The sequence below is a fragment of the Bradyrhizobium sp. BRP23 genome (genome assembly GCF_020194135.1).
Classification (GTDB): Bacteria; Pseudomonadota; Alphaproteobacteria; order Rhizobiales; family Xanthobacteraceae; genus Bradyrhizobium; species Bradyrhizobium yuanmingense.
On the sequence record NZ_JADYVW010000009.1, the window covers coordinates 57,672 to 170,049 of the forward strand.

A 112,378-nucleotide genomic window follows, 5' to 3' on the forward strand; every position below is an offset into this window, starting at 1 on the left:
CTGCACCGCGTAGCGCGACGGAACCAGTTCGTTGGGCCCCGGTCCGCCGGAGTGTGAGGTGTTGGCTAAGCTCGTGTCGACGTCCATGTTCGATCTCCTGTTTCATGTTCAAGGCTACTGGCTGGTCTCGGTTGAGCTGGCCGCGCAGCCAGCGAGAAGCGCGGCCCATTTCGCGTGAAGCTTCTAGAAGAAGCCACTCACGTCAGTCACACGCTCCGGATCGGCAGCGGCCAGCGCGGCGGCACGCTCGGGCTGCGGCGGATAGATCCAGACGGTATTGATCTCCTGCTTGGTCTTCTTGGCGACCTCGCCGACCATCGCCACTTTGCGTTCCCAGCCAACGGTGAACAGCGCACCGGCTTCGCCGAGGTCGAGGCAGGTGACATAGCCCTTCTGGTGGTAGGGCTTGGTCGGAACGCCCAGCAGTTCGGCGGCGGCGTTGTTGCCGGCAAAAGCGCCCATTCGCGTGGCGTGCTGACACGACATCAGCGCGTAATTGCCGATATCGTCGCTTGCGGCCCTGGCGGCATCGCCGGTAGCGAAGACACCTGGCACTGATGGCACGCGCAAATCCCGGTCGACCAGTAGGCGGCCGAAATTGTCGCGCTCGGCCGGGATCTGCTGGGTCAACGGTGCCGCGCGAATACCTGCCGCCCAGATCACGGTCTCGGCCTCGATGTGTTCGCCGTCGGAAAGCGTGACGCCGGATTCGTCCAGCGATGCAATGCCGGCGCCAAGCCGGGTCTCCACGCCGAGCTTGCGCAGGGCCTCCTCGATGACAGGGCGGGGGCCTTCGCCCATATCAGGTGCGATCGCCTTGTTGCGGTCGACGATGATGACGCGCGTCTTGGCGTCCTTGCCGAGGATTCCGCGCAGACGCGAGGGCATCTCGGTGGCCGCCTCGATGCCGGTGAAACCGCCGCCGGCAACGACAACCGTGTCACGCCCGTTCGCCGCCGGCCGTTTCGCCAGGCCGTGCAAATGCTTGTCGAGGGCGATTGCATCATCGAGCGAGTCGACGCTAAATCCGTGCTCGCTAAGGCCCGGAATGTTCGGACGGAATAGCCGGCTGCCGGTCGCCACCACCAGCCGGTCGTAGGAAAGGGTCTTCTTCGCACCCTTGGTGGCGACGATGCCCACCGTGCGGGATTTGGCGTCGATGGTTTCGGCGCTGCCTTGCACGTAAGTAACATCGACGGCCTTGAGCACCTCCAGCAGCGGCGCCGTCAGGGTCTCGGGCTTCGGTTCGTACAGCCGCGGCCGCACTACCAGCGTTGGCTCTGGCGCGACCAGCGCGATCTCGAGCTCCTCGGGCGAAACGCCCTGGATATCGCGCAGGCGGGCTGCGGAAAGTGCGGCGTACATGCCAGCGAAGCCGGCTCCTATGATAACAAGTCGCATGTGATCTACTCCTTGGTTTGATTTTCTCGGTAGTGCCCGCCGCTTCTCTTTGGCGGCAAGCAACCTCCGATCGACGTCGACGCGAACAGGCGGACCGAAGACCGGCGGGCCCTATGGTAGGCAGTTCGGTGCCGAAGACATCGGCGTGGGATTTTCACAAGCCGCGCGGCAGCCTCCGAAAGGGGATGCCCAGCCACGGTTAAGGGTCACGGGCAAAGCTGGGCTCGGGCCCCAGTTCTGGTAGGGGAGCTGGGCGCCTACTTTGGACATGATGGAAATCACGGGACTGGTCCGTTGCACGGCCTGCGCTGGAATTTCCACCTCCTCCCCCGCTGCTGAAGTGAAGCGAACTCCCAAAGAAAGTCCGTACACGAGTGCGGTCACGAAGCCTTTTCGGCGTGAAGTGATTGCAAGCCGGTCGACCAAGTTCTTCCTGAGCATGTTGTCTCCGTCTGCTGGGGCGTGGGGCACCCTCATGATCTAGCGGACCGAAGATGCGACTGCGCCAGAGCGATTGCTGTACCTGCAGAGCAATTGCTGCTAACGCACGCGGCGTTGCGCTAGGGCTTTCGCCCAGGCGATCGCTGAACGCCACGGCGAGGGCGTACGAGACCGCGTAGCCGAGCTCCGCCGCCATCGAAAAAAAGCCATGCGTCGGCGACTTGCAGCATGTTCATGGTGATCGAGCGGTACTGTGGCGCAGCCGAACGGGCGGCGAGATCCCGGTGCTTTCCTTGAAGGCTCGGCAGAAGTGGAAGCTCGACAGGCCCGCCTCGCGATTGAGACATCGGTATCGATGTCCGCGCAAGTGTTCGCCGGTGCGGCGGCATTGCCATCGGCGACAACGCGTCAATGACCGGCTGGATCGCGGTCCAAGAGATCGCAGGGATGCCGTGCCGCACAACGCGCTCGACTGTTGTCTGCGGATTACAGCATCATGTTTCAAGAACCCGGGAATACCCATCGCGAGGTTGAGCCCGGTCGATGAGTGTCATCGTGCGAGAACGCGCCGCTCCAAACACCGCCGATATCCCACTCACCGCTAGAACCGCAGTGATGCCGTGGGGAGAGCCATGGACGTGGTCGGCCATAAGTGCGACTGCGTCGTGGACATTTCCCGCTGTGGGGAAAAGCTTGTTACGGTAGAACGAATGCCGTCAACGCTTGTGACGTCTCCAGTCGCTTGGCGTTTCGCCGGTCAGTTTCTTGAATGCCGCGGCGAAGGCGGTCTGGGAGGAGTAGCCGAGGGCCGCCGCGATCGAGACGACGGATTCATCGCTATCGCGCAGCATGCTCATGGCCTGCTCGAGCCGGTACTGGCGCAGCCAGGCATGAGGCGAAAGCCCGGTGCTTTCCTTGAAGGCACGGCAGAAATGAAAGCGCGATAGACCGGCATCCGAAGCCAGCGCCGCGAGCGAGACGTCCGAATCGCTGTCCGAGCGCAAGCGGTCGGTGGCACGGAGCAGGACCTTCGGCGAAAGCCCGCCCATTGTTGGCTGGATCGTCGTTGGCGAGCCGGTGTGCGCAGCCAGAAGACGCGTGGCCAGGAGGTCTATTAATTGGTGCCTGAACAGCGTATCCAGCGCCTCATTGCTCTCCAGGACATCCGTCGCGCTCAAGATCAATCGGGACGTAATGGGGTCGTGATGCGCCGTTCGCTCCACAAGGTCGATCGGTGTGGCGGTGTTGGCTTCGTCAGCGACGCGCTTGAGCACTGCGTGAGGAAGATAGAGCTGAACGACATCAACAGGTTTCGGAATATCCCATCGTGAGCTTGATCCTTCCGGAATGATTATCAATACACCGGGCCGAAACGTTCCGATCGCAACCGATCTGCCTGTCCGACGCTCCATGCGCTGCATCGAGCCGTTGTAAGCCATGATGACGTGATGGCTCATAGGCTCGACGACGTCGTGCAATGGCTCATGTTTCCAGTGAGCGATCGCGCTCCCAGAGGGGTCCAAAGCCATGCTGAGTGGTTTGGTGTGAAGCACGCGTGCCATCTCAACATCGGCAGGACGGCGGTCGGCAACCTGCAAATAACGCTGCTGCGCGCCGGAAGCGTCTGGCTGATTTTGTTGATGTGAATGATCGCGCAAGATTGGCTGGCTCATGAACCTGTCCTAGCTTCGAGGAGCATCGTTGAGCGTTCGGCGCGCGTTCTAAGCGGGTACAGGCCCAGCGTCTTTCTCAAAACTCCCGTGCTTTGCCTGATCCTGCTGTAAGCTGATGCTAGGCGCCCGCGCCGCGATTAAAGTCGCAATCAGCGCGGCGGGCGGTGGCGGCTAGCTGCTGTCGAAATAGGCAATCGACGCCGGGAGCTGTCGTAAGCGGCAGCGAATGGACAAAATCGCTGACGTTCCCAAGCAGACATCGAGCTTTGTGTCACGAAACTGCCACGACGAAACTGGACGACCGTGCGCTAGCGTCAGATAATGGTTCACGAAATCACGTGCGGGCGCTTGTCAGTCCAACTTCGCTGAGAGAGTTATCCTATGACCCAGGCGAGCGCCTTCGGCCGGAAGCTCGGGCGGTTTTTGCACCTGAAGGATGCGCCGCCCTCGCTGATAACGAGTTCGCTGCGCGGGGTGGAGCTCGCGGTCACCGAAACCCGGGATGACAATCCAGTGCCGGGTCTTTCCGGTTCCTTTACCGCGGAGGATGCTTTCGTCGTCAGCCTCAAACTTCACGATTATCCCGACTGCGAACTCTGGGAAAATGGCAAGTGCGTGATGAAAGCGGATGTTCCCGCGGGAGCGACCTATCTGTACGATCTCAAGCGCGATCCGCGCTACGTGATCGACAAGCCGTTCCACTCCCTGTTTTTCTATTTGCCGCGCTCGGCGCTCGACGCTCTCACTGAGCAGCCCCGCATGCCGCGCGTCGGTCAGCTTGCCTGTGAACTCGGGGTAGGCCATGACGACACGGTCGTCCGTCATATCGGCGCGTCATTGCAACAAGCGCTGCGTCGGCCAGACGAGACGAACCAGCTTTTCATCGATCACATGATGCTCGCGCTCACCGCACACGTCGCCCAGGCCTACGGCGGGCTACGTCCTTCTGAACCGAATCGCGGCGGCCTTGCGCCGTGGCAGGTCAAGCGCGTCTGCGAAAGGCTGGAGTCCGACCTCGGCGGAAAGCTTTCGTTGCAGGAAATCGCGGCCGAGTTCGATCTTTCGATCAGCCACTTTTCGCGCGCGTTTCGCATCTCCACCGGCCTGCCGCCGCACCAGTGGCTGCTGCGCCAGCGTGTGAAGGCGGCCAAGCAACTGATGACGGTTCGCGACCTGTCGCTCTCGGAAATTGCAATATCGGCCGGGTTCGCCAATCAAAGCCACTTCACGAGGGTGTTTTCGTCTGTGGTCGGCGTCAGCCCGGGAACGTGGCGCCGCGAGGCGCAGGGTGCACCGGAAAGCGAGAAGTGATCGGAGCCCCGGCAGAAGCCTTTTCGCTCAGCGACGCGTTGCCTGCGAGATAGCGTAAGCGGCGCGACGCACCGCAAACATCTCGTCCAACGGATGACCGATTCCTTCGGCCAGAGTTGCCGGATTGAACACGGGTTCGTCGCAGGCATCATTTTCTTCGACACCAGTGATCACGATCGTTCCCAGCCGTACCGCTTCGCGTCCGTCCTCATCGGGCCATCGGACGGTCACGTCCATGACCGGGTCGCCCGGACGGTCCAGCAGCGCCATCACACTGAACCTCATATCGCGAGCCGCGATCCGGGATTCGAGGTCGTGCAGCAGCTCGGTGGGTTTTGCGTTGGCTGCGACCCTGCGCCTCGCCGCCTGTTCGCCGACTGGCGTGACCTTGAACTTGATGAACCTTGTCTCGCCTCTTGAATTGGTCGCGGGAAACGCGTGCACGCCCCAATAGGTTGTTGAGGCAAAGCTTGCGGCAGGCGGATGCGCGGCGATGTAGCTTGCCTGATGCAGCGTCTCGGGATTGGCAACTGAAAATGTCTCGACCATTTCCAGATCCGGCTTGCCGTCGGGTCCTGGAGTACGTGCTCGAAGGAAAGCCAGCATCTGGTCGGGGGTCCTCGCGAAATGAACCGGGGCACTCTGGGTTAAAATATCCGAGCGCTCGCCATCGCTGCCAAGCCGGAAGCTGAATCCGCGCAATAACAGGTAGTTGGTGTCTGGGCCTTCCGCCACCGAGAAGCGCGCCAGGAGGCGCGAAGGCTTGGTGAAGCTACAGGATTTCGTGACCTCCTTCGCCTGGTCCGATGGGGTATAGGTGCCGCGAACGCATCGGCCATTGGCAAAGCTCGCACGTGACTTTGGCGGAAGGCCGGCAACCGTCTTCATGGCGGCGACTATGGATGCGGAGCCGGCAAGGCCGCGGGGGAACTTGGGCAGGACGGGACCTCGTGATCTAGAGTTGGTAAAGTTCTTGGGCAGGACAACTTGGGCGTCTTTCCCGAATCCTTCCCGCCTTGTCCGTTTCTGCGACAAAGCTTGCCGACGGCAGCATCCCCGATGCGTACCGTTCGCAGGACCTCAGTTCGCTTCTGGTCCGGAGCTGACGCGAACGCTGCAGCTGGCGAAGCCCGCCTTGAGGGGAGCAGACGAGCAGCCGCTTACGTTCTGACGCTTAGCAATCGCGGAGCTCTCTCTGGACAGAGAACCTTCAAACGACGATCGGCCACTCTTACCTAGGGCGTCAGCTCGACCACTGCGTTGGGGCTGCCCAGTCCGGTGCTGCACCACCGCCAATACACCTTCAGAAGCGAATTCTGGCCAAGGCTGATGCTTGGCCCGCCATTTCGGGCCAGGACCACGCATGTAGTGCAGCTCGGGCCGGTAGCTATCGCGTAGGTCCAAAAACAGGTTCTGAAGAATGCTGGCGATGTCGGACACGGTCACAGCCGTCTTCGAGCAAAAAACAGACTTTGCGGACCAGCGCGCAGAAGCCGGTGCGATCACACGAGGACTGACAATGTTTTTCCAGATCATCGTTTTTCTCCGTCCGCTTGGATGTCGGCCGATGATTTAGCGGATCGGGTCTGCTGCTGCGCCAGAGCGATTGCCGTACCTACAGAGCGATTGCTGCTAATTCATGCGCCCGGCCAATCGGTCGTGCCTCCGCAGGTTCCGCGAGACCTTCAGGCACACCGTGACCTCGGCCAAGCGGCTCCCGATGAATCTGCTCGATGCCTTGCGAGCGCTCGAACATTTCAAGCGTGCTGCGGGATCATCTCGGGGAGTTCGTACCCGCCTATCTCAAGCTGAAGCATGAGGAGTGGAACGACTACGCACGCCATCTGACCCAATGGGAGCGAGACAACACTCTGGACTGTTGAGTTGCAACAGGTGTTCAGCACTGGCGCGATGGGAAGCCGGCACGCGCCGTATCACACATAGACGATCTGGAGGACCAGGTACCAAACCATTTGCTCGTCAACGAACCATCATTGTCGGTCCAGGGGATCGGTGGCAATTGCGGCAGGTAGGATGCATATGGCATCACTTTCGCAAGCGTCACCCTGCCCGGGTACCGTGCGAGAAAAGCCTTGTTCATTCCGCCGTCGAATCCGCTGTAGATCGGGGCAACTGGCACGTTGTCTTCAAGCAATTGCGCGTACGCGCGCTCGTCGGCGCGCCGTTTTTCCAGCGCCCTTCGCGCGATTTCCGGATTGACGACGAAGGGAGGGCATTTCTCGATCGGATTGAACACGAGAGGGTGCGGCGAACTCGGGGAAGGTTGCGCATCGAACACATAGCGGCGGTTACACACATCCACTTTGGGTTCGAGCTGTGTCGTCTCGAAATGATCGTTGCCGACCTTGAGCATTTCCCAGAAGGGCAGGTTGGGATTGTTTCGATGGCGCGCCAGATTCACCGGTGTCAGGCGGAACGGATAGGCCTGGACCTGGAACGATGTTCGGCCGCCGCGGAATGAGTCACGCGCCAGCGAATAAATCTCGCTGATCTGCTCGTCCGTCATGGCATAGCAACCGCTCGACCAGCAGTCGCCGTGGATCATGAGGAAGCTGCCGTTTCGCCTGTTTGCCCTGTCGAAGCTGTTCGGATAGCCGAGGTTGATCGAGAGATAGAAATTGGAGTTGGGGTTCATCAACTCAGGCGTAACTGTATAAAAGCCTTCCGGAGCCTGTCGGTCGCCCTCGTACAATTTCGGCCCGAGATCGCCCGACCACCGGCAGATCGGATAGGTCTTCAGCAATTGGAAACGGCCGGCCGTGTCCTGCTTCCAGACTTCGAGCTCTGCCTCGTCCTTGAAAAGACGCACAAGGATGGGGGAATATTTCGGCATCTTCTTCTGTTCGAGCAGCGCGAGCAGCTCGGCCGGCAATTCCTGCGTCGCCTTGGCGGGCAACGGCTTGCTGCTTTCGCCAAAGCATGTGGCAGGTGCTAAGGCAGCGGCAAAAGCCGCCGCCAGCACAATTGCGTGTCGGACCATGGCGCATATCACTGCTGTACTTCCAGCCCGCCGCGCGCCGCTATTTCTCAAATCCGACGAACATCGTAGCCTCCTCGACCGACTTCCGCTCCGACACCATCGCATTCGCCGGAAAAGTCTCGTCATTCTACCCCCGATGTCGCCGGACCACCGGACGCTGTTTCAGCAGTCGACGCCGCGCCCGGCAAGCACGCGAAGGCGCAACACAAGTCGTTCGATTGCAATACTATGGATCAATCGGACGACATCGTCTACGGAGTGAACGACCTCGAGGCAAGGTGCTCTCCGCAAGCCTCGCCCGTTCGGCAGGCTCGGCTGAACTCGACCGAGAGGTGATCGCGCTGGTGCACCGTGCCTCGCCGGTACCGGCACCTCCGGCAGGCGCCAGGCGATCCATCACGGCGCCTGTACGCTTCAGCCCGCGATGACACATCATGGTTCTGCTGCAAGATGGTCCTCGCTACGGGCGAACGCACGTGCTGGCGCGACCACCTTTACTACAAGATGGCTGTCTCGGCGCGGCTTTCATCTCGACGAACCGGCGTCGTCGCTAGCGACTAGCGCAGCACGACTTCTTGATCTGTCCAGCGAAGATAATGCCGCGGTGCAGCGCCTAGCTCGCGCTTAAACATGGCGGCGAATGCGCTCGGGCTGTCATAGCCCACGTCCAGCGCTACGCATGTGACGGGTTCGCCTGCGCCCAGGCGTGCCAAAGCTTCCAGGAGCCGCACGCGTTGTCGCCACACTGAAAAGCTCTGACCGGTCTCGCGGCGGAACAGCCTCGTCAGCGTTCGCCGGCTGAGGCTGCATTTGTCTGCCCAGTCGTCGAGCGTGAGGTCCGAGGAGGGGTCGCCAAGCACTGCCTTACAGATCGCCGCAAGGCGGGGGTCCGGTGGCACCTGCACGTGAAGCGTCACCTCCGGCATGTGTGAGATCTCGGCGAGCAGGAGTTCGAGAAGCTTGCCGTCGCGTCCGTCCTGGTCGTAGGTCTGCGGCATCCGCACCGCCTCGTCCATCAGGGCTTCGACGAGCGAGGATGCACGAATCAGGCGGCACGTCTCCGACGTTCCTCGTCGGCGATCAGGCGTGACATAGATCGTCTGGGCCTCGACTTCACCCCAGGCGCGCGACTGATGTACAACGCCAGCCGGAATCCATAAACCATGCCCGGGTGGAACCACGAAATGACCGCGCTCGGTCATCATCGCCGTGACGCCGGTGATCTGCAGGATGAACTGGTCGCGCCGATGCGCGTGCCGCGTGCTGGTGCTCTCGTTTGGATAAGTTGCGGTCATCGCGGCGACCGGCCGCGCGATCGTCTGAAGTTGTCCGGCATAATTGGCGGCCGCTGCGGGGCCCTCCTGTTTGCTGCAGGTGCGCAATTCGCCAGTCACATCTCGCCGCGCTACGACTTTCACGTGTCGTGAACTCCCGATCCAAGTCCTTTTCTGCAAGGCTCTTATGCATCTTCCGGGCCAGATTTGGCCCGATCGCGATGGTTCTTGTCCCCGATCAGGTAGCGCGGGACAGGGCGTTTGGCAACAATGCTCGCGCCGGCCAGATTCGCCAAAGCCGAATACGGCGTCTGGCGAGGTCCTTCTCACGCCGATATGCGACACGGAGAGCTCGATGAACAGACGCGAATTCACCCAGGCCATGCTGGCCGCCGGCGCCGCTATCCCCTTCGGCATCACGCGAGCGGCCGGCCAGACCCGCGGTGGAACACTCAACACCATCATCCAGCCCGAGCCGCCGCTGCTGGTCACCGCCTTCAACCAGCAGCAGCCGACGCTGACGCTCGGCGGCAAGATCTACGAGAGTCTTCTCAAATATGGCGCTGACCTCAAGCCGATGCCGGGCATGGCGCAGTCCTGGGAGATTTCGCCGGACGGGCTGACCTATACGTTCAAGCTGTTTCCCAACATCACCTTCCACGACGGCAAGCCGATGACGTCCGAGGACGTCGTGTTCAGCTGCATGAAGGTGTTGACCGAGACGCATCCGCGCGCGCGGCAGAATTTTGCGCGCGTCGCTTCGGCCGAGGCGCCCGATCCGCTCACCGTCGTGTTCAAGCTGAAGCAGCCCTTTGCGCCGTTCCTCGGCTGCTTTGACTGCACCTCGGCGCCGATCGTGCCAAAGCACATCTATGAAGGCACCGACTACCGCAAGAACCCGCTGAACGACAAGGCAATCGGCACCGGCCCATTCAAGCTGAAGGAATGGGTGCGCGGCTCGCATGTCCATCTGGTGCGCCATGAAGGATACTATCTGAAGGACCAGCCGTACCTGGACGAGATCATCTACCGCATCATCCCGGATTCGGCATCGCGCGCGCTGGCGCTGGAGAACGGCACGGTGCAACTCGCGCAATGGACCGACGTCGAGTTCTTCGACGTGCAGCGCTTCAAGGCGCAGAAGAACCTCGAAGTCACCACCAAGGGCTATGAGTATTTCGCGCCGCACCAGTGGCTCGAGATGAACAACCGTATCGCGCCGATGAACGACAAGCGCTTCCGGCAGGCGGTGATGCACCTGATCGACCGCGACGCGCTCGCCAAGCGGGTCTATTTCGGCAGCGCCAAGGTGGCGACCGGGCCGATCTCGTCCAAGACGAAATTCTACGACGGCAAGGTCAAGCGCTACGACTATTCGATCGACAAGGCCAAGGCGCTGCTCGACGAGATGGGGCTGAAGCCCGACACCAACGGCAAGCGCGCAGAGATCAAATACATCGTGCCGCCTTACGGCGAATCCTATCAGCGCGCCGGCGAGTTCTTCCGCCAGAGTTTTGCCCGCGTCGGCATCGATCTCGTCCTCGTCGGCACCGACATGGCCGGCTGGGCCGAAAAGGTCGGCAACTGGGATTATGAGATGACCCAGAACCTGCTCTACCAGCTCGGCGATCCCGCGCTCGGCGTCTCCCGCACTTACGTGTCGTCGAACATCAAGAAAGGCATCCTGTTCTCGAACACCGAAGGCTATTCCAACCCTGAGGTCGACAGACTGTTCGACGAGGCCGCCGTCACGCTCGACGAGGCCAAGCGACTGGAGCTTTATTCCAAGGTGCAGCAGATCCTGGTCGAGGACGTGCCGGTCGCCTGGACGCTGGAGCTCGAATATCCCATCATCTACGACAAGGCGTTCAAGAACATCGTGTCGACCGGCATCGGCTCGCACGAAACCTTCGGGTCGGTCTACAAATCGTGATCCGTCTCGGCAGCGCGGCGACGATCGGGCTGATGGCACTGAGCCGGATTGCCCAGCTCGTCGCCGTCATCCTCGTCATCGCCACTTTCAACTTCGTGCTGGTGCGGGCCGCCCCTGGCGATCCCGCCCAGGTCATGGCCGGCCAATCGGGCGCGTCCGATCCGAAGCTGCTGGAAGATCTGCGCAAGGAATATGGGCTCGACAAGCCCTACGCCGTGCAGCTCGCAAGCTATCTCGGCCGCGTCGTCAGGCTCGACCTCGGCTATTCCTACCGCCAGCGCCGTGCGGTGGTCGATCTCATCCTGGAACGGCTGCCGGCGACGCTGCTGTTGACGGTGACGGCCTTCTGCCTCGCGCTGCTGATCGGCACGACCCTCGGCGCGCTCGCGGGGCTGGCGGCGGGCAGCGTGCTCGATACGGTCTTCACCGTGCTGTCGCTGGTGCTTTATGCGACGCCGGTGTTCTGGCTGGGGCTGATGCTGGTGCTGGTCTTCTCCGTGACACTCGGCTGGCTGCCGCCGTTCGGTTACGAGACCATCAACGTCAAGCTCTCGCCGCTGGAGCATGCGCTCGACATCGCCAAGCACATGATCATGCCGGTGACCTCGCTGGCGGCAATCTATCTCGCGATCTATGCCCGGCTGATGCGGTCCTCGATCATCGAGGTCGCCCAGCAGGACTTCATCAAGACCGCGCGCGCCAAGGGCCTGTCCGGGCCCAGCATTGTGGTCGGGCACATGCTGCGCAACGCGCTGGTGCCCGTCGTCACCGTGGCCGGCATGCAGGCCGGCGCGCTGGTCGGCGGCGCCGTGGTCATCGAGACGGTGTTCGCCTGGCCGGGCCTCGGCCGGCTGACCTTCGATGCGCTGCTCCAGCGTGACTATCCCTTGCTGCTCGGCATTTTTCTCATTCTGTCGATCGTGGTCATCGTGCTCAATCTGCTGACCGACCTGATCTACAGGCTGATCGATCCCCGCATGACGACAGGAGCTGCGTGATGGATGCGGTTCGCGCCTTCCTGCGTCATCCTAGCGGCATGGTCGGCCTCGTCGTGCTGCTTGTCGTGGTCGTCATCGCGCTCATCGCGCCCATCGTCTTTCCGGTCTCGCCCTGGGAAATGGTCAGCGCGCCGTTCACGCCGCCCGGCGAGGACGGCCTGCTGCTCGGCGGCGACACGCTCGGCCGCGACGTTGCGGCCGGCGTTGCCTATGGTGCCCGCGTGTCGCTCGTCATCGGCATCGCCTCGGCCATGGCGGCTATGGTGATCGGCGTCACGATCGGCGCAATTTCCGGCTATTTCGGCGGCAAGGTCGATCTCGTGCTGATGCGGGTGACCGAGCTGTTCCAGACCATCCCCGCTTTCGTGCTCGCGATCCTCTTGGTCGCGACCTTCAACCCGTCGCTGTTGACGATCATCCTGACCATCGGCGCCGTGAGCTGGCCGCCGCTGGCGCGGCTCACCCGCGCCGAGTTCCTGCGCCTGCGCAATCGTGAGTTCGTCGAAGCCGCGCTGTGCCAGGGCGAGGGCACCTTGCAGATCGTGCTCGGCCATATCCTGCCCAATGCGATCTCGCCCATCCTGGTCGTGACCTCCCTGACGGTCGCCACCGCCATCCTGCTCGAAAGCGCGTTGTCCTTCATGGGCCTCGGCGATCCCAATCTGATGTCCTGGGGTTTCATGATCGGAGCCGGCCGCACCGTCATCCGTAATGCCTGGTGGATGAGCGTGTTTCCGGGGCTCGCGATCCTCATCACCGTGCTTGCCATCAACCTGTTCGGCGAAGGTCTCTCCGATGTGCTCAATCCGCGTGTATCGAGGCGCCGGTCATGAGCGAGGCCGTGCAAGCCAAGGCACCCGTTCTGTCGGTCGAGGGGCTCTCGATCGCGCTGCCCGAAGGCGGCGATCGCCCGTTCGCGGTCGAGAACGTCTCCTTCAAGGTCAAGCCCAACCAGGTCGTCTGTCTCGTCGGCGAGTCCGGCTCGGGCAAGTCGATGATCGCCCATGCGGTGCTGTCGCTGCTGCCGAAGAGCGTCAATATTGCCGCGGGCGCCGTGACTGTCGCAGGACAAGATCCGGCAAAGCTCGACCGGCAGGCGCTGCGCCGCCTGCGCGGCGGCGAAGCCGCGATGATCTTTCAGGAGCCGTTATCCTCGCTGAACCCGCTCAAGCGGGTTGGCAGGCAGATCGAGGAGATGATCCTCACCCATCAGAAGCCGATGCCGTCGACAATTGAGGTGCACGAACGCGTGCAGCAGCTCCTGACGCAGGTCGGCCTGCCAAATCCAAAGCTGCTTGAGAAGAGCTATCCGTTCGAGCTGTCCGGCGGCCAGCGCCAGCGCGTCATGATCGCGATGGCAATGGCCAACCGTCCGGCGCTCCTGGTCGCTGACGAGCCGACCACAGCGCTCGACGTCACCACCCAGCGTCAGATCCTGCGGCTGATCGACGATCTCCGACGCGACCGCGGCATGGGCGTGCTGTTGATCACCCATGATTTCGGCGTCGTTGCCGATGTCGCCGACCGCGTCGTGGTGCTTCGTCACGGCAAGGTGGTGGAGCAGGGGACGGTCGAGGAAGTTCTGCGCAGTCCTAAGGCTGACTACACCCGCGAGTTGATCGATGCCGTGCCGAAGGCGCGGCTCGACGAGATCCGCCACACCGCGGTCCATCCTACACCGCTGCTCGAAGTCATCGGTCTTGAGAAGACATTCCGGGTCAAGCGCGGCCTGTTGCAGCCGCCGCGCGAGGTCGTCGCGGCCGACGGCATCTCGCTGACCTTGTACGAGGGCGAGACGCTCGCCGTCGTCGGCGAATCCGGGTCCGGCAAGTCGACGCTCGGGCGCATGATCATGCGTCTGACCGAGCCGGATGGCGGTGCCATCCGCTTCAACGGCCAGGATCTGCGCCAGCTCCGCGGCGAGGCGCTCCGGCAGGCGCGAAAACAGCTCCAGATCGTGTTCCAGGATCCGTTTGCGAGCCTCGATCCGCGCCAGAAGGTCGGCGATGCCATTGCGCGCGGACCAATGGCCTTTGGCACGTCGCGCACGGAAGCGATGGAGCAGGCGAGAAAGCTGCTGGTGCGAGTTGGCCTCAACGCCGTCGCCGCCGATCGTTACCCCCACGAATTCTCTGGGGGCCAGCGCCAGCGCATCTGTATTGCGCGCGCACTGGCACTCAAGCCGCGCGTGCTCATCGCCGACGAAGCCGTGTCGGCGCTTGACGTTTCCGTCCAGGCTCAGGTGCTGGCGCTGCTTGCCGAGCTCCGGCAGGAGATGAAGCTCGCCATGATCTTCATCACCCACGACCTGCGGATCGCCGCCGAGATCGCCGACCGCGTCATCGTGCTCCAGAAGGGGCGCATCGTTGAAGAGGGCGCGACCGCGGACGTTTTCACGGCCCCTCAAGCCGCCTACACACGCGAGCTGCTCGATGCGATCCCGGGCCGCGATTTCTTCGACCAGCCGGGCTTTGCCAGCGTGACCGGCACACTAGCGACAGCAAGGATGAGTTCATGACCGACAGCCGTCCCCTTCCAGCCGGCGCGCGCGAGCGCATCGAGGCCGCTGTGGATGCCGCCTTCGACGAGCAGATCGACACCACGATCGCGTTCACGGCGATCCCGAGCACGCGCGCGGCGGAGGCGCCCTGTCAGGACATGTTCGCAAAGCTGTTGCGCGATCGCGGCTACGAGGTCGATGACTGGGTCATCAACCAGGACGATCTGAAGGCGCTGCCGGGCTACGGGCCGGTCGAGACCGACTTCTCGCGTGCCCGCTCCGTTGTCGGCACCTTCCGGCCGGCCAGGGAAGAGGGCCGCTCACTGATCCTTCAGGGCCATTGCGACGTCGTGCCGGCAGGTCCGCTCGACATGTGGGAGCGGCCACCGTTTCAGCCGGTGGTCGAGAACGGTTGGCTCTATGGTCGCGGCGCCGGCGACATGAAGTCCGGTACAATCTCGGCGCTCTACGCGCTCGATGCGATCAAGGCCGCGGGCTACAGGCCCAAGGGCCGCATCCACCTGCAATCGGTGATCGAGGAGGAGAGCACCGGACTCGGCGCGCTCTCCACACTTCAGCGGGGCTATCGTGCCGATGTCTGCATCCTGCCCGAACCGACCGACGAGAAGCTGATGCGTGCCCAGGTCGGCGTGATCTGGTTCCGCCTGAAAGTGCGCGGGATACCAGTCCATGTCGCACGCGCCGGCACCGGCTCAAATGCGATCAAGGCTGCAATCCACCTGATCCAGAAGCTCGAAGGTCTCGAGGCCGAATGGAACGAGCGCGCCAAGATGCACCCCTCGTTCAAATCGGTCGAGCATCCGCTCAACTTCAATCCTGGAATCATCAAGGGCGGTGACTGGGCCTCCAGCGTGCCCGCCTGGTGCGATGTCGATTGCCGCATTGGTGTGCTGCCCGGCTGGAAGATCGCCGACGCCCAGGCCGAGATCGTGGATTTCGTCGCCAAGGCGGCGCGCTCGCATCCATTCCTCGCCAACAATCCGCCGGAGATCGTCTGGTCCGGCTTCCTGTCGCCGGGCTACGAGGCGACGGAGATTCAGGAAAGCGAGGCGGTTCTCGCTCCGGTCTACGAGCATGTGTTCGGCCGCAAGCTGACCAGCTTCTCGTCAACCGCACTGACCGATGCGCGCTTCTATGGTCTCGATTTCGGCGTGCCTGCGTTTTGCTTCGGCGCCACGATGGAAGGCGCGCACGGCTTCAACGAGCGCGTCGATCTCGCCTCGGTCAAGCGCGTCACCAAGGCGCTTGCGCTGTTCACCGCGAGCTGGTGCGGCATCGAGGCCAATTAGCCGAAAGAAGGAAACTCACCGCAAAAAGGGAAGTTCGCGAATGGACAGCCAGGGTGCAGGCGGCAAGCCGCCGGTCAAGACGCAAGAGGATCTGCGCGCGCATTTCGGGCAGCTCAGCCCGCTCGCCGAGAAGAAGGTTCTCAGCCATCTCGACAGGTTCTGTCGCGACTTCATCGCGCTTTCCCCGTTCCTCGTCCTTGCCACCAGCGACGGCAACGGTCATGCCGATGCAAGCCCGCGCGGCGACGCGCCGGGCTTCGTCGCCGTGCTCGACGACAAGACGCTGTTGATCCCGGACCGGCGCGGCAACAACCGCGTCGACACCTTCGGCAATATCATCGCTTCCCCCGGCATCGGCCTGATCTTCCTGGTGCCGGGGATCAACGAGACCCTGCGCGTCAATGGCCGCGCCGAGATCTCGCAGGATGCCGAGCTGTTGACGCCGCTCGCGGTGCAGAACGTGGTCCCAATCATCGGGCTGAAGATCCATGTCGAGGAGACCTATTTTCATTGTGGCAAGGCGCTGATGCGCTCGAAGCTCTGGAATCCGGCTGCTCAGGTCGAGCGCAACAGTTTCCCGACGCTCGGCCGGATCATCGCCGAGCAGACTGTCGCCATCGCGGTCGAAGAGGCCGAGAAGACGATGGAAGAAGGATACCGTACGAGGCTCTACTGAGAATGACCAATCTGATCTAGCGGTCCGCCCTGCAGAAAGTTTCGATGATACGCTACATGCTCGCAGCCTGCCGCCGTGAAATGTCTGCGAGGTAGGTAGCGAGCGGCAGCACTGAGCGCACAGACGCGACGAATCCGAACGGAAGCGGCATCGTCACGCTGCGAGGAAGAACCCGATGGCCGATGCCACGCTGTTGCCGCCGGCGCGCATGCCCGGAATGGCAACGAGCACTGCGCCGACGAGCAGAATGAGAACTGCAATGAGTTGCCGCCGGGACGGCACGCGCCGTGCGACAAGCAATCCCAGCAGAATGGTGAAGATCGGCAGCGAGCCGTTGGCGAACGCTCCCCCGTATGCCGCCGACGCCCCCTTCAACCCAAAGTACATCAAAATGCTGTATAGCGCGCCGGGACCACAAATTGACATCGACAGGATTGCGTGCAGCGGCAGGTGGCGCGGCCACCAGGCCTTGGCGAACGGAAGAACCAGGGCGCCGGTGACCAGGGACCGAAGTGCGGTCAAATCGAAGGGTGTCAGGCCGGATTGCATGCCGGCCCTCGAGAAGACCAGAAAGCCGGACCAGATGCAGAACACGCCAGCTGCGCTCAGGAGACCGAAAATCCGCTCGTTCGATTTGGCTACAGGTGTCAAGCCCGTGTCCGATGCTTGGGATATCTTAGCGCACTTAAAACACCTGCGAGTTTCAAGATGCTCTCCGCAACATGGTCCTCCAAGGTGACGCCATGGTGAGCGATCCTCGGGAGTTTTTCTAGCCGAGAGTTCCGCAAGCCGCTGTAATCGGATCTCTGGGGTGCGGCCACGCTGTGCGATGACGGAATCAACGCCAGGAACACTTCCGGCGGCGCTCCGTTAGCGCAGCAAACGCCGGGAGTTGTCCATGACCAATTATCCAAAGCCGCCTTATCCTGCGCAGCAGCAGCCGATGCCGGGCTCGACGCGGGCCATGCAGCCGCGCCCGGATCATGGCGAGGAGAGTTACAAGGGCTCCGGCCGTCTTGCCGGAAAGAAGGCCATCATCACGGGCGGCGACAGCGGCATCGGCCGCGCGGTGGCGATCGCCTATGCGCGGGAAGGCGCGGATATCGTCATCTCCTATTTGAACGAGGAGGAGGATGCGGCCGAGGTCAAGGCGCTGGTCGAACGGGAGGGACGCAAGGCCGTCCTGATCCCGGGCGATATCAGCAATCCCGAACATTGCCGCGCCATCGTGCGCCGCACCGTCGAGGAGCTCGGCGGCATCGACATCCTCGTCAACAACGCTGCCCATCAGGCGACGTTCAAGGACATTGCGGATATCAGCGACGACGAATGGCGGCGGACGTTCGAGATCAACATCCATGCCATGTTCTATCTGGCCAAGGCCGCCGTCTCCCACATGCGGCCGGGCTCCGCGATCATCAACACGGCCTCGGTGAACTCCGACATGCCGAATCCGAGCCTGCTGGCCTACGCCACGACCAAGGGCGCGATCCAGAATTTCACCGGCGGGCTTGCGCAGATGCTGGCCGAGAAGGGCATCCGGGTCAATGCGGTGGCCCCGGGGCCGATCTGGACGCCGCTGATTCCCTCGACCATGTCGGAGGAAAGGGTCAAGAACTTCGGCAAGCAGGTGCCGATGCAGCGCGCCGGCCAGCCGGCCGAGCTCGCGACGGCCTATGTCATGCTGGCCGATCCGCTTTCGAGCTACACGTCGGGGGCGACGTTGCCCGTCACCGGCGGCAAGCCGTTCATCTGATCCAGGCGAGCACCGTGGCGGCACCGCACTACCGGCGCCGCCACTCTCAATCAGTCGCTTTCAATCACGCAGCGCTGGACGCCTTGGCGTTGACGCCTTTGCGCAGGGCCACGGTGTTCAGCTTGGTGTTGGCGGCCTTCTCTTCGTTCAGATTGGTGGTGAGGAAGCGCACGATGTCGTCGTGGCCGAGCTCTTCCGCCCAGGCGATCAGCGTGCCGTACCGGCACATTTCATAATGCTCCACCGCCTGTGCGTTGGCGACGATCGCGGCGTCCAGCACGGCCTTGTCCTCGATCTCGCCGGCGGTCTCGTCGGCTTCCTTGATCAGGCCGTCGATGGCCGGGCAATGCGTGCCGCTCGGCTCCTTGCCGAGCTTGGCGAAGACCTTGTCGAGGCGCTCGACCTGCTTGTTGGTCTCTTCCAGATGCGCCTTCAGCCCAGCGACGAGATCCCTGTTGGTGGCCTTGTCGATCATCTTCGGCAGCGCCTTCAGGATCTGCTGTTCCGCGTAGTGGATGTCCTGGAGCCCGTGCAGCAGCAGGTCTTCCATCGACTGGATGTCCTTGGTGAAGAATCCCATAAAAGACGTCTCCTTTTCACAATGATGGCAGTGGAACGCGGAGCGGCCGCCGCTGTTCCATTCCCGTGTGCAGATCGGGAGAGCCGAATGAGCGATGGAGTGGATCATTTTGTGGGCCTGCTCGGACGTGCGGCGATGGACGTATGGGGCGACATGCCTCGCGACATCCAGGAGGCACTGTTCGAGACCGCGATGAAGGGCCGCGACACCGAGCGTGAGGAGCTGGCGCGATTGCTGCACGAGCGGCATCCGCGCACGCTGCATCCGGCCCGGCCGGGCTGACGCCGGCGGGCTGGGAACGAACATGCGATCTCCTGATTGGTGAATCGGGTGGCGCCACACGGGCTCCCACGAGGACCGCGCGGGGCGCATCGCCCGAGCCTGTCAACCTGTGAGTCGACCGACGTGACTGAGAATATCGGCAAATGGTACGACCCGATTTCGGAGCGGTGGATCGTGCCTCGCCAACCCCACACCATCGCCGCGTTCGATCGGTCGAGCGCGGAGAACGTGCCGGAGGCGAACAAGAGAGAAGAGACGCAGCGGATCTGGAATCTGCTGGTCGATTGCTGCGCACGTGGATGATGCAGCGTCGGCGCCAAAACGAGCGACATGACGCGCGCGACGACGCTCGGGAGTGTCAACGGCCTTGAGGCTGGCTTTGCGCGGGGCAGGTCAGCGTTCCCGTCAACCCTGATCTCGACGACGTCCGGAGCGGATCGGTATATTACCACCCCTGCCGACGCTGCCGGAACAAGGATCAGAGATGGACGATACGATTGGCTTCCCCGACCCCGGTCTTGACCTGTCGGACGGCTTCAAGCCGCACACCTCGCATTGGGGCGTGTTCTCCGCGCGTCAGGGCGCGGCCGGGCTGGAGGTCAGGGCCTATGCGGGCGATCCCGATCCGAACGGCATCATCGACAATTTTCCCGGCGCGCTCCGCCACCAGGCGCGCATCGCCCAGCCGGCAATCCGCCGCGGCTGGCTCGAGCGCGGGCCAGGCCCGGACGATCGCCGCGGCCGTGACGAGTTCGTCTCCGTCAGCTGGGAGAAGGCACTGGATCTCCTCGGCGACGAGCTTGGCCGCATTCGCGATACCCGCGGACCCGGCGCCGTGTTCGGCGGCTCCTATGGCTGGTCGAGTGCCGGGCGCTTCCATCACGCCCAGAGCCAGGTGCATCGCTTCCTCAATATCGCGTTGGGCGGCTATGTGCGCTCGGTCAACACCTATTCGTCCGGTGCGTCCTCGATGCTGCTGCCGCAGATCCTGGCCGGCTACGAGGACATCACCAAGCGCAACGTCACCTGGCAGCAGATCGCGGCCGAGACCGACATCGTGCTGGCGTTCGGCGGCATGGCGCTGAAGAACTCCATGGTGGCCGGCGGCTCGATCAGCAAGCATGTCGAGCGCGGCGCCATGGCGGCGGCGCGGGCGCGCGGCTGCGAGTTCATCCTGGTCAGCCCGCTGCGCGACGATCTGCCGGTCGAGGCCGGCGCCGAATGGATGAGTTGCGTGCCCGGCACCGACACCGCCCTGATGCTCGGCATCGTCCATACGCTGGTCAGTGAGAAGCTGCACGACCAGGCCTTCCTCGACCGCTACACCGAGGGCTGGGCAATCTTCCTGCGATATCTCAACGGTGAGAGCGACGGGCAAGCCAAGCATGCCGAATGGGCCGCCGCGATCTCAGGCGTCAGTGCGGATGCGATCCGCAAGCTGGCGCGGCGTCTCGCCGGAAAGCGCGCGCTCATCACCGTCTCCCATTCGCTGCAGCGCGCAGAGCATGGCGAGCAGCCGGTGTGGATGGGCATGGTGCTGGCGGCGGTCCTCGGCCAGATCGGCCTGCCCGGCGGCGGCTATGCCTATTCGCTGGGTGCGATCGGCTATTACGGCCGCCGCGTCAACGACGTGCCGGGACCGACGCTGGGGCAGGGCCGCAACGGCGTTGCCGATTTCATTCCGGTGGCGCGCATCGCCGATATGCTGCTCAATCCCGGCACCACGTATCGCTACAACGGCGAGACGCGCACCTATCCGGATATTCGTCTGGTCTACTGGGCGGGCGGCAATCCGTTCCATCACCATCAGGACATCAACCGCCTGCGCAAGGCCTTCGCGAAGGTGGACACGCTGGTCGTGCACGAGCTCGCCTGGACCGCCACCGCCCGCCACGCCGATATCGTGCTGCCCGCGACGATGACGCTGGAGCGCGAGGACATCGGCTATTCCACCAACGATCCCCTGATGGTCGCGATGCACCGGATCGCCGAGCCGTTCGGGCTCGCGCGTGACGATTACGATATCTTCGCCGATCTCGCCGAGCGTCTTGGGGCGCGCGAGCCGTTCACCGAAGGGCGCACGTCGCGGCAATGGCTGGAGCATCTCTACGAGCCGACCCGCGCATCGCTTGCCAAACGCGGCCTCGAAGCGCCGAGCTTCGAAGAATTCTGGGCGCGCGGCAGCCTGGTCGTGCCGCAGCAGCCCGATGACGGCGGCCGGCTACGCCGCTTTCGCGAGGATCCCGACAATCATGCCTTGCCGACGCCGAGCGGACGCATCGAGATCTACTCGGCCAAGATCGCGGGGCACGGTGATGCGGATTGTCCCGGACATCCGGTCTGGCTCGACAAGAGCGATGTTCCCAAGCCGGGGGCACCGTGCTTCCTCGTCGCCAACCAGCCCGTGACGCGCCTGCACAGCCAGCTCGACTTCGGCGGACATTCGCTGGGCTCGAAGCATCGCGGCCGCGAGGTCGCGCGCATGAATCCGGTCGATGCACAGGCGCGCGGCATCAAGGACGGCGACATCATCCGCCTGTTCAACGAGCGCGGTGCCTGCCTCGCCGCGGTCCGCGTTACCGACGGCATCGCGCCCGGCGTGGTTCAGCTGCCGACCGGCGCGTGGTACGATCCGATGGATCCGGAAGACGAGGCGCCGCTCTGCGTTCACGGCAATCCGAACGTGCTGACCCGCGACGTCGGCACCTCGTCCCTGGCGCAGGGCTGCACCGGCCAGTTGACGACCGTCGAGGTGGAGAAGTTCACCGGCAATCTACCGCCGATCCGCGCGTTCGATCCGGTTTAGGCAAACAAGGAGACCTTTAGATGATCCGCAAGGCAACAGCAGTCTGGAAGGGCACTGGTCGCGATGGCACAGGCCATCTGTCGAGCGAATCCGGCGTGCTTGCCGGGACGCCCTATTCATTCAAGACCCGCTTCGAGAACGAGAAGGGCACCAATCCCGAAGAGTTGATCGCCGCGGCCCATGCCGGCTGTTTCACCATGGCACTCGCCTTCGGCCTGCAGATGGCGGGTTTCACGCCCGACGAGCTCTCGACCGAAGCCGCCGTCACGCTCGAGCCCGAAGGCAAGGGCTTCAAGATCAGCAAATCCGCGCTAACCCTGCGGGCGAAGGTGCCTAATCTCGACGAGGCCGGCTTCGCCCGGCTCGCCGGCGAGGCCGAGAAGAACTGCCCGGTGTCCAAGGTGCTCAACGCCGCCATCACGCTCGACGCCAAGCTGGTCTAGGGCGATGGACTGAGGCTAATCGCTGCAAAGGCGGAGGTGCGCTCCCTCTCCCGCTTGCGGGAGAGGGTTGGGGAGATGGTGTTTCCGCAATGGGATAGTCTCCTGGAGGAGAAAGCCCTCACCCCGCCTACGGCGCGACCTCTCCCGTAAGCGGGAGAGGCTGCACCGAGCCCTAGCGACCGGGTGGGCGTCAACGCGCGGCTTTCGGCCGGGCGGCCGAAAGCCTATATGATGGACAAGCTTTGAGCGATCATTGGGAGCACATCACATGACGACGGAACGCGCAGTTTTGGCCGGCGGCTGCTTCTGGGGCATGCAGGATCTGATCCGCAAGCAGCCGGGCGTGATCTCCACCCGCGTCGGTTACACCGGTGGGCACGTCAAGAACGCCACCTACCGCAATCACGAAGGCCATGCCGAAGCGATCGAGATCGTGTTCGATCCGGCCAGGACCAGCTTCCGGACCATGCTGGAGTTCTTCTTCCAGATCCATGATCCGACCACGCTCAACCGTCAGGGCAACGATATCGGCACGAGCTACCGGTCGGCGATCTTCTACACCAGCGAGGAGCAGAAGCGGATTGCCGAAGACACCATCGCCGACGTCGAGGCGTCCGGCCTGTGGCCCGGCAAGGTGGTGACCGAGGTCGCGCCCGCGCGCGAGTTCTGGGAGGCCGAGCCCGAGCATCAGGATTATCTCGAACGTTATCCTGACGGCTACACCTGCCACTTCATCCGGCCGGGCTGGAAGCTGCCGCGGCGCGCTGCGGCAGTCGGAGGCTAGAGCCTGAAGAAGGTGGCTCGCCGGCTGTGGCGGTCCACCTCCTCATCGGTCAAAGCCGACGCGAGTCCGCTCACGCATCGACATGCAAGGTCCGGCGCTGCTCCGCGGTGACGATCCCCGCCGTCAACGTGACGAGACCCATCAAGGCGGCCAGCAGCCAGAATGCCAGCGGCAGTCCGCCGAGCTGTGCGACGAAGCCGACGCCGGCAGGGCCGAGCAGGACGCCTGCGTAGCCCGCTGTCGTGATCGCCGCGACCGCAAGTCCCGTGGGCATCACCTTTTGCTGCGCCGCCCGGCGGAATAGCACGGGCACGAGGTTCGAGGCGCCGAGCCCGATCAGCAGGAATCCGGCGATGGCGACCGCTGCCACGGGCGCGGTGAGCAGCACCACGAAGCCGGCGATCGCGATGAGGCTGCCCCACAGCAATGTCGTGCGGTCTCCGATGCGCGCAACGATGGCGTCGCCGCCGAGCCGGCCGATCGTCATCGCGATCGAGAACACCATGTAGCCGATGCCGCCTTGCGCCTCGCTGACGAGCCCGGCCCCGATAACGAGCAGTGCGCCCCAATCGAGCATCGCCCCTTCGACCAGGAAGGTGATGGCGCCGAGCAGCGCCAGCAGCAGCACCGATCCGTGCGGCAGCACGAACAATGGGCCTTCCTGCACCTGCACCGAGCGGAGCAGGCGCGGCCACGTCACGAGCATCGCGATCAGCATCAGCACGGAGCAGATCAACGTCGAGGCGAGCGCGCCGAGCTGCAGAGAGAGCAGCGCCGTCATCAGCGCGGAACCGGCGAAGCCGCCGATGCTGAACAGGGCGTGGAAGCCGGACATCAGCGGGCGTCGCGCGGCGCGCTCCACCTCCACGGCGTGGATGTTCATGGCGACGTCGATCGAGCCTAGCGCGGCGCCGAACGCAAGCAGCGCCAGCGCCAGCGACAGCGGCGAGCTTGCGACCGCCAGCAGCGGCAGCACCAGCGTCAGACCGATCCCGCCCGCGACGATGATCGGCCGGCTGCCATAGCGCGCGCTGAGCACGCCGGTCAGCAGCATCGCCACGACCGAGCCGATGCCGAGGCTGAGCAGGAGCAGGCCGAGAACTCCGTCGTCGACGGCGAGCCGCGCCTTCGCGAACGGCACCAGGGGTGCCCAGCACGCGATGCCGAAGCCCGCAACGAGGAAGGCAAGCCGGGTGGCAAGGCGGGTTGCCGGCCGGTCGGCAGAAGACATGGGAACTCCGGGAAAGCAGGGGAGGAGACGGTCGACAGGCCCGAGGATTGCCGCGGCTTTATGGCAGAGCCCTGCTCGAATGGTCGTGGCAGGCGCTCAACGGCTGCATGCCTCGACCTAGCCCCCGAGGATCCGCCGGCACGCCTCGACGAACACCTCTGCGCCCGTCACGATATCGGCATCCGCCGTGTTCTCGGTCCAGTGATGGCTGATGCCGCCGATCGACGGCACGAACAGCATGCCGGCGGGCATGACGGTCGCCAGCATCTGCGCATCGTGGCCGGCGCCGCTCGGCATGCGGATGGACCGGCCGCCGGCGACGGCCTTGCTCGCGGCCTCGATCGCGTCCTGAAAGCTCGCGTTCATCATCGCGGGTGCGCCGGTGCGCAGCTTCGTCACGCTGACCGTGCAGGTGCCGTTGGCACTGGCCTCGTCCGCCATGGTCCGCAGCAATTGCTCCAGCCGCGCGATCACAGGCGGGTCGTCGTCGCGGATCTGGAACAGCATCTCGGCGCCACCGGGGATAATGCTCGGTGCGCCCGGATCGAGCGTGATGCGGCCGGTGGTCCAGACCGTGCGCGGGCCGCAGGCGGCGGGGAAACGCTCGTCGATCGCCACGCAGAACTTGGCCAGCGCCAGGCCCGCATCCTTGCGCACCGCCATGCGCGTGGTGCCGGCATGGTTCTGCTCGCCGACAAAGTTGATCTGGTACTGCCAGATGCCGACGATGGACGTCACGACGCCGATCGCCAGGCGACCGCTTTCGAGCGTGTCGCCCTGCTCGATGTGCGCCTCGAGATAACCGACGTGCCGTCCCGGCTCGGCAGTGATGCGCGGACGCCCCGCCAGCCCCATGTCGGCAAGGGCATCGCGCATGGTGCGGCCGCTGGTGCGGTCGCGGGCGGCATCGATGTCGGCCTCGGTCACCTGTCCGACATAGGAGCGCGAGCCGAGGAAATGACCGAAATGTCCCTCCTCGTCGCACCAGGCGGCGACCTCGACCGCGCCGTTCACCGAAGCGTCGGCATTGAGCACGCGCGCGGCCTCGAGCGCATAGACGACGCCGAGCGGGCCGTCGAGCCAGCCGGCATAGTTCTGGCTTTCCAGGTGCGAGCCCGCCAGCAGCTTCGGCCCGGGCTTCGAGCTCGTCCCGAACACATTGCCGATGCCGTCGATCGCCGCGGAGAGCTCGGCCTCGGGCAGCTTCTGGACAAGCCACTCCAGCGACAGCTTGTGCGGCTCGGAGAAGGTCGGCTTGTGCACGCCGGTCTTGTAGGCGCCGAAGGCACGCAGTGCATGGAGGTCGGCGAGAACGCGATGGCCGTCGGCACGAGCGTCAGGCATGTTCGGCAACCTTCAGCGCCTCGGTTCGGATCTCCTCGACCAGCCGTTCCTTCAGCTGGACGAATTCAGGCGTGGTCTTGATCTTGTAGGAGCGGGGATGCGGCAGGTCTACATGAATGTCCGCCTTGATGCGGCCGGGGCGCGCGCTCATCACGATGACGCGGCTGCCGAGGAAGATGGCTTCCTCGATATCGTGGGTCACGAACAGCACGGTCTTCTGGTCGCGTTCCCAGATCCCGAGCAGCATCTCCTGCATCAAGGCGCGGGTCTGGTTGTCGAGCGCGCCGAACGGTTCGTCGAGCAGCAGGATCTTCGGATCGTTGGCGAGCGCGCGTGCGATCGCGGTGCGCTGCTGCATGCCGCCGGAGAGCTGCTTGGGCCAATGGTTTTCGAAGCCGGACAGCCCGACCTGGCGGATGAAGGCATCGGCGATCTTGTGTCGCTCCGCCTCGGACACGCCGCGCTCGCGCAGGCCGAAGGCGATGTTCTCGCGCACCGTCAGCCAGGGAAACAGCGTGTAGGACTGGAACACCATGCCGCGATCGGCGCCCGGGCCGGTCACTTCGCGTCCGTCGAGCGTGACGCGGCCGCCGGTCGGACGGTCGAGGCCGGCGACGATGCGCAGCAGCGTGGACTTGCCGCAGCCGGAGGGACCGAGGATGGTGACGAAGTCGTTGTTGCCGATGGTGAGATCGGTCGGCTCGAGCGCCCTGGTCGGCGCGTTGCCGTGACGCGCGGGGAAGGTGCGCGAGACCTGTTCAACCTTAAGAATGGTCATGCGAGCTTCCAGGGAAACAGCCAGGCGTTGAACGCCTTGAACAGGAAGTCCGAGATCAGGCCGATCAATCCGATCACGATGATGCCGAAGATGATCTGGCCGGTGTTGAGCAGCGCCTGGCTGTCGGTGATCATATGACCGATGCCCGAGGACGAGCCGATCAGCTCGGCGACGATGACGTAGGTCCAGGCCCAGCCCAGCACCAGCCGCAGGATCTCTGCGATCTCCGGCGCGGAGGAAGGCAGCAGCACCCGGCGGATGATGCCGCGGTCGCTGGCGCCCAGCGTGTAGGCGGCCTCGACCAGATCGCGCCGCGTGGCGCCGACCGTCACCGCGACCATCAGGATGACCTGGAACACCGAGCCGATGAAGATGACGAGCAGCTTCTGCAGCTCGCCGATGCCGGCCCACAGGATCAGCAGCGGGATGAAGGCCGAGGCGGGCAAATAGCGTGCAAATGAGACGAAGGGTTCGAGGAAGGCTTCGACCGGCTTGTAGGCGCCCATCAGCACGCCGAGCGGCACCGCAATGACCGCCGCGAGCGCAAAGCCGCCGACGACGCGCCAGATCGTCATGCCGATGTCGAACAGGAAGCCGTGCTTGGTGAGCAGCTCGAGGCCTTCCTGCACCATGGTGAGCGGATTGGCGAGGAAGGTCTTCGACACATGGCCGCCGAACGTCGCCCATGACCAGAGGGCGACGAACAGCACGAAGAACGCCAGGCCATATGCCGCACGTTGCTTCGATGTCACGGGATCCAGGGGACGCATCAAACTGTATCCGAATGGTGCGCCGGCTCCGCTTGAGGCGGAACCGGCAGCTTGGAGAACGTTACTTGATGAAGCTCGCGTCGTAGAGGTCCTCGACCTTCGGCACGGCCTTGATGATACCGATCTCGAGCAGGAGCTCGGCGGCCTCCTTGTTGAAGGTCAGGAAGTCGCCGGCGAAGAACTTCTGGTTCGCCGCCTTGTCCTGCCAGCGCAGGTATTTCGCCGAGTTGCCGAACTGCTCGGCGGTCTGCTTCACGTCGGCGCCCATGATCTCGTAGGACTTGGCCTGGTCCTTGGCGATCATCTCGAGCGCCTCGAAATAGCTGTCGGCGAGCGCCTTGGCGGCCTTGGGATTGTCGGTGAGGAACTTCGGCGTGCAGCCGAACGTGTCCATGACCATCGGATAGTCCAGCGTGGTCGCGATGATCTTGCCCTTGTCCGGCGCGGCACGCACGGTCGACAAGTATGGCTCATAGGTCATCGCTGCATCGTTCTGGCCGGAGACGAAGGCCTGCGCCGCAGCCGCCGGCTCGAGGTTCACCACCGTCACGTCCTTCGTGGTGAGGCCGTTCTTCTTCAGCATCCAGGCCAGCGCGAAGTAGGGCGAGGTGCCCGGCGCGGAGGCGGCGACGGTCTTGCCTTTCAGGTCCTTGATCGCGGCGATGTCGTTGCGCACAGCCATCCCGTCGGCGCCATAGCTCTTGTCGAGCTGGAAGATCTGCTTGGTGGCGACGCCGTTGGCGTTCCAGGAGATCCAGGTCTCAACCGTGGTCGCCGCACACTGGATGTCGCCGGAGGCGATGGCGAGATGGCGGTCCTTCTGCGGGATCTTCTTGATGGTGACGTCGAGGCCGTTTTTCTTGAAGATGCCGGCCTCCTTCGCCAGCGTCAGCGGCGCGAAGCCGGTCCATCCGGAAATGCCGATGCCGACCTTGACGTCCTGGGCGAGCGCCGGAGTGGAGGCCGCGAGAGCAATGATTGTCGCAAATACTGTCGAACTACGCATGATTATCGTCCTCTTGCCGATCGATGGTTTGACGTCCTGTTGATCTCTGCCGGCCCATATGGGCGGTTCCGCGAAGCGTTGCACGATTTGTGCCGACATATCCTCTCAGCCTCCCTTGAATCGCGCGACAAGGCGGTGAGAGTCACCGGGATAGAGCAGGCGCACGGCGGTGATCGTGCGTGCGCTGCGCCAGGTATAGCGGTCGATCACGAGACAGGGGGCGCCGACGGCGATCGCGAGCGCCTCCGCCGCGCGGTCGTCCGCGACGATGGCGCTGATCGTGTGCTCGGCCTCGGTCCATGGGACATGGTGAAGCAGCCAGGAGCCGGGCGGCTCGCGCGAGAAATCCGCGGTCGCAGCATTGGGCACGGACGAGAGATCGATCAGCCTGTCCTCGACCGCGAACGGGACCTTGTCGGCGCTGTGCCGGCAGGTGATCGCGACCACCTTGCCGGCCTTCTTCACGCCGAGCCGGTCGCGGTCGGCAGCCGTCGCCGCGCGCAGCTTGCGGCCGATCAGCTCGTAGCCGTAACTGCGCCCGAGCGCGGTGATTTCGGCGCGGATGTCGGCGATCTTGAGCACCGCCGACTGATGCTGCGGCCGGCGCACGAACGAGCCGGCGCGCCGCCGTCGCTCGATCAGATCGGCCTGCGCCAGCTCAGACAGCGCCTTGTTCACGGTCATGCGCGAGCAGCCGTAGCGCGCCACCAGCTCGTGCTCGAAGGGAATGCGATGCCCGGGCGGCCACTCGCCGGTCAGGATCCGCTTCTCGATGTCGGCGCGGATGCGCTTGTAGAGCGTCGGCTTGTCGGCATCGGTGACGAGGCTCATGCCACGAGCCTCCGCATCGATGCGTTGAAGCGTTCGCGTGCGGCTTGGCGCAATCCATGCTGACCGCGCTCGACCACCTTGTTGCCCCCGGCCCAGACGCAATCGATGGCGGCGCCGCCGGCAGAAAAAATCCAGCCGTCGATGGCCGCATCCTGCGCGCGTCCCGCCAGCGATGGATACGCCGTGTCGAGCGTGACGATATCGGCGCGCGCGCCGGGTGTGAGGCTGACCGTCGGCTGCGCCAGCGCCCGCGCGCCGCCGGCGAGCGCCCCGTCGAACAGCGAGCGTCCCGTAGAGCGACCTGCGCCGCCGGAGAGGACGTTGCGCTGGCGGTGCTTGAGCCGCTGGCCGTATTCGAGCTGGCGCAACTCGTCTGCGGCGCCGATCAACACGTTGGAATCGGTACCGACGCCGAAAGAGCCGCCGGCGTCGACAAACTCCCGCGCCGAGAAAGTGCCGTCGCCGAGGCTCGCCTCCGTGATCGGGCAAAGGCCGGCGACCGCGCCCGTCTTGGCGAAAGCCGTCACTTCCTCACTCGTCATGTGGGTCGCGTGAATGAGGCACCAGCGCCGATCGACAGGCGCGTGCTCCAGCAGCCATTGCACCGGACGCCGGCCCGACCAGGCGAGGCAATCCTCGACCTCCTTCACCTGCTCGGCGGCATGGATGTGCACCGGCCCGCCCTCGGCGAGCGGAAGGATCGCGGCGAGCTCGTCCGGCGTGACCGCGCGCAAACTGTGCGGAGCGATGCCGATATTGGCGCCGGGCAAGGCGCTGATCGCCTGGCGCGAGGCCGTCATCAATGCGGCGAACTGATCGACCGAGCAGATGAAGCGGCGCTGCCCGGCATGCGGCGCTGCGCCTCCAAACGAGCCATGCGCATAGAAAGTCGGCAACAACGTCAGCGCAATGCCCGAGGCTTCGGCCGCCTGTGCAATCCGCGTGGCCATCTCGGCGGGGTCAGCGTAGGGCGAGCCGTCGCGGTCGTGGTGCAGATAGTGGAATTCGCCGACGCGGGTAAAACCCTGCTCGAGCATCTCGACATAGAGCAGCGTCGCCACAGCCGCGACGTCGTCGGGCGTCATCGCCAGCGCAAAGCGATACATCGTCTCGCGCCAGGTCCAGAACGTGTCGGTGGAATCGCCGCGCAATTCGGCAAGGCCTGCCATGCCGCGCTGGAAGGCGTGGCTGTGCAGGCTCGCAAGTCCGGGAAGCGCGATAGCATGGCGCTCGTCGCCGGCGGACGGCGCCACGCCCGGCGTCACCGCGGCTATCGCGCCGGCGGCGATCACCACCTGCACGTCATTGGCCCAGCCGGAAGGCAGGAGCGCGGAAGCGAAATGCAGTCGGGTCATGATCTACACGCCGGCTGGACAGAACCGCCTTACGATTATATGTCTAGACATATAAGTCAAGCATCCCCACGGCGAATGGATACCCGCATGGCAGAGCGCTTCGACCGGATCTGGCACAATGCCCGCCTCGCGACGATGCGGGTCGATCGTCCCGATCTTGGCGAGATCGAGCATGGTGTCATCGCCGCACGCGGCGGTCGCATCGCCTATGCGGGCGCGAAAGCGGATTTTCCCGCCGATGCAGACGCTATCGAGCGGATCGATTGCAAGGGGCGCTGGATCACGCCTGGTCTCGTCGACTGCCATACCCATCTGGTCTATGGCGGCAACCGCGCGCATGAATTCGAGCTTCGCCTGAAGGGGGCAAGCTATGAGGAGATCGCGCGCGCCGGCGGTGGCATCGTCTCGACCGTGGCGGCAACGCGCCAGGCGAGCGAAGCCGAGCTCGTCGCAGGCGCGCTGCCGCGGCTCGACGCGCTGACGGCTGAGGGCGCCACTACGGTCGAGATCAAGTCCGGCTACGGCCTCGACACAGAAACCGAGATGCGCCAGCTCGCGGCTGCGCGCAGCCTCGGCCGTGAGCGGCCGGTTACGATCCGCACGTCGTTCTTGGGCGCGCATGCGCTGCCGGTCGAGGCGGGGGGTGACAAGGATGGTTACATCGATCTCGTCTGCAAGGAGATGCTGCCGGCGATCGCAAACGCGGGCCTCGCCGATGCCGTCGATGCCTTCATGGAGGGCATCGCATTCTCCGCCGAACAGACTGCGCGGGTGTTCGAAGCGGCGAGGGGACTTGGACTGCCGGTCAAGCTCCATGCCGACCAGCTCTCGAATCTCGGCGGCGCCGCGCTTGCCGCGAAATTCTCGGCGCTCTCGGCCGATCATCTCGAGCACACCGACGAGGCCGGTGCCGTCGCCATGGCGAGGGCCGGCACGGTGGCGGTGTTGTTGCCCGGCGCGTTCTACTTCATTCGCGAGACGCAGAAGCCGCCGGTCGAAACGTTCCGCAAGCACAACGTTCCCATGGCGCTGGCGACCGACTGCAATCCCGGCAGCTCGCCACTGACCTCGCTGCTGCTCGCGATGAACATGGGCGCGACATTGTTCCGGATGAATGTGGCCGAGTGCCTCGCCGGCGTCACCCGTGAAGGCGCGCGGGCGCTCGGCCTGCTGCAAGAGACCGGCACACTGGATGCCGGAAAATGGTGCGATCTCGCGGTCTGGGACATCGACCGGCCGGCCGAGCTGGTCTACCGCATCGGCTTCAATCCGCTGCACCAGCGGGTATGGAGGGGGCAGTGACGGAGCAGGAGACAGCGATCGTCGTCAAGCCGGGAACAGTGAGCCTCGACGATCTCTCACGCGTGCTCGAAGGCGCCCCCGTCGTGCTCGATCCTTCGTTCTGGCCACGTGTCGATGCGGCTGCGCTGATCGTTGCGCAGGCCGCGCAGGCCGACGTCCCCGTCTACGGCATCAACACCGGCTTCGGGAAGCTCGCGTCGAAGCGCATTCCGCCGGACCAGACCGCGCTGCTTCAGCGCAACCTGATCGTCTCGCATTGCTGCGGCGTCGGCCAGCCGACGCCGGAGCCCATCGTCCGCCTGATGATGGCGCTGAAGATCGTCTCGCTCGGCCGCGGCGCTTCCGGCGTGCGCCGCGCGGTGATCGAGCAGTTGCAGGACATGCTGGCCCGTGGCGTCTATCCGCTGGTGCCGCAGCAGGGCTCGGTCGGCGCCTCCGGCGATCTGGCACCGCTTGCGCATATGACGGCCGTGATGATCGGCGAAGGGCAGGCGATCGTCGATGGCAAGACTGTATCCGGCAGCGAGGCACTCGCCGCCGCCGGCCTCAAGCCGCTGACCCTTGGGCCCAAGGAAGGCCTCGCGCTGATCAACGGCACGCAATTCTCGACCGCCTACGCCCTCTCGGGCGTGTTGCGCGCATTTCGCCTCGCCCGCGCCGCGCTCGTGACCGGTGCGCTGTCGGTGGACGCGGCGATGGCGTCAACGGCACCGTTCCGGCCCGAAATCCAGGCGCTGCGTGGCCATGCCGGCCAGATCGCGGCGGCTGCGGCGCTGAATGCGTTGCTCGACGGCAGCGACATCCGTATGTCGCATCTCGAGCGTGATGAGCGCGTGCAGGATCCCTATTGCCTGCGCTGCCAGCCACAGGTTGCCGGTGCTGCGCTCGATCTGATCACGCAGGCCGCGCGCACGCTGATCGTGGAGGCCAATGCCGTCACCGACAATCCGCTGGTGCTGGTCGAGACCGGAGAGATCGTCTCCGGCGGCAATTTCCACGCCGAGCCGGTGGCGTTTGCCGCAGATTCGCTGGCGCTGGCGCTGTCGGAGATCGGTGCAATCAGCGAGCGGCGCATCGCGACGCTGGTCGACCCCGCGCTCAATTTCGGGCTGCCGCCGTTCCTCACCCCCGATCCCGGCATCAATTCCGGCTTCATGATCGCCGAGGTGACGGCGGCCGCGCTCTATGCCGAGAACAAGCAGCGTGCGCTCGCCTGCTCGATCGATTCGACGCCGACCAGCGCTAATCAGGAAGACCATGTCTCGATGGCCGCGCATGCTGCGCGGCGCCTGTCCGACATGGCCGACAATCTCGCCGCCATCCTCGGCATTGAGCTTCTGGTCGCCGCTCAGGGCATCACGCTGCGCGCGCCGCATGCAACCAGTGCGCCGCTGGTCGCCGTCATTGCCGCATTGCGTGAGCAGGTGCCCGCACTGGGTGCCGATCGCTACATGGCCGGCGATCTCGCCAAGGCCGCTGCATTGATCGAAGCCGATGCGCTTCCGGCTGCTGCGCTCGCCCAGCTTCCCACCGATCCGTTTCCGAGACTCGTCTGAAGAGGCCCGCATGAACCGCCGTCTGGACAATGACCGTACCATCCGCGCTCCCCGCGGCAGCGACATCAGCGCCAAGAGCTGGCTCACGGAAGCGCCGCTGCGCATGCTGATGAACAATCTCGACCCTGACGTCGCGGAACGCCCGAGCGAGCTCGTCGTCTATGGCGGCATCGGCCGCGCCGCGCGCGACTGGGAGAGTTTTGACCGGATCGTTGCGGCCTTGCGCAAGCTCGAAGCCGACCAGACGCTGCTGGTGCAGTCCGGCAAGCCGGTCGGCGTGTTCCGCACCCATGCCGATGCACCACGCGTGCTGATCGCGAATTCCAACATCGTGCCGCATTGGGCGACGCTCGATCATTTCAACGAGCTCGATCGCCAGGGCCTGATGATGTACGGCCAGATGACGGCGGGCTCCTGGATCTATATCGGCAGCCAGGGCATCGTGCAGGGCACCTATGAAACGTTCGTCGAGGTCGGTCGGCGTCATTACGGCGGCAGCCTCGCCGGTAAATGGATTCTCACGGCCGGCTTGGGAGGCATGGGCGGCGCGCAGCCGCTGGCGGCCACCATGGCCGGCGCTTCGATGCTTGCGGTCGAATGCCAGCCGAGCCGCATCGAGATGCGCCTGCGGACCGGTTATCTCGACCGGCAAGCCGCAACGCTTGATGAAGCGCTCGCGATCATGGCGGACGCCGCGAAGACGAACAAGGCGGTCTCGGTCGGCCTGCTCGGCAACGCCGCGGAGATCTTCCCTGAGCTGGTGCGCCGCGGCGTCAAGCCCGACATCGTCACCGACCAGACCAGCGCGCACGATCCCATCAACGGCTACTTGCCGAAGGGCTGGACGCTTGCCGAATGGGAAGCCAAGCGCGCGTCCGATCCGAAGGCAGTGGAGCGCGCCTCGAAGACGTCGATGGTCGAGCATGTCCAGGCCATGCTGGATTTCCATGCCCAGGGTATTCCGACGCTCGACTACGGCAACAACATCCGCCAGATGGCACAGGACATGGGCCTGAAGAACGCCTTCGATTTCCCCGGCTTCGTGCCCGCCTATATCCGCCCCCTGTTCTGTCGCGGCGTCGGGCCATTCCGCTGGGCCGCGCTGTCGGGCGATCCCGAGGACATCTTCAAGACCGATGCCAAGGTCAAGGAGCTGATGCCTGACGACAAGCATCTGCACAATTGGCTCGACATGGCAAAGGCGCGCATCAAGTTCCAGGGCCTGCCGGCACGGATCTGCTGGGTCGGCCTCGGCGACCGCCATCGCCTCGGCCTTGCCTTCAACGAGATGGTGGCACGTGGCGAATTGAAGGCGCCGATCGTGATCGGCCGCGATCATCTCGACAGCGGCTCGGTGGCGAGCCCCAACCGCGAGACCGAGGCGATGAAGGACGGATCGGATGCGGTGTCCGATTGGCCGCTGCTCAATGCGCTGCTCAATTGCGCCAGCGGAGCGACCTGGGTGTCGCTGCATCATGGCGGCGGCGTCGGCATCGGCTATTCGCAGCACGCGGGCATGGTGATCGTCGCCGACGGCACGCCCGAGGCTGCGAAGCGTATCGAGCGCGTGCTGTGGAACGATCCCGCCACCGGCGTCATGCGGCACGCCGATGCAGGCTACGACATCGCGATCGAGTGCGCGCGCGACAAGGGGCTCGATCTGCCGAGTCTGGCGGAGTAGACGAGGCTTTAGAGCATGATCCGGAAAAGTGCGTAGCGGTTTTCCGAAAAGATTATGCTCAAACAATAACCTAAAGCGCGCATCGCGCTTTAGGCCACGACCTTGGTCCCGGTGCCGTCGAGGCGCCGGCTCTCCTTCGCAAGATGGTCGCCAATCGCATCGGCCGGCATCGGCTTGGCGAAATAGTAACCCTGGATGAAGTCGCATCCCAGGCGGCGCAGGGTGTCGAGCTGAGCACGCGTCTCGACGCCCTCGACGACGCAGGCGATCTCCATGTCGTCGCAGAGACCGGTGAGCGATTTGATGATCTTGTGGCTAACGGGATTCTCGTTGATGTCGGAAACGAAGCTGCGGTCGACCTTGATCTTGTCGAGCGGCAGCCGGTGCACGTGGCTCAGCGACGAATAGCCGGTGCCGAAATCGTCCAGTGAAATGCCGCAGCCCATTGCCTTCAGCGTTGCGATCGATTGCTGTGCGCGGACGAAGTCGAAGGTGACGGCGGTCTCGGTGATCTCGAAATCGATCCGGCGCGGCGGCAGCCCGCTCTTCTCGATGATCGAGATCAGCGGCAGGATGCCCTCCGCCGCACAGACATCGTGGGCTGAGAGATTGAACGACAGGCGGATGTGATCGGGCCATGTCCTGGCGATGGCGAGCGCGCGCACGAGCAGCGCTTGCGTAAGCGGGCGGATCAGTCCGATGCGCTCGGCGGCCGGAATGAAATCGGCCGGGGAGACCAGGCCGAGGCGGGCGCTGCGCCAGCGCGCCAGAACCTCGAAGCCGGCGGTGTGCTCGCTCATGGCATCGACGATCGGCTGGAACACCAGGTCCATCTCGGTGCTGAAATCGGCGGTGCGCAGCAGATTCTCGATGACTCCGCGACTGCGGATCTCGGCCTCGAGCTCGCTCGAGAAGATCACGGTGCGGCCGCGCAGATGGCGCTTGGCGTGATAAAGTGAATAGTCGGCGCATTCATAGAGTGCTTCGGCGGTCGTTGCCGATTGGGGAAACGAGGCAAAGCCGATCGAGCAGGACAGCCCGGTATGGGCGGTGTCGAGCTGGTAGGGAAGCCTGACCTGGTCGCCAATGCGCTGGCCCAGCCGCAGCAGGTCCGCATCGTCGGGGTCGCCGCAAACGACCAGGCCGAACTCGTCGCCGCCTAATCGGGCGAATTCGACCCGCTGCGGACCAAAACCCTCGCAGACTTCGCGGATGCGCCGGCCGGCCTCGATCAGGACGCGGTCTCCCACCGAATGGCCGTAATTGTCGTTGATCGGCTTGAAACCGTCGAGATCGATGATGCCGACCGCGATCCGAACTTTCCTGCGTTCGGCATCGGTGAAGGCGCTCGACAGCTCGGCGAAGAAGCGGCGGCGGTTCGGCAGCTCGGTGAGTGAATCGAGATTGGCAAGGCGGAAGTTCTCGTCAGAGAGCGCCTGCGTCGCCGCCTGTTGCGCGAGCAGCGACTTGCGGCTGGCGACGAGATCGGCGAAGTCACGGTAGTAGATGAACAGCACCGTCACCATCGCGGCGGAAACCAGGAGGTTGTTGACCGCGATCGCCTTCAGCGTCGGCTCGCCCGTGGCAAAGAAGAACAGCACATAGGGCACGTCGACGATCAGCGTCACGATCAGCGCCGCCGAGCGCAGATGCATCAGCGAGAAGATGCAGCCGATCACGGTGACCGCCATGTAGAACGCGACCTGGCTCTTGGCGAAGGGATCGCCGTAGGGGTAGAGCGCGAAGGACCAGGCGGTGAAGCCGGCACCGATCGGCAGGGTCAGCCAGTTGGTGGCGCGCAGATTGCGCAGGATGTCGGCATCGCTGCGCACCAGCCGGCGCTGGCGTAGCCACCAGAAGGTCCGCAAGCCCGCGAGCACCGTTAGCACGGCCGGCACGATCATCGTCAGCCAGTCCGGCGCCACGTTCACATAGGTGTAGGCGACCGCAATCGTGTTGCTGATGAGGATGAAGTAGAGCAGCGGGATCTGCTTGGAGAAGGCGTCGAACTGCGCCCGCGTCAGGTCCGGATTGTCGGCGGGAACGCGAAACAATCGCATCGCGGCGGCAAGATGAGATTTCAAATCGGCAATAGGCATTGCAATACGAGCCCCAGATCCCCTGAAAAACGTGGGCAATCTTGCACGGCAGGGGTAAAGGGGCCGTTAGATCAATTCTGGCCCGGGCAGGCCAGCACTGGTTGCGCGCTGCCTTACGATTTTCCGATCGCGTGCATTGGTGAGGTCCCGTTAAGGATATCCGGCCGCAGCGTGCGCACGTCTCAGGCACACGTCGCCCGAAATCGCTGCAGCTACCGCCTGCTATCGCCCATGCGCGACATCAGCCTAGCACATGGCCACGAGCCTAGCACATGGCCACGGTCGGATCAGGCGAGGACGGCCTGGCGCTCGCGCGCCGGTTCGCGGACGCGCTCGCTGGTCCGCGGCTCGGCAAGCTGCGTGAAGCTCCGATGGCTCGCCTGAACGGGTGCCTCGACGATCACGCCCTCACAGACGATCTGTCCGCCGAGCATCCTGAATTCCAGCTTGTCGTAGCGCGGCATTGTCTCGCCGGGTGCCGGGGGCAGCAGCCCGATGCTTCCCTGGATGTTCAGCGCGGCTTCGCCGTTGCCGTGCAGCCGCGGATTCCACATCCTGATTCCGCTCTCCGCCCAGCGCTGCCGGATCAGCCCCGCGCGGTCGGCGGGCTCTGCGGCTCTCGCGCGAACTTTCGGGACGCGGCGGAGCTCGGAAGGGGGAGACGCGAGAGGCTGAACCGGCTCGATGGCGGTGACGCCGCTCAATGAGTCGTTAGTTGCCGCAGCGAGCGGAACATCGTTTGTAGGGACTTGCGGGCTTTCGACAACGGGCGCCGGTTCGCTGTCGGCGCTGGCTTCAGAGGCATCAGTCGTGACGCTATCGGCCTCGGCGCGGAGAAGCTCGACTTCTTCGACGGCGACCGGATCGACAGCGGCGGAAACGTCGGGCGAGGAGGCTGCCTCGATGATGACATCAGGGACATCAGTCAAGGCGGTCGCGACCTCCGCTGACGAAATCACAACCTCTTCTACGACGGCGGAGTCGATCTCTGCAGGAATCTCAGCAGGCGATGCATCGTCGTCAACGATGGCGAGATCAGAGGCTGCAACTGGCCCGCTCTCCGCACCGACCGATGCAGTCAGCACCTCCTCGGAGACTGGCGGCGTCGCGGGCGCCTCGATTTCCGTCACGGTCTCCGGAGAGGAGTCCCCGCTGATACGGATTTCGTCGGACGGATTCTCCGCGACGACAGACACAGCCGCATCGTTCTCCGCGACCAGAGCCTTGGTGGCGGGGGCAGCGTCGTCGCGCACCGGGGCGGTGCTGATCTCGGCGCTTGGAGCTTGAGCCGGGACCTCGACGTCTTCGACGATGGCGGGCGAAGCGTCCGTGGCGGTCGGCGCGACCTCAATGTTGCCGCTGTGCGGCACAGGCCGGAGTCGGGAAAACGCCCAATTCACCGCAGGGATGCGGCGCAGCAACGATATCAGTCTCGAAAGCACTGGGAGTTGTCCAAGAGGTGCTCGGCGTGAGGCAATCGCTGATTCGTCAGCAATATGAAAACCTGCCCCGGCCGTCACATCCGTGTCAATGTAGGGTGGACCAATTGCAGAACATCCGCGCATCCAGCGCGCATCCGCCCGAGTTACGCAACCCGCACAGCAGCCGATGATGCAATAATACCCCTGTTTTGCCCGACGCCGCAAGCGTGTCTTCGGTAATACCGAAAATGCTCAGGCGTTTCAACCCCATCGCTACTGTGCATGGGGTTGTTTTTTCACTTCTTGTTTTGCAGGCGTGCCTAGCCCGCGCCGGCGCGTTTTTTCTGTCAGACGAGGTGCACCGCCCGCATCAACTCTCGTTGCGATCCGAAGCTTGGGGTTCCCGCCATCCTCGCGAGCCGCTATTCAGAACCGTCATTGCCTAGCCCGGGACGTCGCATGAGGAAGCTTGTCACCATCGCGGTTCTGCTCTGGTCCACCATCGCATCCGCACAGGATCGCACCATCACCGTGGCTTCAACCACCTCGACGGAACAGTCGGGGCTGTTCGGTCATCTGCTGCCGCTGTTCTCGAAGGCCGAAGGCATCGGCGTGAAGGTCGTCGCCGTCGGCACCGGCCAGGCGCTGGACATCGGGCGGCGCGGCGATGCCGACGTGGTGTTCGTCCACGACAGGCCCGCGGAGGACAGGTTCATGTCCGAAGGGCAGGGCGTGAAGCGCTTCGACGTCATGTACAACGACTTCGTCATCATCGGCCCCAAGAGCGATCCGGCGCAGATCTCGGGCAGCAAGGACGCGGCCGAGGCGCTGCGCAAGATTGCGACCGCAAAGGCGCCGTTCATCTCGCGCGGCGACAAGTCCGGCACGCATGCGGCCGAGCTGAGACTATGGAAGGAGGCTGGCGTCGACCTCAGTGCCGGCAAGGACATTTGGTACCGGGAGATCGGCCAGGGCATGGGCCCGGCACTGAACATGGCCTCGTCGTCGAATGCCTACCTTCTGTCGGACCGCGGCACCTGGCTGTCGTTCAAGAACCGTGGCGAACTCGCCATCCTGACCGAGGGTGACAAGCGGCTCTTCAACCAGTACGGCGTCATGCTGGTCAATCCTGCAAAGCATCCGAACGTGAAGGCAAAGGAGGGACAGGCCTTCGTCGACTGGCTGGTTTCGCCGCAAGGGCAGCAAGCGATCGCCGGGTACAAGGTCGGCGGCGAGCAGCTATTTTTCCCCAACGCGCCCAACTAGGACGAAGGCGACGGTCGAGACCGCGACGCTGAGAGCGAGCAGGATCAGCCCGAGTCCGAGCGCCAGCGGCAGCTCGCCTTTGCTGGTTTCCAGCGCGATCGCCGTCGTCATCGTGCGGGTGAAGCCACGGATGTTGCCACCGACGATGATGATGGCACCGACTTCCGCGATGGCACGTCCGAACGCGGCGAGAAAGGCCGTCAGCAACGAGGTCCGGCCGAGCGCGAACAGCAGGGCCATGCTGCGCAGGGCCGACAGCCCGTCGATCCGCGCCAGGTCGCCATACTCCGCCCACAACAGGCTTGCCGGCCGGTGCACCAGCGCCACCACGATCGGCGTCGCCAGCAGCGTCTGCGCGATCACCATGGCGGCCGGCGTGAACAACAAGCCCGCCGCCCCGAACGGGCCGGACCGCGACAGCAGAAGATAGAGCGCGAGCCCGACCACGACCGGCGGAAGCCCGAGCAGGGCATTGGTCAGAATGATGATGATTTGGCGTCCCCGGAAGCGGGTGATCGCAAGCAGGGCTCCAAAGGGGGCGCCGATCAGGAGCGCCAGGATGCTGGCGGTCAGGCTGACCCGCAACGACAGGGCGACGATGCCCAATAGCTCGGTGTCGGCGTCGCCGATCAGCGCAAAGGCGGCACCGATGGATCGTGCGAAATCGTTCATCCGGTCTCGGGCAAGCCCCTGTTCCGCGGTAGCCCCGCGCCGCCCTTCTCGCTGCTACCGCTGCCATAATCAAGGGGCGAGGGGGTGGGCAGCCCCGCCGGAGCCGTTGGAGAAGGGCTCAGGATGATCGGTAAACGCGGCCAGGGACCCACAATCGAGGCACCTGGCCGGCCCCGCGGGCGGCTTTCTTCCGGCCTCGGATGCGCTAAGGAACAGGATCGGGTCGCGCCGGCCCAATGGCGGTGCTAGACCCTAATGCAGGAACAATGGAGCCGGGCCGCGACTGGCGCGCCCGCAAGGATGAAGGATGTGACGCAATGATCCAGACCGTTGGCATCATCGGGGCAGGGACCATGGGGAACGGCATCGCGCAGGTCTGCGCGGCCGCCGGCCTCTCGGTCGTAATGGTCGATATTTCCGATGCGGCGGTGAACCGCGGCCTTTCGACCGTCGGCGGAAGCCTCGAGCGGCTGGTCAAAAAAGAGAAGATGTCGGCGGCCGACCGCGAGGCGACGCTCAAGCGCATCACCGGCACCACGGACCGGGCGAAGCTGTCGGATTGCGACCTCGTCATCGAGGCCGCGACCGAGAACGAGGAGCTCAAGGTCAAGATCCTGAAGGATCTCTGCGCCACCCTGTCGCCGCGCACGCTGGTCGCGACCAACACCTCCTCGATCTCGATCACCAAGCTCGCCGCCGCGACCGACCGTCCCGACCGCTTCATCGGCATGCACTTCTTCAACCCGGTGCCGGTGATGGCGCTGCTCGAACTCATCCGCGGCCTGCAGACCTCGGACGACACCCATGCCAAGGCGCTGGATTTCGCCAAGCGCGTCGGCAAAGTGGCGATCACGGCCAAGAACAGCCCGGGCTTCGCCGTCAACCGCATCCTCTGTCCGATGATCAACGAGGCGATCTTCGCGCTCCAGGAGGGCATCGCGACGGCGGAAGAGATCGACGCGGGCATGAAGCTCGGCTGCAACCATCCGATCGGGCCGCTCGCACTTGCCGATCTCGTCGGGCTCGACACCATGCTTTCGGTGATGGAGGTCTTTTACAAGGGCTTCAACGATCCTAAATATCGGCCAGCGCCGCTGCTGAAAGAGATGGTCGATGCCGGCCATCTCGGCCGCAAGACCGGGCAGGGCTTCTACACTTATTCGGCCTGACGAAGGCATTGGCGGCGGGCGCCCAGCGTCCGCCGCCAGATCCCGCAATTTGCGCTGCGACAAAGACGCCGCGTGCGATAGGCCCGACAATGTCGAACGGGCGGCCTGCGGGGATAACGGAACGGATAGCAAAGGACATGTCGGATCGACTGAAGGCCGAGCGGGAAGCTGCGGCCGCGCGCCGGAGCCTGTTGACCCAGGATGCGATCGAGCGAACCGGGATCACCGAGGAGATGATTGGAGAACTCGTCACCCGCTTCTACGGACGCGTGCGCGAGGACGCGCTGTTGGGGCCCGTCTTCGGCGTCGTGCAGAATTGGGACGAGCATCTCGCCAAGCTCAGGGATTTCTGGTCGTCGGTCGTGCTGATGAGCGGCCGCTATCATGGCTCGCCGATGCGGGCACACCTGCCGCTCAGCCTGGCCGGCGGCCATTTCGATCGCTGGCTCGACCTGTTCGAGCAGACCGCGCGCGAGGTCTGCCCGCCGGCGGCGGCTGCACTGTTCATCGACAAGGCGCGTCGTATCGCCGACAGCTTTGAGATGGCGTCGGCAACACTTGCGGGCCGCATCGCTTCGCCGCGTCACGTGCTCAGGTCGTGAAGGACACGATGCCTGCGTGGGATTCCGCATCGCATCGTGGCGTCGCAGCAATTCCTCCATCATCGGATCTGATCTGCGAAATCATCACGCCATTCGCGCAACGCGATGTAGAAATCGCGAAAACGCGCTTGAACGCATTTACTCCTACGCAATCAACGCGAGCAAAGCCATATTGATGCACTGCGGCGCCAAGTCTTCGCCTTGTTTTCGGCAGAGTTCCAGCGCCTGCTAGCAGGCATGGCTCGCGCATCGTTCGATACCCATTCATCATCTTCCGAAAATGCTACGGAACCCTACGTCGAAGCGGGCACCGAACAGACACGGCGATCCCTGCTGCTCGGTGCGATGGCCACGACGGCGTGTCTCGGCTGTTCAACCAGGGCCCGCGCAGGTGAGGATCCGCCCGGCTCGGATGAGCGGCCGCAGAAAGGCGATCTGCTCGTCTTCTCCGAAGGTGACCAGGAGGGAAAGCTCATCACTGCGGCTGATCTACGGGTCGGTGGACCGCCGATCCATGCCTGGCCGAAGGACCCCACCACATCGGTGGTGCGCAGCGCCTCGCGGCTCAACGAAATCCTGATCATCAAGCTCGATCCCGCCGACCTCGACGAGAAGACCCGCGCGCGCGCCGTCGACGGCATCATCGCCTATTCGGCGATCTGCTCGCATGCCGGCTGTCCCGTCACCGCCTGGGTGAAGAGCGATGTCGGCGACAAGGAGGTTTTCAAGTGCATGTGCCACAACTCCGAATTCGATCCCCGCGCGGGCGCGCAGGTCGTGTTCGGGCCGGCGCCGCGGCGGCTAGCAGCGCTGCCGCTGGCGCTCGCTGATGGTTCGCTCAGCGTCGCCGGCAATTTCATGGGAAAGGTAGGTGGCACACAGCCAGGATGATGGACGGTTGCGGGCTGGGCCCGCCTCACGACTAGCCGCCACCGCCGAAGGGCGGAAGACGGGACGAACGACAAGAATTCACAACAAGAATTCACAACAAGAATTCAAGCGGATGAAAAAGGGGAACGTCCATGAAAACTTCCATGATCAGGAAGCAATGGTTACTGTCCGGCTTGGTCGCCTTCACGTGTCTTGCCTCAACCGCCGCTCTATCGGGGCCGATCGAGAGTTATTCTCCGGTCACCGCGCAGCGGCTGGAAAACCCCGAGCCCCACAACTGGATGCTTTACCGGCGCACCTATGACGGGCACGGCTATAGCCCGCTCGATCAGATCAACACCTCCAACGTGAAGAACCTCACACCGGTCTGGACCTTTTCCACTGGCGTGGTCGAAGGCCATCAGGCCCCGCCGATCGTCAACAATGGCGTGATGTTCGTGACGACCCCAATGGGCCAGGTGATCGCGCTGAATGCGAAGACCGGCGACGAATACTGGCGCTACAAGCGGCAGCTTCCTGACGATCTGTTCCAGCTGCATCCGACCAACCGCGGCGTCGGTCTGTGGGAGGACAAGCTCTACCTCGCCACCACGGACGACCACGTGGTCGCGCTCGATGCCAAGACCGGCAAGGTGCTGTGGGACACCAAGGTGCAGGACTACAGGAAGGGGCAGTACCTCACCCTGATGCCCTTGATCGTCGACGGTAAGGTCATTGTCGGCGGCTCCGGCGGCGAGTTCGGCGTGCGTGGCTATATCGTTGCTTATGACGCCAAGGAGGGCAAAGAGTTGTGGCGGACCTACACCATCCCCGGTGAAGGCGAGCCCGGTCATGACACCTGGCAAGGCGACGACTGGAAGAACGGCGGCGGGTCGGCCTGGATGACAGGCAATTACGACAAGGAGACCAGGACGATCTATTGGGGTGTCGGCAATGCCGCGCCATGGCCCGGCGACTCGCATCCCGGCGACAATCTCTACACAGCCTCGGTGCTCGCGCTCGATCCCGACACTGGCAAGATCAAGGCCTATCACCAATACCACCAGAACGATTCCTGGGATTGGGATGAGGTCGACGCGCCGATGCTGATCGATTTGCAACGCAACGGCCGCACCATCAAGAGCCTGGTCCATCCCGGCCGCGACGCGATCTTCTGGGTGCTGGAGCGGACTCCGACCAAGATCAATTACGTCGCCGGATGGCCGTTCGTCTTCACTGACGTCTGGAAGGGCATCGACGAGACCGGCAAGCCGATCGTGGATCCAGCGCACAAGCCGGTGATCGGCAAGCGCGTCGAGTTCTGTCCCTCGCTGTGGGGCGGCAAGGATTGGCCATCGGCGGCCTACAGCCAGAGGACCGGCCTCGTCTACGTGCCTGCCAACGAGAATTTCTGCGGCGGCTTTACCGGCGAGAAAGTGCCACTCAAGCCGGGCGAGCTCTGGCTCGGCACCAAGCCGGAAGACATCGGCCTGAAGACAAAGCCGGGCGCGGATCATTTTGGCGAGCTCCAGGCCTGGGATCCCGCAACCGGAAAGAAGGTCTGGCAGCACAACTTCCCCAAGTCGCATCTGTTCGGATCGGTCACCGCGACCGCTGGCGATCTCGTCTTCGTCGGCGGGACCAACGACCGCTATTTCCGCGCCTTCCACGCCAAGACGGGCGAACTGCTGTGGGAGCAGAAGACCAACTCCGGCATCGTCGGCATGCCGGTGTCATATGAGATCGACGGCACGCAGTACATCGCGATCCAGTCGGGCTGGGGCGTCGACGCGCAGCGCATCCAGGATGCGCTCGTGACCAACAATATCGGCATCGAAGCCAACGTGCCGCAGGGCGGCGTCGTCTGGGTCTTCGCGCTGAAGAAATAGCTCCGCGGGCGGATCGAAAGAAGCGGAGCAGCGGGGGGTGGCGAATGCGGCGGATGGCAACATCCGCCGCATTTGTTTGCGCAGCGCCAGATAACTACTTCCCCTCGCGCTCGACCTTGTCCTTCTCCTTCTGGTTCATCTCGCGAATCTTGGGATCCGGATTGTGCTGCCCGGTGGTCTGGGTGGCGGAGGCGGGTGGGGCGTTGGCGTTCGGCAGCGAAGTCTGGTCGGGGCCGGTGGGGCGCGTCGCGGTGGTCGGCGGCGTCGTGTTGCTCTGGGCGAATGCGCCCGCGGCGGTCAAAAGAAAGGCGCCCGACAGCGAGACTGCGAGCGCCCTTGAGATGTTGGTCATCGATCTGCTCCTGTCAGATCGATGGAAACGGCGCGAGGCGGCTTCTGTTCCGCCTCGCACTTCGGTTCCGTCTCACGCCTCCAATTGCTTGCCGATCGGAAGCGCGCGGATGCGTTTTCCCGTCGCTGCGAAGATCGCGTTGATCAGGGCTGGCGCGAACGGAGGGACGCCGGGCTCGCCGACGCCGCTCGGCGGCGTGTCGGGTCCGGGCGGCACGATGTAGACATTGGTCACCACAGGCGAGTCGTCCATCCTGACGACCTGGAAGTCGTCAAAATTCTTCTGCTGCACCTTGCCGTCCTTGAAGGTGATCTCGCCGTATTTGGCGAGACTGAGCCCCATGATCGCCGCGCCCTCGATCTGCGAAGCGATGCGCTCGGGGTTGACATAGGTGCCGCAATCGATCGCCGTGTCGACCCGCGGCACCGTCAGCTTGCCCTTGTCGTCGACGGCGACCTCGACGATGGTCGCGATGTAGCTGACGAAGCTGCGGTGCACGGCGATGCCGAGACCGTGGCCCTTCGGCACCTTTCGTCCCCATTCGCCCTTCTCGGCGACCAGCTCGACCACCTTGCGCAGGCGCGCGGTGTCGATCGGGTAGCTGTCCTGGGGCTCGCCGTAATTCCAGAGGTCCTTCACGTTGGGCTTGACGATGCGAGGCGAGCCGATCAGCTCGAGCAGCATGTCTTTCTGGTCGCGGCCCGTTGCCTGCGCGATCTCGCCGACCATCGACTGGACGGCGAAGGCGCGCGGGATGTTCGAGACCGCGCGGAACCAGCCGATGCGGGTGAACGCCGCGGCTTGCGGGTTCTCACACGAGATGTTCGCGATCTCGAACGGCATATCGACCAGGCCCATGCCGATCTCGAACGGCGCCTGATGCACCGTGCCGGCGGCAAAGGTCGAGGCGATGCTGGGAGCCACGCTGCGGTGGCGCCAGGCGATCACCTTGCCGCTCTTGTCGAGGCCGGCCTCGATCCGCTCGACCGAGACGGTGTGCAGGAAGCCGTTGTGGATGTCGTCCTCCCGCGTCCACTGCACCTTCACCGGCGCGCCGAGCTCCTTCGAGAGCAGCGCGGCTTCGAGCGCAAAGTCGCATTTCGACTTGCGTCCGAACCCGCCGCCGAGCAGCGTCACGTTGACCGTGACGTTGGCCTCGGGAATGCCGAGCGTCTTGGCGACGTCCTCGCGGGTGCCGCCGGGGCTCTGAACCGGCGCCCAGATCTCGGCCTTGTCGCCCTTGACGTCCGCGACCGCCACCGGCGTCTCCATGGCGACATGGGCGAGATGCGGAAGGTAGTATTCGCCGACGATCACCTTGTCGGCGCTCTTCAGGGCAGCGTCCGCATCGCCCTCCTTGCGCAGCACGAGCCCCGGCTTGCGCGAGGCCTCCTCGAGCTCCTTGCGGTAGGCGACGGAGTCGTATTTGCCGTTGGGACCGTCGTCCCAGGTCAGCTTCAGCGCGTCGCGGCCCTTGATCGCCGCGCCTGTGTTGCGCGCGATCACCGCGACGCCGCCGAGCGGCTGGAATTTCGAGGGCCACGGCCAGCCGCGCACCTGCATCACCTTCTCGACACCGGGGACCTTCAGCGCCTCCGCCGGCTCGAACTTGACCAGCTTGCCGCCGGTCACCGGCGGACGGGCGATCACGGCATATTTCATGCCGGGCAGCCGCACGTCGGCGCCGTAGTTCGCCTTGCCGGTGGTGATGTCGTGGAGATCGACGATGCCGATCTGGCCCTTGCCGAGATAACGGAAGTTCTTGGGGTCCTTCAGCTTGAGGCCCTCGATGCTGGGCACCGATTCCTTGGCGGCGTCGGCAGCGAGCTCGCCGAAGCCGAGCTTGCGCCCGCTGGCGCTGTGCACGACCTCGTGGTTGACCGCCTTGACCTCGGTCGCCGGCACGCCCCAGCGCTTGGCCGCGGCCTGCTCCAGCATTGTGCGGGCCGAAGCGCCGATCTGGCGCATCGGGATCAGATAATGCCGCGTGCTGCGCGAGCCGTCGGTGTCCTGGTTGCCGAACTTGACCTCGTCGCCATGGGCTTGCTGCACCTTGACCCTGGACCAGTCGGCCTCCATCTCCTCGGCCACGATCAGCGGCAGGCTGGTGCGCACGCCGGTGCCCATTTCCGAACGATGCCCGACGATGGTGACGATGCCATCCGCGCCTACCGAAACGAACACGCGCGGATCGACCACGACGCCATGCGGCATCTTGCCGGCGCCGGTCTCATAGGCGAGCGCCTGGCGCGACATCACGGGGGCGGCGAGCACGAAGCCGCCGGTGACGCCGAGCCCCTTCAGGATGCTGCGGCGCGACACCTTCTCGACCTTGATGTGCTTTTCGAAGCCGCGAAGCTTGCGGGGATTGTCGATGAAGTTCATGTCACACTCCCGTCGATGCGAGATGGACGGCATTCTCGATGCGCTGATAGCAGCCGCAACGGCAGATGTTGCCGGACATCGCCTCGCGGATCTGGTCGTGCGAGGGTTTGGGATTCTCCATCAGAAGCGCCGCGGCCTGCATGATCTGGCCGGCCTGGCAGAAGCCGCATTGGGGCACGTTGACCTGGCGCCACGCCTTCTGCACCGGGTGATCGCCGTTCGGATGCAGGCCTTCGATCGTGGTGACCTCGCGTCCGGCGACGTCGTTGACGGACGTGATGCAGGCGCGCACCGCTTGCTTGTCGACGATGACCGTGCAGGAGCCGCACAGGGCCTGGCCGCAGCCGTATTTGGTGCCGGTGAGACCGGCCTCGTCACGCAGGAACCAGAGTAGCGGGAGATCCGGGTCACCGTCCCAGCTCTGTTCCTGGCCGTTGATCTTCACCTTGATCATGATCGTGCCTCGCTCTTCATAAGCATGCCAAATTCAAAGTCCGCCGACGCCGGTCGGCGACCGCTCGTGCGTCGTCTCGCCACATCCCGCCGTAGTCCCGCGCGGGCAAATCCCGGAAGGAGGCAGGAACGCAGGTAGCGATGTCTGGATGTGCTCGATACCTCCCGTTTTCTTCTTAATTGATTGTACGTCGTGCGGCATCGTGACGGCGCGACCCTAGCAGAGATCGCGCCGACCCGGCGTTCACAGCCGAGTGTTCTCACCGGGAAAAGATTGCATCGACGGTTTGTCAAAAGCAGGGCGCGTCATCCGCCACGTTGCCTATCAAATGGACGCAACGAAAAAAGCTTCGTCCGCCGGCTGCACCGAACGGACGAAGCAGTAGGCCTCAGTCGAGGGAGGGAGAACGCAGAGCACCGCGAACTTCAAGCAGGAAGCGGACGGTCCTGCGCAGTCATTCAGAGACCAGGACTGAGGAGCCGATGGTCCTCACCCACGCGTGGTGCAGAAGCGGCGGCATCGCGCCGCGGTGGTCCCGGCAGCGGGGACCCGTGAGGCTCGCTGGCGGCAACGAACGCCAGCGAGTTGCAGATGGTGTAGCCAAGATCCGGCGGCCGGCCAGTTCAGGCGGGCGTCCAGGCAGTCTTCCTAAGCGGCTTTGGCCTTCGCGACATGGGTCGCGATCGCGTCCATCAGGGGCGGGGACAGGCAGTCATAGGGCTCGAGGCCGATCTCCTTCAGCCGCGAACGGATGCCGGCCATCTGCTCGGGCTTCACACCCGATTCGATCACGGAGGAAACGAAGGCGGCGAATTGCGGCGCCTGCGAGCCCTGCTCCTGGAACAGTTCGGGATGGATGAAGTCGAGGCCGTAGAACGGATGGTTCTTGTTCTCGATCCGGCCGTACATGTGCGTGCCGCAGGCCTTGCAGGCGTAACGCTGGATCACCGCGGAGGGGTCGACGATTTGGAGCTTGTCGCCGTTCTCGAGCACGGTGACGTTCTGGCGCGGCACGACGGCGACGACGGAGAAGGTCGCGCCCTGCGGCTTCCAGCACTTGGTGCAGCCACAGGCGTGATTGTGGGCGACGTCGCCCTTGATGCCGACCTTCACCGGGTGGTCGCTGCATTTGCAGGCCAGCGTGCCGCCGGCGAAGCTGCCGCTGCCTTGCTTGATGCCGTTGTCGATCGAGGGATGGAGTGCAACAGTCATGGTCGATCCTCCTTGGTGTGACGTTTTCGAGCTAGAACACGACGACTGAACGGATGGATTTGCCCTCGTGCATGAGGTCAAAGCCCTTGTTGATCTCCTCGAGCTTGAGCACGTGGGTGATCATCGGATCGATCTGGATCTTTCCGTTCATGTACCAGTCGACGATCTTCGGCACGTCGGTTCGCCCGCGCGCGCCGCCGAAGGCCGTGCCGCGCCAGTTGCGGCCGGTGACGAGCTGGAACGGGCGGGTGGCGATCTCCTTGCCGGCCTCGGCGACGCCGATGATGATCGAGGTGCCCCAGCCGCGATGGCAGGCCTCCAGTGCCTGGCGCATCACGGTGGTGTTGCCGGTGCAGTCGAAGGTGTAGTCGGCGCCGCCGTCGGTGAGGCCGACGAGGTGCTGAACGATGTCGCCGGTGATCTTCTTCGGGTTGACGAAGTCGGTCATGCCGAACCTGCGACCCCATTCCTCCTTGGAATCGTTGATGTCGACGCCGATGATCTTGTCGGCGCCGGCCATCTTGGCACCCTGGATGACGTTGAGGCCGATGCCGCCGAGGCCGAACACGACCACGTTGGAGCCCGGCGTCACCTTGGCGGTGTTGACGACGGCGCCGACGCCGGTGGTGACGCCGCAGCCGATGTAGCAGCTCTTGTCGAACGGCGCGTCCTCGCGGATCTTGGCGACCGCGATCTCGGGCAGCACGGTGAAGTTCGAGAAGGTCGAGCAACCCATGTAGTGGTAGATCGGCTTGCCCTTGTAGGAGAAACGGCTGGTGCCGTCGGGCATCACGCCCTTGCCCTGTGTCGCGCGGATCGCGGTGCAGAGATTGGTTTTCTGGCTGAGGCAGCTTTTGCACTGCCGGCATTCCGGCGTGTAGAGCGGGATGACGTGATCGCCCGGTTTCACCGAGGTCACGCCGGGGCCGATCTCGCGGATGATGCCGGCTCCCTCATGTCCCAGGATCGACGGGAAGATTCCCTCGCTGTCGAAGCCGTCGAGCGTGTAGGCGTCGGTATGGCAGATGCCCGTCGCCTTGATCTCGACTAGGACTTCGCCGGCCTTCGGGCCTTCCAGATCGACCTCGACGATCTCGAGCGGCTTCTTGGCTTCGAAAGCAACGGCGGCACGTGTCTTCATCGGTAGCTCCTCAAATTCTCATCAGGCGCCAAGAAGTAGTCCTGGCAGCCCTCGTAACGTTCATTTCTTGCCCATGCAGGCATCTTCAGCCTGGGTATAGGCCTCCGTCTTCTCCTCCTTTTTCGCAGGACGCTGCCGGCCCAAGGCGTCGGTGGAGCGCGCGCGGAGATAGACGTAGAGATCGTCCATGTAGCAGGCGACGTTCGGGTTGTCGCCGAAGGCCGGCATGACGTTCTCCTGCGCGGCCGAGATGTTCTTGCGGCCGGAGGCGACCACGCCGAGGAAGTCACCGTAGCTCATCGACTTCACGGAATCCCTCAGCGCCGGCGCGTATGTCGATCCCATGCCGTCGGGGCCGTGACACACGTGACAGTCCGAATGATAGCGGCGGTATCCGGAATAGGTGAACCAGTCCACGGTGCCGTCGGCCGAAATCTTGTAGGTCGGGTTTCCGTCCTTATCGAGCCACTTTCCGTCGTCTTCCTTCTTCACGGCGGTCGGGTCGCCCGGACCCTCTGCGACCGCGCTTCCTCCGGACACAACGAAGATCATCATCACAGCAATGACAGAGCAGATTTGACGCAAGAGATTGTTCCTCGGTCGGCATTCGGTGGAGACGAGCCGGCGCGTGGAGCGATCCACGCGCCGGAGCGATGCTGACGGGTTTAGTTCGGCAGCGAGAACACGGTCAGGGTACCGCCGAGCGCCGTGTAGTTGCTGAGGGCCGCGTAGCCGCCGACCGCACCGAGGCCTGCGGTCGGGTCGGTCAGGCCTGCCGCCAGTCCGATGCCGGCCCAGCCGCCCACGCCGGAGAGAATGGCAATGTATTGCTTGCCATTGTTCTCATAGGTGGTGACGTTGCCGATGATGCCCGAGGGAGTCTTGAACTTGTAGAGCTCCTTGCCGGTCTTGGCGTCGACCGCCTTCAGGTAGCCTTCGAGCGTGCCGTAGAACACCACGCCCCCGGCGGTTGCGAGCGCACCCGACCAGACCGAGAACTGCTCCTTGTTCGACCAGACGATCTTGCCGGTCTTGTTGTCCCAGGCGATGAAGTTGCCCATGTGGCTTTCGCCCTGCGGCGGATACATCGAGAGCGTCGCACCCACATAGGGCTGACCCGCGGTGTAGCTCACCTTGAACGGCTCATAGTCCATGCAGACGTGGTTGGTCGGAACGTAGAACAGCTGCGTGTCCGGCGAGTAGGCTGCCGGCTGCTGGTCCTTGGTGCCGAGCGCGGCCGGGCAGATGCCCTTTGTGTTCTTGTCCTCTCCGCCGTGCTCGGTCGAGTATTGTGCGACGACCTTGGGACGGCCGTAGGTCGGCGAGTTCTTGTCCATGTCGACGCCGCTGGTCCAGTTCACCTTCGGGTCGTACTTCTCGGCGACCAGCAGTTCGCCGCTCTCGCGGTCCATCGTGTAGGCGAGGCCGTTGCGGTCGAAGTGCGTCAGCAGCTTGCGGTTCTGACCGTTGATCTGCTGATCGCTGAGGATCATTTCGTTGACGCCGTCATAGTCCCATTCGTCGTGGGGTGTCATCTGGTAGACCCACTTCGCCATGCCGGTGTCGGCATCGCGGGCGAAGATCGCCATCGACCACTTGTTGTCGCCGGGACGCTGCTTCGGGTTCCAGGTCGAGGGATTGCCCGACCCGTAATAGACGAGGTTCAGAGCGGGATCGTAGGAGATCCAGCCCCAGGTGCAGCCGCCGCCGATCTTCCACTGATCGCCCTGCCAGCTCTTCAGCGAAGAGTCCGGGCCGACCGGCTTGCCGAGCGACGTCGTCTTCGCCGGATCGACCTTGATCTGATCATCCGGGCCTGTGGAATAGGCGCGCCAGACCTGCTTGCCGGATTTGAGGTCGTATGCGGTGACATGGCACTGCACGCCGAACTCGCCGCCGGAGATGCCGACCAGGACCTTGTCCTTGACGACCAGCGCAGACGACGTGCCGGTCTCGCCCTTCGCGGGATTGCCGTTGGTCGCGGACCAGGCCACTTGGCCGGTCTTGGCGTCGAGCGCAACGAGGTTGGTGTCGGCCTGATGCAGGATGATCTTGCCGTCGCCGTAGGACAGGCCGCGGTTGACGGTGTCGCAGCACATCACGGGGATGACGTTGGGATCCTGCTTCGGCTCGTACTTCCAAACGATCTTGTTCTCTTGCGAAAGGTCAATAGCGTAGACCTTATTCGGGAACGGCGTGTGGACGTACATCATGTTGCCGATGATCAGCGGGCCGCCTTCGTGGCCACGCAGTACGCCGGTCGAGAAGGTCCAGGCAACTTGGAGTTTCCCGACATTCTGTGCGTTGATCTGGTTTAGCTTCGAATAGCGGGTATTGGCGTAGTCGCCCGCCGGCATCACCCAGTCTTTCGGGTTTTGCGACATCTTGATCAGCTCGTCATTTGCTGAAGCGCTGCCGACGGCGAGAGCCGCCGCCGAACCAAGACAGGTCGCCAGAAGCACCTTGCGCATAGTCATTCCTCCGTTGGTCTCGTTTATTATTTCCGAAGCATTGCTCAATCGCCGGGCTTCTCGTCCGGCGTCTGCTCGTGCAGGGCGGTCGCGTGGGGACCAGAAACGATGCTGTGCTGTTTCCTCCTCCTGATGAGAGCCACGGGTCCACGTGCAGGAGCGGCCCGTTCTTGTTGTTCCTGCCGCAATCCCTAACGGCTTCGCCATCGGGAAACTTGCCCAAGAGCGAAGGCGGTTTGCTCGACAGCGCACGGAGGTGAAGATTTTGATTTTGCAGTAGCGAATTCAGCGGCTTCGGTGCGCCCTCGAGGCCGCCTCGGCGCTCAGGTTCCCCTTGACGGCGCTGCAACTAAGGCGGAGGATTAAGTTTCAAGAGTGGCAATGGAACGATGGCGCTCGTTGCAAGAGACCGCTCAAATGCGAGGTAAACGTCACGCAATCACGGCTGAGGGCTCCGGCAGCGCTGGTTGCGATTCGCGCCGAACCTCCGGATCAAATCAGTGGCTGGATTAATGTCCGACACCATTCACACGCTCTCGACGACCGGGATGACGCCGAAGCGGCAGATCCAGAGCTGGATCGACGGGCTCACGAGCCTGTGCGGGCATTTCGACGTCGATCCGCTGGAAGCGTCCTCGCTCGAAGGTCGCATCGATTACACCACGGTCTCGCGCCTGAAGCTCTGCCAGATCGAGGTCAGCCAGCATCGCATCGCGCACACGCTGGCGCGCGCCAAGGCCAATGAACACCCGTACATAAAAATCCACTTCCAGACCTACGGCGTGTCTTATTTCGAACAAGAAGGCCGTCACATCGAGATCAATCCGGGCGACATCATCGCCTATGACGTCTCCTGTCCGCATTCGATCATCAGTCCTGCCTTTACCCGTCATGACGTGGTGATCGTGCCGAAGGCGCTGCTGCGCGACCGCGGATTCCCGTCGCAGCGGATGCCGGCGTGCAAATTGACGGCGAAGACGGGGACCGGGCGGATCGCCCACGATTTCGTCCATGCCACCTTCGACGAGGCGGCAAAGCTGTCGGCCAACAGCGCGGTCGGCGTCGCCGATTCGCTGATCGACCTGTTGCTGCTGCCGCTGCGCGAAGCCGACACGATGTTCGATCGTGTCGGGCCCGAAGCGATGTATGTGCGCGCGCAGTTCTTCATCCGGGAGCACTTGCGCGACCCGGATCTGTGCATCGACCAGATCTCGGCCGAGCTCGGTTGCTCCAAGCGCTATCTGCACATGCTGTTCTCGGAGCGCGGCACCACGGTGAGCGACTACATCTGGCAGGCGCGGCTGCAGAACTGCCGCCAGGAGCTCGAGGCCCACGCCGGCAAGACCATTACCGACGTCGCCTTCTCCTGGGGGTTCTCCAGCTCATCGCATTTCAGCCGGGTGTTCCGAAAATACTTCGGCGTGGTGCCGTCCTCGATCCACAAGGCACAGCAGGGCGCGGCGAGCTCGGGCGAGCATTAGACGCGGTTTTTCCAGAAGCGGCGAGGCCGTCCTCCTGATGCGCCCAACTTTCTGATCAGGCCGGCTCGAGGCCCAACGACTTCGCGCTCTCGATCCAGATCGGCAGCTCGCGCTGGTACAGCGCATTAGTCTCCTTGAAGCCGATTGCGGGCTCGAGCACGAAAGTCGAGAGAACCTCCTTCACTTTCGGATCGGTGTTGGCGGCGACGCAGAGCTCGGCCAGGCGGTCGACGACGGCTTGCGGCGTCGCCTTGGGCACGGCCCAGCCGGTAAATCCGCTCACGGTGAAGAATTTCGACGTCGCGCCCTGCTCGGGAAGGGTCTTGATCGCGGGGATCGCATCGACCTTCTTCGAATGCACGGCGAACACCGTGCCGCGGTCGCTTTGCAGGACCGACTGCGCGGCCGTGTAGCTGCCCATCGCGGCATCGAGGGTGCCTTCCAGCATTCCCGTCCACATCGGCGCCTCGCCGCGATAATGCACCGGCTCGATGTTGAGACCATACTGCTTGTTGAGCTCGTTGACGGTCATGTGCGGGGCCGAGCCCGCGCTGTAGGTGCCGAAATTCACCTTGCCGCTCTTGCGCGCGAAGGCGACGAAATCCTCCAGCGTCTTGACCCCGGTTTTCGGGTTCGCGACCAGCAACAGGCCCGCGCCGGGAATGACGCTGACGAGCGTCAGATCCTTGTCCATGTCGTAGCCGGGATTTTTCATCACCACCCGGTTCATGATGTAGGTGGTCGAGATCGAGCACAGGATGGTGTGGCCGTCGGGCTCGGCGCGGGCGACTTCCGCCGTCCCGATCGCGCCGGAGGCGCCGGGCTTGTTCTCGATGACGACGGTCTTGCCGACCTGCTTGGAGATGAACTCGCCATAGGCGCGCGCGAGCAGGTCGGTCTGGCCGCCGGCGGGATAGCTGCAGATCATGCGAATTTGCCGCGCCGGCCAGCCGCCCTGCGCCGATGCGCCGCGCGCGACGAACGGCATCGCCAGTGCACTGGTACCGGTGGCGATGAAGTGGCGGCGATCGAGCTTGGCGGACATGATTCTCTCCCTGATTTTTGCCGAACCTACTGCATCAGGCCGTCGCTGCCATGGGCCGCAGGCGAGACAGATTGGCGCATTGGCTCGCACTGCGTTCGGGCCGCGGGAGCCTCACCGCTGGATGATCTTCGTCCAGACATCGCCGAGGATCGCGGGCTCGCGCGGCGGCAGATAGGTGAGGCCGGCCTGCTTGCCGAATTCGGCGATCTTGCCCGAAGCCGTGAGCTCAGTCAGCGCCTTGTTGACGGCCGCGATCAGCGCGCCATCGCTGGCGAGCCCGACATAGCCGCGATTGGCTCCGATCGGATAATAGTAGCCGGACGCCGTGATCGCCGTGTCCGGGTGCGCGGCGCGATGGGCGTCGAAGCGGGCAAGATCGATCAGCGTCGCGTCATGGTCGCCGCGCTCGAGTCCGCCGAGGAGATCGTCGCGGCCGGGGACGAGATGGGTGATGTTGTCGATCAGGCGCCCCTTGTCGAAGGTCATCAGGATGGCGTCGCCGAGCGATCCGCTTTCGATGGCGAGACGAAGGCCGGCGAGATCGCCGATGTCGCCGACCTTGCGCCCGCGGGCCTTTGGCCCCAGCACCACCGTCATCGGCGAATAGATGTAGGGCTGGCTCGGCGCGAGCACGCCGAGCGGTACGCGGCGCCGCCGATCGTCGCGCGTGGCGCCGGCGAAACCCGGCAAGCGCGCCGTCTTCATCCCGGGTGCGACAAGCGAATCCTGCGTCAGCGCGTAGCCGCCGACCAGCGAGCAGCGCCCGTCCGAGAGCAACGCATTGGCCTCGAGCTGCGGGCTCGAATCCTCATCCAGCCTGCTCTCGAACCACTGGATCTTCAGCGGGCGTCCCATCCGCTCGGCGATCGCCTGCGCCAGCAGCACGTCGAAGCCGGCATCCGGCTTGTCGCGGCGATGCACCGAGAGCGGCGGCCGGTCCTCGTCGAGACAGACCTTCAGAGGATCGTCGGCTGCGAGAGCGACCGACGCCATCGCGGACAGAACGGCCGCAACGCTCCAGGCAACGCGCCGGCCCCTCATGGCTTCCTCCGGCTGGAGACGAACGCCCAGAGGTTTCCGATCTCGTCGTCGCTGAGAATGTCGGCCCAGGGTGGCATCTTGTTGTTCTTGCCGTTCTTCACCGTGGTGACGAAGCGCGTCTTGTCGTCGGGAATGGCACGCAGATCCGGCGTGACGGTGCCGGAATTCATCAGATTGGGGCCGTGGCAGTGGGAGCATTTCGAGGCGTAGGTCGACTTACCATGGTCGATCTGCGCCTGCATGGTATTGCCGGTGGTGTCATCGGCGCGGGCGGTCGCCGCATGCGCGACCGAGAGCACCGCGACGGCGGCGATCATCGCCGCCGTCTTGTGAGAGATCACTTTCAGCATCGTACCCGTGTTTACTGCTTGACCGCAAAGACCCACAGCGAGCCGCCGGGCGGCACGTTGGCAAGCCGCTCGTCGCCGGAGAACAGCGAGTAGACGCCGCCATAGCCGCTCGTCACGGCGACATACTGCACGCCGTCCTGCTGCCAAGTCACCGGCTGTCCCTCGATGCCGGAGCCGGTCTGGAACTGCCAGAGCTTCTTGCCGGTGTCGGCGTCGAAGGCCTCGAACTCGCCGGTCAGCGCGCCAGAGAATACGACGCCTCCGGCCGTCGAGAGCACGCCGGAGAAGCGCGGAATGTCGCTCGGCGCTTCCCATTTCGATTTGCCGGTCATGGGATCGATAGCCTTGAGATGGCCGCGCGGCCCGTCGCCGTATTCCCAGAGGTCGGTCAGGTCCATGCCGAGGTACCATTCGCCCTGCTTGTAGGTGACGGGCTCGGTCTTGTACCTGCCGCCGAAGGCGAGCGTGTTGGCATAGGCGAGGCCGGTCTGCGGATTGAACGACATCGGCTCCCAGTTCTTGCCGCCGAGGATCGAGGGATACACCGTCACCTTCTTGCCCTCGCGTGCGTCCTTCGAGATGTCGGTCTCGATCGGACGTCCGGTCTTCATGTCGATGCCGGTCGCCCAATTCACCTTCACGTAAGGATTAGCCGCGAGCAGCTTCCCGTTGGTGCGGTCGAGCACGTAGAAGAAGCCGTTGCGGTTGGCATTCATCAGCGTCTTGGTCGGCTTGCCCTCGATGTTCACGTCGGCGAGCACCATCTCGGCCACGGCGTCGTAGTCGAACGGATTGTTCGGCGAGAACTGGTAGTGCCACTTGATCTTGCCGGTCTTGGGATCCAGCGCCAGCACGGAGCAGGTGTAGAGATTGTCGCCCGGGCGCACCGCCGAGTTGAACGGGCCGGGATTGCCGGTGCCCCAATACACCGTGTTCAGCTCGGCGTCATAAGAGCCCGTGATCCAGGTCGAGCCGCCGCCGAGCTTCCAGGTGTCGCCCTTCCAGGTGTCGCCGCCGGGCTCGTCCGGCGAGGGGATCGAGTGGGTTCGCCAGAGATGCTTGCCAGTCGCCGGATCCCAGCCGTCGATGAAGCCGCGGGTGCCGAATTCGGCGCCGGAAATGCCGGTGATGACGACGCCGTCGGCAACGAGCGGGGCCACCGTCATCGAATAGCCTTCCTTGATGTCGGCTGCCTTCTGCCGCCACAGCTCCTTGCCGTTCTTGGCGTCGATGGCAACCACGTGGGCATCGAGCGTCGTACGGAACAGCTTGCCCTCGTGAATCGCGACGCCGCGGTTGATGATGCCGCAGCAGACGATTCGCGGCGTCTCCGCCGGATATTCGATCTTGCTCTTCCAGATCTGCTTGCCGGTCTTGGCATCGACCGCCATCGTGGCATTGTGCGAGGTGACGTAGATGACGCCCTGATAGACGATTGGCTGTGATTCTTCGCTCCGATCGTCATTGAAGCTGTAATTCCAGATTGGGACGAGATTCTTGACCGTATCCTTGTTGATCTGCTTCAGCGTCGAGAAGCGCTGGAGATTGTAGCCCATTCCGTAATTGAGAACGTTCGATGTGTCGGTCGCACCCTTGACCAGCTGCTCGGTGGTTTGTGCATTTGCACAGGTTGACGCAAGCATGACGAGGCTCGCGGCCATCGCAAAGCGTTTCATCCGTTCCTCCCAAAATGCGCGCCTTTTGACGCTGCGGCTGCAACACTCCGTCGGAAACCAAAACGCGTCAATACGAAAGTCGTAACTGCCGTGCCGATATCGTCGGCGGTCACCTGACGGAAACCTGACAAAGGCAACTCCAACTTGTGCGCAGACGCTGAGAAATTCCGCGACGCGAAGCACTATTGGGAGCAGGGCAATGCATCTCTACCGGTTGTGGCGCGCGCAAGTTGCAGGTCCGGACTTGAACCGAGGGCCGCTTGCGGGTTTATCTCGGCTCTGCCCCATTGATCTGGGGGCTATGTCAGGGAGGTCTCGATGATTTCGGCTCGCTCGATTGCCCTTGCACTTGTGATTGCACTTTCGGCCGGTCCGGCGTGGTCGGCCTCCGGCAATGCGGTCAAGTTGTTCGACACCGACAATGACGGCACGCTCGATCTTGCCGAGGTGAAGAAGGTGGCCGCCGCCTCGTTCGCAAAGCTCGATCCCGATCGCGACGGCACGCTCGATGCGCGCGAATTGCGTGGACGGTTGAGCGCGAAAGAACTCGCCGCGGCAGACCCCGACCGCGACGGGACCCTCACCCTCGACGAATATCTGTCGGTGGTCGAGCAGCGTTTCAACGCAGCCAATCCCGACAAGGATGGAACGCTGGATGCGAAGGAGCTGAATTCGCGTGGCGGGCGCGCGCTCGTACGATTGCTCCGGTGAAGCGCCGCGAGCGGAACGGGCATGACGGGCGTAACGTTTGCGATCATTCCGGCCTGACGCTCGGGAACATCGGGCTGCTCGGCCTGTTTCTCCGCATGTCCTGCCGGCGCCGGGGCTGCGCTGCGGGAGAAAAGGAGATGCAAATGAATACGAAGCGTTCCCTTCTTGCTGCCTGCGCAATCCTGACGCTGAGCGCCGGGGTTGCGGTCGCCGGTCCCTGCAACACCGGCAGCGCCAGCACCGACAAGACCGACAAGGATGCCGGTTCTGGCCCTGTCACCGTGGGCTCCGCGCAATCGCACACGTCCGGTTCGGCGAGCGATAGCAGCCAGCATCCGCCGACCAGCATGATGAACCGGGCCAGCGGTGAATCGCCGGCGTCGTCCGAGGATGCGCAGCGGCAAATGCAGAGCGAGCCAACGGCGGCTCAGCGCGCCGCGGGCGCCAAGCCGAATGCCGAAATGGCCGACAAGGACTGCTGACGGCACCGTTGTCGATTGGACGCGCGGTGCATTGCACAAGGCGGTGTCTCGCTGGTCGTGTTTGACCAGGAGGGAACTTGCTTTGTCCGAGAGAGAAATTGTGGCCGCGAAGTATCGGCACAGACGCGACGGCAGTCGAATCGAGGCTTGAACTGCACTCGACGCAGCCCTAGGTTTTTCGCCGCGCGATGTCGCGCTCAATACCTTGGGAGACCCGAATGGCTTGGAAAGCTCCGAAGATCGTGGAAGTGCCGGTCGGCATGGAAATCAACATGTACGCCTGCGCCTCGCGCAAGTAAGACCGACGACCTGCCGCGGCTTCGATGGCAAACGCCGTCGGAGCCGTGGCAGTGTCGGATCTGCGCCTCGCCGTGCTCCATGCTTTGCGGATCGCGCGAAAGCCGCACGTGGAGGGGCTTCAATTCTTTCCCCGCAAAATTTCGACCGTGCTCTGCGGCAGTGTGTTACGCTGACGCCCGGTCAGCGCTGCTGCCGCATCACAGCGGCGCGCGCCTTTGGGGCACGGGATGGGCGGCAGAGCCTGCAAGTTCTGGACGGTGATCGTGTGCGCGATCGTGCTGGCGCCGGCGCGCAGCAGCGCCGAGGCAGGTTTTGATACCGAGCACATCTTCGGCTTCATGATCGGCACCGATATCGGCAATGTCGGCGAGCGCGAATTCCAGACCCAGACGACGGGGCGCTTCGGCAAAGGCGGGGGCGCTTATCGCGCCCTTGAACATGAGGTCGAGATCGAGGTGGTGCCGCTGCCGAATTTTCGTGTCGAAGTCGGCGGCACCGCGAGCTTGCACCACATTACCGGCGTCCCTGACATCGACGACCGCCGCCAGTTCAACTTCCAGGGCATCTCGCTCGACCTGCGCTATCGCCTGCTCGACCGTGAGCGCGCACCATTCGGCCTCACCATTGCGGCCGAGCTCCACGGCGACCGCATCGACGAGACCAGCGGCGCGAAAGGGCGGATGTACGGCACCGAATTTACGCTCGCCTTCGATCGCGAACTCATTCCGAACTTCGCCATCGGCGCCCTCAACCTGATCTACCAGCCGGAATGGGCGCGCTTCGAGATTGGAGGGGCATCCGAGAAGAGCTCGACGATCGGGGCCGCGTTTGCCGGCCTGGTGCGCGTGCGGCCCAATGTGCTGCTTGGCGGCGAGATGCGCTACTTCCGGCAATATGAGGGCATCGGCCTTAGCGAGTTCTCAGGCCAGGCCCTGTTTGTCGGCCCCACCGCCTATTTCCAGCTCTCCGAGCGTTCCCGGCTCACCGCAAGCTGGAGCATGCAGGCCTGGGGGCGCCCGGCCGGCTCAGGCGGCAATCTCGACCTCGTCAATTTCGAGCGACATCAGGCGCGATTGGTGTTCGGCGTGAACTTCTAACACGGAAGGTCGTCATGCTCGGGCTTCTCCCGGCTACGCGGCCGAAGCCGCTTCGGCGAGGCGACGGCCCGGGCATCCACGTTCTTTGTTCCACGAGGCAAGGCGTGGATGGCCGAGCCCGGCCATGACGAGGCTTCGGCGCTATGAAACTTCCCCCTCCTTGAAGCGTAGCTTCATGTGCTAATCTCTCCATCGCCCCCTTGCGAGAGGATCCCGGCATGAACCCGATTGACCTGGTGGTGACTGTGTGCGCGGTGCTCTCGCCTGCGACCTGCGAGGAGCGGCATCTGGTGTTCCACTATTCCGGGTCGCCGCGACAATGCGCGATGGCCGCGCCGCCCTATATCGCGCAATGGGTCGGTGAGCATCCGAAGTGGCACGCGGTGAAGTGGCGCTGCGAATATCCACACCCGAACGACAAGGCATAGCAGCTCCAACGGAGAGCCGCTGCGCTACTTGGTGCAGTCCTTCAGATCCTTGTCCGCAATCGAGAACACTGCATCCGCCTTGATCTCGATATCGCGGACGATGCACTGCCGTGCATTGGGGTAGCTGACCCTGGCGTCGTAGCGGCCGGGCTCGATGCCGGTGATGCGCAACCGCTCGTCGTGGTCGACCTCCTTGTCCTTGTCATTCAGGCACTGGTTCGGACCCCAGTCGGTCTTGCCCGCGGGTGCGAGCTGGAAGCCGGAGATGGTCTCCGTCGTGAGATTCCAGAGCCTGATGCCCTTGCCCTTGGTCTGCGCGGCGGCTTCGCCGGCAAGCGTCAACAACGCGGTCAAAGCAAGAACCCCACGCATCAGCCAGTCCTCCCAAAGGGCGCCGTCATTCCCTGATCAGGCGCTCGCGGTTCTTTGCCTTGTCGAAATTCTTGGCGCGGTCAAGGCCGTTTGGTGCGATCAGCTTCGCCGAGACGAGATCGGCGCCGTCGAAATCGGCGTCGATGACGATGGCGCCGGTCAGATCGGCTCCGCCGAGTTGGGCGTTTTTCAGTGATGCGCCGCTCAGATCGGCGCCCCTGAGGACTGCGAATTCGAGGTCGACGCGCGACAAATCGGCGTTGCGCGCGTTCAGCCGTTCCAGCTTGGCGGATCTCAGCACCGCGCGCATCAGTCCCATCGACTGGTTGCGCATATCGGCGCCGAGATTCGCGTCCGCGATCGAGGCGCCGACCAGGCTTGCGCCGGTGAGGTCGGCAGCGATCCGCGCTCCTGACAGGTTCGCACCGTCGAGACGCGCGCGGGCCATTTGCGAGGCGAACAGATTGGCGCCCTTCAGGCTTGCGCCGGTAAGATCCGCATCCAGCAGCCACGCCTGATCGAGGATCGCACCGTCCAGCCTGGCGTCTCGAAGTATTGTCTTGTTGAGCCGCGCGGCGCGGAGAACCGTGTTGGACAGGTCCAGCCCCGAGAGATCGAGACCCGACAGGCGTTTGCCGGTGAAATCGGCAGGCTGCTTTGGGCTCGCTTTGGCCAGCATGGCCTCGACCTCTGGCCTCGTCATTTCAGCCGAGACCATCGCGGGGGAGGTGAGGTCGACGCCACGCATCATGTCCTGCGCGCCCGCCGTCACCGCAACGAGTGCGAGGCTAAGCGCTGCAAGACCAAGCGTTGCGAAGGCGACTGTTCGTGTCATCATCAGCTCCGCCGCCCGCTAATCTAGCACGTCCGCCAGGCGACCGGCTATGAGGCATCTCGCTCAGTGCGGTCGCCTTGAGTTCGTTGCGCGAGGCCGGCCTTTATCGCCGCAATTTCGGCTTCGCCGCGTGTGTCGCGCGGGATGCCGATAGGCACCTCGGCCACGATCCGCGCTGGTCGCGGCGATAGGAAGAACAGCCGGTCGCCCAGGCGCACGGCATCGTCCAGGCTGTGTGTCACCAAAAGCGTCATCACCGGCCGGCTCGCGACGAGCGTTGCAATCTCATCGCGCAGGCGTCCGGCGAGAGCGTCATCGAGCGATGCCAGCGGTTCGTCGAGCACCAGAATATCCGGCTCGACGGCAAAGGCGCGGGCGAGCGCCACGCGCCGGGCCAAACCCAGCGAGAGCTCACCGGGATAGTGGTCGCGATGCGCTTCCAGCTCCAAAATCCTGAAGAGCTCGGCGAGCTTGGCATCAGCGACATCGGGCGCAGCCAGCCGTACATTCTGCTCGACCGAGCGCCACGGCAGCAGGCGCGGCTCCTGGAACACCATGCCGATCCGCGCCTCCGGCGGTCGCGCGACGTGGCCTGCAAAGTCGTGGTCCAGTCCCAGGATGATACGCAGCATCGTGCTCTTGCCGCAGCCGGAGGGGCCGATCAGCACGCCGACCTCGCCCGATTGCAGCGCGAACTTGACGGGCGCCAGAACCTCGTGCGTTCCGCCCGCGGCACTCCTGAAAGTCTTGCCCGTGATATCGACCTCAAGCCGCACGGGGCCGCCACCGGTTTGCGCGGGCTTCGAACGGCTGCACCAGCAAGGTTTCGATGACGAGCACGACGGCGGCGAAGGTGAGGGAATAGGCCAGCAGCCGCGGCGTGTCGAACAGCTGGAAGGCGACGCCGATCTCGAAGCCGACGCCGTTCGGCCGCCCCAGCAGCTCGGCGACGAGCACGATCTTCCACACCAGCGACAGGCCGGAGCGGGCCGAGGCCGCGATATAGGGCGCCAGTTGCGGCAGCACGACGTGGCGGAAGGCGCGCCAGCGCGGCATTGCGAACACGCTCGCCATCTCGTCGAGCGAACGGTCGAGCGCGCGCGTGCCCTCGCGCAAGGTGACGATGGCGGTCGGCAGCTTGTTGATGGCGATCGCTGCGATCGCGGCGGCCTCGGTGAGGCCAGCCCAGATATAGGCCAGCACGATCACGACCAATGCGGGCAGGTTGAGCAGCAGGATCAGCCAGGGATCACCGAGCCGGTCGGCGAGCTTCACCCGGCCCATCAAATAGCCGATGGCACTGCCGAGCGACATCGCGAGTGTGAAGGCGAGCGCGACGCGCGCCAGCGTGGCGCCGAGATGCAGGAACAGCGCGCCGCTTGATGCTTCCGCGATCATCACCTGAAGCACCGCCGGCGGGGAGGGCAGCTTTGCGCCGCCGACCACGAGCGCGGCAATCCACCAGATCGCGAGGAACAGGGCGAACGACAGCAGGCGCAGCACCTCAGTCTCCGGGGACTGCGTGATAGAAGGTGCCGGGGTCGAGCTCGGCTGCGGGGCCGACGAGGTCGCGACCGCCGATCTCGGCCAGCACGCGGTAGAGTACGCGCGCGTCCTTTTCCTCGTCATCGATGCTCCGGCGCGGAATGCCGTCGCGGTAGCGCTCGCGGTAGGTCCTGAGCAGGGCAGGATCCGTCGTGCCGGTGAGCGGCGCGACCTTGTCCCAGGCCGCATCCGAGGTCGCCAGCAGTTCCTTGGCCTTGCGGGTCATCGCGATGAAGCGCGCGACTGCCTCCTTATGGCTCGCCGCCCAGCTCTCGTCGAAGACATAGCCGACCGCGGCGACCGCGCCTTTGGCGCCCAGCTTCGGCAAGATGTCCTCGATGCCGGCGAGGCGCCTGAAACCCTTGGCCTCGAGCTGGGCGCAGAAATTCCAGAAGTTGAGGCTCGCATCCATCTCGCCGTCCAGCGCCTTGGCGGCGATCAGCGGCGGGGCGCCGTAGACGATGGTTGCTTCCGATTTCAGGTCGACGCCGTCCTGCTTCATCCGCGCCTGCAGCAGCAGCCAGCTCTTGTCGATCGCCCCGCCGGCGACCGCGAGCTTGCGGCCCTTGAGGTCGGCGAGCGTCTTGATCGGCGATGAGGCCGGCACCATCACGGCGCCGAGCGCGCTGGAATAGGGATAGAAGGTGAGCTTCGCACCGAGCGTGCGCTCGCGCGACACCCACAGCCAGTCCGACAGGATGATGTCGGCGCTGCCGGCGCGCATCGCGATCTTGCCGGCCTCGGTGCTCGCGAGCTCGGTGACCTCCAGCGCCAGGCCGGCCTCCTTGTCGAGGCCGGCGCTTCGGATCGCGGCCAGCTCCCACGAGAATGTTCCGGTCTTCTGCACCGCAAGGCGGATTGTGTCCGCAGCGCCGGCAGGTGCGGCTAGCGCCAGCACCGTTGCGAGCGCCCAAATTCGCGCCAAAACTGTCATCACCTTGTGAGCCGTTTCCTCTGACAGAGTGCTTTTCAGCACAATACGCATAGCATAGCCTTGGTCGCAACCAGCGGGAGGACGCGCATGGATCTGGCCGGACGGCTACGACCGATTGTCGCCGCATTGACGGCGCTCGCTGCCAGCGTATGCGTGGCACGGGCCGAAGAGGCCAATGATTATCCCACCGCGGCGCGCGCGGAATACGTCTATGGCTGCATGAAGGCCAACGGCGAGACGCGCTCCGCGATCGAGCAATGTTCCTGCTCCATCGACGTGGTCGCCTCGATCATACCCTACGAGCGCTATGTTACCGCCGAGACCGCGCTCAGCATGTCGCAAGTGCGCGGCGATCTCGGCGTGCAGTTTCGCACCTCGGAGCAGGCCAACGCGGCGGTGAATGACTTAAGGCGCGCGCAGGCGGAAGCCGAGGTGAGGTGTTTTTAGCTATCGCGGCACAGACGGTGCGATCTTCCTTCTCCCCTTGTGAGAGAAGGTGGCGCGAAGCGCCGGATGAGGGGTTCTATCGGCATATTCCAGCATGAGAGGCAGGTGGGCGCGGAAACATACCCCTCACCCGTCTCGCCGCTACGCGGCGATCCACCCTCTCCCGCGAGGGGAGAGGGGGCTTCAGCGCAAGTCTGACGAAACTAAGTCCCCGGTTTCTCCACATCCCATTCATTGCGGAACACATGCCCGTCCGTATCCCGGGCCTCCGCACGAAAGCGCTTGGCGCCGTTGGAGACATAGGTGAAGCGCAGGTTGGGATCTTCCGAGATCGAGATGCCGCCTTCCATCGACAGCACGGGGCTGTCGTCCTGCGTCAATCTGAGCTGGTTGATGAAGAAGGCGGGGATATAGAGCTGCGTGACCTGGTCCATCTGCAGGCCGGAATTGTTGGGATGGCCGATCATGATCTGCGCTTCGCGCAGCCGGCTTGCCGGACCCTCTTCACGGGCGAATTGCCGGTAGCGCATCTGGCCGAGCCGGTTCTTGGCTTCCTCCACGTTCTTTGCAGCCGGCGCCGAGCAGCCGCCGGAGGCCTTCACATAGACTTTCGAGACGTAGAGCTGGCCGTCGCTGAGCTCGGCGACCGCGTGCACGTCGGTGTAGTTGTTGACGCGCACACGGGTCGAGATTTCCGTGACATTGGCGTCCGGGCCGAGTTCGAACTTCGCGGCCATCGGCGCGGGATTGCGGTCGATCACCAGCGTGATCGAACGGATGCGTCTGCTGTCGCCGGGCGACAGCTTGCTGCGCAGCGTCACCGGCACGATGGCGGCATCCTCGGCGCGATAGGGCATCTCGATGCCGATGACCTCGGCGCCGTCGTTCATCGGCCGGTTGCTGAAGATGTCCTGCACCAGGCCCGGCCAGGGATCGTAGGCCTCGTCCGCCTGCGCCGGCACGGCAAAGGCGATGCCGAGGAGCAGGGCAATCAGGGGCAGGCGGCGTGTGCATGCCGTCATGGTCATGCTCCTCGGTTTAGGTGAAGCTGATCTCCTGCCAGCGTAGCGCGCCCGCTATTCCCATTCAATTTCCGAAAATGCTGCAGTTGCGTTGCGGGCGTTGTAGTCATCGAACAGCTGCCAGTGCGGCCGCTCGTCCGCCGCCGCCTTGTCCGCAGCGGCGCGGATCGGCGCGCCCCTCTTGTTCAGGGCGCGGACGTCGGACAGCAGCGTTGACAGGTAACGTCGTTGATCGCTCAGCGCCGCTGGCCAGTCGCTCACAGGACCGTGACCGGGAACAACGCGCAGCGCCGGGATCGTCTCCAACTCTTTCAGCGTGGCGAGCCAGCCGCGAATGCTGCCGTCCATCACCGGAATGTGGCCGAGAAAGACGAGATCGCCGGCAAGCAGGGTTTTGGTGCTCTCGTCGAACACGGTCAGATCGTTGTCGCTGTGCCCGGCCGGCCATGCGCGCAGAGTCAAGCGGCGCGAGCCCAGATCGAGCGTGAGCGTGTCCGTTACGAGCAGGGTCGGCGGTACGATCTTCACGGGATCGATCAGCTCGGGGCCCATGAGGCGCCTGAAATTGTCGAGATAGAAGGGCCCGCGGCTCGCCAGCGCCTGCGGCAGCTTGCTGTGGCCGACGAAGCTGGTTCCCTCTGCCATGAAGGCAGCATTGCCGAAGACATGGTCGGGATGGCCATGGGTGTTGATGACATAGCGGATCGGCTTTTGCGTGCGCGCTCGTACCGCCGCCAGCAGCGCCTCGCCCTCGCGCAGGCTGCCGCCAGTGTCGATCACGGCCACCGCGTCACCTCCGATGATGAAGCCGACATTGGCGATGCCGCCTTCATTCTCGCGGCTCATCAGCGCGATGGCCCCGGAGTGTACGAAGATTCCCGGCGCGACTTCGCTCACAGGCAATTCGGCCGCCCCGGCGCGTGCTACCGTAGCTGCTACCAGGGACAAGGCTGCGATCACGAGAGCGATGCGAGACACTTTTCCGCCTCAGTTCAAAGGATTGGCCTCATTGCACTGCAACAAAGCAAAGCCGGCAAAAGTTGGCACACGTGGCGCGTCATGCGTTGCATGGATAACATTCAAACAAAACGAGGAGGAAGCGCGATGACGCAGGCCGGACGACATCGTCGCTGGTGGTTTTCACTCTGGATCGTGATCGCATCGTGTGCCTATGGCGATCTCGCCATCGCGCAGACCAACGAGACCGGAGATCTCTCATTCGAGCTGGTCGACCCGAAGGTGCTGCGCGTCTGCGCCGACCCGCGCAACCTGCCGTTCTCGAACGAGAAGGGCGAGGGCTTCGAGAACAAGCTCGCCGAGTTTCTGGCGGACAAGCTGCAGAAGAAGCTGGACTACGTGTTCTTCCCGCAGGCCGCCGGCTTCGTGCGCATGACGTTGGGTGCGCATCGCTGCGACGTCATCATGGGCTACCCGCAGGGCGACGACCTCGTGCAGGGCACCAATCCCTACTACCGCACGACCTATGCACTGGTTGCCAAGACCGGTAGCGGGCTCGAGGACGTCGACACGCTGGAGGACGCACGCCTGAAAGGTAAACATATCGGCATCGTCGCCGGCACGCCGCCGGCGACCAATATGGCGTTGGCAGGCCTGATGGGCGATGCAAAGCCCTATCAGCTGATGATCGACACGCGCTTCGACAATTCCGCGCAGGCGATGATCGACGACCTCGCTGCCGGCAAGATCGACGCCGGCGTGCTCTGGGGACCGATGGCCGGCTATTATGCGAAGAAAGCCGGCCCCTCGCTGCACGTCATGCCGCTGGTCAAGGAGACCACCGGGTCCAAGCTGGTCTATCGCATCGGCATGGGCGTGCGACCCGCCGACCAGAACTGGAAGCGGCAGCTCAACCGGGTGATCCAGGAGAACCAGGGCGAGATCAACAAGATCCTGCTCGATTTCGGCGTGCCGCTGCTGGACGAGAGCAACCGGCCGCTCGGCGCGGAGACGGCCAAGAAGGCGCCATGAGCCGGCCGCTTGCTGCTGCGTTCGTCGTTGCCTTGCTCGTGGCCCCGGCGTCGGCGCAGCAGCAGGAGCCGTTCGAGCCCGAGGGATATCGTACCGACAATTATCGCGCGCCGGTGCCGGCGACGCTCGCTGGCGCGCGCGTGCTCACGACCAGCGAGGCGGAGGCGATCTGGCGCGCGAACAGCGGCACCTTCGTTGACGTGATGCCGCGCGCGCCGAAACCAAAGAACCTTCCTGTGAGCACGGTGTGGCGTGACGCGCCGCGCAGGAACATTCCGGGCAGCTTCTGGCTGCCGGACACCGGCTATGGCAACTTGCCGCCCGCCATGGACGATTATCTTCAGCGTGGCCTCGCGCGCGCCTCACGCGGCGACAAGGCCGCGCTGCTGGTGATCTATTGCCTCGCCGATTGCTGGATGTCCTGGAACGCGGCGAAGCGTGCGCTCGCTTACGGCTATGCCAACATCGCCTGGTATCCTGACGGCACCGACGGCTGGGAGGGCGCCAAACTCCCGACGGAGGACGCGCAGCCTGAGCCGCGCCCGGACCAGTAAATGACTGGATGCAGGTGCTTGGCCGCCCCCTGTGAGCGGGAGACGCAGCGACGGTGTTATTTCTGCTTCTGCAACTTCGTCAACGTGCCCGTACCGTTGGTCTCGGTCGCAGAATAGCTCACCCTGTCGCCGGCATGGACGGCATCCAGCATCGCCGCATCCTTGGCCTTGTACTCCTGGAGCGCGCCGGCGCTGCCTGTGCTGGCGCCGACCGTGCCCTTCTGGGTCTGCTGGATCGAAATCGTGCCGTTGAGCCGATCGATCCGCGTGATCATCCCGGTCATGTCGTCAGCAAAGGCGCTGGTTGCGAGCATGCTGAGGACCGCAGCGCCCGCAAACATGATTCTTGTGGTTCCCATCGAGGCCTCCCGACGTCTTGAGTTCACGTCGACAAGCCATCATAAATCGATTTGGTTCCGGCACATAGCGCGGCGAAAGGTTAACGTTGCCGGGGCGATTGCGGGAACTTTTCGTGAGCGGTCAGCGTAACTGACGCTATTCCATTTCCTGCTGGATGACGCGTCCGAGCGCGAACAGGCGCTGGTCGAGCGAGGTTGGAACCTCGCAGACGAAGCGCACCACCTTGTTACGGTCCTCGAAGATCCGGGTCTTCCAGATCAGCTCGTTGCTGAGCGCCTGGACCTTGGCCTCGTCACGCGGTGTGGCCCCTTGCAGGGCCTGGAGCTGAATTGCCTCCTCGCGGATCTTGTCGGCGGCATCGCGCTGCTTGCGGCTGACTCGCTCGAGTCCGTTCATGACCTGGGAGCGCTGGGCGTTGAGCGTGTCGAACAGGCCGGCGAACAGCAGCTTTGCGTTCGCGGTCTTGTCGGCAGCGGAACCCGCGAGAAACTCCTTCACCAGCTTTTCCGCCTCATCCAGTGGCGTCTTGCGCGCCGCCAGTTTCGCAACGAGCGCGCTGATCTTGGCGTCGTCCTTCCATTTGTTCTGGACGTCGTCGAGCGGCGGACCGCCCCACACGGCCGCCAGCGAGATCTCGGGCACCTTCGCCTGGGTGCACGGCCAGTCCGGATAGCGCGGATCGGCGGCGTGCGCCGTCGTGCTCGCGACAGCGAGCACCAGTACAGAGGTGACCAGAACCCGAACAATCATCCTTCGCCTCCCGCAGGCCCGCGTCGCGCCAGCCCGCGCGAGGGATCATAGGCCAGGATCGCGCCGATCATGAAGACGATTGTGCAAGCAGCGACCACCGCCAGCGAGATCCAGTTGATCTGGCCATACAGCGCGAAACGGATCAGCTCGACCGCATGGGTGAACGGATTGGCCTCGCACAGATAATAGAGATAGGGGTTGCCCTCCTGCACGCGCCAGAGCGGGTAGAGCGCGGAGGAGGCGAAGAACATCGGGAAGATCACGAAGTTCATGACACCGGCGAAGTTCTCCAGCTGTTTGATGCCCGACGAGATCAGCATGCCGAGCGAGCCCAGCATCAGCCCCGACAGGATCAGCGCCGGCAGCACGGTGAGATAGCCCTGGGGCGGCGGGGTGATGTCCCAGAGCCAGGCGATCAGCAGGAACGCATAGACCTGGAGCAGCGATACCGCGGTGCCCGCGAGCAGCTTGCAGAACAACAGGAACCCGCGCGGCAGCGGGCTCACCAGGAGCGTGCGCATGTTGCCCATCTCGCGGTCATAAACCATCGAGAGCGAGGACTGCATGCCGTTGAAGAGCTGGATCATCGCCATCAGCCCGGGCGCGATATAGACCTCGTAGAGGATGTAGGTCTCGTAGGGCGGGATGATGGAGATGCCGAGCACCTGGCGGAAGCCGGCGGCGAAGATGAACAGCCACACCAGAGGCCGCACCAGCGCCGAGACGAAGCGCTCGCGCTGATGCAGGAAGCGCAGGCCCTCGCGCCAGACGATGCCGCTGAGGCAGGTCATGTACTCGGCGAACGAGAAGCCGCGCGGCGCCTCGCGCATTGCGATGCTGCTCATGCGCCGCCTCCAGGCATGGTTTGCGCGCCGGTCAGGCGCATGAAGGCGGTGTTGACGTCTTGCGCGCCTGTTGCGGCGATAACGCGGCTCATCGGCCCCTGCGCCAGCACCTTGCCCTGGTGCAGCACCACGAGATCGTCACCGGGCATGATCTCGTCGAACAGGTGCGTGGCCCAGAGCACGCCGATGCCTTGCTCGGTCACGAGCTGGCGGACGTGGCTGATGATGTCGGCGCGCGCCTTGACGTCGAGGCCGACGGTCGGCTCGTCGAGCAGCAGGAGGCGGGGCCGGTGCAGCAGCGCCCGGGCGATCTCCAGCCGCCGCATCTGTCCGCCCGAGAGATCGCGCACCTTGCTTGCGGCGCGATCGGCAAGACCGATGCGGCCGAGCAGCTCGGCGCTGCGCGCCGAGGCCTCGCGGCGGCCAATGCCGTGCAGCGCCGCGTGGTAGAGCAGGTTCTGCGTCAGCGACAGATCGAGATCGAGCGTGCGCGGCTGGAATACGACCCCGAGCAGCCGCAGCGCCTCGCCGGGGGTCTTGCTGACGTCGTGCCCGAAAATGCCGACGCGGCCGGACTGGATGCCGAACAGCCGCGTGATCAGCGAGAACAGCGTGCTCTTGCCGGCGCCGTTGAGTCCCAGCAGCGCCGTGAAGCTCGCGGGCTGCACATTGAAAGACACGTTCGTCAATGCGCGCCGCGGACCATAGGCATGGCTGACACCGTCGATCGACAATGCCGGCACCGCGGCCTCTTCGGGTCTCGGCGTCTCCTGGGCTTCGGCGATCGGGGCGGGGCTGGTCATGGCGCGATCGCGACGCCCCAGGGCAGCTCGCCGACCTGAATGGTCTTGATCACCTTCTGCGCGGCGACGTCGATGACGGAGACGTCGTTCGACACACCGTTGGTGGTGAGCAAATATTTCTCGTCCGGCGTGAACGCCATGTGCCAGACCCGCTGCCCGACCAGGAGATATTTCGTCACCTTGCGCGAGGCGACGTCGACCACGGCGATGCGGTTGGCGGGGCCGAGCGCGACGAACGCGGTTTTGTCGTCCCTGGTCATGCCGATGCCGACCGGCTGGATCGCCTCCTTGCGCAAGCCCGGAATCTCGAACGTGACCTTGCCGATCACCTCGTGCTTTTTGGGGTCGATGATCGAGACAGTGCCGCCGATCTCCGAGGACACCCACACCTCGGAAGAATCATGCTTGTACTCGGCGTAGCGCGGCCGCGCGTCCACCAGCACGTTGGCGACGATCTGGCGCGAGGCGGTGTCGATGAAATGCGCCATGTTGGTGGTTTCCGAGGTGTTGATCAGCGTCTTGCCGTCCGGACTGATGGTCATGCCCTCGGGCTCGACACCGACCTGGATGTCGCCGAGCCGGGCGCGCTTCTCGAGGTCGATCACCGTAACCGTGTTGTCGTTCTCGTTGGCGACATAGAGGGTCTTGCCGGCGGCATCCTGCGCGAACAGCTCGGGGTCGGGACCGGAGGGCAGGCTGTCCACCACGGTTTGCGTCTTGGCGTCGATTACCTGGATGGTGTCGTCGTCGCCGACCGCGACCATCACGAACTTGCCGTCGCGGGTAAGGTCGATGCCGCGCGGACGCTGGCCGACCTTGATGGTCTTGGTCACGGTCCAGCTGTCGGTATCGATCACCGAGACCGTATTGCTCTTCTCGTTCGAGACATAGGCGATGAACGCATGCGCTGGGGCTGCCGCCAGCGCCAATGCGGAGAGAAGTCCAACACGCCACATCCGCGACATCTGCATCCTCATTTCAGCTTGCATTTGCTCTCCGGGCGATCGTAGCCGAGCGTGTCGAGCTCGGAGACCTGGTGCAGGAATCCTTCCTGCGGCGACACCGACACCACCATGCGGCCGTCGACCAGGAGGATCGGCTGGCGCAGCTGCAGGTTCCAGTCGCGCAAGGTCAGCCGCGTGCCCTTGAAGGCGGCGACCGAGAAATCCGGGCCCTTGATGAAATCGGTGACCTTCCTGACCTCGCCGGAATTGGTGCGCGAGGTGGCTTCGCCGATCATGCGCACCGCCGTCCAGGCCTGCATGTCGCGCGCGGTCATCCGGCGCAAATTCAGCTTGATGAAGCGGTTCTGCATCTGGATCGCGCCCCACTGATCCTGCGATGCGTCCCAGCTGCGCGGCACGAGGCCGGCGGAGCCGGCGACCGGGCGCGGATCCCAGGTGCGATAGGGCAGATAAGAGCCGAACACCTCGCTCTCGTCGGCGGCGACCAGCACGTCATAGGCCGGTGCCTGCTGCGTGAAGACGGGGATCTGACGCTGGATCTGCGCCACGCCGCTATCGGTGCGCCGCGCCCCGCCCTTGTCCTCGAAGGTCCGCTCCTGCACGATCTTGGCGCCGAACCGCGCCGCGGTGCGCCTGATAGCATCCGCGAACAGCTTGTCCTCGTCGTGCGAGCCGACCACCAGCAGCCAGCGCGACCACTTCTTCCACACCAGATATTGGCCGAGCGCGTCGGCGAGCATCGCACGCGTCGGCGCGGTGTGGATGACGTTGGCGCGGCAATCGGTCTCGCGCAGCCGCTCGTCGATCGCGCCGGCGTTGAACAGCAGCGTGCCGCGGTCGCGCAAGGCGTCCGCGACCTTCAACAGCGCATCGGCGGGCAGGTCGGTGATGATGAAGCCGTTCTTCTCGGCGAGCGCGGTCGCAGCCTGCGCCACGTCCTCGCCTTCCCTGATGCGGCGCTCCTCCAGCGTGAAGCGCTGGCCGGTGAATTTCCCGGTGGTGTTGTTGTCCTCGATGGCAAGGCGCGCGCCGGCGAGGCCGTCGTTCTCGGCAGGCTGATCGGCCAGCGACAGCGTTGATCGGGTGCCGGCGATTGCGAGATAGCCGACGCCGATCGTGACGGGATCGGCCGCAAGCGCGCTCGTCGCGGCAAGACCAAAGCCGATCAGGCCGGCCAACCATCGGATCATGTTTCCTCCAGACGATCTCCCCGGCTTGACCGCCGGTGAAGAATTGTCTCTGCTTCAAGCATGACCAATTTGTCAGGCCGTGCAACCCCGCATTTCGTCCCCGCGCGCGCGAAGCCGGGCATCACGATCATGCGAGCATTGTTGGCAACCGCAGCATTGCTGTGGATGGGGGCGGGCGCGCTCGCCGATCCACCGAAGCTCGCGGTGTTCGATTTCGAGTTGGTCGACACCAGCCTGCCGGGCGAGTTCTACGGCTCCAAGCCGGAAGAGGCGCGGCTCATGCGCATCAGCGAGCAGCTGCGCAAGGAGCTGGCAGAGTCGGGCAAGTTCCAGGTGCTCGACATCGCGCCGGTACGGGAGGCCGCCCGTCGCGCGAACCTGCAGGCCTGCGGCGGCTGCGACCTCAAGCTCGCCGGGCAGCTCGGCGCCGATCTGGAGATCACCGGCCTCGTGCAGAAGGTCTCCAACCTGATCATCAATCTCAACATCTATCTGCGCGACGTGAAGACCGGCAACATGGTCGCGGTCGCCAGCGCCGACATGCGCGGCAACACGGATGAATCCTGGTCGCGCACGATGAGCTATCTCATCCGCAACCGCCTGCTGGCGCCGAACTACGGGAAGCCGTGAAGGGGTTTTCCCTCTCCCCTTGTGGGAGAGGGTGGCTCGCCGCGTAGCGGCGAGACGGGTGAGGGGTTTCCATCCCCACGAATGGTCGTGCGAGCGGAGAGAACCCCTCATCCGGCGCTTCGCGCCACCTTCTCCCGCAAGGGGAGAAGGTGAAAGACATCACCCCTTCAATCTCTCCGCATGCCAGTGCAGGTGATCGCTCATGAAGGTCGAGATGAAATAATAGCTGTGGTCGTAGCCCGCCTGGCGCCGCAGCGTCAGCGGGATGCCGGCCTTGGCGCAGGCGGCCTCGAGCAGCTCCGGCCTGAGCTGCTCCTTCAGGAAATTGTCGGCCTCGCCGACGTCGACCAGGAAGCCGGAGAACTTGGCACCGTCCTCGATCAGCGCCACCGTGTCGTGGTTGCGCCAAGACTCCTTGTTCGGTCCGAGATAGCCGGTCAGCGCCTTGATGCCCCAGGGCACGAGCGAGGGCGCCACGATCGGCGCGAACGCGCTGGCTGCGCGAAAGCGGTGCGGATTGCGCAGCGCCACCGTCAGCGCGCCGTGGCCGCCCATCGAGTGGCCCATCACCGATTGCCGCCTGGCATCGACCGGAAAGCTCTCCGCAACCAGCTTTGGCAGCTCGTCCGTGACGTAGCTCCACATGCGATAATTACGCGCGAACGGCTCTTGCGTGGCGTCCACATAGAAGCCGGCCCCGAGGCCGAAATCGTAGGAATTGTTGGCATCGCCCGGTACGTCGGCTCCGCGCGGTGAGGTGTCGGGCGCGACGAAGATCAGGCCGAGCTCGGCGCAGGCTTTGCGGAATTCACCCTTCTCGGTGACGTTGGCATGCGTGCAGGTTAGGCCGGAGAGGTACCAGACCACGGGCAGCTTGGCACCGTCGGCATGCGGCGGGACATAGACCGAGAACACCATGTCGGTTCCGGTCGTCTGGCTGGCGTGGCGATAGACGCCCTGCACGCCGCCATGGGATTTGTTGGTCGAGACAGTCTGAATCGTCATGCCCAAGGACTCCGTGGCATCTCATCACATCAAGATTGCAACGCTTGTGTGACCAAATTCATGGCGTGGTCAGGCGACGCCGCTGTCGATCGCCAGCCGCACCAGCTCGACCGAGGTCTTCACTCCGAGCTTCTGGCGCATGATGGACGAGGTATTGGCCACCGTCTTGTAGGACGATTGCACCAGCCACGCGATCTCGGACAGGCTCTTGCCGGCGCTGAGCAGCCGCAGGATCTCCATCTCGCGCGCGTTCAGCTTCGACAGCGGGTTCTGCGCCAGCGTCGGTCCGGCGAAGGCGATGCTGCGCGCGATCGCGGTCGGAAGATAGGTGCCGCCGCTTCCGACGGCGCGGATCGCCTCGACGAGGTCGTCGGGATCGCCGGTCTTGGAGACGTAGCCCTTGGCGCCGCACTCGATCGCGCGCGCGGCGAAGGCGGGGTCGTCATTCATGCTGAACATGATGATGCGGGCCTCCGGCGCACGCTCGAGGATGCGGCGCGCGAGTTCAAATCCGGAGACGGTCGGCAAATTGATGTCGATGATGCAGAGGTCGGGACGTTCGACGATGAAGACGCACTCGCCGTCCTCGGCGTCGGCGGCCTCCAAAATTTCGATCTCGCCTTCGTCGGCCAGCACGGCACGGCAGCCGGAGGCGACGATGGGATGATCGTCGACGATCAGAATGCGCATAAGCGTTCCCCGCGACAGCCCGTTCCCTTGGAGCTTGCCTGTTCTGCGCCGCATGAGATTGACCAGGCAAGACGCGAGTCTCGTGTCGGCTCATGCAACCCGGCCGGGATTGCTGTACGCTTCCGATTAGATATCGGGCGGTTCGCCTCTGTCAACGCCATCGGACAGGCGCGGCCAACCCTTCGCGAGGCACGAGCGAGACCAATGTGGCAGAATCTTTCCTTGCGCGGGCGCATCAATCTCCTGCTGGCGCTGCTGCTGGCGCTTGGGCTCGCGGTCAATATCGGCCGCCAGATCGCCGAGGCCGGCCCGCGCGTGCAGGCCGAGGACCACAGCGTGATCCGCCTCGCGCGCGAATTCATCGAGATGATCGTTGCCGATCTCAACGAGGCGCCCGATCCGGACGCCAGGCTGAACCAGATCGCCCGCGATCTCAGCCGCCTGCGCCATGTCAGCATCGCGCTGCACGATGCCGGTGGGAACCCGCTGACGCCCCGCCGGCTTGGCTCCGATGTCGACACGCGTGCCCCGCCGGCCTGGTTCGTCAGCCTGGTTCATCCCGAGCAGACCGCGGTCAGCGTGCCGGTCTCGATCCGCGGCAAGCCCGGCTCGCTCGTGATTACCTCGCACCCCGACGACGAGATCGCCGAGATCTGGGACGGCATCGTGACCCAGCTCGAGGTCGGCTCGGTGATCGCGCTCGCGCTGTTCTTCCTGATGATGAAGGTGGTCGGCCGTGCCCTGGCACCGCTGCAGTCGCTGGCTGACGCCATGGGCAAGCTCGAAAGCGGACATTACGAGGCCCGTGTCGCGCCGGGCGGCGCGCCGGAGCTCGCCGCGATCTGCACCAGGCTCAACCATCTGGCCGCAACGCTTGGTGAAGCGGTCGAGGACAAGCGGCGCCTCGCCGAGCGGGCGGTGTCGCTGCAGGACATCGAGCGCAAGGAGATCGCGCGCGAATTGCACGACGAGTTCGGACCCTATCTGTTCTCGCTGCGCGCGCATGCGAGCGCGCTGGCCAAGCAGGCGGACGGACGCGAGCCGAGCGCCGATGCCGTGCGCAAACATGGCAGCGCCATGCTGGAGCAGATCAATGCACTCCAGCAGTTCAATCGCCGTGTGCTGGAGCGCCTTCGGCCGGTGGGTCTTGCCGAGCTCGGCCTGCGCCAGGCGCTCGAATCCCTGTCGCGGCTGTGGCGGGAGTCGCGTCCCGATGTTGCGATCGAGACCTCGATCTCGCCGGCGCTGGGCGCCACCGGCGAGACCGCCGATCTCACCATCTATCGCATCGTGCAGGAGGCGCTCACCAACGTGTTCCGCCACGCCGGCGCGACCTCGGTCAGCGTCGTCATCGAGCCGGTCGAGCAGACCGGCGGCCGCGTCTGCGCCCGGGTGCGGGTCAGCGACAATGGCCGCGGCATGGAGCCGGGCCAGAAGCTCGGCTTCGGCCTCGTCGGCATGCGCGAGCGGATCCTGGCACTCGGCGGCACGCTCAATGTGGTCTCCGGTGAGGGCGGCGTGACCGTGGAAGCGGTTGTGCCGACAGCGGCAACCTGATCGCATCCGAAGCGATCGGGAAAAATTCCCGATTTGGTCGGGAAAATGGGTGCGGACAGGGTCCGACCTTTTGTGGCTGGCGTCCCCATTGCGGCCGAATAAACTCCTCTCGACCAATCGGCGGAAATCAAAACAGCCGGTGGCCACGGATGGGAAGGCGGGGATGGGCAAGGTTGTTTCGTTCAAGCGTGCATTGTTGATGGCTTCGGTGTCGACCGGGCTGGCAACAGGCTTGGTCTATGCGACCCCTGCCGGGGCCGCGCCGGACGAGGAGACCAACGTCCAGAACCTGCCGCCGGTCGAAGTCTCCGCGCGACCTTCGGCAGCGCGGCGCCCGGCGCCGTCTCGACCTGTCGCGCGCGTGGGGGCGCCGGGATCGGCCGCGCCGAGGACACGGATCTACGTCTTTCCGACCTCGCCGGGCATTGGCCGAGGTCTCGACGTCGACAAGGTCCCGTCGGCGATCAATGCCGTCGATGCCAACCAGATCAGGCGCACCGGTTCGCTGAACGTCACGGACGCGCTGCGCGACAACATCGCCGGCGTCAACATCAGCGAAGTCACCGGCAATCCGTTCCAGCCGGATGTCGAATTCCGCGGCTTCGTCGCTTCGCCCGTGACGGGCACGCCGCAGGGGCTTGCCGTGTACCAGAACGGCGTCCGCATCAACGAGGCATTCTCGGATGCCGTCAATTGGGACCTGATCCCCACCGCCGCGATCAGGTCGGTGACGCTGGTGACCAACAACCCGGCGTTCGGCCTCAATGCGCTCGGCGGCGCGATTAACCTGCAGATGAAGGACGGCTTCACCTATCAGGGCGCCGAGCTCGACCTCATGGGCGGATCGTTCGGCCGCATCCAGGGCTCGGCGCAATGGGGCAAGCAGGTCGACCAGAACTTCGCCGTCTACGGTGCGCTCGAAGGACTGCGCGACAACGGCTTCCGCAATTTTTCCCAATCGACCGTGCGGCGCTTCTACGGCGATGTCGGCTACAGGGCCGGCGACAGCGAATTCCACGCCAATATGGGCGTGGCCAAGAACGATTTCGGCGCCAGCGCCACGGTCCCGGCCGAGCTGCTCGACAGATATTGGGGCGCGACCTACACCACGCCGCAGACCACCTCCAATCGCGTCGGCTATCTCAACCTGACCGGCAAGGTCGACGCGACGCCGACCTGGACGGTCGAAGGCACCGCGCGTGTGCGCAGGTACGAGCAAAAGGTGGTCGACGGCAACCCGACCGATGTGGAGGAGTGCGCTGCAGATCCGGCGCTGCTTTGCTTTGGCGACGACACCTCACCCGCCTACGGGGCGGGCGGCGCGCAGCTTGCCAACCCATTTGCGCCGGGCACGATCCTCGGCGCGATCGACCGCGGCTCGATCCGTTCGACCACGTTCGGCGTGTCGGGGCAGGCCACCAACACCGACCAGTTGTTCGGTCATGACAACCGCTTCGTGGTGGGCGCAACCTATGACGCCAGCGTCACGCGCTACAACGCCTCCTCCGAAATCGGCTCGATGGGAGAGAACTACGTCGTCAGCGGCAGCGGCGTTTTCCTGGGACCGACTCCTGTGGCGGACCCCGTCGCCGGCCCGGTCTCGCTGCGGACCGTCAATCAGTATAACGGCCTCTACGCGATGGATACGTTCAACGTCACGGATGCCTTCGCCATCACGGGGGGCGGCCGCTTCAATGCGGCGCGGATCACGTTGGAAGATCAGCTTGGGACTGCGCTCAACGGCGATCACACCTTCACGCGTTTCAATCCGATCATCGGCGGCACCTACAGGATCACGCCGGAATTGACCGCCTATGCCGGCTACTCCGAGGCCAACCGCGTCCCGACGCCGCTCGAGCTCGGCTGCTCCGATCCGGCCCGTCCCTGTCTGATCGCGGCGTTTCTGGTCTCCGATCCGCCGCTCAAGCAGGTCGTCTCCAAGACCGTGGAGGCCGGTTTCCGGGGCACCAAGGAGTTGAACATCGGCTCCCTCGGATGGAAGATCGGCGGCTTTCGCGCCACCAACCACGACGACATCATGGCGGTGCCGGTCGTTGGCCGGACTGGTTTCGGCTATTTTTCGAACGTAGGCCGCACCCGGCGGCAGGGGCTCGAAGCCGAAGTCAACATCAAGTCTCCGACGCTGCAGTTCCAGGCGAGTTACGCGTTCGTCGATGCCGGCTTCCTTGATCCGCTCGAGCTCGGCTCGGAAAGCCCGTTTGCCGACGATACCTCCGAGACCATTCAGGTCAGGCCCGGAAACCAGATCCCGGCAGTCCCGCGCCACCGCGTCAAGGTCGGCGTCGACTATGCCGTGACCGACGTCTGGAAGGTCGGCGGCAACGCGCTGTTCGTCTCCAGCCAGTATCTGGTCGGCGACGAGTCCAACCAGTTCGCGAAGCTGCCGTCCTACACGGTGTTCAATCTCCACACCTCCTATCAGGTCGCGAAGAACGTCCAGCTCTACGGCCGCGTCGACAACATCTTCGACAAGCGTTACGTGACCTACGGCCAGTTCTTCGACCGCGACGCCTTGCCCAACTTCACCAATGGCGGCGCGGATTTCACCGACCCGCGCTCGCTGAGCCCGGCAAGGCCGCGCGCGTTTTACGCGGGGTTGCGGGTGACGTTCTAGATTTTCACTCCACCTTCACGCGCTCGAGCGGAGCCGCAGCGACGTTCGCCTGCTCCCGGCCTTTGGCCGCACTCGCGCGGTGGCGTCGCTGCACCAGATATTGATCGCCGAGCACGCCGACCAGGATCACCGTTCCCATCACCGCGAAATTGAGCGAGCTCGGAATGCCCAGCAGGTTGACGAGATTCTGCAGCACCTGGAGCAGCACGGTGCCGAGCACGACGCCGATGATCGAGCCTTCGCCGCCGCGCAAGGAGCAGCCGCCGAGCACGGCGGCCGCGATGGCGTAGAGCTCGTAGAACGAGCCGTGCACCGCCGGCGAAATCGAACGGGTGTACATCGCGATCAGGATCGCCGAAAACGCAGTCAGCCCGCCACAGATGACATAGGCCGAGATGATCACGCGGTTGGTGCGAATGCCGGAGTAGCGTGCGGCTTCCTCGTTCTTGCCGACGGCAAGGAGATAGCGGCCGAACACCGAGCGGTGAAGCACCACCCAGGCGATCACGGCCACCACGGCGAGCGCCACCACGCTGTGCGGCAGCGGGAATCCGAGCACGTTTGTGCGGCCGGCGGCCAGCCATTCCAGCATCGGAAAGCTCGCGCCGAAGCCGAAGCCCGCCGTCGCGTCCTCGGTGTAATAGCGCGCCGCGCCGCGATAGATCAGAAGGCCGCACAGCGTGACCACGAAAGCCTGGATCCGCATCCTGGTCACCAGCGTGCCATGAACCAGGCCGATCACGAGCCCGGCCGCGACGATCATCGCGAGGGCTACGACCCAGTTGACGTCGTGATTGACGATCAGGTCGATGAACAGGACGCCCAGCAGTGCGATCACCGAACCCACCGACAGCTCGATCCCGCCGATGATGATGATGAAGGCTTCGGCGATGGAGAAGATGCCGAACAGCCCGATCTGGTTGGCGGTGTTCGAGAGATTGCCGACGTACAGGAATCTCGGATTGATCAGGGCGACAACGGTCCCGACCACCAGAATCAGAACGAGAAGGCTCAGGTCTTTCTTGCTCAAGGTCCCTCCGCCGTGATTGTGTGGCCAACGGCAAGCTGCAGCACATTGTGCTCACTGAACTGGCTGCGATCAAGGAAGCCCGAGATCGCGCCTTCATGCATCACCGCGAGCCGGTCGCTGACCCCGATCACCTCCTCCATGTCGCTGGAGATCATCAGGATCGCCACCCCGGCATCGGTCAGGCGGCGCAGCATGCCGTAGATTTCCTGCTTGGCTCCGACGTCGACCCCGCGCGTCGGCTCGTCGACAATCAGCACCTTCGGCCGCATCGACAGCCATTTGGCGAGCACGACCTTCTGCTGGTTGCCTCCCGACAGCGAGCCGACGGCGGTCTTGACGTCGGGCGCGCGGATTTTGAGGCGCTCCCGCTGACGCACCGCGTTCTCGTTCTCGCGATCCGTATCTACCAGCCAGAAGCGCATATAGGACGCCAGATCCGGCAGCGAGATGTTTTCGGCGATCGAGACGTCGAGCAGCAGGCCTGCGCCCTTGCGGTCCTCCGGAACGAGATAGATGCCTTGCTCGATGGCGGCCCGTGGGCTTGCGATACGGATCGGCTCGCCATCGAGTCGTATCGTGCCGCCACGCAGTGGATCGATGCCGAAGACGGCGCGGGCGAGCTCGGTGCGGCCGGACCCGACGAGGCCGGCAAGCCCGAGGATCTCGCCGCGGCGGACCGATAGGCTCACGGCACGGCCGGGATAGGTGTCGGTGACGGCATCGACGATCTCCAGCACGCTGTCGCCGGGCGGCGCGGCCGGCGGAACGTAGAGCGATTTCAGGTCGCGGCCGATCATCAAGCGGATCATCGCCGCCGGAGAGAGCTCCGCACGCGTCAGCGCGCCGACCACGCGACCGTCGCGCAGCACGACCGCACGGTCGGCGCACTGCATCACCTCGTTGAGCCGATGCGTGATGAAGATGATGCTGACGCCGTGGGCTTTCAGGCCGGCCACGGTGCGCATCAGGCGGTCCGTCTCGGCGAGCGTCAGGCTCGAGGTCGGCTCGTCCATGATGACGAGACGAGCGTCGAGCGAAAGCGCCTTCATGATCTCGACCAGCTGGCGCTGCGCCAGCGACAGGTCGGCGAGCGGCGCATCGGCCGCGAAATCGCAGCCCAGCCGCTCCAGCAGCGGCGCGACATCGGCATACATCCGTTTGCGGTCGATCAGCCGCAAGGGCCCGCCGTGCACGGGCTCGCGGCCGATGAAGACGTTGCCGGCGACATCGAGATTGTCGAACAGGTTCAGTTCCTGATGGACGAAGGCGATGCCCGCCTTGATCGCATCCGCCACGGTGAGCGAAGATCGCGCGGCGCCATCGACACGAATAAAGCCGCCGCTGGGCTCCACGACCCCGCCGAGCACGCGCATCAGCGTCGACTTGCCGGCGCCGTTCTCGCCGATCAGCGCAACGACCTCGCCGGGCGACACCTGGAGACCGACGTGGTCGAGAGCGACCACGCCTGGATAGCTCTTGCTGATGTCGACCAGTTCGAGAAACGGTTCTGGCATGGCAGGCTGCACGGCGGGCAGCGCGGATCTCTCCTATTTCTTCAGCATCTGCTTCATCGAGGCCATGAACTCGTCGACATTCGCCTTTTCGATGACCTTGCCGGGCACGATGATGATACCGTTGGCCGGAATGCCGGACTTGTTGCCGCCGATGTAGTTCGCCATCAGCTTCATGCCCTGATAGCCCCATTCGAACGGCTGCTGCACCACCGTGCCGACGATGCTGCCTTCCTTGACGCCGCCGAGCGTAATCGGATCCTCGTCGAAGCCGATGATCTTGATCTTGCCGAGCTTGCCGGCCTCCTTGAGCACCTCGTAGATCCGCGGCGTGTTGTAGGAGTAGAAGCCGACGAGGCAGCTCACATCGGGCATGGCGGCGAGGATGTCCTCGACGTTGCGCTTGGCGCGGGTCTGGTCGATCTCATCGCCGCGAACGTCGACGAGCTCGACCTTCGAGCCTTTGAGCGTCTCCTTCACGCCTTCGATGCGCTCGCGTGCGTTGTCGGCGCCGGGTAGGCCGACGAAGCCGACGCATTTGCCGCCGTTCGGCAGCGCCTTGACCATCAGCTTTCCTGCCTCCTTGCCGAGGTCGGTGTTGGAGGAGCCGATATAGGCCACGCGCTTGGATTTCGGCGCGTCGCTGTCGGTGGTGAACAGCACGGTCTGGGACGCAACCTTGTTGAGATGCTCGGTCTGGTTCTTCGGATCGACTGCGCTGACCATAATGCCGGCGGCACCGGCGGCGACGAGGTCGTCCATCACGCGCTGCTGCACGGCGGCTGCAGCCTGTTCCGGATATTTGAACTGGAGCTCGTAGTTGGGCAGCTCGCCCTGCGCCTTCTTCATCCCGGCCTCGGCGATCTTCCAGAAGTCGGACGCCCCGTTGACGACGAAGGCCAGAACCTTCTTGTCCGCCGCATCCGTCGGGCCGACACCCGCTGCGATCGCGAAGGCAACAGACACACCTGCAACCAAGAGACGCTGCATATCATTCCTCCCCTAAGGCGGTCGGCCCTTTTTGATGGCCAACTCTGCTTGAGCCCAGATTGGGCGCATGCCTCACCCCCAGCGGCACGGCAATCAGCCGCTACCCGCATCGTTGCGGCAGAGGCGGGTCACCGACCCGGCCGGCGAGGTGAAATGAGGCACGTACCTCAAGCTAGCAGAAGCCCGCCGCGCACGCAATTGGAAGCAACGGTCTGGACGTCAACCGCCGCGCTCAGGCTGGTGTCGCCGGTCCCGCGGCAGCCTTTTCGGGCAATCCGCAAGCCGGCCGCGCCTTTAACCGACTGGAAACCATCGCAAATGATCTGAAAATTGTAACGAAACTCTCCGCCCGTCTCCGCGTCGGTTCGCCGGAGGGCAAGTCTCATGACAGAGCGCCAGTTGAGAGAGCAGGAATTCCAGATTGCGCGGTACCGGGATCTGGAGCGCGAGGTGACCGATCCGCTTGCAGCGTGTCTGCTTCACAGCATCATCGAGGAGCTCGAGGCCGAGCTGCGCAAGCAAAGACCGGATTGGCACGGGCCCGATCATTAACCGTTTATTGGCGCTAATGATGCCAATTGTCGGCGTGGGAATACCAGGGGAGGCTGCTCCCATGCTGAAGGACGGCACCTACGCGGCGTGGTACAAGACGCCGCTCGACCATGGTACCGGGATCGTCCATGTCGCAGACGGCCAGATCTGGGGCCGTGACAGCCTGATGACCTATCACGGCACCTGCCAGATCGATGGGGATCGCTTCACCGCAACCGTATTGACGAAGCGTCACACCGACGGACGCGCCACCGTGTTCGGCAACGATCAAGAGCTGACGTTGACGATCGAGGGAAGCTGCCCTGGCAAGATCGCGACCTACACTGCGACGGCACCTCAGGCGCCGGGCATGATCCTCCACGGAACGCTCATCCTCAGGGAACAACAGCCGCCGCCACCTGAACCACCAGGGCAGATGCCGGCATTCAATCCCGACAAGCTGCCGAAATTGCCGAAGCGCTCGCGCTGAACATCGCGACGAATCGCTCGTCTGGCGGCCGCGCCAGCTCCGAGCTCTTCTGCGGCGCTTCGTCATTTTTCCTCCGGCCATCCCCGGGCGAGTATCGCCGCCTGTTGCAAGGTGATGCTTCGGACCAGCGGATCCGCATGGCGGTGCACGAGTTGCCAATCCGTGCCGTCCTTGCGGTAGACTTCGGTCACGCGCAGCGACCAGTCTTGAGCCGGCAACCCGCCCACCTCGGCGCGCTGGCGCTCGACCATGACGAGAGCGACGAGCGCGTCGGATGCATAGGTTTGCAAAACCTCAAGTTCGGTTTGGCCTTCCCTGAAGTATCGGGAGAGGGCAGCCAGACGCTGGGGACTAGCGTCGAATCCCCGACTCGTAGGCCCGCCAAAGGGCTGCATCAGCGTGAAATCGGGCGCGATGCGGACAAGCTGGGACCAGCGCTCCACATCGCCACGCATGAAGGCGGCATTCTTCTCGCGGGCGCGTTCGACGAGGCCTGCTATCGCGTCGCTTCCAGCGGCCGCATCGGCCGAAAGCTGACCGGACAGGGGAATTGCTGCGGTAGCGGCCATCATCGAGCGCCGCGATATCTTTTCCTGCTCGCATGGCCACCTGTTCAGCCCGGACGGTTTGTTGGTCATTTCTCAGCTCCTGATCGAACGACGAGGCCCATGCATGAAGCCTTGATCCCAATGAATCCAGCGATATGATTTCAGCAACATGCTGAACCAAATTGATCTATCCAGGATTGATCTGAATCTCCTCGTGCTCTTCCGCGTGGTCCTGGAAGAGCGCCATGTCGCGCGTGCAGCCGCTCGGCTGAGCCTGACGCCGTCGGCTGTCAGCCATGCGCTCGGCCGGCTCCGTCTTCTGCTGAACGATCCGCTGTTTCTGCGGACCCCGAAGGGGGTCGTTCCAACGGAACGGGCCTTGGAGCTTGGAGAGCCGGTGGCCGAGATCATCGCGCGCGTCGAACAGCTGATCGGCTCGGCCACACCGTTCGACCCGGAGCAAAGTGGCCGTCGATTTACGATTGGCGCTCCCGATGCCGTACTGGTCTCAGCGATCGGTCCGCTGTTGCAATCGATCGCGACTGCGGCGCCCCACATTGATATCGGGCTGATCCACCTGATGCCTGCGCCGCGCGGTGGCGCAATCGGAGAGCCTTGGCAGCAAAGCCTAGACATGCTCGAACGACGCGAGCTCGATATCGCAATGCTGCCGCTGCCGGCGGTATCACCCCGTTTCGAGGCGCGCAGGCTTTACGAGGAGGAGTTCGTGCTGGCCATGCGCAAGGGACATCCCTTCGCAAAAGCGCCAACCCATGCTGCGTTCGCGCGATCACAGCACCTGCTGGTCTCTCTCAGTGGGGAACCGCGCGGTTTCGTTGATGAGATGTTGGCAAAGCGCGGCCTCGAACGCCGCATCGCTTTGACTGTTCCGAATTTCATGATGGCGCTTGCCCAGCTTTCCGGGTCTGATTTGATCGCCGCATTGCCGCGCCAACTGGTGGAGCAGCACGCCAGCCGTTTCGGCCTCGTGTTGGTCGAGCTGCCTTTCGCGCGCAAACCGGATACGATCCGGGCCATCGCGACCAAAGCGGCTATGAAAGACGCGGGCATCGCGTGGCTGATGCAGATTGTGGTCGGTTCAATCGGAGCAGGCCGACGCTAGAATCCGGTTTGAACTCAATAGGCGTTCATCTCGGCAAGGGAACGGCATTGTGCTGCCGCGCCTGCGGTGGCGGATCTGGGACCTCCTGCACCCGCTTCTCAAATCGCCCGGAACTGTTCATTGTGCCGGCCCGAAACGAAAAGAAGTGGAGCAGCATCAATGACGGAGGGGGTCTCGCGCCGCCGGTTTGCCAAGCTGGCGGGATTGTCCGCAGCTGGGATTGCGAGTCCCCTTGTCGTCGAAGCCAAGCCGGCTCGGCCGCCGCGCAATGCAGGCGGTTTTCCGGCGGGCTTTCTCTGGGGCACGGCGACCTCGTCCTATCAGGTCGAGGGCGCGGTCGAGGAGGACGGGCGAGGGGCCTCGATCTGGGACAAGTTCGTCCGCATCCCCGGCAAGATCGAGGACGGCACCACCGGCGACCGCGCCAACGAGCACTATCACCGCTACAAGGAGGACATCGCCCTCATCAAGGAGCTCGGCTGCAAGGCCTATCGCTTCTCGGTGGCCTGGCCGCGGCTGTTCCCGGACGGCGACGGCAAGCCCAATCCGAAGGGGCTCGACTTCTACAATCGTCTCGTCGACGAGCTCCTGAAGAACGGCATCGAGCCGTGGCTGACCCTTTATCATTGGGATCTGCCCCAGTCGCTCGAGGACCGGTTCGGCGGTTGGCGTTCGACCGAGACCTGCAAGATCTTCGGCGACTACGCGGCCTATGTCGCCGCGCACCTCACCGACCGCGTCAGGAACGTGTTCACGTTGAACGAGAGCGGGCGCTTCGTCTATTTCGGTTACGGCGTCGGCATCGACGCGCCGGGCTTGAAGCTGCCGCAAGCCGATGTCAATCAGATCAGGCACAACAGTGCGCTGGCGCACGGGCTCGCGGTGCAGGCGGTGCGCGCCCATGGCCGCCGCGGCACCAGGGTGGGGCCGGCGGAGAACATCGATGCCTGCGCGCCTGCCTTCGACACGCCGGAAAACGTGCGGGCCGCGGAGATCGCGCTGCGCGAGATGAATGCCGGCTACCTCAACGTCATCATGACGGGCCGCTATACCGACGCCTTCCTGAAATACGCCGGGTCCAACGCGCCGAAATACACCGATGCGGAGCTCAAGATCATCTCTTCGCCGGTCGATTTTCTCGGTCTCAACATCTATGCGCCGCAGAACTACGTGGTGGCCTCCGACCAGGGCGCGGGCTTCAAGCCGCTGCCGATCCCGAAATCGTTCCCGCACATGAATTCGGACTGGCTGCGCGTCGGGCCCGAGACGATCTACTGGGTGCCGAAGCTGGCGGCGAAGATCTGGAAGACGGATGCGATCTATATCAGCGAGAACGGCACCTCCGGCGACGATGTGGTGTCGCCCGACGGCAAGATCTACGACACCGATCGCATCATGTATCTGCGCAACTATCTCGCCCAGCTCCAGCGCGCCACCGACGAAGGCGTGCCGGTGCGCGGCTATTTCCTCTGGAGCCTGATGGACAATTTCGAGTGGGTGTACGGCCTTAACAAGCGTTTCGGGCTGTACCACGTCAATTTCGACACCCAGGTCCGCACGGCAAAACTCAGCGCCAGCTTCTACCGCAACGTGATCGCGAAGAACGCGGCGGGGGCGTAGCTCTTCTCCCTCTCCCCGTTCTTACGGGGAGAGGGCAGGGGTGAGGGGCTCTCTCCGCGAGTCCATCTGTCACCCTGTCACCGTTCTTGCTGAGGCTCCCCCTCACCCGGATTTTCCGCTGCGCGTAAAATCCGGCCTCTCCCCGCACGCGGAGAGAGGCGAAGGGCGAGCGCCGCACATTGACTCTCTTCTCCCCCTTATTCAAAACCGTTCTCAACACCCATAAACAAGAGGACGACGCCAATGCCTGACGCGCTGATCATTGATGCCTGCCGCACGCCGCGGGGCATCGGCAAGGCCGGCAAGGGAGCCCTGTCGGGTATTCATCCGCAGCAGCTCGGGGCGACCGTGCTGCGCGCGCTCGCTGACCGCACCGGCATCGATACCGCCGATGTCGACGATATCGTCTGGGGCTGCAGCGCGCAGGTGGCAACGCAAAGCGGTGATCTCGGCCGCATGTCGGCGCTCGATGCCGGCTACGACGTGCGTGCCAGCGCAGTGACGCTGGACCGCTTCTGCGGCAGCGGCATCACCAGCGTCAACATGGCGGCAAGCTCCATCATGGCCGGTGCCGAGGATCTCGTCATCGCCGGCGGCTGCGAGATGATGTCGATGGAGGGACGCCGCGGCGGTGGTCCGATGATGATGGATAGCGGCAATCTGCGCCTGCGGGCACGGCATCCGCAATCGCATCAGGGCGTCTGCGCCGATGCGATCGCGACGCTGGAGGGCATCACCCGAAGCGACGTCGACGCGCTCGGGCTGGAGAGCCAGAAGCGCGCCGCGCACGCGATCGCAAACGGCCACTTCAAGAAGAGCCTCGTGCCTGTTTACCGCGAGGACGGCAGTCTGGCGCTGGATCATGAAGAATACCCACGGCCGCAGACCACGATGGAAGGCCTCAGCAGCCTGAAGCCGGCATTCCCCGCCGTCGCGGACTACGCGCTCGACGACAAGGGCACGACCTATCGCGGCCTGATCCTGCAAAAGTACCCTGATCTCGAAATCGACTTCGTGCATCACGCCGGCAACTCCTCCGGCGTCGTCGACGGCGCTGCTGCGATCCTTTTGGCCTCGCCCGCTTATGCCAAGGCGCATGGCCTTAAAGCCCGGGCCCGCGTGGTCGCGATGGCCAACATGGGGGACTCGCCGACCCTCATGCTGAACGCACCGGTGCCGGCAACGCGCAAGGTGCTGGCCAAGGCGGGGCTCACCATCGACGATATCGACCTGTTCGAGATCAACGAGGCCTTCGCCGTGGTGGCGGAAAAATATACCCGCGACCTCAAGCTCGATCGCGCCAAGGTCAACGTCAACGGCGGCTCGATCGCGCTCGGCCACCCCATCGGTGCCACCGGCTCGATCCTGATCGGCACCGTGCTCGACGAGCTCGAACGGCGCGACCTCAAGCGCGGTCTTGTCACCATGTGCGCCGCCGGCGGCATGGCGCCGGCCATCATCATCGAGCGCGTCTAGCCAATCGCCCACTGACTTTCTCCCCATTTTTACGGGGAAGAAGACCGGCGACCAGCGATCCGACCCTTATTTTTCAGGGTGAAACACGACCGGCCTCTCATAAAGAGGCCGGTCGTCGCTTGTCGAAAGCGGCGAATCAGTTCTAGCAAGGTTGCGTGCGGGCCTTTGAAACAAGGCAAAAACCGCTGCCCGAGGCTTCATCCGCTCCGGAAGTAGCTAAAAAGCAGGGTTTTTTGTCACAGCAGGCCAGAAAAGCCCGTAATTTCGCGACAAAACTGTGCAGAAGGCTATAGGCCTTCAACGGTTGGTCTAATATGCAACCGGCAACGAATCAGAGGAGACACGATGCCAACCCAGATGTCCAAATCGCAATTGATCGAAAAGATTGCGACCGCCACCGAGCTTTCCAAGCGTGACGTCAAGAACGTCATGGAGACGCTGACCGATGTCGGCCACAAGGAGCTCAAGAAGAACGGCCTGTTCCTGGTGCCGGGCTTCGCCAAGTTCGTGGTCATCAAGAAGCCCGCGACCAAGGCGCGCAAGGGCACCAACCCGTTCACGGGTGAAGAGATGATGTTCAAGGCCAAGCCGGCCCGGAAGATCGTCCGCGCCCGCCCGGTCAAGGCCGCCAAGGACGCCGTGGGCTAACAACGCAAAGGCCCCCTCGAACGAGGGGGCCTTTTGTCTGGGGTAGCCGCGAGGGTTCGAGACGGAGGGCTCAACCCTTGCGGCGCTTCACTCGGACCGTAGCAGGCTGAAGCCGCGGCTCGGGTCCTACGAGCCCATCGCGAATCCGGTCGATCGCGCGATCGAGCAATTGGCGCAGCCGCTGCGTCTTCCGCGACCGCTTCGCTCTTTCCAGCAGTTTCTTCATCGCATTCACTCCGCCGCTTCCTTGGCTTCAGCCGGCTCGAGCGCCGCGGCGATGGCTTCGTCGACGCGCTCCAGCCAGATGAACTCGAGGGTGTCCCGCGCGCTCTTCGGGATGTCGTCATAGTCCCGCTTGTTGCGCGCCGGCAGCATCACCCGCTTCAGGCCGGCAGCAGCCGCAGCCACCACCTTCTCCTTGATGCCGCCGACCGGCAGCACCAGGCCGCGCAGCGAGATCTCGCCGGTCATCGCGGTGTCACTCCTCACCGTGCGGTTGGTGAGCAGGGAGGTCAGCGCCGTGAACATCGCAACGCCCGCGCTCGGCCCGTCCTTCGGGGTTGCGCCCGCGGGGACGTGAACGTGGATGTCGCTCTTCTCGAACGCTTGCGGATCGATGCCGAGCTGAGAGGCCCGGCTCTTCACCAGCGTCAGCGCAGCCTGCACGCTCTCTCGCATGACGTCGCCGAGCTGGCCGGTCAAAATCAGCCCGCCCTTGCCGGGCACGCGCGTGGCTTCGATGAACAGGATGTCACCGCCGACCGGCGTCCAGGCCAGGCCGGTGGCAACGCCCGGAACGCTGGTGCGCAGTGCGATCTCGCCCTCGAAGCGCGGCTGGCCGAGCACGGTGGTGATGTCCTTTGCCGTCACCACGACCTTCGCGGCCGTGCCTTCGGCGACCTGCACCGCGGCATGGCGGAGCACCTTGCCGATCTCGCGCTCGAGGTTACGCACGCCAGCCTCGCGGGTGTAGCCCTTGACGATCAGCTTCAAGGCTTCCGGCTCGATCTCGGCCTGCTCGGCCGAGAGGCCGTTGGCCTCCAGCTGCCGCCGCACCAGATAGCGCCGCGCGATCTCCAGCTTCTCGTCCTCGGTGTAGCCGGCGAGGCTGATCAGCTCCATGCGGTCCAGCAGCGGACCCGGGATCTGGTCGAGCATGTTGGCGGTCGCGATGAACACGACGCGCGACAGGTCGAAGGGCACGCCGAGGTAATTGTCCCGGAACGTCCCGTTCTGCTCGGGGTCGAGCACCTCCAGCATCGCGGCGGACGGATCGCCCTGCACGCCACGGCCCATCTTGTCGATCTCGTCCAGCATCATGACGCAATTCCGCGCGCCCGCCTTCTTGATGCCCTGGATGATGTTGCCGGGCAACGCGCCGATATAGGTGCGGCGGTGACCGCGGATCTCAGCCTCGTCATGCACGCCGCCGAGGCTGACGCGCACGAAAGGGCGATCCATCGCGCGCGCGATGGATTGGCCGAGCGAGGTCTTGCCGACGCCGGGCGGGCCGACGAAGCAAAGGATCGGCGCCTTGCCCTGCGGGGCGAGCTTGCGCACCGCCAGATATTCGATGATCCGGCCCTTGATCTTCTCCAGGCCGAAATGGTCGGCATCCAGGATGGCTCGCGCCTCCTTGATGTCGATCGGCTTCTCCGCGGGCAGCGCCCAGGGCAGCTCGATCAGCCAGTCCAGATAGGTGCGGACCATGCCGGCCTCGCCGGCAGCCTCCGGCATGCGCTCGTAGCGGCGCAGCTCCTTCTTGGCATGCGCCTCCGCTTCCGGCGGCATGTTGGCCTTGGCGATCGCAGCCGTCAGCTCGGTGACCTCGGCCTGCTTGCCGTCGCCTTCGCCGAGCTGGCGCTGGATGGTCGCCATCTGCTCGCGCAGGATCGCCTCGCGCTGCCGCTCGTCGAAGGAGGCCTTGGTCTGCTGGCCGATTTCGTTGCTGATGCGCAGCACCTCCAGCCGCTCGGCCAGGTGCTTCGACACCTTCTCCACGCGAAGAGCGAGGTCGATGGTCTCCAGCACCTCCTGCTTGTCCTGCGGCTTGATGTCCATGAACGAGGTTGCCAGATCCGCCAGCGCGCCGGGCGCGCTGGTGCCCTGGAACATCGCGGCGAGCTCGGGCGGCGCCTGCGGCAGCAGCTCGATCGCCTCGATGGCCTGGCGCTGCAGGTTCAGCGCGCGGGCCTCGATCTCGGGCGAGGTCGTGGTCGGCTCGGGGATCTGCTGGAAGCGCGCGGCCGGGAACGGCGTCCCCGGCAGGAAGTCGAGGATGCGCGCGCGCTGCACGCCCTGGCAGACGATGTGATGGGTGCCGTCGGGCGCGGTGATGTAGCGCACGATGTTGGCGATGGTTGCGACCCTGTAGAGGTCGTCCGGCCCGGGGTCATTGGTCTCGGGGCTGCGCTGCAGGACGATGCCAATCGGCCGCTGCTCGCGCAGCGCCTGCTGCGCGGCGGCAATGGACTTCGCCCGGCCGATCGTGATCGGCGCGATCGCGCCGGGAAACAGCACCATCTCGCGCACGGGGACGATGATCAGCGCGTCGTCGGGGATCTTCACGTCGTTATTGCTTTGTTCGTTGTTCATCTGTTCGGTGGCCATGATCGACCTCAGGATTTCGCGAGGCGCAGTGCGACGCAGCCGTCCATCACGAAGCGGCTGATGGCGTAACGGCCGAGGGGCAATGCAATGCGGCGCTCAAAACGCCCTTGCGGCAGCTCGAGCCGATGGATGCGGGCGTTGCGAAGCTCCGGCGGGAGGGTGCGCTGACCCGAGATGACGAGCACGCCGTCATGGATGACGGTCTCGACATTGTCCGGATTGACGCCGGGAAGCGCGACCAGGATCAGGAGCTCACGCTCGGTCTCGAGCACGTCGATCGGCGGCTCCCAGCAGGCTTCCTGGCGGCCGAACTGCTGGCGCAGCCGATCGGCGCGGGTCAGCGAGTCCAGGGCTTCGGACAGCATCCAGTCGAGGGGATTTTTGGGTTGCATGATGCAGGCTCTGGGGTGGGAAAGCCTGCATATGGGGCCGGTTCCAAGGAAATCCAGTACGGAAATCCAGTGCAGTGGCGCTGATGTGCCATGCGCCGCCGTGCGATCAAGGCAAGCGAACGCCGCGGCATGCGGCCGCGACGTTCCGTTCATTGGCAGGGCGCGGGCTCAGGCCGCCGCGCGGTACTCTTGTTCCGCTTCGAGGTTGATCACAGAGGTGGCGAGCTCGGTCAGCGTCTGATCGGTCGCCTCTTCCTCGTCCAGCGTCTCCTGGAGCAGCCTTGCGGCGTCCTGCATGCCGAGCTCTTCGGCCCAGGTGCGCAACGTGCCGTAGCGGGAGATCTCGTAGTGCTCGACCGCCTGCGCTGCCGCGAGCAGTCCGGCATCGAGCGCCGGCGCGCCCTTGAACTCCTTCATGATCTCGGCGCCCTCGTCGGCAATGCCGTTGATGGCCTCGCAGGGCTTGCCGCGTGCCGGCTTGCCCAGCATCTTGAAGATCTGGTCGAGCCGTTTGACCTGGCCCTGGGTCTCACGCAAATGCTTGTTGAAGGCGGCCGTAAGCTCCTTGGAATTCGCGGCCTTGGCCATCTTGGGCAGGGTCTTGATGATCTTGTTCTCGGCGAAATAGATGTCCTTCAGCGTCTCCAGAAACAGGTCGCTGAGCATCTTCGGCGCCTGACGCGGCCGGCGCGCCGCGGTCTTCTTTGTCGTGCGTTTCTTCGCTCGTTTAGCCATACGTCCTCCTCATGAGGTAACACGGGAAGGCCTCGCCCTCCTCAATCCTCAGGCGATCAAAGCCGCGCCATGAATGAAAGTTCCAAACTGCAACCGGCGAAGGCTCAGGTCGGGCGCTTGTAGGGATCTTCCTGGCGCTGCCGTGCCTCGGTGTTGCGATCGAGCTGCGCCCGCTCGCTGCGGCGCAAGTTGCCCGCCTTCATCACGCCGTAAACGAGCGCCCCGCCGAGCACGAACACTCCGATGAACCAGAGCCAGAGCATCTGGGCCGAGGCGTGGCCCAGGAGCATGCTAATGCCGCTGTCGCTCATGATTGGTCTCCACGATTGTCCATTGCTATCACGCTGAGCTAAGTCGGCGGTCGAAACCTCGTTCCATGCGACCGCAGCCGGAGACGTCAGACCGGGTCGGTCAGCGGTTGCCGCACCGCTTGCGCTTTCGGCTCGCCGCCCCGGGCGGTGAAGTCTCCGGCTTCGGTGGAAGTCCGCAGCCATTTCGTCACGTCGCTGATTGCTTCCCGCGGCGAGTGGCCGAACTTGCGCAAGCCGCGAAAATATTCGAGCTGAAGGTGGGCCGACGTGCCGCGCTTGGGGATCGACTTCAGATGCTGGATGTCGTCTTCGATGCCGAGATGGTCGACGTGGGGTGCCACCATGGCGATCACCGAATCGAGCCAGCTTCTGAACGAGACCGGCTCGAACGAGACCAGGTCGATATAGGTGCCGTCGGTTCCGTAGCGCTGGGCGCGCCAGCGATTCTCCTCCACCAGCGCGCGGTGCACGGCCGAATAGGTGGCGTTCAGCTCGGGATGGTGGACGGCGTGGCGGACCAGCGCGCGGAACAGCGCCGCGATCGCCACCGAATCCGCGATCGCCGTGCAGCAATCGGTGATGCGCAGCTCGAGAGTCGGATGCTGCAGCGAGGGCCGCAACGCCCACCAGACATAGGTGGCGTTGGGGATGATGCCGGCATCGACCAAGGTCTTCACGTAGGTCTCGTATTCGGAAAGGTTCCGAAACATCTCGGGAAAGCCGGTCCGGGGCAGGGCATCGTTGGCGGCATTGCGGTAGCCCAGCAATCCCGTCGGGTAGCCGCACCAGAACGGCGAGGAGGTCGAGAGCGCCAGCAGCAGCGGCAGGAACGGCACCAGGCGGTGCATGATCTCGACGCGCAAATCGGGCTCGGGGACCTCGACATGGATGTGCAGTCCGCTGATCGGGTTGCCGAGGCCGACCATCCCGAGATCGCTGATGACCTTGCTGTAGCGACGCTTGCGCGTCATGCGCTGCTGCTGCGGCTGCGCCAGCGGGTGTGTGCCGGCCGCGATGATGCCGACGCCGTGGTCCTTGCCGACCTCGGTGAGCACCGCGCGATAATGCGTGAGCTCGGCCAACGCATCGGCCGAAGACGTCAGCGGCGGGGTCGCCACCTCGATCTGCGATTGCAGGATCTCGGTGGTCAGCCGCTCGCCGAGCCGCTTTTGCGCCGCGGCCATGTAGGGCTTGGGCAGCTCGGATCGCGGCGCCGCGGACTGGCGGTTGACCAGAAAATATTCCTCCTCGATGCCGAAGCGGTAGCGGTGCATCGCCTACGCCGCCCCTTGTGCCTTGGCGTGGCGGCGAACCGCGTCTCCAAAAGCCGCCAGAATGCGCGCCGAGGCGTGGTCGGAGCTCGCCCAATAATCGGGATGGAAAAGCGTGCCGAGCGCAAAATCGCTGGCGCCCTCGACGCTGACGGCCTCGATCGAGCCGTCGTCGGCGACGGCCTCCGCGACGAGACCCGGTGCGAGATCGGCGATCAGGAAGCTGTGCAGCGAATTCACTAGAATCGAATCCGCGCCGCAGATCTGCTGCAGGACGCCGCCCCTGCGCAAGCCCACCTTCTGCCGCAGCCGATAGCGGGCATCCTCGTTGTCCGCGTCGGGCGTGCCATGGCGTTGCTCCTCGGGCAAATCGTCTGGCTCTTTCGCCAGCGTGCCGCCGAAAGCGACGTTCAGCTCCTGGAAGCCGCGACAGATGAACAGAGCGGGGATGCCCCGCGCCAGCGCCCGCGGGATCAGGCGCAGCGCGACCTCGTCGCGGAATTCGTCGAACGGGCCGTCACGCTTCTCGTCGGCCGTTTGTCCATAGCGGGACGGATGGACGTTGGTCTGTCCGCCGCCGACGAAGAGGCCGTCGAGCCTGTCCAGATAGGCATCGATGTCAGCCTCCGGCGCCGCGGGCAGAATCCGCGGCACGGCGCCGGCGACGAGGCCGATCGCATTGACGCAGACCATCGAAACGGCGGCGAGCTGTTCGCCGCGCGCGACCATGGAATCGGAGAGAATGCCGATCTGCGGTGCGCCGCTGCGCCCCTGCCACTGCCCGCGCGAGGCGCTACGCCGCCACTGCTGAAGGCCGTACGCCACGGCATCCGCTGCGCTGCCGAATTGATGAATCGCCGCCTTGAGCTCTCTGACGTTTGTCCCTAAGCGAAGTGCCCAACGGCTGCAGGCAACAGGATCGTGCGGATCAATTCTGGAACGGGGCTCGTGCAATTGCTTCGGCTGCTTCTGTTCGTGTATCGATGCACAGTGAAACGGCAATCGTCGGGAATGGTTGCTTTGCGATTGCACCGTTCGATCTCATTGCCTCCGCACCAGCCTTAACTTTTGTTATGGCTCTCGCGCGTCCTCGGCATGCTTCTCGCCGCCTATCCGTGCAGTTCGTCATCAACGGGGTCGGTCCGGATCGGCCTGCCCCAGTAGCTGCGACAATCTGTTAACCTGTCGCTATCCCGTTCGGCCGGAGTGTCACGGGATCCGGGACGCTTTCGCTTGCACTGTCATGTTGCTTTGACGTAACTCGGTCCAACAAGCCCTCGACAGGAAATCGACATGTCGATGACAGCGGACGAGCTCGGCAAGAGACAGGCCATTATCGACGCCTGCCGGCGTATGAACGCGCTCGGCATCAACCAGGGCACATCGGGCAATATCAGCGTCCGGCATGTGGACGGCCTCCTGGTCACGCCGACCAGCGTGCCCTATGAGGCCATGCGTCCGGACCAGATCGTCTTCATGGCCATGGACGGCTCGCACGCGCCCGACCAGAAGCCGTCGAGCGAATGGCGCTTTCATCGCGACATCCTGAAGTCGCGGCCCGACGTCAACGCCGTCGTGCACGCCCATCCGACCTATTGCACCATCCTGGCGATCATGGGCATGGAGATCCCGCCCGTGCATTACATGATCGCGGCGGCGGGCGGCGACAGCATCCGCTGCGCGCCCTACGCGACGTTCGGAACGGCGGAGCTGTCCGAGCACGCCGTGCGGGCGCTGGAGGGCCGGCTCGCCTGCCTGCTCGATCATCACGGCATGATCGCGATCGGCAAGACCCTGGACAAGGCGATGTGGCTGGCGGTCGAGGTCGAGACGCTGGCGCGGCAATATCACGGCTGTCTGCAGATCGGACAACCGCCGCTGCTCCCGAGCGAGGAGATCGAGCGGGTCCGTCAGCGCATGGCCGGCTACGGCCTGTCGGAAAGGTAGGGCGGGCCAGACGGTGTTAGTGCGGATCAAACATCTCGTGGATCGCAAGAAGACGAACCGCACCATGGTTCGGCTGCGCGCCCTGCTGCGCAGCAACGAGTTCTACCTGATCCCGCTGGCGCTCGTGATCGGCACGCTCGCGGGCGCGGTCGTGACGCTGATGGCCCACATCGCGCAGATCGCGCATGTCGTGATCTACGGCATTCCCATTGACGTCCACCTGTCGGCCCACGCGAGCGTCAGCCCATGGGCGGCACTGATCGCGCCTGCGCTCGGCGGGCTGGTGCTCGGAATCATGGAATGGTCGCGGCGGCGCATGAAGATATCGAACGCGGTCGATCCGATCGAGGCGAACGCGCTGCGGGGCGGCAATCTGTCGATGCGCGACAGCGGGGTGGTCGCAGGCCAGACCCTGATCTCGAACGGCTGCGGCGCCTCCGTCGGCCTCGAGGCGGGCTACACCCAGATCGGTTCGGGCATCGCCTCGTTGATCGGCAAATTCTTCAATCTCCGCCGCAACGATCTGCGCCTGATGGTCGGCTGCGGGGCCGCGGCGGCGATCGCGGCGGCGTTCGGCGCGCCAATCACCGGCGCCTTCTATGCCTGCGAGCTGATCGTCGGCGTCTATGCCGTAGGCAGTGCCGCGCCGATCCTCGCCGCCTCCCTCGCGGGCGCCTTGACCGCGCAATGGCTGGGCGGCGCGCCATACTCGCTGGAGATACCCAAGGTCAGCGCCGTCGGCGTCGAGCAATATCTGGCACTGATCGGGCTCGCCCTCATCACCAGCGGCGTCGGCATCGCCGTGATGCGCTCCTCGCCGATGTTCGAGCGGCTGTTCGCCTGGATGCCGGTCTGGCTGCGTCCTGTGATCGGCGGGCTCATCGTCGGCGGGTTCGCCATCATCACGCCGCAGGTTCTCGCGGCCGGCCATGGCGCCATGGTGCTCGATCTCTTCCACGACATGACGATCGGCCTGATCGCGCTGATCATCGCCTTGAAGGTGACGGCCTGCCTGATCTCGCTCGCCTCCGGCTTTCGCGGCGGCCTGTTCTTCGCCTCGCTGTTCGTCGGCAGCCTGATCGGAAAGTTCTTTGCCGCGGTGCTGCTGCTCATCAGCCCGAACTTCGCGATCGATCCGCTGGTGGCGATGTTGACTGGCATGGCGACGCTCGGCGTCGCTATCGTCGGCGGCCCGCTCACGATGTCGTTCCTCGTGCTCGAGATGACACGTAACGTCGACGTCACCGCCGTGGTGCTGGCCGGCTGCATCGTGACCTCGATCTGCGTGCGCTTCATGTTCGGCCATTCCTTCTCGACCTGGCGCCTGCATCTGCGCGGCGAGACCATCCGCAGCGCCAACGACGTCGGCTGGCTGCGCAATCTCACGGTCGAGCGCCTGATGCGCTCGGACGTCGGCAAGGTGCCCTCGACCACGACGATCGCCGCCGCGCGCCGCGAGTTCGCGCTCGGCTCGCGGCCGGGAATCGTCATCGTCAACAATACTGACGAATATATCGGCCTCGTCCTGCTGCCCGATTTGTTCTCCAGCGACCTCGACACCATCGCCGACGACATCCAGGTGGTCGAGCTCGCCCGCCTGATCGACATCGTGCTGATCCCGGAAATGAACGTGAAGTCGGCGATGGCGGTGTTCGACGAAGCCGAGGCGGAGATGCTGGCGGTGGTCGATTCCACCGACAGCCGCAAGGTGGTCGGCTTCCTCACCGAGAGCTTCGCCCGCCGCCGCTATGTCGAGGAAATCGACAAGGCGACGAGAGGCGTGCTGGGGGCGCTGTCGTAGGCGCGGTTACCGGCCGGGTGGTGCTGCGACGAGCCAGGCCACGATCCGGCGGACCAGCGGCAGCACCAGGAGCAGGGTCGGGAAGGCGACGAGCCAGGACAGTCCCCAGGCGCCCGGCCAGGCCGCCAGGAACGCCGGCGTTGCCCCCAGGCTCCGCAGCGTCGAAATGACCGATACCACCGCCGTCATGAGGATGGACAGCACGAATGGCGTCACGATCGGCGCATAGCGCGCCGGCAGTTTGCGAACCACAATCATCTGGTTTCTCTAGGAAAGGGCGCGTCGATCTCGGTGAACCTGGAAAATGGCATCGATCCCGACGGCGTCGGTTGATGCGTTGGTTCACGTAAACGCTTACGGCGACCGAAAACGGCGCGGCCGTTCATTAACCGCTCAGGTTGGCTGGTTCAAGCTGGGTCTGATCGTTCGGGATTTACAATCGTTCAAAGCGTGGCAGATCGCCGCGATCATGAAACCATTTCAGTGGTTTGCGGATTATAGATCGTTTGCTTATGTTTCTTTGGGCGAGAACAGAGGAAATTCGAACATGAGTATTGGACCCGTGATTTCCGCAGCCGGCCGCAACACGATCGTGGTCGCGCTCGCTGGCCTCGCCCTGATTGCGGCTTCCGCATCCCCGTCCGCAGCGGCTTCGGCCGGGACACCGGCCGCCAAGTCGGCTGTCAAGGCGGTCGTTGCCGGCCAGGCTGCCTCCGACGTCACCGATTTCAGCTCGCACCGGCGGCGTTACTATCGACGCGGGCCGAATGCCGCGGGTCTCGCCTTCATGGGCATGGCCGCAGGTCTGATCGGAGGCGCGATCGCCGAGAGCCGCCGCCGCGAATATTATGAAAACCGCTATTATTATGGCTATGGCCCGCGTTACTACGGCGGCCCTGGTTACTACGGCGGTTCCGGCTACTACTACGATCCGGGCTATCGTTACGCACCGTACTGAGCTCTCCAGGTCTCGACGAGCTCAATCTCGTCTCTCGTAGCCCGGATGGAGCGAAAGCGTAATCCGGGGCTGCGCGCTCGGCATCTTGCGCTGTCCCGGATTACGCTTTCGCTCCATCCAGGCTACGGGACCGAGGTGTGTCGCGGCGCTGTCAACCCGCTCGCGCGAAAATATTCCGCTTTACCGAAATTCGGAAAGGACGTATGTGTCGCCCATCCCGGCTTAATCTCGAGGGGCGATCATGAGGTCGTCATTGTCGCGAGCCGGGCTTGCGGTGGACGCGGCAGCGTCGTGTACGAGAGCTGAGGGCAGGGCGGATTGCTCTCCGTGAGCCCCTAAGCTTCGTACGGACGAGCGGCGCTGTCAGGTTCGTCGTGCCGGCATTTCGATGGCAACGTGCACAACGCCGTCGAACCCTGTGGCGCCAACGGACCGCGCGTACGGCAAAACCGTGTGGTCCTGGCCGCAAGCGCTATTTGGTCATTCTCTGAAACTGCGGAAAAAGCATCAGCTTCAACGGCGTATGGGGCTTCCTAGCTGAGGGCGAGGCCTCTCGCCCAATTCACCGGGCCCCAATAGGCCCTAGTTTCACGCTTTGCAGAGCGGGGCGCTTTGTTGCGGCCGCGAACGCCTTGACGCTCGATGTCCGTTTAGCCGTTGAAAGCGGGAATCATTGGACGTAGGCCAAATGTCACCGAAGGGCCAAAAGGAGACCTTGTCGTCTCTTTTTACAAAGGGCGGGGTCCAGCTATCTGTTTGTCGCCTCATTGCTCCGGAACGCCTGCCTTCCTCAGCCCATCGACGATGTCGTCGTACTCAAGCCGATACTGCGGATTGCTCGATCGTGCGTAGCCGATTTGATGGAACCACCGGATGGTAAACTCCGGCCGGACTGTATTCAATTCGGCTAACATTTGGTGGGCCATTTCCAATTGGCCCGTGGCTCCATAGGCTGAAATCAGGTCCACATACGGCAACCAGTTTGATTTATTCAGAGTGATCGAGCGCCTACACTCTTCGATGGCTTCGTTATACTGGCGGACATGTAAGTGAGCGTGACACAGGAAGAAACGCCAAATACCTGCGGCTGGATCCTTGGGGCTTAGGCGTAGAGCGATCTGAATCGGAGAGAACGCTTCGCGCGCGCGACCCGCGGTGATGAGCGAGATTCCTTTTGAGGCGTATGCTATGGGTGAATTAGGATCGATTGCCAACGCGGCATCGAGCTCAGATAATGCTTGTTCTGGACTTCCGTAATTCAAAATGCTTCCCATAGCTATACGAGCGTTCGCCGCCGCCGGGCGCTTTGCAAGAACTTGATCAATTAGTTTGGTCGCCGTCTTTTTGTCCTCGACCACAGACGTTGACCAACCGTTATTTAGATCAGTGGCTATGCACCACGCCTTCCCAAGCAGTGCGTCGGTGTTATCCGGATCAAGGCGCAGCGCGCTGTTAAAGAAGTCCTTTGCTTGTGCGTTCGTTGCCTTGGTCCCAGGCTCATAGACCTTCGCCCAACCGCGCATGCTGAGATCGGCAGCATCTGGATTCGTCGACTGGTTCATTTGGCTACGCCGGCTTTCAGCCTGGACAAGTTGGACGTTGAGAGAGCGGGCGAGCCGTGCCGTGACTTCCTCCTGCAATGCCGCAAGATCCGCACGATCTCCATCAAAGCGGTCCGACCAGACGTCGCGGCCAGTTGACAGGTCTGCAAGCGACACATTCATTCGGACCTGAGCTCCGGCCCGCTGCACCGCGCCCTGCACGGCCCAGCGGATGCTGAGATCCTTACCGAGTGTCTTGAGATCAATCTGCTTGTTCTTATATGAAAAAGCCGTCCCGCGCCCGATGACGAATGTATCGGGCAATTGCGCGAGGTCAGTCGTCAGATCGGTCGTGATGCCGTCGGCGAAATAGTCCTGCTCTGCATCATTGTTGAGGTTAGCGAATGGCAAGACAACGAGAGACAACCGGGGAGCAATGTCGGGCCGGGCCGTAGCCTCCTTCTGCGTTTTTTGGCTCCCTGGAAACACTTCGGTGCGGAGCGTCTTCCAAACAGTCCAGTAACCGATGAGGCCGCCTGCGACCGCACCGACGGCAGCAATCGAGGCCAACGCGCCGCCGATCAACTGCAACCGTGCGCGCAGGCGAATCTTCAAATTGCGATCGGATGGCAGCTTTGCCGGTTGCTCTTTATCTGATGGCGGTTTGTCCGGTAGGCCGTTGGAGATTTCCGAGTTTGTCACCGTTGCCTCTCCGCAGGTGCCCATAGCCCCAACTCTATACTAGCAGAGATGCGCACTTAAGGTTGGTCAAGGCCCCTGACTCATTCGCCTTTCTGGATTTGTCGCCGCAACAATCGTCGGCGCATGAAGTCCGGTCCGGTCAATCGCGACGATATGGCCTTGGTTTAAGTTAGGCCCGGCCTACCCCTGACAGCCGACATATCCTAGGTCGTGCGATGCCGCAGCGATGGGCCATAACCAGACCTCAGGTTGTGAAAGCGTATCGGATGCAGACCCTCCGGCCGTGAAGAAAGGCCCCGCACTGGCTCAGTCTAAGTTGGAATTGCCTCGATGACCTGAAAGTGCGGGCCTGCGCGGGCTGTGCCGCGCATCTCAAATCCGGCCGTTCGACATAGCGCGGAATACTCGTCGTAGCTCCGTTCAAGCGCTCCGAGCATGACGAGCATATTGAGGTCGCTGAATTTCGAGATTGGCCCTTCGTTCGGCGCGTCCACCACACGTCAATGAGGAGTAATCTGGCATCAGCGGTCATAGCGCGGCGGCAGGTCTTCAGGATAGAAATCGCTTCCTTATCGTCCCAATCATGGATAATCGCCCGCATCACATAGGCCTCAGCCCCCTCCGGGATGGATTCAAAGAAGCTGCCTCCGACGATTTCGCATCTGTCCGCGACACCATGTTGGTTCAGAACTTCCGCTGCCTTGCCAACAACGTGCGGCTGATCGAACAGCGTTCCGCGCAGGCCCTTATTTGCTCCGAGAATTCCCGCCAGCAGTTGGCCTTCACCACCCCCGATATCCGCGACGTGACGAAAGCTGCTGAAATCGTAGGCGGCGATAATAGCTTCGATCGCGCCGCGTGAATTGGCCGTCATGGCTCGGTTGAAGATCGCGTTCTCATCCGGACGGGTGCTGCGATACTCCCATACGCTCTGACCATTGAGATGCCGAAAGGCACTCTCGCCGGTGCGGACGCTTGTGTTCAAGATGCCCCCAGGCCTGCCAAGCATAAGGTCGGCCGACATATGCGGCCCAGCCGTCGAGTGGAGTCGGCGAGTCGGAACGAAGACACTCGCTCATCGGGGTGAGCGAGAACGTTTTGTTCTCGGCCTCATGGAAAACACCGACTGAAGCCAGCGCCCGCAAGAGCCGATAGAGTGTCCTCGGATGCGATCCGCTGAGCTGAGCAAGTTCGTTGCTGCCTTGGGGCCCGCAACTAAGGTGGTCGGCTATGCCAAGCCGGGCCGCCACGTGAATGGCCTGCGAAATCTGATAACCGTTAATCAGCCGCGTAAGGTCCGAGAAGGCATTGGCGGCCATGGTGTCACCTCCTGCTGCTCCGCACACAGTAAAGATGCATCGAGTACCAGACTTCCCGCAAACGGATGATATCTCAGAAATTGCGGTGCGCACCATCTAACACAAGTGAATTCGAGGACCGCTTAGAGTCAATCGCGACGTTTTAGCCCGGTTTAAGTGTGATCCGGCTTCCCGTGGCACCCGACATATCCTCGGCCGTGGGATACGGCAGCAATGGGCCAAAACTCGACTCATGCGCGGCGCTTGCAGGGCCGCTAGTGCATCATCTCGCCAAAATAGGACTGCTATTCGGGTAACCCCGCTCTCCGGAGCCCCTCGATCAGCAGCTTCGCGTTCGATTGCCCGCCCCGGGCTATCCACCCTGATATGTTAAAGGCGGCGTCGAGCTCAAGCAGACGTGCCGCCGCTTCGCGTGACTCCGCATCCCGTCCGAGATGGGCGTATGCGGACGCGAGGCAGCGGTAAGTTGATGAATAGAAGGCGTTCTGACGTTCGGCCTTCTTTCCTGCTTCGACGGCCTCCTCAAAGCGACCAAGCTCAATTAAGGCCATCCCTATCCCGGCCATCACCGCGTGCAGCACCGGATCTAATGGGCTCATGCGGACGGCATGTTCAAAGCTGCGTATCGCTTCCTCGGGTAACCCCGCAATTCTGTAGACGTGACCCCTGCAGACCAAGGCTTGAAATGCATTCGGGTTAAGAGCGACCGCACGGTTCGCCATTTCGATCTCGGTTTGCCCAGCGCCGATCATGATTGCCGAGATAAAGCTGGCGGATGCTAGCGTGTCTGCATCACTGTCGTCGATGCTCAATGCGAGGCGAGCAAGTCGAAGTGCCTCTCGGCGCTCGAATTTAGGATCGACAGCAAAGCCGAAGACGACATTGAGCGCGTGACAGTTACCCGCCAGGCCGGCAGCCAGACCGAGCTGAGGGTCGAGCTCCAAGGCGCGATGAGCCAGCCTTGTCGCCTCGGCAAAGCTTTCGCGGGTCATCGAACGGAACTCGCCCACGGCCCGGAGGTAAAGATCATAGGCGGTGAGATTCTCCGGTCGCCGCCGCGTCGCCATTGCGATCTCCGTTTGGAGCAGCTTCGGCTGAATGGCGGAGACAACCGCTAGCGTGATTTCATCTTGGAGAACGAAGATGTCTGTCAGGTCACGTTCGTATCTGTCCGCCCAGATATGAGCCCCTGTGGCTGCATCGATCAATTGTCCTGCGATGCGAACTTTTCCTGCGGCCTTGCGCACAGACCCTTCAAGCACATAGCGCACACCGAGCCTGCGCCCGACTTCTTTGATGTCTACAGCTCTGCCCTTGAAGATGAAACTTGAATTTCGGGCGATAACGAACAGGGACTTGAACCGCGAAAGCGCCGTGATGATCTCCTCCACTATTCCGTCGGCAAAATACTCCTGCTCGGCATCACCGCTCATGTTCTCGAACGGCAGCACAGCAATCGAGGGCTTGTCGGGTAGTGGAAGGGGGGCTTCCGTGAATTCAATATCGCGGCTCAAGATCGCCGCCGCGCCGGAACGCTGGTTCACCTCGCGGACCGTGCCGATGAAACGAAAACCCTTGCGCGGTAACGTCTTGATCAGGCGCTGTGCCGCACCGGAATCGCCGATCGCGCTTCGCGCGGCATTCAGGCGGGTCGTCAACGCCGCGTCAGATACGCTGCGACAATTCCAAATGGCGTTGACGAGGTCGTCCTTGCTTACAACCCGCTCCCTGTTGCGGATCAGGTAATCGAGCAGGTCAAAAACCTGCGGTGTGATCGACACGGCATCAGTGCCCCGCTGCAGCTCGCGCCGATCGGTGTCGAATGCGTATTCCTCGAAAAGATAGCGCAAGCTGCCATTCCTTCTCAGGGCGCCTCTGTATTAACGCATGAAGAATAAGCCGCCGGTAAGAGAAATGTAAGCCGCCAGTTAAGCGCGCCGACACCTCTTGCGGCAACTTCCGTCATAGTGAGCAGTCCAGACAGGACACCCTCAATGAGCACGATCCACGGGACCACCGAGCTGGGACCGGCAACAGCAAGGCGGCAGGTCTACAGTCCTCTCGAAGCATATTGGAATGCATTTCAGGAGTGGCGCAGACGCCGGAGATTACTGGCCAACTTGTGCGATTTAAGTGACAGGGAGCTTATCGATATCGGTATTACGCGCGGCGAGATCGACTACGTCGCCTCGCAGCGAGATTGCGATCCGCGAGGCATCCGGTGAATGAATGCGATATCTGGTATCGATGGAAGATCGAACTAGTCACAACCAGAAGCCGTGATGGCGCAGATGCTGCCTTCCGATATGGCTCAGACTGAGAAGAGCTCAGGCTGTGCAAATCTGATCCGATATGCTCCGCTGAGCAGACGCCAGCAGGCCGTGCCACCACTTCGCATTCGGGCCACTCGCGACCTCGTAGAAGGGTCCGCTTAGGTTGAGCGAACAGGCGAGCAAAAACATTTGCCGGGGACGCGAACCAATTCACATCCGACGAGGTGGCCCGGCGGCAGTATGAAAGCGGCATATTATTAGAACCAAGACCGGGGCGAATGATTGCCAACCCTCCTGCTACGGAGTGCTCAATGAGTGGCGAACGGTGGCCGTACTTTGCCGGCCTTGCATCGATCATGTTGGCGATATCCTTCGCGTATTTGCTTGAAGGAAAGTGCCAAAGAGACCTTGCATTTCAGCGCTCCTTTCCATCCGCTCTGTCCGAGCTAATTGTAGGAAGCGAGCCTATTAGGTGTTGGTTCAATAATTGACTTATGTGGAGGCCGACTTCTGCTCTGGGTTAGTCTCGTCGCTCGGGCCGGCTCTCGGCCATGTCTCGTCTAACCTCTTCAGCTGGCCCACGGCATTCCTTCGCCGGCTTCCTTCGGGCCAGAACCTGACACTGACGAGGCAAGGAAGGTGCGAAGAAGCGGCTTGGGATCGAAAGCGGCTTTCAGCGAGAATTGTCGTGAATTTCCGCTACGGGTCAGGGGCTGCCCTCGGCAGCCACCACGGCGTTCCGGTCAGCCCTCGGAAGCAGACCGCGGCAGCCACGCGCCACACGCAGATGCAATGACTTTGGATGGCCGCGAGGTTAGGCTATGACCTAATCAGCGAGATGTCCTTCAGGGGGCACTAAATGGCCATGTTGTATTTCGAGGAGGCGGAGGTTGGCAAACTGCGTACGGCTGGTCCTTACCACGTCACAAAGAACGAGATTATCGAATTTGCCCGAAAATTCGATCCGCTGCCTATTCATATCAACGAGGAGATCGCCGCACGCTCCGTCTTTTCCGGACTGATCGCTTCGAGTGCACACACGTTTGCGATACTTATTTCCTTGTTGAGCAGAACACAGCCGTATTCGCTTCGGATTGTTGCCGGGCTTGGCTGGGATGAACTCAGGCTCCCCGCTCCGGTGCGCCCGGGAGATGATCTCGATCTCGAAGTGGCAATTTTGGAGAAGCGTGAGTCAAAATCCCATTTCGACAGAGGCGTTGTCCGTAACCAGCTACATCTCCGGAACCAAAAGCACGAAACGGTTCTTCAATGCGTCAACACGGTTCTCGTGGCGCGACGACCGCCTGCGAATTCCTGAGACACGGGAGGCCGCGAGTTCCAGTGGCCGGCCGATGTCGGCTTCGGGTCAAAGGCTGCCTTCGGCGTGACCACGATGGCTTTCCGCTCAGCGCTCGGAAGCAGACGCTGCGCGGCCGAGAGCGGTAGTCAACCACGGGCCAACAAATGACATGCGAAGGCCGCGCTAATCTAGCTTCGCAACGGCGTATAATCATACTTGCCGCGGCCGAACCGCGTCGTGAGCTAGCGGGCAAAAAGGATTGCCAGCACAAAGAGCATCCCTAGAAGTATAAGCCCAGCGGAGATGGCACCACTTTTGGGAGACGTTGAGGTTTGTGCAGCGCTCGGAGTGGACGTTTGGCTCGCAGGTTCGCGAGCATTCTCAAAATATTCTCGCTTGAGTTGCGTGAACTTTGGAGGATAACCCGTCCCACCGTGCGCAAAATAAGCTTCTTCAAAGTAGCGATCACAATGTTCCATGAGGCTACTCGTGTTGCCGCCGGCACTTACCCACGAGGATGCCCACGACATCATATGTGTGGGAATTAAGTGGTCCTGTGATTTTGTGATCAGGATGAGAACGGTATTCCAGTCGTTCTCAGTCTGCCAGAAGGCCTTCGCTATGGCGTCCCGATCGTCCATTTCCATCCCCCCGGCGGATAGTCAAATCTCTTACACGTCCGGCGAGAAATCAATCGCCGCCATCATCGCAGTTCGCGGCACTCAACCCGGTGCTCGCACAAGTAGCGGTTCTCTCTGAGCACCCGTTGATTTTTCCAAGGACATTGATCTGTCGCAACTAACTTTCGCGATCCCGATACAGCGTCCTGGCAGGAGGCAACGATGCAGCCTTGGATGTTGCATGTGCTGGCGTAGGCCATAGCGGCCTTGGGCTTGGCGGCCATCCTTTCCATGAGCTTCTAAGCTCGCCTCAGGTGTGGAGAGTGCGCCGCTGCCTCCATAATTCCGACCTACCCGCTGTCGACGAGCTTCTTGCTCTCGGCAATCGCGCGAGCCGCCTCGTTCGAGGAGGTCATCTTGCATCACGACACTGCCTCACGACTTCAGGATGACCTCGACCGAAGCGGATACCGTCAGAACCGCTGCGGCATGAGTTCTCACCTCGACGAACATCTGGCCCATCTCTGCGCCAACATCGCTTTTAGCGCGGATGGCCTCGGCGAGTGCCCTTAGCGCCGCATCCCGTGCAGCATCAAGATCCGGCAATTCCTCACCAATATCGTCGAGGGTGAGTCCAGCGTCATCCCGAAAGTCGAAGTAATATCGAGGCATTTCCTCGGAACCCCGGAACTAGCGAAGCGTTCCTGGGCCTAATCGTCACCGCCCTGTCCACTCCCTTTGGGTTCGGCACCGATGTCCGCAGCGGGTCACAAGCACGCGACGCGCCATCTTCAGCGCGCTTCCGGTTTGCTCCCCACAGCCGAAGTCGCGCGCCGGCCCTTGCCCCGCGCGCGATGCGGATCGAATTCATCGACTGCGTTCTGCCAGGCGACAATCTGGTCCTCGTACCAGACTCGGCGGTTGGGGCTGATGTAAGTGGATTTCGGAAACCGGCCCGCCTTCTCCATGCGGTAAAGCGTGGTGCGGCTTACGGGGATGATCTCCAACACCTGCTGCTCGTTGAGCATGCGACGGGGGGCGCACTTCGAGGCCCCGGCAACGTTCATCTCGGTGGGCGCTGGCTTTGCTGCGGTCATTACGAACCTCCTCAAAGCCCGGTCCGCTACTCAGTCTTCGTTCTCTTCCTCGTTCCGCATCAATTGGCGAAAACGACTGATATCGAACTCGTCAGATCGCAAGCCGAGCGGTCTGACCCTCCGACGGTAGTTCCGGGCTATAGCGCGTCCGATCACCTCAGGAGGATCTTCGGGGCCGGCCTGCTGCTCTCGCGTACCCAAGCTGATCAATGGCTTCGCAGCGAGGTCGGACGGGCTGATGGGATAGCTCATCACCTGGTCGGCGATGGCCGCCATGAATGCAGACCGGGCACGCTCGTCGCCCCACCAAGTCGCGCCGAAATCGCGCATGGTCTCATGCGCCAAGAACAGGATCGCGTAGATCAAATCGAGCGTGTGGCCATCGCCCTGGATGTCGAATGACATCTCGAGGCGCTGTCGGATTTCCTCTGCGATCGACCGTTGGCTGAGAGCGCTGGAGCTATCGAGCTTTGCGCGGAGATCGTCACCGAGGGTGATTTTGAACTGCTGCTGCTTCAACGTGGTAGCCCTTGATATGATCAGATCTAGCCCTACAATAGTTGACACAAAGGGTCAACTGAACCAGACTGGATATGACGAATTCGGAAACCACGACGGCTTGGCGCGTCCTCGATCAGCGCTGGGACGGTCGCTCGACATTCACCGTCGAAGAGGCGGGATGCGAAATCCTGGGCCTGTCGAAGTGCAGTGCCTACGCCGCCGCGAACTCTGGCGAGTTGCCTGCCATCAGGGTGGGCCGCCGTTGGATCGTTCCGCGGCACGCCCTGGAACGAATGCTGAGCGGCTGACGAAGCGGGGGGTGAAAAGTGATCGGGCGCTAACGGGAGAGCGCATGTGAATTCTATTGAGCAGATCGCTTCAGCCTGCGGCGATGCCAAGCGGACGGCTCGCGGTTTCATGTGTCGCTGCCCTGCCCATGAGGAGAGGACTGGCAGTCTCTCGCTCGGATACGGCCGCGACGGGATCGTCCTGGTCCATTGCTTCGGCGGCTGCAGCCAGAAGTCAGTTATTGATGCGCTCAAGCGCCTCGGCGTGTGGCCGGGGCCGCACGTCGTCGCGCCCCGCAATGTGTCGAGAACGCCGGTGTCGAAAGATGCCAGCGTTTGCAGCTCTGCTTCGTGGGCAGCTGGGATTTGGAACGCCTCGACTTGCGCAAGGGGCTCGCTGGTTGAGACCTATCTGCGGCGGCGTGGGCTCACGGTGTCAATCCCCTCGGCCATTCGGTTTCACCCTGGTCTGCGGCACCCGGAAGGGTCGAGCTGGCCGGCGATGGTTGCTTTGGTGTCCAACGCACTCGGCGGGGCTCCGACTGCTATTCACCGCACGTTCCTCTCGCCCGATGGCACCTCCAAGGCTCCCCTCGAGTCGACCAAGATGATGTTGGGCCCGTGCCGCGGCGGGGTTGTGCGCCTTGGTGGTTTGGGCAACGTCTTGTTGGTTGGCGAAGGGATTGAGACCTGCCTCTCAGCGCTGCAGGCGACGGGACACCGGACGTGGGCGGCGCTTTCGACCTCAGGCCTGCGCACGCTCGCTCTGCCTGCTGACGAGCGGGACATTGTTATTCTTGCAGACGCCGATCGGGCAGGAGAGGCGGCGGCAAACGACGCGGCGTACCGCTGGGTGCTCGAAGGGCGTCGCGTCCGGATTGCTAGGCCGCCGCCGGGGCTGGATTTTAACGACCTGCTCGCCGATCGTGCGCACAGTTTGATGGAGCTGGCGACGTGACTTCTGCAAGCGAAATCGCCACGCTGATCGGATCCGCCGAAGAGATCTGCATTGCCTCCGGGACCAAGGGTGCAAAGCCGCGCCTTTTGGTCGAGAACTGTAGCCCTGATCTGACCGTCACCGCAATTCGCGATGCGATCGCCGCTGCCGGCGGTCTGTTCGAACGTGGCGTTCCTGTTCGTCTCGCGTTCGACCAGGCTCAGCGCGGGGCGGTCGCCCAGGTCATGACGCCGGAGGCGTTGGTTCTGAAGGCGCACACGATTTCCCGGCCGTACATGAAAAAAGAACGGCGGGACGGCACGATTGTGGAAATTGATGCTCGTCTGCCGCGTTCTCTGGCCGTCATGTATCTCGATTGGCGGGGTGAATGGCGGCTGCCGCCCCTGAACGGGATTGCTTCGGCGCCGCTGTTGCGGGAGCACGGTGAGATCAACAGCACGGAGGGATATGACGCCACCACAGGCATGTGGTGCGAGAACGTGCCAAACATCCATCTCTCCGTCCCCCTGAAACCCAGTCGGGATGATGCAGCGGCTGCGTTGCAGTACGTCCGCGAGACGTTCAAGACGTTCTGCTTTGCCGATGCCGAAACAATCGAGACGGCGCCCGGTGGTGTCGTGACGGTCGACATCTCCAAGCCGCCGGGACGAGACGAATCTGCCTTCCTGGCAGCCTTGCTCACCGCAATCTGTCGTCCCAGCCTGCATCTCGCTCCCGGTGTGCTCTTCCGCGCGGCGCCCGTGTCGGGCGCGGGTGCCGGCAAGGGTCTGCTTGCCCGTTGCATCTGCCTCATTGCCTTTGGGCGGGAGCCGCATGCCGTCACGGCCGGAGCAAACGCAGAAGAGCTCGAGAAGCGGATCTCGGCGGAGCTGATGGAAGGCAGCCCGGCCTTGTTCCTCGACAACCTCAACAACATGGCCTTCAAATCCGATCTGCTTGCGAGCGTCATCACGGAGAGGCCGGCCCGCGTGCGACTGCTTGGTAAGTCGCAGATGGTGCCGCTGAACGCATCCGCATTCGTCA

Annotated in this window: 112 protein-coding genes and 2 pseudogenes (2 of these 114 only partly in view); 48 read left to right on the top strand and 66 right to left on the bottom strand. The window is 63.8% G+C overall.

What is annotated here, in order from left to right:
- The 3 genes from I6F24_RS23925 to I6F24_RS23935 form a co-directional block, all read right to left on the bottom strand.
- Positions 1-87, bottom strand: partial view of an MBL fold metallo-hydrolase gene (locus I6F24_RS23925; RefSeq protein WP_225150342.1) — the 5' end (the start) only. Its footprint begins 843 nt before the window's first position; only the first 87 of its 930 coding nucleotides appear in the window; it begins with the start codon at positions 85-87; the stop codon falls past the left edge of the window.
- Positions 88-183: 96 nt separating this feature from the next.
- Complete coding sequence (locus tag I6F24_RS23930; RefSeq protein ID WP_225150353.1) at positions 184-1,401, bottom strand: NAD(P)/FAD-dependent oxidoreductase; 1,218 nt, start codon at positions 1,399-1,401, stop codon at positions 184-186.
- 1,157 nt (positions 1,402-2,558) lie between these two features.
- A complete protein-coding gene (locus I6F24_RS23935; RefSeq protein WP_225114641.1) occupies positions 2,559-3,404 on the bottom strand; it encodes an AraC family transcriptional regulator in 846 nt (281 codons plus the stop codon).
- 492 nt (positions 3,405-3,896) lie between these two features.
- Between I6F24_RS23935 and I6F24_RS23940 the strand changes: the two genes are divergently transcribed.
- On the top strand, positions 3,897-4,826 hold the full coding sequence (locus tag I6F24_RS23940; RefSeq protein WP_225150355.1) for an AraC family transcriptional regulator: 930 nt from the start codon (positions 3,897-3,899) through the stop codon (positions 4,824-4,826).
- A 27-nt stretch (positions 4,827-4,853) separates the two neighbouring features.
- Here I6F24_RS23940 and I6F24_RS23945 read toward each other — a convergent pair whose 3' ends face one another.
- Both I6F24_RS23945 and I6F24_RS23950 read right to left on the bottom strand, forming a co-directional pair.
- Complete coding sequence (locus I6F24_RS23945; protein WP_225150356.1) at positions 4,854-5,714, bottom strand: catalase; 861 nt, start codon at positions 5,712-5,714, stop codon at positions 4,854-4,856.
- Positions 5,715-5,906: 192 nt separating this feature from the next.
- Positions 5,907-6,362, bottom strand: coding sequence for a hypothetical protein (locus I6F24_RS23950; RefSeq protein ID WP_225150358.1), 456 nt, complete (start codon positions 6,360-6,362; stop codon positions 5,907-5,909).
- A gap of 154 nt (positions 6,363-6,516) precedes the next feature.
- Here I6F24_RS23950 and I6F24_RS23955 point away from each other — a divergent pair.
- Positions 6,517-6,709: pseudogene (locus I6F24_RS23955) on the top strand (type III glutamate--ammonia ligase); the annotation flags it as partial.
- 14 nt (positions 6,710-6,723) lie between these two features.
- Here the strand turns inward: I6F24_RS23955 and I6F24_RS23960 are convergent.
- Positions 6,724-7,827: a murein L,D-transpeptidase family protein gene (locus I6F24_RS23960; RefSeq protein ID WP_346656922.1), complete on the bottom strand. Its 1,104-nt coding sequence runs from the start codon at positions 7,825-7,827 to the stop codon at positions 6,724-6,726.
- Positions 7,828-7,867: 40 nt separating this feature from the next.
- Positions 7,868-7,951 (bottom strand): annotated as a pseudogene (locus tag I6F24_RS23965) (nitroreductase); the annotation flags it as partial.
- 154 nt (positions 7,952-8,105) lie between these two features.
- Here I6F24_RS23965 and I6F24_RS23970 point away from each other — a divergent pair.
- Positions 8,106-8,255 carry an energy transducer TonB gene (locus I6F24_RS23970; protein ID WP_338060694.1) on the top strand — a complete coding sequence of 50 codons (150 nt, stop codon included), beginning with the start codon at positions 8,106-8,108 and terminating at the stop codon, positions 8,253-8,255.
- Between the two features lie 129 nt (positions 8,256-8,384).
- Here I6F24_RS23970 and I6F24_RS23975 read toward each other — a convergent pair whose 3' ends face one another.
- The gene (locus I6F24_RS23975; protein ID WP_057026658.1) at positions 8,385-9,245 is read right to left on the bottom strand and encodes a helix-turn-helix transcriptional regulator; all 861 of its coding nucleotides are present in this window, start codon (positions 9,243-9,245) and stop codon (positions 8,385-8,387) included.
- A 211-nt stretch (positions 9,246-9,456) separates the two neighbouring features.
- On the opposite strand from I6F24_RS23975, the gene I6F24_RS23980 reads away from it, so the two are divergent.
- The 6 genes from I6F24_RS23980 to I6F24_RS24005 are packed head-to-tail and all read left to right on the top strand — an operon-like array spanning position 9,457 to position 16,518.
- Entirely contained in the window at positions 9,457-11,034 is a 1,578-nt protein-coding gene (locus I6F24_RS23980; protein ID WP_036029296.1) for an ABC transporter substrate-binding protein, read from the top strand.
- Complete coding sequence (locus I6F24_RS23985) at positions 11,031-12,032, top strand: ABC transporter permease (RefSeq protein WP_225150361.1); 1,002 nt, start codon at positions 11,031-11,033, stop codon at positions 12,030-12,032. The genes I6F24_RS23980 and I6F24_RS23985 overlap by 4 nt, the downstream gene beginning before the upstream one ends.
- A complete protein-coding gene (locus I6F24_RS23990; RefSeq protein ID WP_036029301.1) occupies positions 12,032-12,865 on the top strand; it encodes an ABC transporter permease in 834 nt (277 codons plus the stop codon). Before I6F24_RS23985 ends, I6F24_RS23990 begins: the two co-directional genes overlap by 1 nt.
- Complete coding sequence (locus tag I6F24_RS23995; protein WP_225150363.1) at positions 12,862-14,550, top strand: ABC transporter ATP-binding protein; 1,689 nt, start codon at positions 12,862-12,864, stop codon at positions 14,548-14,550. Before I6F24_RS23990 ends, I6F24_RS23995 begins: the two co-directional genes overlap by 4 nt.
- The gene (locus I6F24_RS24000; RefSeq protein WP_225150365.1) at positions 14,547-15,842 is read left to right on the top strand and encodes an ArgE/DapE family deacylase; all 1,296 of its coding nucleotides are present in this window, start codon (positions 14,547-14,549) and stop codon (positions 15,840-15,842) included. Before I6F24_RS23995 ends, I6F24_RS24000 begins: the two co-directional genes overlap by 4 nt.
- A gap of 40 nt (positions 15,843-15,882) precedes the next feature.
- Entirely contained in the window at positions 15,883-16,518 is a 636-nt protein-coding gene (locus I6F24_RS24005; RefSeq protein WP_109142917.1) for a pyridoxamine 5'-phosphate oxidase family protein, read from the top strand.
- Between the two features lie 153 nt (positions 16,519-16,671).
- On the opposite strand, the gene I6F24_RS24010 is transcribed toward I6F24_RS24005, so the two are convergent.
- Positions 16,672-17,169, bottom strand: coding sequence for a DMT family transporter (locus tag I6F24_RS24010; RefSeq protein WP_225150367.1), 498 nt, complete (start codon positions 17,167-17,169; stop codon positions 16,672-16,674).
- A 247-nt stretch (positions 17,170-17,416) separates the two neighbouring features.
- Between I6F24_RS24010 and I6F24_RS24015 the strand changes: the two genes are divergently transcribed.
- Positions 17,417-18,274, top strand: coding sequence for an SDR family oxidoreductase (locus tag I6F24_RS24015; protein ID WP_225150369.1), 858 nt, complete (start codon positions 17,417-17,419; stop codon positions 18,272-18,274).
- A gap of 64 nt (positions 18,275-18,338) precedes the next feature.
- On the opposite strand, the gene I6F24_RS24020 is transcribed toward I6F24_RS24015, so the two are convergent.
- Positions 18,339-18,854, bottom strand: a complete 516-nt coding sequence (locus I6F24_RS24020) for a ferritin-like domain-containing protein (protein ID WP_036008066.1) — start codon at positions 18,852-18,854, stop codon at positions 18,339-18,341.
- Positions 18,855-18,941: 87 nt separating this feature from the next.
- Between I6F24_RS24020 and I6F24_RS24025 the strand changes: the two genes are divergently transcribed.
- The 4 genes from I6F24_RS24025 (at position 18,942) to msrA (ending at position 23,169) form a co-directional block, all read left to right on the top strand.
- Complete coding sequence (locus I6F24_RS24025; protein ID WP_036029310.1) at positions 18,942-19,136, top strand: hypothetical protein; 195 nt, start codon at positions 18,942-18,944, stop codon at positions 19,134-19,136.
- A gap of 484 nt (positions 19,137-19,620) precedes the next feature.
- Positions 19,621-21,942, top strand: a complete 2,322-nt coding sequence (locus tag I6F24_RS24030; protein ID WP_225150371.1) for a molybdopterin guanine dinucleotide-containing S/N-oxide reductase — start codon at positions 19,621-19,623, stop codon at positions 21,940-21,942.
- 20 nt (positions 21,943-21,962) lie between these two features.
- A complete protein-coding gene (locus I6F24_RS24035; protein ID WP_109142921.1) occupies positions 21,963-22,385 on the top strand; it encodes an OsmC family protein in 423 nt (140 codons plus the stop codon).
- A gap of 268 nt (positions 22,386-22,653) precedes the next feature.
- Positions 22,654-23,169: a peptide-methionine (S)-S-oxide reductase MsrA gene (msrA, locus tag I6F24_RS24040; RefSeq protein ID WP_036008049.1), complete on the top strand. Its 516-nt coding sequence runs from the start codon at positions 22,654-22,656 to the stop codon at positions 23,167-23,169.
- A 70-nt stretch (positions 23,170-23,239) separates the two neighbouring features.
- Here the strand turns inward: msrA and I6F24_RS24045 are convergent, their stop codons facing one another.
- The 7 genes from I6F24_RS24045 to I6F24_RS24075 all read right to left on the bottom strand — a co-directional run bounded on the left by I6F24_RS24045 (position 23,240) and on the right by I6F24_RS24075 (position 30,484).
- A complete protein-coding gene (locus I6F24_RS24045) occupies positions 23,240-24,400 on the bottom strand; it encodes an MFS transporter (protein WP_225150373.1) in 1,161 nt (386 codons plus the stop codon).
- Between the two features lie 117 nt (positions 24,401-24,517).
- On the bottom strand, positions 24,518-25,744 hold the full coding sequence (locus I6F24_RS24050; RefSeq protein ID WP_225150375.1) for a Zn-dependent hydrolase: 1,227 nt from the start codon (positions 25,742-25,744) through the stop codon (positions 24,518-24,520).
- Positions 25,737-26,522: an ABC transporter ATP-binding protein gene (locus I6F24_RS24055; RefSeq protein WP_036029320.1), complete on the bottom strand. Its 786-nt coding sequence runs from the start codon at positions 26,520-26,522 to the stop codon at positions 25,737-25,739. Before I6F24_RS24055 ends, I6F24_RS24050 begins: the two co-directional genes overlap by 8 nt.
- Positions 26,519-27,292 carry an ABC transporter permease gene (locus I6F24_RS24060; protein WP_036008029.1) on the bottom strand — a complete coding sequence of 258 codons (774 nt, stop codon included), beginning with the start codon at positions 27,290-27,292 and terminating at the stop codon, positions 26,519-26,521. Before I6F24_RS24060 ends, I6F24_RS24055 begins: the two co-directional genes overlap by 4 nt.
- Positions 27,293-27,353: 61 nt before the next feature.
- Entirely contained in the window at positions 27,354-28,298 is a 945-nt protein-coding gene (locus I6F24_RS24065) for an ABC transporter substrate-binding protein (RefSeq protein WP_225127688.1), read from the bottom strand.
- Between the two features lie 105 nt (positions 28,299-28,403).
- Positions 28,404-29,129 carry a histidine utilization repressor gene (hutC, locus tag I6F24_RS24070; RefSeq protein WP_225114632.1) on the bottom strand — a complete coding sequence of 242 codons (726 nt, stop codon included), beginning with the start codon at positions 29,127-29,129 and terminating at the stop codon, positions 28,404-28,406.
- Positions 29,126-30,484, bottom strand: coding sequence for a formimidoylglutamate deiminase (locus I6F24_RS24075; RefSeq protein ID WP_225150378.1), 1,359 nt, complete (start codon positions 30,482-30,484; stop codon positions 29,126-29,128). The genes hutC and I6F24_RS24075 overlap by 4 nt, the downstream gene beginning before the upstream one ends.
- An 87-nt stretch (positions 30,485-30,571) precedes the next feature.
- On the opposite strand from I6F24_RS24075, the gene hutI reads away from it, so the two are divergent.
- The 3 genes from hutI to hutU are packed head-to-tail and all read left to right on the top strand — an operon-like array spanning position 30,572 to position 35,023.
- On the top strand, positions 30,572-31,786 hold the full coding sequence (hutI, locus tag I6F24_RS24080) for an imidazolonepropionase (protein ID WP_225150380.1): 1,215 nt from the start codon (positions 30,572-30,574) through the stop codon (positions 31,784-31,786).
- Positions 31,783-33,342, top strand: coding sequence for a histidine ammonia-lyase (hutH, locus tag I6F24_RS24085; RefSeq protein WP_225150382.1), 1,560 nt, complete (start codon positions 31,783-31,785; stop codon positions 33,340-33,342). Before hutI ends, hutH begins: the two co-directional genes overlap by 4 nt.
- A 10-nt stretch (positions 33,343-33,352) precedes the next feature.
- Positions 33,353-35,023, top strand: a complete 1,671-nt coding sequence (gene hutU, locus I6F24_RS24090) for a urocanate hydratase (protein WP_225133235.1) — start codon at positions 33,353-33,355, stop codon at positions 35,021-35,023.
- An 89-nt stretch (positions 35,024-35,112) separates the two neighbouring features.
- On the opposite strand, the gene I6F24_RS24095 is transcribed toward hutU, so the two are convergent.
- Positions 35,113-37,122 carry an EAL domain-containing protein gene (locus tag I6F24_RS24095; RefSeq protein ID WP_225133234.1) on the bottom strand — a complete coding sequence of 670 codons (2,010 nt, stop codon included), beginning with the start codon at positions 37,120-37,122 and terminating at the stop codon, positions 35,113-35,115.
- Positions 37,123-37,409: 287 nt separating this feature from the next.
- Positions 37,410-38,543: a hypothetical protein gene (locus tag I6F24_RS24100; protein ID WP_225150384.1), complete on the bottom strand. Its 1,134-nt coding sequence runs from the start codon at positions 38,541-38,543 to the stop codon at positions 37,410-37,412.
- A gap of 459 nt (positions 38,544-39,002) precedes the next feature.
- Between I6F24_RS24100 and I6F24_RS24105 the strand changes: the two genes are divergently transcribed.
- Positions 39,003-39,809 (top strand): substrate-binding domain-containing protein, encoded by an 807-nt coding sequence (locus I6F24_RS24105; protein WP_225150386.1) that lies wholly within the window; start codon positions 39,003-39,005, stop codon positions 39,807-39,809.
- Here the strand turns inward: I6F24_RS24105 and I6F24_RS24110 are convergent.
- Positions 39,783-40,481: an ABC transporter permease gene (locus I6F24_RS24110; protein WP_036007971.1), complete on the bottom strand. Its 699-nt coding sequence runs from the start codon at positions 40,479-40,481 to the stop codon at positions 39,783-39,785. The genes I6F24_RS24105 and I6F24_RS24110 overlap by 27 nt on opposite strands.
- Before the next feature lie 317 nt (positions 40,482-40,798).
- Between I6F24_RS24110 and I6F24_RS24115 the strand changes: the two genes are divergently transcribed.
- The 4 genes from I6F24_RS24115 (at position 40,799) to I6F24_RS24130 (ending at position 45,011) form a co-directional block, all read left to right on the top strand.
- Positions 40,799-41,650, top strand: coding sequence for a 3-hydroxybutyryl-CoA dehydrogenase (locus I6F24_RS24115; protein ID WP_036007996.1), 852 nt, complete (start codon positions 40,799-40,801; stop codon positions 41,648-41,650).
- Between the two features lie 137 nt (positions 41,651-41,787).
- On the top strand, positions 41,788-42,252 hold the full coding sequence (locus tag I6F24_RS24120; RefSeq protein ID WP_036029348.1) for a group III truncated hemoglobin: 465 nt from the start codon (positions 41,788-41,790) through the stop codon (positions 42,250-42,252).
- 237 nt (positions 42,253-42,489) lie between these two features.
- The gene (locus I6F24_RS24125) at positions 42,490-43,143 is read left to right on the top strand and encodes a Rieske 2Fe-2S domain-containing protein (protein WP_225150388.1); all 654 of its coding nucleotides are present in this window, start codon (positions 42,490-42,492) and stop codon (positions 43,141-43,143) included.
- Positions 43,144-43,286: 143 nt separating this feature from the next.
- Positions 43,287-45,011 (top strand): methanol/ethanol family PQQ-dependent dehydrogenase, encoded by a 1,725-nt coding sequence (locus tag I6F24_RS24130; protein ID WP_085969009.1) that lies wholly within the window; start codon positions 43,287-43,289, stop codon positions 45,009-45,011.
- Positions 45,012-45,105: 94 nt separating this feature from the next.
- Here the strand turns inward: I6F24_RS24130 and I6F24_RS24135 are convergent, their stop codons facing one another.
- The 7 genes from I6F24_RS24135 to xoxF5 form a co-directional block, all read right to left on the bottom strand.
- Positions 45,106-45,363 (bottom strand): hypothetical protein, encoded by a 258-nt coding sequence (locus tag I6F24_RS24135; protein ID WP_036041998.1) that lies wholly within the window; start codon positions 45,361-45,363, stop codon positions 45,106-45,108.
- A gap of 72 nt (positions 45,364-45,435) precedes the next feature.
- Positions 45,436-47,748, bottom strand: coding sequence for a molybdopterin cofactor-binding domain-containing protein (locus tag I6F24_RS24140; RefSeq protein WP_225127673.1), 2,313 nt, complete (start codon positions 47,746-47,748; stop codon positions 45,436-45,438).
- A 1-nt stretch (position 47,749) separates the two neighbouring features.
- Positions 47,750-48,202, bottom strand: a complete 453-nt coding sequence (locus I6F24_RS24145; protein ID WP_024342565.1) for a (2Fe-2S)-binding protein — start codon at positions 48,200-48,202, stop codon at positions 47,750-47,752.
- 648 nt (positions 48,203-48,850) lie between these two features.
- Complete coding sequence (gene gfa / locus I6F24_RS24150; RefSeq protein WP_036007953.1) at positions 48,851-49,414, bottom strand: S-(hydroxymethyl)glutathione synthase; 564 nt, start codon at positions 49,412-49,414, stop codon at positions 48,851-48,853.
- A gap of 31 nt (positions 49,415-49,445) precedes the next feature.
- Positions 49,446-50,555 carry an S-(hydroxymethyl)glutathione dehydrogenase/class III alcohol dehydrogenase gene (locus I6F24_RS24155; RefSeq protein WP_027574628.1) on the bottom strand — a complete coding sequence of 370 codons (1,110 nt, stop codon included), beginning with the start codon at positions 50,553-50,555 and terminating at the stop codon, positions 49,446-49,448.
- 60 nt (positions 50,556-50,615) lie between these two features.
- Positions 50,616-51,107 carry a c-type cytochrome, methanol metabolism-related gene (locus I6F24_RS24160; protein ID WP_036007993.1) on the bottom strand — a complete coding sequence of 164 codons (492 nt, stop codon included), beginning with the start codon at positions 51,105-51,107 and terminating at the stop codon, positions 50,616-50,618.
- Positions 51,108-51,220: 113 nt separating this feature from the next.
- A complete protein-coding gene (xoxF5, locus tag I6F24_RS24165) occupies positions 51,221-53,026 on the bottom strand; it encodes a lanthanide-dependent methanol dehydrogenase XoxF5 (RefSeq protein WP_036029357.1) in 1,806 nt (601 codons plus the stop codon).
- Positions 53,027-53,538: 512 nt separating this feature from the next.
- Between xoxF5 and I6F24_RS24170 the strand changes: the two genes are divergently transcribed.
- Positions 53,539-54,507: a helix-turn-helix domain-containing protein gene (locus I6F24_RS24170; protein ID WP_025037738.1), complete on the top strand. Its 969-nt coding sequence runs from the start codon at positions 53,539-53,541 to the stop codon at positions 54,505-54,507.
- Between the two features lie 55 nt (positions 54,508-54,562).
- On the opposite strand, the gene I6F24_RS24175 is transcribed toward I6F24_RS24170, so the two are convergent.
- The 4 genes from I6F24_RS24175 to I6F24_RS24190 all read right to left on the bottom strand — a co-directional run bounded on the left by I6F24_RS24175 (position 54,563) and on the right by I6F24_RS24190 (position 58,619).
- Complete coding sequence (locus tag I6F24_RS24175; protein WP_225150390.1) at positions 54,563-55,552, bottom strand: tripartite tricarboxylate transporter substrate binding protein; 990 nt, start codon at positions 55,550-55,552, stop codon at positions 54,563-54,565.
- 111 nt (positions 55,553-55,663) lie between these two features.
- A complete protein-coding gene (locus I6F24_RS24180; protein WP_036007940.1) occupies positions 55,664-56,593 on the bottom strand; it encodes a transporter substrate-binding domain-containing protein in 930 nt (309 codons plus the stop codon).
- On the bottom strand, positions 56,590-56,943 hold the full coding sequence (locus tag I6F24_RS24185) for a cytochrome c (RefSeq protein ID WP_036007938.1): 354 nt from the start codon (positions 56,941-56,943) through the stop codon (positions 56,590-56,592). The genes I6F24_RS24180 and I6F24_RS24185 overlap by 4 nt, the downstream gene beginning before the upstream one ends.
- Positions 56,944-56,954: 11 nt before the next feature.
- Positions 56,955-58,619, bottom strand: a complete 1,665-nt coding sequence (locus I6F24_RS24190; protein ID WP_109142933.1) for a methanol/ethanol family PQQ-dependent dehydrogenase — start codon at positions 58,617-58,619, stop codon at positions 56,955-56,957.
- A gap of 318 nt (positions 58,620-58,937) precedes the next feature.
- Here I6F24_RS24190 and I6F24_RS24195 point away from each other — a divergent pair, with 318 nt between their 5' ends.
- From I6F24_RS24195 to I6F24_RS24215, 5 genes are all read left to right on the top strand, one after another.
- On the top strand, positions 58,938-59,330 hold the full coding sequence (locus tag I6F24_RS24195; protein ID WP_225148095.1) for an EF-hand domain-containing protein: 393 nt from the start codon (positions 58,938-58,940) through the stop codon (positions 59,328-59,330).
- Complete coding sequence (locus I6F24_RS24200) at positions 59,327-59,812, top strand: hypothetical protein (RefSeq protein WP_225150392.1); 486 nt, start codon at positions 59,327-59,329, stop codon at positions 59,810-59,812. Before I6F24_RS24195 ends, I6F24_RS24200 begins: the two co-directional genes overlap by 4 nt.
- 218 nt (positions 59,813-60,030) lie before the next feature.
- Positions 60,031-60,111, top strand: a complete 81-nt coding sequence (gene pqqA / locus I6F24_RS24205) for a pyrroloquinoline quinone precursor peptide PqqA (protein ID WP_008562446.1) — start codon at positions 60,031-60,033, stop codon at positions 60,109-60,111.
- 228 nt (positions 60,112-60,339) lie between these two features.
- Positions 60,340-61,209, top strand: coding sequence for a hypothetical protein (locus I6F24_RS24210; protein ID WP_109142934.1), 870 nt, complete (start codon positions 60,340-60,342; stop codon positions 61,207-61,209).
- Positions 61,210-61,427: 218 nt separating this feature from the next.
- Positions 61,428-61,637: a hypothetical protein gene (locus I6F24_RS24215; RefSeq protein ID WP_036007926.1), complete on the top strand. Its 210-nt coding sequence runs from the start codon at positions 61,428-61,430 to the stop codon at positions 61,635-61,637.
- Between the two features lie 24 nt (positions 61,638-61,661).
- Here the strand turns inward: I6F24_RS24215 and I6F24_RS24220 are convergent, their stop codons facing one another.
- From I6F24_RS24220 to I6F24_RS24240, 5 genes are read right to left on the bottom strand one after another with little or no spacing between them, the layout of a single operon-like run.
- A complete protein-coding gene (locus I6F24_RS24220; protein ID WP_225133230.1) occupies positions 61,662-62,009 on the bottom strand; it encodes a hypothetical protein in 348 nt (115 codons plus the stop codon).
- A gap of 25 nt (positions 62,010-62,034) precedes the next feature.
- Complete coding sequence (locus I6F24_RS24225) at positions 62,035-62,844, bottom strand: pentapeptide repeat-containing protein (RefSeq protein ID WP_036007988.1); 810 nt, start codon at positions 62,842-62,844, stop codon at positions 62,035-62,037.
- Positions 62,845-62,891: 47 nt separating this feature from the next.
- Positions 62,892-63,620, bottom strand: coding sequence for an ATP-binding cassette domain-containing protein (locus I6F24_RS24230; protein WP_036007922.1), 729 nt, complete (start codon positions 63,618-63,620; stop codon positions 62,892-62,894).
- Positions 63,610-64,347 (bottom strand): ABC transporter permease subunit, encoded by a 738-nt coding sequence (locus I6F24_RS24235; RefSeq protein ID WP_036042015.1) that lies wholly within the window; start codon positions 64,345-64,347, stop codon positions 63,610-63,612. Before I6F24_RS24235 ends, I6F24_RS24230 begins: the two co-directional genes overlap by 11 nt.
- Position 64,348: 1 nt before the next feature.
- The gene (locus I6F24_RS24240) at positions 64,349-65,323 is read right to left on the bottom strand and encodes an ABC transporter substrate-binding protein (RefSeq protein ID WP_225150696.1); all 975 of its coding nucleotides are present in this window, start codon (positions 65,321-65,323) and stop codon (positions 64,349-64,351) included.
- Between the two features lie 87 nt (positions 65,324-65,410).
- On the opposite strand from I6F24_RS24240, the gene I6F24_RS24245 reads away from it, so the two are divergent.
- Positions 65,411-65,770 (top strand): hypothetical protein, encoded by a 360-nt coding sequence (locus I6F24_RS24245; RefSeq protein ID WP_057026627.1) that lies wholly within the window; start codon positions 65,411-65,413, stop codon positions 65,768-65,770.
- A gap of 203 nt (positions 65,771-65,973) precedes the next feature.
- Here I6F24_RS24245 and I6F24_RS24250 read toward each other — a convergent pair whose 3' ends face one another.
- Both I6F24_RS24250 and I6F24_RS24255 read right to left on the bottom strand, forming a co-directional pair.
- Positions 65,974-66,792: a quinoprotein dehydrogenase-associated SoxYZ-like carrier gene (locus I6F24_RS24250; RefSeq protein ID WP_225112026.1), complete on the bottom strand. Its 819-nt coding sequence runs from the start codon at positions 66,790-66,792 to the stop codon at positions 65,974-65,976.
- A gap of 54 nt (positions 66,793-66,846) precedes the next feature.
- Complete coding sequence (locus tag I6F24_RS24255) at positions 66,847-67,770, bottom strand: quinoprotein relay system zinc metallohydrolase 2 (protein ID WP_225150393.1); 924 nt, start codon at positions 67,768-67,770, stop codon at positions 66,847-66,849.
- Positions 67,771-67,896: 126 nt separating this feature from the next.
- On the opposite strand from I6F24_RS24255, the gene I6F24_RS24260 reads away from it, so the two are divergent.
- Together I6F24_RS24260 and I6F24_RS24265 are read left to right on the top strand one after the other, a co-directional pair.
- A complete protein-coding gene (locus I6F24_RS24260) occupies positions 67,897-68,781 on the top strand; it encodes a substrate-binding domain-containing protein (protein WP_225142626.1) in 885 nt (294 codons plus the stop codon).
- Entirely contained in the window at positions 68,778-69,335 is a 558-nt protein-coding gene (locus tag I6F24_RS24265) for a PQQ-dependent catabolism-associated CXXCW motif protein (protein ID WP_128263287.1), read from the top strand. Before I6F24_RS24260 ends, I6F24_RS24265 begins: the two co-directional genes overlap by 4 nt.
- A 56-nt stretch (positions 69,336-69,391) precedes the next feature.
- Here the strand turns inward: I6F24_RS24265 and I6F24_RS24270 are convergent, their stop codons facing one another.
- From I6F24_RS24270 to I6F24_RS24295, 6 genes are all read right to left on the bottom strand, one after another.
- Entirely contained in the window at positions 69,392-69,694 is a 303-nt protein-coding gene (locus I6F24_RS24270; RefSeq protein WP_036007909.1) for a copper-binding protein, read from the bottom strand.
- 136 nt (positions 69,695-69,830) lie between these two features.
- On the bottom strand, positions 69,831-70,445 hold the full coding sequence (locus I6F24_RS24275) for a hypothetical protein (RefSeq protein ID WP_225127658.1): 615 nt from the start codon (positions 70,443-70,445) through the stop codon (positions 69,831-69,833).
- Positions 70,442-71,290 (bottom strand): ABC transporter permease, encoded by an 849-nt coding sequence (locus tag I6F24_RS24280; protein ID WP_225150395.1) that lies wholly within the window; start codon positions 71,288-71,290, stop codon positions 70,442-70,444. The genes I6F24_RS24275 and I6F24_RS24280 overlap by 4 nt, the downstream gene beginning before the upstream one ends.
- Entirely contained in the window at positions 71,287-72,093 is an 807-nt protein-coding gene (locus tag I6F24_RS24285; protein ID WP_225127654.1) for an ABC transporter ATP-binding protein, read from the bottom strand. The genes I6F24_RS24280 and I6F24_RS24285 overlap by 4 nt, the downstream gene beginning before the upstream one ends.
- Positions 72,090-73,058: a YVTN family beta-propeller repeat protein gene (locus I6F24_RS24290; RefSeq protein WP_225112039.1), complete on the bottom strand. Its 969-nt coding sequence runs from the start codon at positions 73,056-73,058 to the stop codon at positions 72,090-72,092. Before I6F24_RS24290 ends, I6F24_RS24285 begins: the two co-directional genes overlap by 4 nt.
- Positions 73,059-73,066: 8 nt before the next feature.
- Positions 73,067-74,248, bottom strand: coding sequence for an ABC transporter substrate-binding protein (locus I6F24_RS24295; protein ID WP_225150397.1), 1,182 nt, complete (start codon positions 74,246-74,248; stop codon positions 73,067-73,069).
- 60 nt (positions 74,249-74,308) lie between these two features.
- Here I6F24_RS24295 and I6F24_RS24300 point away from each other — a divergent pair, with 60 nt between their 5' ends.
- Positions 74,309-74,878, top strand: a complete 570-nt coding sequence (locus I6F24_RS24300) for a DUF3280 domain-containing protein (RefSeq protein WP_225150399.1) — start codon at positions 74,309-74,311, stop codon at positions 74,876-74,878.
- Between the two features lie 159 nt (positions 74,879-75,037).
- On the opposite strand, the gene fghA is transcribed toward I6F24_RS24300, so the two are convergent.
- Both fghA and I6F24_RS24310 read right to left on the bottom strand, forming a co-directional pair.
- Positions 75,038-75,883 (bottom strand): S-formylglutathione hydrolase, encoded by an 846-nt coding sequence (fghA, locus tag I6F24_RS24305; protein ID WP_225150401.1) that lies wholly within the window; start codon positions 75,881-75,883, stop codon positions 75,038-75,040.
- Between the two features lie 69 nt (positions 75,884-75,952).
- Positions 75,953-76,573: a response regulator transcription factor gene (locus I6F24_RS24310; RefSeq protein WP_036007891.1), complete on the bottom strand. Its 621-nt coding sequence runs from the start codon at positions 76,571-76,573 to the stop codon at positions 75,953-75,955.
- 204 nt (positions 76,574-76,777) lie between these two features.
- Here I6F24_RS24310 and I6F24_RS24315 point away from each other — a divergent pair, with 204 nt between their 5' ends.
- On the top strand, positions 76,778-78,130 hold the full coding sequence (locus tag I6F24_RS24315) for a histidine kinase (protein ID WP_225150404.1): 1,353 nt from the start codon (positions 76,778-76,780) through the stop codon (positions 78,128-78,130).
- Positions 78,131-78,293: 163 nt separating this feature from the next.
- Positions 78,294-80,765 (top strand): TonB-dependent receptor, encoded by a 2,472-nt coding sequence (locus tag I6F24_RS24320; RefSeq protein WP_225156500.1) that lies wholly within the window; start codon positions 78,294-78,296, stop codon positions 80,763-80,765.
- Between the two features lie 4 nt (positions 80,766-80,769).
- Here I6F24_RS24320 and I6F24_RS24325 read toward each other — a convergent pair whose 3' ends face one another.
- From I6F24_RS24325 to I6F24_RS24335, 3 genes are read right to left on the bottom strand one after another with little or no spacing between them, the layout of a single operon-like run.
- Positions 80,770-81,795 carry an ABC transporter permease gene (locus tag I6F24_RS24325; protein WP_225150408.1) on the bottom strand — a complete coding sequence of 342 codons (1,026 nt, stop codon included), beginning with the start codon at positions 81,793-81,795 and terminating at the stop codon, positions 80,770-80,772.
- Positions 81,792-83,309 carry a sugar ABC transporter ATP-binding protein gene (locus tag I6F24_RS24330; RefSeq protein WP_109142952.1) on the bottom strand — a complete coding sequence of 506 codons (1,518 nt, stop codon included), beginning with the start codon at positions 83,307-83,309 and terminating at the stop codon, positions 81,792-81,794. Before I6F24_RS24330 ends, I6F24_RS24325 begins: the two co-directional genes overlap by 4 nt.
- 33 nt (positions 83,310-83,342) lie before the next feature.
- Entirely contained in the window at positions 83,343-84,296 is a 954-nt protein-coding gene (locus I6F24_RS24335) for a sugar-binding protein (RefSeq protein ID WP_036007875.1), read from the bottom strand.
- A gap of 384 nt (positions 84,297-84,680) precedes the next feature.
- Here I6F24_RS24335 and I6F24_RS24340 point away from each other — a divergent pair, with 384 nt between their 5' ends.
- Together I6F24_RS24340 and I6F24_RS24345 are read left to right on the top strand one after the other, a co-directional pair.
- Positions 84,681-84,848, top strand: coding sequence for a hypothetical protein (locus I6F24_RS24340; RefSeq protein ID WP_225150410.1), 168 nt, complete (start codon positions 84,681-84,683; stop codon positions 84,846-84,848).
- Positions 84,849-84,909: 61 nt separating this feature from the next.
- Positions 84,910-85,317, top strand: coding sequence for a hypothetical protein (locus I6F24_RS24345; RefSeq protein WP_057026612.1), 408 nt, complete (start codon positions 84,910-84,912; stop codon positions 85,315-85,317).
- A gap of 62 nt (positions 85,318-85,379) precedes the next feature.
- On the opposite strand, the gene I6F24_RS24350 is transcribed toward I6F24_RS24345, so the two are convergent.
- Positions 85,380-85,955 carry a DUF4440 domain-containing protein gene (locus I6F24_RS24350; protein WP_225150412.1) on the bottom strand — a complete coding sequence of 192 codons (576 nt, stop codon included), beginning with the start codon at positions 85,953-85,955 and terminating at the stop codon, positions 85,380-85,382.
- A 79-nt stretch (positions 85,956-86,034) separates the two neighbouring features.
- On the opposite strand from I6F24_RS24350, the gene I6F24_RS24355 reads away from it, so the two are divergent.
- The 4 genes from I6F24_RS24355 (at position 86,035) to I6F24_RS24370 (ending at position 90,732) form a co-directional block, all read left to right on the top strand.
- Complete coding sequence (locus tag I6F24_RS24355) at positions 86,035-86,988, top strand: LysR family transcriptional regulator (protein ID WP_225150414.1); 954 nt, start codon at positions 86,035-86,037, stop codon at positions 86,986-86,988.
- A gap of 159 nt (positions 86,989-87,147) precedes the next feature.
- Positions 87,148-88,608, top strand: a complete 1,461-nt coding sequence (locus I6F24_RS24360) for a GH1 family beta-glucosidase (protein ID WP_225150416.1) — start codon at positions 87,148-87,150, stop codon at positions 88,606-88,608.
- 243 nt (positions 88,609-88,851) lie between these two features.
- Entirely contained in the window at positions 88,852-90,084 is a 1,233-nt protein-coding gene (locus tag I6F24_RS24365) for an acetyl-CoA C-acetyltransferase (RefSeq protein ID WP_225150418.1), read from the top strand.
- A gap of 345 nt (positions 90,085-90,429) precedes the next feature.
- Positions 90,430-90,732: an HU family DNA-binding protein gene (locus tag I6F24_RS24370; protein ID WP_018320691.1), complete on the top strand. Its 303-nt coding sequence runs from the start codon at positions 90,430-90,432 to the stop codon at positions 90,730-90,732.
- 70 nt (positions 90,733-90,802) lie between these two features.
- On the opposite strand, the gene I6F24_RS24375 is transcribed toward I6F24_RS24370, so the two are convergent.
- From I6F24_RS24375 to I6F24_RS24405, 7 genes are all read right to left on the bottom strand, one after another.
- On the bottom strand, positions 90,803-90,958 hold the full coding sequence (locus tag I6F24_RS24375) for a hypothetical protein (RefSeq protein WP_167361688.1): 156 nt from the start codon (positions 90,956-90,958) through the stop codon (positions 90,803-90,805).
- Positions 90,959-90,963: 5 nt separating this feature from the next.
- Positions 90,964-93,342 carry an endopeptidase La gene (lon, locus tag I6F24_RS24380; RefSeq protein WP_225150420.1) on the bottom strand — a complete coding sequence of 793 codons (2,379 nt, stop codon included), beginning with the start codon at positions 93,340-93,342 and terminating at the stop codon, positions 90,964-90,966.
- 8 nt (positions 93,343-93,350) lie between these two features.
- Positions 93,351-93,734, bottom strand: coding sequence for an Hsp20/alpha crystallin family protein (locus tag I6F24_RS24385; protein ID WP_024342525.1), 384 nt, complete (start codon positions 93,732-93,734; stop codon positions 93,351-93,353).
- A 168-nt stretch (positions 93,735-93,902) separates the two neighbouring features.
- Positions 93,903-94,469 (bottom strand): ferritin-like domain-containing protein, encoded by a 567-nt coding sequence (locus I6F24_RS24390; protein ID WP_036042072.1) that lies wholly within the window; start codon positions 94,467-94,469, stop codon positions 93,903-93,905.
- Positions 94,470-94,573: 104 nt separating this feature from the next.
- Positions 94,574-94,780, bottom strand: a complete 207-nt coding sequence (locus I6F24_RS24395; protein ID WP_225150422.1) for a hypothetical protein — start codon at positions 94,778-94,780, stop codon at positions 94,574-94,576.
- A gap of 86 nt (positions 94,781-94,866) precedes the next feature.
- Positions 94,867-96,054 carry a carboxylate-amine ligase gene (locus tag I6F24_RS24400; protein ID WP_225127641.1) on the bottom strand — a complete coding sequence of 396 codons (1,188 nt, stop codon included), beginning with the start codon at positions 96,052-96,054 and terminating at the stop codon, positions 94,867-94,869.
- Between the two features lie 3 nt (positions 96,055-96,057).
- Entirely contained in the window at positions 96,058-96,876 is an 819-nt protein-coding gene (locus I6F24_RS24405) for a gamma-glutamyl-gamma-aminobutyrate hydrolase family protein (protein WP_346656924.1), read from the bottom strand.
- A gap of 468 nt (positions 96,877-97,344) precedes the next feature.
- Between I6F24_RS24405 and I6F24_RS24410 the strand changes: the two genes are divergently transcribed.
- Positions 97,345-97,998 (top strand): L-fuculose-phosphate aldolase, encoded by a 654-nt coding sequence (locus I6F24_RS24410; protein ID WP_192893125.1) that lies wholly within the window; start codon positions 97,345-97,347, stop codon positions 97,996-97,998.
- A gap of 13 nt (positions 97,999-98,011) precedes the next feature.
- Positions 98,012-99,799 (top strand): chloride channel protein, encoded by a 1,788-nt coding sequence (locus I6F24_RS24415; RefSeq protein ID WP_225150426.1) that lies wholly within the window; start codon positions 98,012-98,014, stop codon positions 99,797-99,799.
- 6 nt (positions 99,800-99,805) lie between these two features.
- On the opposite strand, the gene I6F24_RS24420 is transcribed toward I6F24_RS24415, so the two are convergent.
- A complete protein-coding gene (locus I6F24_RS24420) occupies positions 99,806-100,057 on the bottom strand; it encodes a DUF2798 domain-containing protein (RefSeq protein WP_036042074.1) in 252 nt (83 codons plus the stop codon).
- Between the two features lie 289 nt (positions 100,058-100,346).
- Here I6F24_RS24420 and I6F24_RS24425 point away from each other — a divergent pair, with 289 nt between their 5' ends.
- Positions 100,347-100,757, top strand: coding sequence for a hypothetical protein (locus tag I6F24_RS24425; protein WP_225133400.1), 411 nt, complete (start codon positions 100,347-100,349; stop codon positions 100,755-100,757).
- 764 nt (positions 100,758-101,521) lie between these two features.
- Here I6F24_RS24425 and I6F24_RS24430 read toward each other — a convergent pair.
- The 4 genes from I6F24_RS24430 to I6F24_RS24445 all read right to left on the bottom strand — a co-directional run bounded on the left by I6F24_RS24430 (position 101,522) and on the right by I6F24_RS24445 (position 106,169).
- Positions 101,522-103,000 (bottom strand): tetratricopeptide repeat protein, encoded by a 1,479-nt coding sequence (locus I6F24_RS24430; RefSeq protein ID WP_225143403.1) that lies wholly within the window; start codon positions 102,998-103,000, stop codon positions 101,522-101,524.
- 244 nt (positions 103,001-103,244) lie between these two features.
- Positions 103,245-104,009, bottom strand: coding sequence for a methyltransferase (locus I6F24_RS24435; protein ID WP_225150698.1), 765 nt, complete (start codon positions 104,007-104,009; stop codon positions 103,245-103,247).
- Positions 103,897-104,319, bottom strand: a complete 423-nt coding sequence (locus I6F24_RS24440) for a methyltransferase dimerization domain-containing protein (protein ID WP_225143404.1) — start codon at positions 104,317-104,319, stop codon at positions 103,897-103,899. Before I6F24_RS24440 ends, I6F24_RS24435 begins: the two co-directional genes overlap by 113 nt.
- 284 nt (positions 104,320-104,603) lie before the next feature.
- Complete coding sequence (locus I6F24_RS24445) at positions 104,604-106,169, bottom strand: winged helix-turn-helix domain-containing tetratricopeptide repeat protein (RefSeq protein WP_225143406.1); 1,566 nt, start codon at positions 106,167-106,169, stop codon at positions 104,604-104,606.
- Positions 106,170-106,313: 144 nt separating this feature from the next.
- On the opposite strand from I6F24_RS24445, the gene I6F24_RS24450 reads away from it, so the two are divergent.
- Together I6F24_RS24450 and I6F24_RS24455 are read left to right on the top strand one after the other, a co-directional pair.
- Complete coding sequence (locus I6F24_RS24450) at positions 106,314-106,544, top strand: DUF1127 domain-containing protein (protein ID WP_225143407.1); 231 nt, start codon at positions 106,314-106,316, stop codon at positions 106,542-106,544.
- Between the two features lie 907 nt (positions 106,545-107,451).
- Positions 107,452-107,910 (top strand): MaoC/PaaZ C-terminal domain-containing protein, encoded by a 459-nt coding sequence (locus I6F24_RS24455; RefSeq protein WP_225143409.1) that lies wholly within the window; start codon positions 107,452-107,454, stop codon positions 107,908-107,910.
- 224 nt (positions 107,911-108,134) lie between these two features.
- On the opposite strand, the gene I6F24_RS24460 is transcribed toward I6F24_RS24455, so the two are convergent.
- From I6F24_RS24460 to I6F24_RS24475, 4 genes are all read right to left on the bottom strand, one after another.
- Positions 108,135-108,533, bottom strand: a complete 399-nt coding sequence (locus tag I6F24_RS24460) for a hypothetical protein (RefSeq protein WP_225143411.1) — start codon at positions 108,531-108,533, stop codon at positions 108,135-108,137.
- A 414-nt stretch (positions 108,534-108,947) separates the two neighbouring features.
- A complete protein-coding gene (locus tag I6F24_RS24465) occupies positions 108,948-109,184 on the bottom strand; it encodes a hypothetical protein (protein ID WP_225143413.1) in 237 nt (78 codons plus the stop codon).
- Positions 109,185-109,303: 119 nt separating this feature from the next.
- Positions 109,304-109,609, bottom strand: a complete 306-nt coding sequence (locus I6F24_RS24470; protein WP_225143414.1) for an AlpA family phage regulatory protein — start codon at positions 109,607-109,609, stop codon at positions 109,304-109,306.
- 30 nt (positions 109,610-109,639) lie between these two features.
- Positions 109,640-110,128: a hypothetical protein gene (locus I6F24_RS24475; RefSeq protein ID WP_225143416.1), complete on the bottom strand. Its 489-nt coding sequence runs from the start codon at positions 110,126-110,128 to the stop codon at positions 109,640-109,642.
- A 74-nt stretch (positions 110,129-110,202) separates the two neighbouring features.
- On the opposite strand from I6F24_RS24475, the gene I6F24_RS24480 reads away from it, so the two are divergent.
- The 3 genes in view from I6F24_RS24480 to I6F24_RS24490 are tightly spaced (at most 46 nt apart) and all read left to right on the top strand, a layout consistent with a single transcriptional unit that may run on beyond the window.
- Complete coding sequence (locus tag I6F24_RS24480; RefSeq protein WP_225143417.1) at positions 110,203-110,418, top strand: helix-turn-helix domain-containing protein; 216 nt, start codon at positions 110,203-110,205, stop codon at positions 110,416-110,418.
- A gap of 46 nt (positions 110,419-110,464) precedes the next feature.
- Entirely contained in the window at positions 110,465-111,355 is an 891-nt protein-coding gene (locus I6F24_RS24485) for a toprim domain-containing protein (protein WP_225143418.1), read from the top strand.
- A protein-coding gene (locus I6F24_RS24490; RefSeq protein WP_225150428.1) for a hypothetical protein crosses the window boundary here: on the top strand, positions 111,352-112,378 show its 5' portion. Its footprint extends 791 nt past the window's final position; the window shows 1,027 of its 1,818 coding nt (coding positions 1-1,027); it begins with the start codon at positions 111,352-111,354; its stop codon lies off the right edge, out of view. Before I6F24_RS24485 ends, I6F24_RS24490 begins: the two co-directional genes overlap by 4 nt.

Coding starts and splice junctions, on each gene's coding strand:
- I6F24_RS24115 (WP_036007996.1), top strand. CDS start 40,799: ATGATCCAGACCGTTGGCATCATCGGGGCAGGGACCATGGGGAACGGC.
- I6F24_RS24435 (WP_225150698.1), bottom strand. CDS start 104,009: ATGCTTGGCAGGCCTGGGGGCATCTTGAACACAAGCGTCCGCACCGGC.
- I6F24_RS24245 (WP_057026627.1), top strand. CDS start 65,411: ATGGATCTGGCCGGACGGCTACGACCGATTGTCGCCGCATTGACGGCG.
- I6F24_RS24385 (WP_024342525.1), bottom strand. CDS start 93,734: ATGCAACCCAAAAATCCCCTCGACTGGATGCTGTCCGAAGCCCTGGAC.
- I6F24_RS24315 (WP_225150404.1), top strand. CDS start 76,778: ATGTGGCAGAATCTTTCCTTGCGCGGGCGCATCAATCTCCTGCTGGCG.
- I6F24_RS24220 (WP_225133230.1), bottom strand. CDS start 62,009: ATGCGTGGGGTTCTTGCTTTGACCGCGTTGTTGACGCTTGCCGGCGAA.
- hutU (WP_225133235.1), top strand. CDS start 33,353: ATGAACCGCCGTCTGGACAATGACCGTACCATCCGCGCTCCCCGCGGC.
- I6F24_RS24120 (WP_036029348.1), top strand. CDS start 41,788: ATGTCGGATCGACTGAAGGCCGAGCGGGAAGCTGCGGCCGCGCGCCGG.
- I6F24_RS24400 (WP_225127641.1), bottom strand. CDS start 96,054: ATGCACCGCTACCGCTTCGGCATCGAGGAGGAATATTTTCTGGTCAAC.
- I6F24_RS23990 (WP_036029301.1), top strand. CDS start 12,032: ATGGATGCGGTTCGCGCCTTCCTGCGTCATCCTAGCGGCATGGTCGGC.
- msrA (WP_036008049.1), top strand. CDS start 22,654: ATGACGACGGAACGCGCAGTTTTGGCCGGCGGCTGCTTCTGGGGCATG.
- I6F24_RS24370 (WP_018320691.1), top strand. CDS start 90,430: ATGCCAACCCAGATGTCCAAATCGCAATTGATCGAAAAGATTGCGACC.
- I6F24_RS24175 (WP_225150390.1), bottom strand. CDS start 55,552: ATGTCCGCCAAGCTCGATCGCCGCCACTTCATCGCCACCGGTACCAGT.
- I6F24_RS24425 (WP_225133400.1), top strand. CDS start 100,347: ATGAGTATTGGACCCGTGATTTCCGCAGCCGGCCGCAACACGATCGTG.
- I6F24_RS24440 (WP_225143404.1), bottom strand. CDS start 104,319: ATGGCCGCCAATGCCTTCTCGGACCTTACGCGGCTGATTAACGGTTAT.
- I6F24_RS24450 (WP_225143407.1), top strand. CDS start 106,314: ATGAGCACGATCCACGGGACCACCGAGCTGGGACCGGCAACAGCAAGG.
- I6F24_RS24145 (WP_024342565.1), bottom strand. CDS start 48,202: ATGATCAAGGTGAAGATCAACGGCCAGGAACAGAGCTGGGACGGTGAC.
- I6F24_RS24180 (WP_036007940.1), bottom strand. CDS start 56,593: ATGAGGGGCCGGCGCGTTGCCTGGAGCGTTGCGGCCGTTCTGTCCGCG.
- I6F24_RS24290 (WP_225112039.1), bottom strand. CDS start 73,058: ATGTCGCGGATGTGGCGTGTTGGACTTCTCTCCGCATTGGCGCTGGCG.
- I6F24_RS24360 (WP_225150416.1), top strand. CDS start 87,148: ATGACGGAGGGGGTCTCGCGCCGCCGGTTTGCCAAGCTGGCGGGATTG.
- I6F24_RS24020 (WP_036008066.1), bottom strand. CDS start 18,854: ATGGGATTCTTCACCAAGGACATCCAGTCGATGGAAGACCTGCTGCTG.
- I6F24_RS23935 (WP_225114641.1), bottom strand. CDS start 3,404: ATGGCACGCGTGCTTCACACCAAACCACTCAGCATGGCTTTGGACCCC.
- I6F24_RS24160 (WP_036007993.1), bottom strand. CDS start 51,107: ATGATCTTCGTTGTGTCCGGAGGAAGCGCGGTCGCAGAGGGTCCGGGC.
- I6F24_RS24260 (WP_225142626.1), top strand. CDS start 67,897: ATGACGCAGGCCGGACGACATCGTCGCTGGTGGTTTTCACTCTGGATC.
- I6F24_RS23995 (WP_225150363.1), top strand. CDS start 12,862: ATGAGCGAGGCCGTGCAAGCCAAGGCACCCGTTCTGTCGGTCGAGGGG.
- I6F24_RS24210 (WP_109142934.1), top strand. CDS start 60,340: ATGGGCGGCAGAGCCTGCAAGTTCTGGACGGTGATCGTGTGCGCGATC.
- I6F24_RS24350 (WP_225150412.1), bottom strand. CDS start 85,955: ATGACCAACAAACCGTCCGGGCTGAACAGGTGGCCATGCGAGCAGGAA.
- I6F24_RS24240 (WP_225150696.1), bottom strand. CDS start 65,323: ATGACAGTTTTGGCGCGAATTTGGGCGCTCGCAACGGTGCTGGCGCTA.
- I6F24_RS24300 (WP_225150399.1), top strand. CDS start 74,309: ATGACCAATTTGTCAGGCCGTGCAACCCCGCATTTCGTCCCCGCGCGC.
- I6F24_RS24125 (WP_225150388.1), top strand. CDS start 42,490: ATGGCTCGCGCATCGTTCGATACCCATTCATCATCTTCCGAAAATGCT.
- I6F24_RS24465 (WP_225143413.1), bottom strand. CDS start 109,184: ATGCCTCGATATTACTTCGACTTTCGGGATGACGCTGGACTCACCCTC.
- I6F24_RS24345 (WP_057026612.1), top strand. CDS start 84,910: ATGCTGAAGGACGGCACCTACGCGGCGTGGTACAAGACGCCGCTCGAC.
- I6F24_RS24155 (WP_027574628.1), bottom strand. CDS start 50,555: ATGAAGACACGTGCCGCCGTTGCTTTCGAAGCCAAGAAGCCGCTCGAG.
- I6F24_RS24410 (WP_192893125.1), top strand. CDS start 97,345: ATGTCGATGACAGCGGACGAGCTCGGCAAGAGACAGGCCATTATCGAC.
- I6F24_RS24045 (WP_225150373.1), bottom strand. CDS start 24,400: ATGTCTTCTGCCGACCGGCCGGCAACCCGCCTTGCCACCCGGCTTGCC.
- gfa (WP_036007953.1), bottom strand. CDS start 49,414: ATGACTGTTGCACTCCATCCCTCGATCGACAACGGCATCAAGCAAGGC.
- I6F24_RS23930 (WP_225150353.1), bottom strand. CDS start 1,401: ATGCGACTTGTTATCATAGGAGCCGGCTTCGCTGGCATGTACGCCGCA.
- I6F24_RS24105 (WP_225150386.1), top strand. CDS start 39,003: ATGAGGAAGCTTGTCACCATCGCGGTTCTGCTCTGGTCCACCATCGCA.
- I6F24_RS24190 (WP_109142933.1), bottom strand. CDS start 58,619: ATGAAACGCTTTGCGATGGCCGCGAGCCTCGTCATGCTTGCGTCAACC.
- I6F24_RS24015 (WP_225150369.1), top strand. CDS start 17,417: ATGACCAATTATCCAAAGCCGCCTTATCCTGCGCAGCAGCAGCCGATG.
- I6F24_RS24135 (WP_036041998.1), bottom strand. CDS start 45,363: ATGACCAACATCTCAAGGGCGCTCGCAGTCTCGCTGTCGGGCGCCTTT.
- I6F24_RS24340 (WP_225150410.1), top strand. CDS start 84,681: ATGACAGAGCGCCAGTTGAGAGAGCAGGAATTCCAGATTGCGCGGTAC.
- I6F24_RS24140 (WP_225127673.1), bottom strand. CDS start 47,748: ATGAACTTCATCGACAATCCCCGCAAGCTTCGCGGCTTCGAAAAGCAC.
- I6F24_RS24375 (WP_167361688.1), bottom strand. CDS start 90,958: ATGAAGAAACTGCTGGAAAGAGCGAAGCGGTCGCGGAAGACGCAGCGG.
- I6F24_RS24075 (WP_225150378.1), bottom strand. CDS start 30,484: ATGACCCGACTGCATTTCGCTTCCGCGCTCCTGCCTTCCGGCTGGGCC.
- I6F24_RS24310 (WP_036007891.1), bottom strand. CDS start 76,573: ATGCGCATTCTGATCGTCGACGATCATCCCATCGTCGCCTCCGGCTGC.
- I6F24_RS24060 (WP_036008029.1), bottom strand. CDS start 27,292: ATGCGTCCCCTGGATCCCGTGACATCGAAGCAACGTGCGGCATATGGC.
- I6F24_RS24280 (WP_225150395.1), bottom strand. CDS start 71,290: ATGAGCAGCATCGCAATGCGCGAGGCGCCGCGCGGCTTCTCGTTCGCC.
- I6F24_RS24000 (WP_225150365.1), top strand. CDS start 14,547: ATGACCGACAGCCGTCCCCTTCCAGCCGGCGCGCGCGAGCGCATCGAG.
- I6F24_RS24095 (WP_225133234.1), bottom strand. CDS start 37,122: ATGCCTATTGCCGATTTGAAATCTCATCTTGCCGCCGCGATGCGATTG.
- I6F24_RS24390 (WP_036042072.1), bottom strand. CDS start 94,469: ATGGCTAAACGAGCGAAGAAACGCACGACAAAGAAGACCGCGGCGCGC.
- fghA (WP_225150401.1), bottom strand. CDS start 75,883: ATGACGATTCAGACTGTCTCGACCAACAAATCCCATGGCGGCGTGCAG.
- hutC (WP_225114632.1), bottom strand. CDS start 29,129: ATGAGCCTCGTCACCGATGCCGACAAGCCGACGCTCTACAAGCGCATC.
- I6F24_RS24335 (WP_036007875.1), bottom strand. CDS start 84,296: ATGCAGCGTCTCTTGGTTGCAGGTGTGTCTGTTGCCTTCGCGATCGCA.
- I6F24_RS24055 (WP_036029320.1), bottom strand. CDS start 26,522: ATGACCATTCTTAAGGTTGAACAGGTCTCGCGCACCTTCCCCGCGCGT.
- I6F24_RS24330 (WP_109142952.1), bottom strand. CDS start 83,309: ATGCCAGAACCGTTTCTCGAACTGGTCGACATCAGCAAGAGCTATCCA.
- I6F24_RS24355 (WP_225150414.1), top strand. CDS start 86,035: ATGCTGAACCAAATTGATCTATCCAGGATTGATCTGAATCTCCTCGTG.
- I6F24_RS24185 (WP_036007938.1), bottom strand. CDS start 56,943: ATGCTGAAAGTGATCTCTCACAAGACGGCGGCGATGATCGCCGCCGTC.
- I6F24_RS24420 (WP_036042074.1), bottom strand. CDS start 100,057: ATGATTGTGGTTCGCAAACTGCCGGCGCGCTATGCGCCGATCGTGACG.
- I6F24_RS24050 (WP_225150375.1), bottom strand. CDS start 25,744: ATGCCTGACGCTCGTGCCGACGGCCATCGCGTTCTCGCCGACCTCCAT.
- I6F24_RS23940 (WP_225150355.1), top strand. CDS start 3,897: ATGACCCAGGCGAGCGCCTTCGGCCGGAAGCTCGGGCGGTTTTTGCAC.
- I6F24_RS24130 (WP_085969009.1), top strand. CDS start 43,287: ATGATCAGGAAGCAATGGTTACTGTCCGGCTTGGTCGCCTTCACGTGT.
- xoxF5 (WP_036029357.1), bottom strand. CDS start 53,026: ATGCGCAAGGTGCTTCTGGCGACCTGTCTTGGTTCGGCGGCGGCTCTC.
- I6F24_RS24025 (WP_036029310.1), top strand. CDS start 18,942: ATGAGCGATGGAGTGGATCATTTTGTGGGCCTGCTCGGACGTGCGGCG.
- I6F24_RS23980 (WP_036029296.1), top strand. CDS start 9,457: ATGAACAGACGCGAATTCACCCAGGCCATGCTGGCCGCCGGCGCCGCT.
- I6F24_RS24365 (WP_225150418.1), top strand. CDS start 88,852: ATGCCTGACGCGCTGATCATTGATGCCTGCCGCACGCCGCGGGGCATC.
- I6F24_RS24285 (WP_225127654.1), bottom strand. CDS start 72,093: ATGACCAGCCCCGCCCCGATCGCCGAAGCCCAGGAGACGCCGAGACCC.
- I6F24_RS24250 (WP_225112026.1), bottom strand. CDS start 66,792: ATGACGGCATGCACACGCCGCCTGCCCCTGATTGCCCTGCTCCTCGGC.
- hutI (WP_225150380.1), top strand. CDS start 30,572: ATGGCAGAGCGCTTCGACCGGATCTGGCACAATGCCCGCCTCGCGACG.
- I6F24_RS24295 (WP_225150397.1), bottom strand. CDS start 74,248: ATGATCCGATGGTTGGCCGGCCTGATCGGCTTTGGTCTTGCCGCGACG.
- I6F24_RS24035 (WP_109142921.1), top strand. CDS start 21,963: ATGATCCGCAAGGCAACAGCAGTCTGGAAGGGCACTGGTCGCGATGGC.
- I6F24_RS24270 (WP_036007909.1), bottom strand. CDS start 69,694: ATGGGAACCACAAGAATCATGTTTGCGGGCGCTGCGGTCCTCAGCATG.
- I6F24_RS24030 (WP_225150371.1), top strand. CDS start 19,621: ATGGACGATACGATTGGCTTCCCCGACCCCGGTCTTGACCTGTCGGAC.
- I6F24_RS23950 (WP_225150358.1), bottom strand. CDS start 6,362: ATGATCTGGAAAAACATTGTCAGTCCTCGTGTGATCGCACCGGCTTCT.
- I6F24_RS24275 (WP_225127658.1), bottom strand. CDS start 70,445: ATGATTGTTCGGGTTCTGGTCACCTCTGTACTGGTGCTCGCTGTCGCG.
- I6F24_RS24215 (WP_036007926.1), top strand. CDS start 61,428: ATGAACCCGATTGACCTGGTGGTGACTGTGTGCGCGGTGCTCTCGCCT.
- I6F24_RS24110 (WP_036007971.1), bottom strand. CDS start 40,481: ATGAACGATTTCGCACGATCCATCGGTGCCGCCTTTGCGCTGATCGGC.
- I6F24_RS24195 (WP_225148095.1), top strand. CDS start 58,938: ATGATTTCGGCTCGCTCGATTGCCCTTGCACTTGTGATTGCACTTTCG.
- I6F24_RS24455 (WP_225143409.1), top strand. CDS start 107,452: ATGGCCATGTTGTATTTCGAGGAGGCGGAGGTTGGCAAACTGCGTACG.
- I6F24_RS24170 (WP_025037738.1), top strand. CDS start 53,539: ATGTCCGACACCATTCACACGCTCTCGACGACCGGGATGACGCCGAAG.
- I6F24_RS24265 (WP_128263287.1), top strand. CDS start 68,778: ATGAGCCGGCCGCTTGCTGCTGCGTTCGTCGTTGCCTTGCTCGTGGCC.
- I6F24_RS24470 (WP_225143414.1), bottom strand. CDS start 109,609: ATGACCGCAGCAAAGCCAGCGCCCACCGAGATGAACGTTGCCGGGGCC.
- I6F24_RS23945 (WP_225150356.1), bottom strand. CDS start 5,714: ATGAAGACGGTTGCCGGCCTTCCGCCAAAGTCACGTGCGAGCTTTGCC.
- I6F24_RS24480 (WP_225143417.1), top strand. CDS start 110,203: ATGACGAATTCGGAAACCACGACGGCTTGGCGCGTCCTCGATCAGCGC.
- I6F24_RS24320 (WP_225156500.1), top strand. CDS start 78,294: ATGGGCAAGGTTGTTTCGTTCAAGCGTGCATTGTTGATGGCTTCGGTG.
- lon (WP_225150420.1), bottom strand. CDS start 93,342: ATGGCCACCGAACAGATGAACAACGAACAAAGCAATAACGACGTGAAG.
- I6F24_RS23960 (WP_346656922.1), bottom strand. CDS start 7,827: ATGGTCCGACACGCAATTGTGCTGGCGGCGGCTTTTGCCGCTGCCTTA.
- pqqA (WP_008562446.1), top strand. CDS start 60,031: ATGGCTTGGAAAGCTCCGAAGATCGTGGAAGTGCCGGTCGGCATGGAA.
- I6F24_RS24065 (WP_225127688.1), bottom strand. CDS start 28,298: ATGCGTAGTTCGACAGTATTTGCGACAATCATTGCTCTCGCGGCCTCC.
- I6F24_RS24005 (WP_109142917.1), top strand. CDS start 15,883: ATGGACAGCCAGGGTGCAGGCGGCAAGCCGCCGGTCAAGACGCAAGAG.
- I6F24_RS24225 (WP_036007988.1), bottom strand. CDS start 62,844: ATGACACGAACAGTCGCCTTCGCAACGCTTGGTCTTGCAGCGCTTAGC.
- I6F24_RS24395 (WP_225150422.1), bottom strand. CDS start 94,780: ATGAGCGACAGCGGCATTAGCATGCTCCTGGGCCACGCCTCGGCCCAG.
- I6F24_RS24460 (WP_225143411.1), bottom strand. CDS start 108,533: ATGGACGATCGGGACGCCATAGCGAAGGCCTTCTGGCAGACTGAGAAC.